The organism is Bradyrhizobium sp. BLXBL-01, assembly GCF_051853025.1.
Taxonomy (GTDB): domain Bacteria; phylum Pseudomonadota; class Alphaproteobacteria; order Rhizobiales; family Xanthobacteraceae; genus Bradyrhizobium.
The window spans coordinates 224,132-337,198 of record NZ_CP182471.1 but is presented as its reverse complement, the minus strand read 5'-3'; the positions used below and the strand labels follow the sequence as shown (position 1 = coordinate 337,198).

Sequence of the window (113,067 nt, the reverse complement as noted above, 5' to 3'; positions counted from 1 at the left end):
GAAGTGGTGTGCCTGTCGGCCGGCAAGGTGCGCGCGCGGCAATCCCTGCGCAGCCAGAAGGCTTGACCGGCGGATGTCGCATCCGATCATCCGCCCCGCTCGCCCGGAGGAGTACGACGAGATCGGCCGCGTCTGGATGGAGAGCTGGGTCTCAACCGGGCTTGCCGAAGCCAGCGACTTCCTGCTGGCGAACTTGCGTGCGCGCATCAGGCGCGAGATCGCGGACGGCTGGAGCCTGTTCGTCGCCGATGACCGTGGCACGATCGCTGCGATGCTGGCGCTGCATCTGCCCAAGCTCTATCTCGACATGCTGTTCGTCGCGCCGGCCTATCAAGGCCAATCGCTCGGCCGGCAATTGCTCGCCTTCACGCGCACGCAAATGCCCGACGAGATGCATCTGCGCTGTGTGCGCGAGAACGAAAAGGCCTGGCGCTGGTACGAGCGCGAAGGCTTTGTGTTCGAGAAGGAAGAGATCGAGCCGTCGAACGGGTTCGTGATGAAGTACTATCGGTGGAATCGAAGGACCATCGACGCGTAGCGCGCCGAGACCCTCACCTTGCGGCTGTCATCGGCTCGCTCTAAGACTTATCTCAAGTCCTGATCGGACATCTCCAAGCCGTGATCCCCGCCCGCCGATTCCATGTTTCGCATCTGTTTGACCGCGCTCTCCCTGTTTGGCCTCGTCAGTGTCGCCGCGGCGCAGCCTGCACCGCCATCGGCTGCGCCAACGACGCGCGCAGCCAAGGGCGCAACTCCGAAAGGCACACCGAATCCCAAGCAGGCGGGCGCTGCAGACGCTGGCCCATGCGAGATCGGTCTCCTGGCCGCGGCGGCCAATCGTTTCGGCGTTCAGCAGGTCGGCTTCACCATGTTCGGCAACGAGTACACACCCGTGCCGGTCGACAGCTGGGGGCTGGACGATCTCATCCTGTCGCGGCTTCGTGCCGCCGCAGCCGGAAAGTCGGTCAGGCGAATTGCGTATTCGCCCGCTGCTTTTGCGCATGCCGTGGAATCGGGATCGCCGATGCTGCGTCGGAACCCGGAACGACAGGAGTTCGTGCAGCAGAGCGCTGCCACCACCAAGTGCCAACGCTATGTCCTGGTCGAGCGATACCAGAACCGCTTCAGCCGATGATGTCCCGCCTGATCGGGATCAACCCGATCAGTGGTCCCAACAAGGAGATGGACGAGGCGGCCTTTCCATCGGCTCCCGCCGAGGTGGCGGCCAACGCAAAGCTGCGGGACGGTGTCCGTGCCTTATTGACGACAAGCCTCGACCGGACATTACCAGGACTGCTCCAGCAATGAGGTCCGCGCCATGATCAAGCTCTACTGGTCGCCCCGCTCGCGCTCGTTCACGACGCTCTGGCTGATGGAGGAGAGCGGCCTGCCCTATGAGCGCGTGCTGACCGACATCACGACCGGCGCGCAGAAAGCGCCGGATTATTTGAAGATCAATCCGATGGGCAAGGTGCCGGCGCTGACCGACGGCGATGCTGCGCTCGCCGAAGCCGCGGCCATCTGCGCCTATATCGGCGACCGCTATCCCGAGACGAAGCTCGCGCCCGCCGTGACCGATCCGCGCCGCGCGCGCTATCTGCAATGGCTGTTCTTTTCACCGGGCTGCATCGAGCCGGCCATCATCCAGATCTTCACCAAGATCGAGATCCCGACCTCGACTGCGGCCTGGGGCAGCGCGACGCAGGTGTTTGACGTACTGGACGCCGCGCTCGCCAAGGGCCCGTGGCTTCTCGGCGAGGAATTTTCCGCCGCCGACGTCGTGATCGGCTCGGGCCTGAATTACGCGGTACGCCGGTTCAAGATGGTGCCGTCGCGCCCGGCCTTCGACGCTTATCTCGCGCGCTGCACGGCGCGGCCGGCGTTTCAGCGCGCGGAGACAATCGCGGCGGGATAAGCAGGCTCTCGTAGGGTGGGCAAAGCGAAGCGTGCCCACCGTTTGATCGCGATTTGTCGAGAGATCGTGGGCACGTCGCTTGCGCTCCTTTGCCCACCCTACGGCAGGGTCGCCCTATTCCGCCTTCAAATCATCCGGCCGCGGCATCAGGATGACGTTGTAGCCGGAATCCACATAATGAATCTCGCCGGTCACGCCGCCGGAGAGATCCGACAACAGATACAGCGCCGAACCGCCGAGCTCGTCGAGCGTGACGCCGCGGCGGAGCGGCGCGTGCTTCTGCATGAAGCCGAACATCGCCCGCGCCTCGCCGATGCCGGAGCCGGCGAGCGTGCGGATGGGGCCGGCGGAGATCGCATTGACCCGGATGCCGCGTGGTCCGAAATCGGCGGCGAGATAGCGCACGGAAGCTTCCAGCGCCGCCTTGGCGACGCCCATCACGTTGTAGTTCGGCATCGCGCGCTCCGAGGCACCGAAGGTCAGCGTGATCATGCTGCCGCCTTCCGTCATCAGCTCGGCGGCGCGCTTTGCGACCTCCGTGAACGAGAAGCACGAGATCACCATGGTGCGCGAAAAGTTCTCGCGGCTGGTGTCGGCGTAGCGGCCCTTCAGCTCGTTCTTGTCGGCAAAGCCGATGGCGTGGATGACGAAGTCGAGCTTGCCCCATTTTTCGCGGAGCGCCGCGAAAGTGGCGTCGACGCTGGCGATGTCCTCGACGTCGCAAGGCAGCACCAGATCGACGCCGAGCTGCTCCGCCAGCGGCTTGACGCGCTTGCCGAGCGCCTCGCCCTGGAAGGTGAAGGCAAGCTCGGCGCCATGGGCATGCAGCGTCCGCGCCATGCCCCAGGCGATGGAATGATCATTGGCGATGCCCATGATCAGACCGCGCTTGCCTTTCATCAACGAAGTCATGTGGTGGATTCCATGAGTCGGAAAGATCTGGCTTCAACTTCGATTGTTCCACCAAACAGGCAGACAACAAGGATTTCTGTATCGGCCGTATATTCCATGCGCAACAGATCGATATTCCCGCTGGATCGATTCTTCAGAAGTCGCCCGATATCGCCGCTCATGACGAAACGGGAAACGTTCGTTCCAATGCAGCGGTATCGGCGTCGCGGCGCGTGCACGTCAGCGTCCGGATACAGATCGACGATAAGGGTGAATTCCTGCTCGCCCTCGGCAAACCCCGAAATTCGAAGGTCAACGAGAACCCCGTCGTGCCAGTTGATCTCGTCTGGTCCTTCCGCCGGAGTCGGCAAGGTAGAACTCACACGTCCAGCCGGCTGAACACCAGCGTGGCGTTGGTGCCGCCGAAGCCGAACGAGTTCGACAGCACGGTGCCGATCCTGGCGTTGTCGATGCGCTTGCGCACGATCGGCATGTCGGCGAACACGGGATCGAGCTCCTGGATGTGCGCGCTCTCGCAGATGAAGCCGTTGTTCATCATCAGCAGCGAATAGATCGCTTCCTGCACGCCGGTGGCGCCCAGCGAGTGGCCGGTCAGCGCCTTGGTCGCCGAGATCGGCGGGCACTTCTCGCCGACGCCGAACACATTTCGGATCGCCTCGATCTCCGGCGGGTCGCCGGCCGGCGTCGAGGTCGCGTGCGGGTTGATGTAGTCGACCTTGGTCTTCACCGTCGACATCGCCATGCGCATGCAGCGCTCGGCGCCTTCGCCCGACGGCGCCACCATGTCGTGGCCGTCCGAGGTCGCGCCATAGCCGACGACCTCGCCATAGATGCGCGCGCCGCGCGCCTTGGCATGCTCGAGCTCTTCCAACACCAGGACGCCGGCGCCGCCGGCGATGACGAAGCCGTCGCGATTGAGATCGTAGGGCCGCGAGGCCGTGGCCGGCGTGTCGTTGTACTTCGAGGACATCGCGCCCATGGCGTCGAACAGCACCGACAGCGACCAGTCCAGCTCCTCGCAGCCGCCGGCGAAGATGACGTCCTGCTTGCCGATCTGGATGGTCTCATAGGCATTGCCGACGCAATGGTTCGAGGTCGCGCAGGCCGAGGAGATCGAATAGTTCACGCCCTTGATCTTGAACCAGGTCGCAAGCGTCGCAGACGCCGTGGAGGACATCGCCTTCGGCACCGCAAACGGGCCGACGCGCTTCGGGCCCTTGGAGCGGGTGATGTCGGCGGCTTCGACGATGGTGCGCGCCGAGGGGCCGCCGGAGCCCATGATGATGCCGGTGCGGATGTTGGAGACTTCGTCAGGCGACAGGCCGGAATCCTGGATCGCCTGCTCCATCGCGATGTGATTCCACGCCGCGCCCTGGCCGAGGAAGCGCATCGCGCGGCGGTCGACCACCGTCGAAGGATCGAGCGTCGGCTCGCCTTGCACCTGCGAACGGAAGCCGAGCTCGGCATATTTCTCAGCCCGCGAAATGCCCGACTTCGCCTCGTGAAGGCTCGCAAGCACTTCCTGGGTGTTGTTTCCGATCGACGAGACGATGCCCATCCCGGTGACCACAACCCGCCTCATGACAGCCTCGCCTCAATCGTTGTCTTCTGCTCGTTGTCTTCTCGGTGATGCGCTCAGCCCAGGCTCGTGCCCTGCTTGAACAGGCCGACCTTCAGATCCTTGGCGCGATAGATAATCTGGTCATCGACCGAAAGCCACCCGTCGGCGATGCCGAGCACGAGCTTCGAACGCATCACGCGCTTGATATCGATGTTGTACACAACCTTGCGCGCTTCCGGCAGCACCTGGCCGCTGAACTTGAGCTCGCTCAGACCAAGGGCCCGGCCGCGGCCTTCGCCCCCGCTCCAGCCAAGGTAAAAGCCGACCATCTGCCACAGCGCATCGAGGCCGAGGCAGCCGGGCATGACAGGATCGTTCTTGAAGTGGCAGCCGAAGAACCAGAGATCGGACTTCACGTCGAGCTCAGCGCGCACCAGGCCCTTGCCGAACTCACCGCCATTGTCGTTGATGTCAGTGATGCGGTCGAACATCAGCATCGGCGGCAGCGGCAGCTGGGCATTGCCCGGGCCGAACATCTCGCCGCGGGCACAGGCCAGCAGATCCTCGTAGTCGTAACCGTTGCGCCTGTTCAGCATTCACGAGCCTCTGTTCAAATCCCGATTGAGCGGCGTATCTTGGCGAAAATGGGCCCCGCCTCGATCGGAGAGCAACACCAATTGCCACCGCCGGCCGCGACCTGCGCAAGCTTCGGATGGACTGCCGACCGGGCTTCCATGCCCGGTTGCGCCAAAATCGGCTAAGCGGAACCGCGCGCTCTCTAACACAGGCCATTTCGGGTGGCAAAGCGCATCCATGAAGGTAAAATGACGCGATCCCCAGGCGGTTCCAAGCCTGATTAGAACAGCTCTAGTTGCGAGAAACTTGCATCTGCATCTTTCTGTTCTTATATTACAGAGAGATATTGTTCACGCGTGCCCGAAATCTTGGAAATGAACGAGAATACCGCGTCCCAACACGACGACGACCATGCCGCGGCCCTCCTGTCCGGCCGCCAGCCGGCCCTGACCGGCTGTCCCTGGCACGACGTCAACGAAATGCTGCAGTCCGCGGGGTTGCGGCCGACGCGCCAGCGCATGGCGCTGGGCTGGCTGCTGTTCGGAAAGGGCGCACGCCACCTCACGGCTGAAATGCTGTACGAGGAAGCGACGCTCGCCAAGGTCCCGGTGTCGCTGGCGACCGTCTACAACACGCTGAACCAGCTCACCGATGCCGGCCTGCTCCGCCAGGTCAGCGTCGACGGCACCAAGACCTATTTCGACACCAACGTCACCACTCACCACCACTATTATCTCGAGAACAGCCACGAGCTGGTCGACATCGAGGATCCGCATCTGGCGCTGTCCAAGATGCCCGAGGTGCCCGAGGGCTACGAGATCTCCCGCATCGACATGGTCGTGCGCCTGCGCAAAAAGCGCTGAGCTAATCCGAGATTGCTGATGCGATCGTCATGGCCGGGCTTGTTCCGGCCATTGTCATTTTGCCCGTCATTCCATCCCGGGATGACGCCGATCGGCGTCAATTGACCTGCTCGTCCGAATAGACGCCCCAGAGGCGCTCCTGCTGGATCCAGCCGTCGAAGCCATTGCCGATGACGCGGCACCAGCCTGCGGCGCATTTCTTGACCTGGGTGACGACGCCGGCCTGCAGCTTGGCCGCAACCGCGCTGTCGGGATCGGGCCGGTCATAGATCGGCGCGAGATCGTCCTTGTGCTTCATGGTGACGACCGCGGTGCGACGGCCCGACAACAGCGAGTGATAGACCCAGCCCTCGGCGCCTTCGGAATCGCGCACCCGGCGCCAATTTTCGAACTCGGCGGTAATTTCGACCGGCAGGCCGGCGCGGGTGTAGACCCAGGCGACGTCATTGTCCTTGGTCGGGCCGGCGCGGACGTTCACGTGATCCGATTTGAGGCTGACATAGCGCGGCACCGGCAGGCCGCTGGCGGTCTGCGGAGTATTGTCCTTCGCCGCATGCGAGGGGCCGACCGAGGCGCTCAACCAGGTGCAAACGAGCGCCATCACCGCACAAAAACGCCCCAACGCCATCAACCCGTCTCCTTCGAAGACCCGGCAGACCGGGCCCTCACCCCAAATTCCAAAAACCCTGCCGCGCCTGCCCCTTGTCCCCGCCCCACGCGGGTTCCAAGCCCTAAGCCGTGGTTCTTGTCTTGGCCCGGCCTTCTGCTAGAGAGAACGGGCACTTGAGCAACCAATTGGCCCCGATTTTCCGGCCGGAAATGTCGGGTGAGCTTGGAGGAAACGCCGGGGACGGACACGGCAAGGGCAGTGTCGAACAACCGGGTTAATGAGGCCTCAACGACCGGCCTTTGGCGACAGAGGCGGCCTGCGATGTCTCATGAGAGCAGGACATGTCGGTGAAGAAAAAGCCCCTCGTCGTGGTGACGCGCAAGCTGCCGGATTCGATCGAGACGCGGATGCGCGAGCTGTTCGACGCGCGGATCAATCTCGACGACACGCCGATGTCGCCCGAGCAGATCGCGGAAGCCGCCCGCACCGCCGACGTGCTGGTTCCGACCGTGACCGACCATATCAGCGCCGAGGTCGTGAATCAGCCCGACTGCAAGCTCCGCCTGATCGCCAATTTCGGCAACGGCGTCGACAATATCGACGTCACAGCCGCCCATGCCCGCGGCATCACCGTCACCAACACGCCGAAGGTCCTGACCGAAGACACCGCCGACATGACCATGGCGCTGATCCTGGCGGTGCCCCGGCGAATGATCGAAGGCGCCTCGATCCTGACCGACGGCAAGCCCTGGGCCGGCTGGTCGCCGACCTGGATGCTCGGCCACCGCATCGGGGGCAAACGCCTCGGCATCATCGGCATGGGCCGCATCGGCCAGGCGGTGGCGCGCCGCGCCCGGGCCTTCGGCCTGCAGATCCACTATCACAACCGCCGTCCCGTCGCCCCCGTGATCGCCGAGGAGCTTGGCGCGACCTATTGGGAAAGCCTCGACCAGATGCTGGCGCGGATGGACATCATCTCGGTGAACTGTCCGCACACGCCGGCGACCTATCACCTGCTCTCGGCGCGGCGGCTGAAGCTGATCCGCAAGGACGCCTATATCGTCAACACTGCGCGCGGCGAGGTCACCGACGAGGACACGCTGATCAAGCTGATCGAGGGTGGCGAGATCGGCGGCGCCGGCCTCGACGTCTACGAGCACGAACCCGCGGTCAACCCGAAGCTGGTGCGGCTCGCCAAGGCCGGCAAGGTGACGCTGCTGCCGCATATGGGCTCGGCCACGATCGAAGGCCGCGTCGAGATGGGCGAGAAGGTGATCATCAACATCCGCACCTTCCTCGACGCCCACAAGCCGCCGGATCGCGTGCTGCCGAGCATGCTGTAAGGCGTAACGGCCGCAATCAGGTGCGATGGGCGCTGAGATCGGTGATCACAGGCCCATCGCCGTTGAGCGGATTGGCGGGATCGCGCGCATAGCGCAGCGTCTCGAAACGCATCGCGCGCGCGTCGATCATCAGGAGGCGGCCGACCAGGCCGTCACCAAAGCCGACGATCTCGCGGATTGCTTCGAGTGCCATCATCGAGCCGAGCACGCCGGCGAGCGCGCCCATGACGCCGGCTTCCGCACAGGCGGGCACGGTGCCGGGCGGCGGCGCTTCGGGAAACAGGCAGCGATAGGTCGGGTTGAACTCGCCCTGCTCGTTGGTCTCGTGGGCACGGATGGTGGTGAGCGAGCCGTCGAAGGTGCCGAGCGCCGCGGTGATCAGCGGCCGCTTGGCGAAGAAGCAGGCGTCGGAGACGAGATAACGCGTCGAGAAATTGTCGGAGCCGTCGAGCACGAGATCGTAATCGCCGATCAGGCCGAGCGCATTGTCGGCGTTGAGCCAGGTGGCGTGACCGACGAAGCGGACGTGTGGATTGAGCGCCGCGATCCGCTCGGCCGCGCTCTCGACCTTGTGCCGGCCGATGTCGGGCGTCGTGTGGATCACCTGGCGCTGCAGGTTGGACAGCGACACCACGTCGTCGTCGACAACGCCGAGCGTGCCGACGCCGGCGGCGGCCAGATACATCAAGGCGGGCGCGCCGAGCCCGCCGGCGCCAATCACCAGCACCGAGGCCCGCTTCAGCGCCGCCTGGCCGGGACCGCCGACGTCGCGCAACACGATGTGGCGGGCATAGCGTTCGAGTTCGTCCGGGCTCAGCATCGTCGTACGCCTCTCCTAGCAAGCGCTCGCTTTCGATCCTCATGGTGAGGAGCGCGGAACGCGCGTCTCGAACCATGAAGGCCCCGATCTCACCTGGGGCCATCCTTCGAGACGCGGCCTTGAGGCCGCTCCTCAGGATGAGGACCTGTGTACACGGCTCGACCTTGGGCCTGAACCACCGCTACGTTGTTCGCGACCAACGAGATGTGCTTCAATGGCATGCTTTTCAATGTCTTGACGTTCAATGGGCTGGCTGGATTTGTCATGAGATCGATGCTTGCGGCAACCTTGGTGTTTGCAGCCGCCACGGGCGCGCATGCCCAGATGACCACGTCGCAAGTCGCCGGCACCAAGCCGAAAACGGTCCAGACCGTCCCGATCCAGCCTCCCGCAATGCAGACGCCGTCGGCGACCGCCGATGCCATGGCAAAGGCGGAGCGGCTGGCGCTCCAGTCCGACCTCGCCTGGGTCGGCCAGTATAACGGCGCCATCACCGGCGACGTCAGCGAGCGCATGGTCAACGCCATCAAGGAATACCAGAAGACCAAGGGCGGCAAGCCGACTGGCGTGCTCAATCCGCAGGAGCGCGCCGCGCTCGCCGAGACGGCGCGAAAGAAGCAGGAGAGCGTCGGCTGGAAGATCGTGACGGAGCCGACCAGCGGCGCCCGGCTCGGCATTCCCGGCAAGCTGGTGCCGCAGCAGGCAAGCGACGCCAATGGCTCGAAATGGACCTCGCCGACAGGGACGGTGCAGGTGGTTCTCAGCCGCCGCAAGGAGGCGAACCCGACCTCTGCAAAGCTCGCCGAGCTCGAGAAGGAGCCGTCCGGGCGCAAGGTCGATTACACCGTGGTGAAGCCCGACTTCTTCGTGCTGTCGGGCTTGCAGGGCCTGAAGAAATTCTACGTCCGCGGCACCTTTAGGGGCGACGAGGTCCGCACCATGACGATCCTCTACGACCAGGCGACAGAGAATACTGTCGAGCCGGTCGTGATCGCGATGTCGAGCGCGTTCAACGCGTTTCCGTCGGGACCACTGGCCGGGCCGCCGCCGCGCAAGACCGTCGAATACGGCACCGGCATCGTCGTCAGCGAGGACGGCGCGATTGTCACCGACCGCCTCGTCACCGACGGCTGCCTTGCGATCACGATCGCGGGCCATGGCAGCGCCGACCGTCTCGCCGAGGACAAGGAGCATGATCTGGCGCTGCTGCACATCTACGGCGCGCGCGGGTTGCGACCGCTCAGCCTCGCCGGCGGGGCCGTGAAGACCAATGTCGATGTCGTCGGCATCGCCGATCCGCAAAGCCAGGGCGGCGCGGCCGGCGTGTCGAGCCTCAAGGCCGCGCTGGCGCCGGTGACGGGCAGCAATTCCGCGCTCTCGCCGCCGCCGGCGGTTGGCTTCTCCGGCAGCCCGGCCGTCGACGCCGACGGCAGGTTCGCCGGCATCGCGCTGCTGAAGCCGGCCATGGTCGCAGGGCCTGCGACATCGGTACCGGCGTCACAGGCTTTGATGGTCTCGGCAGAGGCGGTGCGCGGATTCCTGAAGGCGAACGGGGTCGCGGCGAATGGCGCGTCGGCGGACGCCAAGGCTTCCGTCGTGCGCGTCATCTGCGTGCGGAAGTAGGCCGCGCGAGCGCACTACTCTCGCGTGTCCCGGACGCGATGCGGCATGCAATGCCGCTCCGCTGAGCCGGGACCCATATCAGCAACAGTCGCGCTTGTTGCCCTCTGGGCCCCGGCTCTGCAGTGCATCGCTTTCGCGCTGCGCTTTGTCCGGGGCACGGTTGCCCATGCGCTTACGTACGACTACGGAGCCGGTAGTGGTACGGATTCGCTGGAATTCGCGATTCCGCCATCATCCTTACCGTTGATTCGGACCTCCGCGATCCCCTTTGGATCGGGCCGGCACGTCCTGAGCGAGAAGCGCTCAGCATCCAGAAGCGATGCACGTTCGCGTGGCGTATCCCTGACCCAGCACTCCAAAGGATTGATCTTCAATGCATACGATCGTACTGGCCACCCAAAAGGGCGGCAGCGGCAAGAGCACGCTCGCCATCGGCCTCGCGCTGGCCGCCAAGCAGGCCGGCTTCACCGTCCGCCTGATCGAGACCGACCCGCAGGGCACCCTCTCCAACTGGCAGCGCCGCCGCTCTACCGACGATCTCGTCGTCGAGCCGATCTATCACGCAGCCGATATCGCGCCGCGCCTGAAGATGCTGGCCGATAGCGGCCTCCAGCTCGCGATCGTCGACACCGCGGCCGGCCTCAGCGCCGCCACCACCGCCGCGATCCGCCATTCCGACCTCTGCCTGATCCCGGCCCGTCCCAGCGTCGCCGACATCGAGGCGACCGTCTCGACGCTCAGCGTCGCCCGCGCCTGGAAGCGGCCCTACAGCTTCGTGCTGAACCAGACGCCGATCCGCGGCCAGCGCATCGACAACGCCGCGACCGCGCTCGCCGAGGAAGCCGCGCTCGACCTTGCTGAGGTGCTCGCGCGTCCGCTGATCGTGATGCGCAACGATCACCAGGACGCACTCGCCAGCGGCCTTGCCGTGAGCGAATTCGCGCCGAACGGCAAATCGGCGGACGAGATCCGCGGCCTCTGGCGCTGGATCGAGACTCGGCTCGAGCTTGAAGCCACCACCGATGTCCTGATCGACCAGGTCATCTCGGCTGCCCACGGCATGCTGCACGTCGCCAGCGAGCTTGCGGCGGACGAGACCACGACACTGGCGTCCTGAGCGGGGCGATCGCTCGGGCGACAATCGGGCGCTTCGCCATCCGCTGAAAGAGCCCAAGCGACGAAGCAGTCCGGCCACGGCCGGATTGCTTCGCCTCGCGCTCTGAGGGAAGCTCTCTCCACGCGTCATTGCGAGCGCAGCGAAGCAATCCAGATTGTCGCCGCGGAGGGATTCTGGATTGCTTCGCTGCGCTCGCAATGTCGGCGTGGTGGGATCGTCGTCTTGCAGAGACTCACAGCCTTTTGGCTGCGATTGATATCACTTCTGACATTTCGGGCACCAGAAGGTCGAGCGGCCGTTCTGCACGAACCGCTTGATCGTGCCGCCGCAGCGCGGCGTCGTGCATGTTTCGCCTTCGCGGTCGTAGACCTTGAACGAGTGCTGGAAATAGCCGAGCTCACCCGTGGTCTGGCGGTGATCGCGCAAGCTGGAGCCGCCGGCCTTGATCGCGTCGTTCAGCACGGTGTGGATCGCACCGACCAGTCTCTTGGCATGATCCGTCGGCTCGCCCCCGGCAACGCCCTTACGTTGTCCGGCCTTGGTCGACAGCGTCGCAGCAATGCGCCGCGGCGACAGATGCGAGCGGTGCAGCGCCTCGCAGACATAGATGTTTCCGAGCCCGGCCACCACGCGCTGGTCGAGCAGCGCGGCCTTCAGGCTGGTGGTCTTGCCGTGGCAAGAGCGCGCCAGCATCGCCGCGTCGAATTCATTGCCGAGCGGCTCGGGGCCGAGGCCGCGCAGCAGCGGCTCGTCTTCGAGCGCGTTGCGCGCGATCACTTTCATGTAGCCGAAGCGGCGCGGATCGTTGAAGACGATGTCGGCGCCTGAGGACATCCGAAACAGCACGTGATCGTGCGCGGAGTCCTTGGCCTTCGGATAGTGAAACTCGCCGGGCTGAGCCTCGTCGTCCGGCTTGATGACGCGGAACGAGCCCGACATGCCCAGATGCATCAAGAGCACGTCGCCGGAGGCGAGATCGGCCATGAGATATTTTGCCCGGCGCCCGAGCCCCGTGACGACCTGCCCCTTGAGCCGGGCCACGAAATCGGGCTGGAACGGAAAGCGTAAATCCGGCCGGCGGGCCTCCGCATTGAGGATTTTCGCACCCTCCATCACGGGCTGAAGGCCGCGGCGGACGGTCTCGACTTCGGGCAATTCAGGCATGGTCAGGCATTCACCTTATGAGGGCGGTGTGATAGCGCCATTGCGGCGGGCAGGCTATGGTCCGCCCTGTGGAGTAGAGTAATGGATCGGCCGGGCGAAACCACGCATTTTGGCTTCAGGGACGTTCCCCTCGGGGACAAGCAGACGCTGGTGAACGATGTGTTTCACAGCGTGGCGTCGCGCTATGACCTGATGAACGACCTGATGTCCGGTGGCCTGCACCGGGTCTGGAAGGACATCATGATCACCGCGCTGGATCCGCCCAGGAGCGACCGGGCGTTCGCGCTGCTCGACGTCGCCGGCGGCACCGGCGACATCTCGTTCCGTGCCGCCAAGGCAGCCGGCCCCGGCTTCCACGCCACGGTGTGCGACATCAATTCGGACATGCTGGCTGTGGGGCGGGAGCGCGCCGCCAAGCGCCATCTCGACACCCAGGTCGCTTTCGTCGAAGGCAATGCCGAATCGCTCGGGTTTGCCGATCGCAGCTTCGACGGCTATACGATCGCATTCGGCATCCGCAACGTGCCACGGATCGATCTTGCGCTGCGCGAGGCCTATCGCGTGCTGAGGCCCGGCAGCCGCTTCCTGTGCCTGGAATTCTCCACCGTCGAGATGCCGGGGCTGGACAAGCTCTATGATCTGTTCTCGTTCAAGGTGATCCCGCCGCTCGGGCGCATGGTCACGGGCGACGCCGAATCGTATCAATATCTCGTCGAGTCCATCCGCAAGTTTCCAAAGCCCGCCGCCTTCGCCGACATGATCCGCGAGGCCGGCTTTGCCCGCGTCAGCTGGCAGACGCTCTCCGGCGGCATCGTCGCACTGCATTCGGGCTGGCGTTTGTGATCTCTGCCGTCACCCACATTGCGCGCCTGATCCGCGCCGCGCTCGTGTTTGCGCGCGAAGGCGTGTTCGGCGCGGTCGATCCGAGCCTGGTGCCGCCGCCGGGACAGCTCGCGCTGAAGCTGGCGCGCCTCATTGAGCGCCGCGGCGCCAAGCACGGCCCGCGGATCTCGCGCGCGCTGACGCGGATGGGCCCGGCCTATCTCAAGCTCGGCCAATTCCTGGCCACGCGTCCCGACGTGGTCGGCGTCATCATGGCGCGCGATCTCGAAAGCCTGCAGGACCGCCTGCCGCCGTTCCCGCAGGAGGAAGCCAAGGCCACGATCGCGATCTCGTTGGAGCGGCCGCTGACGGACGTCTTCGTGAGCTTCGGCCCGCCGGTCGCGGCGGCCTCGATCGCGCAGGTGCATCGCGGCGAGGTGTTGCGCGACGGCATCCGCAGACCCGTCGCGATCAAGGTGCTGAGGCCCAACGTCGCGGCACGCTTCCGCCGCGATCTCTCGGATTTCTTCTTCGTCGCGCACAAGGCCGAGGCCTATTCGGCCGAGGCGCGGCGCCTGCGCCTGATCGAGGTCATCAACACCATGTCGCGCTCGGTCGCGATGGAGATGGACCTGCGGTTAGAGGCTGCCGCGCTGTCGGAGATGGCGGAGAACACGCGCGACGATCCCGATTTCCGCGTGCCCGCCGTCGACTGGGACCGCACCACGCATAACGTGCTGACGATGGAGTGGATCGACGGCATCGCGCTGAACGATCACAAGCGCCTCGCGGAGGCGCAGGTCGATCTGCCCGATCTCGGCCGCAAGGTGATCCAGAGCTTCCTGCGCCACGCGCTGCGCGACGGCTTCTTCCACGCCGACATGCATCCCGGCAATCTGTTCCTGGATGAGGCCGGCCGCCTCGTCGCGGTCGATTTCGGCATCATGGGCCGGCTCGGCATGAAAGAGCGGCGCTTCCTCGCCGAGATCCTGCTCGGCTTCATCACCCGCGATTATCGCCGCGTCGCCGAGGTGCATTTCGAGGCCGGCTATGTGCCCGCGCACCATTCGGTCGAGAATTTTGCGCAAGCCATCCGCGCCATCGGCGAGCCGATCCACAATCGCACCGCCGAGGAGATCTCGATGGCGCGGTTGCTCACGCTGCTGCTCGAGGTCACCGGCCTGTTCGACATGACGACGCGGCCCGAGCTGATCCTGCTGCAGAAGACCATGGTGGTGGTCGAGGGCGTGGCGCGCGGCTTCGATCCCAAGCTCGACATCTGGAGGGTTGCCGACCCCGTGGTTCGCGAATGGATCGAGCGCAATCTCGGGCCGATCGGCCGGGTGCAGGGCGCACTTGCCGGGACCGGCGACATCGCGCGCGTCTTGATGCGCATGCCGGAGATCGCCGAGCGGTCGGTGAAGGTTCTCGAGCAGCTCGAGACCATGACGCGGGAGGGCATCAGGCTGTCGCCCGAGAGTATCGCGGCCATGGGGCGCAGCGAGGGCCGCAAGAACCGCTGGCGCACCGTGGCGCTCTGGATCATCGCCGCGACCTTCATCGGGATTCTGATCGCCGTCCGGAATCTATGATTGCACTGCAATCACGCGGATGATAGCATCGCTATCATTCCCTGACGGAGGGCGTCATGGCAAGCCTGACCATCCGCAAGCTCGACGACGCCGTCAAAACCTATCTGCGGCTGCGTTCGGCCAAGAACCACAGGTCGGTCGAGGAGGAGGTCCGGGTCATCCTGCGGGAGCTGATCGAGGGCCGCGAGGAGCCGCTGACGCCGTTTGCGGTGCCGCCGGCCGCGTCCGCCGCCCCCACGCCTCAGCGCACCGGCGCCCTTCCCGAGGCCAGCGTCACCCTGATCATCGGCGGCGGGATCGCGGCTTATAAATCGCTCGACCTGATCCGAAGGTTGAAGGAGCGCCGCATCGAGGTGCGCTGCGTGCTGACCAAGGCGGCGCAGCAATTCGTGACGCCGCTGGCCGCGAGCGCACTCTCGCATGAGCGCGTCTACACGGATTTGTTCGACCCGCAGAGCGAGTTCGACGCCGGCCATATTCGCCTCGCGCGCGATTGCGACCTGATCGTGGTGGCGCCGGCCACCGCCGACCTGCTGGCGAAGATGGCGAACGGTCATGCCGACGATCTCGCCAGCGCCATCCTGCTTGCGACCAACCGCAAGGTGCTGCTGGCGCCGGCGATGAATCCGCTGATGTGGAGCAACGCGGCGACGCGCCGCAACGTCGCCCAGCTCCAGCGCGACGGCGTGGTGCTGATCGGCCCGAACGCGGGCGAGATGGCCGAAGCCGGCGAAGCCGGAACGGGCCGCATGTCGGAAGCCATCGAGATCGCCAATGCCGCCGAACGGCTGCTGCGGCCGCCGATGCCGAAGCCGCTCGCCGGCAAGCGCGTGCTGATCACCGCAGGTCCCACTCACGAGGCGATCGACCCGGTGCGCTACATCGCCAACCGCTCCTCCGGCAAGCAGGGCTTTGCCATTGCCGCCGCCGCGCAGGCCGCGGGCGCCGAGGTTACTCTGGTGAGCGGTCCGGTCGACCTCGACGATCCCCCGGGCGTGACAGTGAAACACGTCGAATCGGCGCGGCAGATGCTGGAGCAGGTCGAGGCCGCGCTTCCCACCGACGTCGCGATCTTCGCCGCCGCGGTCGCCGATTGGCGCGTCGCCAATGAGGGCGAGCAGAAGCTGAAGAAGACGGCAGCCGGCATGCCGCCGCTTCAGCTCGTCGAGAACCCCGACATCCTCGCCACGATCTCCAAGCTCACCGACAAGCGCCCGAGGCTCGTGATCGGCTTTGCCGCCGAGACCGAGCACCTCATCGACAACGCCAAGGCAAAATTCGCGCGCAAGGGCTGCGACTGGATCGTCGCCAACGACGTCTCGCCCGCCACCGGGGTGATGGGCGGCGACCGCAACACGGTCCACCTGCTCAGCCGCAAGAACGGCGCGCAGGACGGCGAGATTGCAGTTGATTCCTGGCCGGCGATGACCAAGGAACAGGTCGCCATCGAACTGGTCGCGCAGATCGCGAAAAGCGTGACCGGCAAATCCCTGGAGTCGGCATCTTGAGCACGAAGGTTACCGTCGAGCTGCAACGCCTCGCCCACGCTGAAGGGCTGCCGCTGCCGGCCTATCAGACCAGCGAGGCCGCCGGCCTCGATCTGATGGCCGCGGTGCCGGACAACGAGCCCATGACGCTCGCACCAGGCCAATACGCTCTGGTGCCGACCGGCCTCGCGATCGCCTTGCCGCCCGGGCACGAGGCACAGGTGCGGCCGCGTTCGGGGCTGGCGGCCAAGCACGGAGTCACCGTGCTGAATTCGCCGGGCACGATCGATGCGGACTACCGCGGCGAGATCAAGGTGATCTTGATCAATCACGGCACCACGCCCTTCGTGATCAAGCGCGGCGAACGCATCGCCCAGATGGTGATCGCGCCGGTGCTGCAGGCCGCGCTGGTTCCCGTCGCCACCTTGTCCGCGACCGATCGCGGCGCCGGCGGCTTCGGCTCGACCGGGCGCTAGCTTTCTTGCCTCTCCCGCTTGCGGGTGAGGGCTCTATCCTCTTGGGGATGTCCCGTTGCGGAGACACCCTCTCCCCAGCCCTCCCCCGCAAGGGGGGAGGGAGCGCACCGCCATCGTGGCAGGCAATCCGCATGACACGGTAACGCACGGCAATCCCAGCCGAATCATCCGCAGAATCACGTGAGCCGGAACAACGCGCGGGGCACTTTTTTGGGACCCGCCTTTGCGTTCACGATCTGGACTCTTACCGGCGGAGTCGCGGTGAGGGTATTGTCTTTTGATTCGCGCGCGACGGGGGTCGCCGCGCGTCAATTCGTGCGGTCTTGGGGCAACTATGTCAGGCGTGATCGTGTCGATGCGTCGGACGCTGCTGTCGTGCACATCGCTGGCGCGCAACGGCTTGGTGGGAGGCGCTCTCGCAGCGCTGCTGCCGGCTGCGCCGGCAAAGGCCGCCGACCTCATCGACACCCTTTCCCTCGTGATGGATTTGAACCGGCAGGAACTCGCGGTGCTCGCCACCGCGCTGGCCCTGCTCGGCTTTTCGGTGGTGGCCGCGATCCTGTTGATGCGCACGCGGGTGCGCACGGCGACGAACGAGGCGCGGCTGCGCGCCCGGATCGGGGAACTTCAGCTCCAGGCCGACCGCTTCGGCGCGCTGCTGTTCGCCGAGCCGCAGATCCTGATCTCGTGGCCGGCCGGCGACAACCGCGCGCAGATTTCCGGCGACATCGCGTTGGTGCTGCCGCGCGATTCCTCGCCGCAGCGCGTGCTGGCGTTCGGAACCTGGCTGCCGCCGGAACCGGCGCTGCAGATGGACCATGCGGTCGACGCATTGCGCGAGCGCGGCGACGGGTTCCAGCTGACGCTGACCACCGCGCAAGGCCATATGCTGGAAGCGATCGGGCGCGCCATCGGCGGCCAGGCCATCGTCCGCATTCGCGAGCTGTCCGGACTGCGCCGCGATCTCGCCGAGACCCATCTGCGTTACAAGGCACTCTCCGACGAGACCGAGATGCTTCGCGGCTTTGCCGCGGCCGCGCCGTGGCCGATCTGGGCAAAGGGGGAGAACGGCGCGCTGACCTACGCCAACCCGGCCTATGTGCGCGCCACCGAGGCGACCAGCGCCATCGATGCCCAGGAGCGCAAGCTCGAGCTGCTCGACAGCGCCGACCGCACCGCGATGGAGCGAGGGCTGAAGGACGCCGCCAATTTCACCTCGCGGCTGCCGATCGTGGTCGGCGGCGAGCGGCGCATCTACGACGTGCGCGCCGTCAATGTCGGCAGCGGCAGCGTCGGCGTCGCCATCGATGCCAGCGAGGCGGATGCGCTGAGCTCGGCGCTGGTGCGCATGGCGGAGGCGCACCGCCGCACGCTCGACCAGCTCTCCTCCGGCGTTGCCGTGTTCGACGGCCAGCGGCGCCTTGCCTTCTACAACGATTCCTATCGCCGGCTGTGGGATCTCGATCGCAACTTCCTCGACGCCCATCCGGACGATTCCAGCGTGCTCGACCAGCTCCGCGCCGCGCGCAAGCTGCCGGAGCAGCCGGATTTCCGCGCCTGGAAAGCCAAGCTGCACGAGGCCTATCGCGCGGTCGAGACGGCCAAGGACACCTGGTTCCTGCCCGACGGCCGCGCGCTCTCGGTCGTCACCACGCCGAACCCCGAGGGCGGTGTGACCTATCTGTTCGACGACGTCACCGAAAGCCTCGACCTCGCCCGCCGCTTCGACGGCCTGATCCGCGTCCAGCGCGAGACGCTGGACAGTCTCGCCGAAGGCGTCGCGGTGTTCGGCAGCAACGGCAAGGCGCAGCTGTTCAATCCGGCCTTCGTCCGGATGTGGAAGCTGTCGAGCGATGCCATGCGCGACGAGCCGCACATCCAGACCGTGGAAGGCTGGTGCCATCAGCTGTTCGACGATCCGCAAGTCTGGCGCCAGATCCGCGAGGCCATCACCTCGATCGAGAACCGCGCGGACGTGCCGCTGAAGCTGGAACGCAAGGACGGCAGCGTGCTCGACGGCATGATCCGGCCGCTGCCCGACGGCGCCACCATGCTGACGTTCCAGGACATCACCGACACCGAGAATGTCGAGCGCGCGCTGCGCGAGCGCAACGAGGCGCTGGAGGCGGCCGACCAGATGAAGGTGGATTTCGTCCACCACGTCTCCTACGAGCTGCGCTCGCCGCTCACCACCATCATCGGCTTTGCGCATTTCCTCAGCGATCCCTCGACCGGACCGCTGACGCCGAAGCAGGCCGAATATCTCGACTACGTCACCAAATCGACCAACGCGCTGCTCGCGCTCACCAACAACATCCTCGATCTCGCCACCATCGACGCCGGCGCGATGAAGCTGGAACTCGGGCAGGTCGATGTCAGCAAGGCCATCGAGCTTGCCGCCGAGGGCATCCAGGACCGGCTCGCCACCGACCGCATCCGCCTCAAGGTCGAGATCGCGCCCGATGTCGGCAGCTTCGTCGGCGACGAGAAGCGCGTGGTGCAGGTGCTCTATAACCTCCTCGCCAACGCCGTCGGGTTTTCTCCACAGGATTCCACCGTCGGCATCAGCGCCCGGCGCACCGACCGCAGCGTGGTCTTCACCGTGACAGATTCGGGCCCTGGAATACCTGCCGACATGAAGGACAAGGTGTTCAACTGGTTCGAAAGCCGCTCGCAGGGCTCGCGTCATCGCGGCGCCGGGCTCGGCCTGTCGCTGGTGCGCTCCTTCGTCGAGCTGCATGGCGGCAAGGTGCGGGTGGATTCGATCGTCGGCCGCGGCACGGTCGTGATCTGCGACTTCCCGACCGACCAGGCGGCGCACCGCGACGCCGCCGAATGACGGAAACAACCACATTCGCCGTCGCGCTTCACAACGAGACGGCCACGGCGCAATTGATGGCCGACCTCGCGCTGCTGATCGGTCCCGGGGACGTCATCACCCTCACCGGCGATCTCGGCGCCGGCAAGACTGCGGCGGCGCGCAGCCTGATCCGCTATCTCGCCGGCGATGACGCGCTGGAAGTGCCGAGCCCGACCTTCACGCTGGTGCAGGGCTACGAGCTGCCGCCCTTCCCGGTGCTGCATGCCGATCTCTACCGTGTCGAGGACGAGAGCGAGCTCGAGGAGATCGGGCTGTCGCCGCTGCCCGATGCCACGCTGGTGCTGATCGAATGGCCCGAGCGCGCCCCGTCGGCAATGCCCGAGGACCGCATCGACATCGCGCTGACGCACCGGCCGGCGCTGGGCGCGAACGCACGTGCCGCCGACATCACCGGCCATGGCAAGGGCGCCGCGCAAGTCGCGCGGCTGAAGGCGCTGCGCGAATTCCTCGACGCATCCGGTTACATCGATGCGATGCGCAAGCGCATGGCCGGCGACGCCTCGACGCGCTCCTATGCGCGGCTCGTGCGCGATGAGGAAATCGTCATCCTCATGAACTTTCCGCAGCGCCCCGATGGCGCCGCGCTCTACGACGGAAAATCCTACAGCGCCGCGGTGCATCTGGCCGAGAACGTGAAGCCTTTCGTCGCCATCGATGAAGGTCTGCGCGCGCAGGGAATCTCGGCGCCGGCCATCCACCATTCCGATCTCGACCATGGCTTCCTGATCACCGAGGATTTCGGCAGCGAGGGCGTGATCGAGGGCGATCCGCCGCGACCGATTCTCGAGCGCTACGAAGCCGCGACCGACGTGCTGGCGATGCTGCACGGCAAGGCGCTGCCGGAGACACTGCCGCTGCACGGGCAGACCTACGCGATTCCCGTCTTCGACGTCGAGGCGCTGCTGATCGAAATCGGATTGATGCCGGAATGGTATCTGCCTGATCGCAACGCGCCGCTGAGCGAGGCGACGCGCGCGGAATTTTTTGCGATGTGGCGCGAATTGCTGAAGGGGCCGTTGGCGGCGCCGAAGACGTGGATCATCCGCGACTATCACTCGCCCAATCTGATCTGGCTCGGGCAGCACAGCGGCATCGAACGCGTCGGCGTGATCGATTTCCAGGACACCGTGCTGGGGCCGCAATCCTACGACGTGGTGTCGCTGCTCCAGGACGCCCGCATCGACGTGCCCGAGAGCATCGAGCTGACGCTGCTGTCGCGCTACATCAAGGCGCGGCGGGCGCAAGATTCGAGCTTCGACGCCGCCGGCTTCGCCGAGCTCTACGCGATCATGTCGGCGCAGCGGAACACGCGCCTGCTCGGCACCTTCGCCCGGCTCAACCGCCGCGACGGCAAGCCGCATTATCTGCGCCACCAGCCGCGGATCTGGACCTATCTCCAGCGTTCGCTGGCCCATCCCGCGCTCGCCCATCTGCGCGACTGGTATCTCGCCAACGTGCCGCCGCCAGGCTGATTCAGGACCGATTTACCGGCCGTTAGCCAAGATGTCGCTACTCTGGCGCCGAGGCAGCCGGAAATTACGGGGCTGGAGCGGGGCAGATGGCAGCGAAAGCGGATCAGCGCGGAAATAGCCGGGTTATTTTCGAGCGCGGGTTTTCGGCCCAGATGATGGGAATCGACGGCACCTGGCGGCGCGACTGCACCATGGAGGACGTCTCCGAGACCGGCGCCAAGCTGACCATCGACGGCTCGGTCGAAGGCCTGCATTTGAAGGAATTCTTTCTCCTGCTGTCGTCCACGGGGCTCGCGTACCGGCGTTGCGAACTGGCCTGGGTCAATGGCGACCAGATCGGCGTCAATTTCCTGAAAGTGGGCGACAAGAAGAAGAAGGTCCGTTCCACAGCCGTTGGGGCGTGACGGCAACACCCGTCGTACAACCGTCACGGCGGGTGGTTAAGGCGGTCGAGATGCGGTGCGGCAGATCGAGCCTCGTGTTAGGATTGCTGCGAACGCGAAAGGTCTGAGAAGGCGAAGGATGTCCGTCAAACCGACCAAAGCCATGGTGCTCGCCGCAGGATTTGGCCTGCGCATGCGCCCCCTGACGGACAGGATGCCGAAGCCGATGGTGCCGGTCGCGGGCCAGCCCCTGCTCGACCACGTGCTCGACAAGCTCGGCCAGGCCGGCGTGACTGAGGCGGTGGTCAACGTGCATTACCTGCCGGACCAGATCATCGACCACGTCGCATCGCGTCAGCTTCCGCATGTCACTATCTCGGACGAACGCGACCAGGTGCTCGGCACCGGCGGCGGCGTCGTCAAGGCGCTGCCGCTGCTCGGCGATGCGCCGTTCTTCCATGTCAATTCCGACACGCTGTGGATCGACGGCGTGCGCTCGAACCTGACGCGGCTCGCCGAAAACTTCGATCCTGATCGCATGGACATCCTGCTCCTGATGGCGCCGACCGCGACCAGCATCGGCTATGGCGGCCGCGGCGATTACGGCATGCTGCCGGACGGCGCCTTGCGCAAGCGCAAGGAGAAGGAGGTCGTTCCGTTCGTCTATGCCGGCGCGGCGATCATGTCGCCGGCGATCTTTGCCGACGCGCCCAAGGGCGAATTCTCGCTGACGAAAATGTTCGATCGCGCCAACGAGCAGGAACGGCTGTTCGGCCTGCGCCTCGACGGCGTCTGGATGCATGTCGGCACGCCCGATGCCGTGCACGCCGCGGAAGAGGCGTTTTTGGAGAGCGTGGCGTAGGGGCGCTCCAGGCACGGTGCCGTAGGGTGGGCAAAGGCGCCCTTGCGCCGTGCCCACCATCTCTGTCGACCGCAAAAAATGCGTGGGCACGCTTCGCTTTGCCCACCCTACGAGACCTGTGCTGGTCGCACGAACAGCGGGGACTACTCGCCCATACCCATGACCATTTGACCCCGTCTCCCTATATTGCCTGATCCTTCGAATCAGGCAGCCCATGCGCGTTTTCAGCGTTCCCATCTCAGTTCCGTTCCTGCGCACGGTCGTCACGGCCCTGCTCGATGGGCGGCTGGTCGAGGGGTTCGAGGCGCGCAAGGAACCGGCGCGGCTGGCGGACGCCACGCTGTATCTGCCGACGCGGCGCGCGATGCGCGTCGTCCGCGAGATCTTCCTCAACGAGATGAAGGCGGATGCCGTGGTGCTGCCGCGCATCGTCGCGCTCGGCGATATCGACGAGGACGAGCTCGCTTTCGCGGGCGAGAGCGAACAGTTTTCCGGGACCGCGCCGCTCGACATTCCGCCGCGCCTGGGCGAGCTCGAACGGCGGCTGACGCTGGCGCAGCTCGTCGCCGCCTGGGCCAAGGGCCCGGTGCTGGCGCCGCTGGTGGTCGGCGGCCCCGCCTCGACGCTGGCGCTGGCTTCCGATCTCGCGCGCCTGATCGACGACATGGTGACGCGCGGCGTCGACTGGAGCGCGCTCGATGGGCTGGTGCCTGACAACCTCGACCGCTACTGGCAGCACTCGCTCGAATTCCTGCGCATCGCCCGCATCGCCTGGCCCGCTCATCTCGCCGAGATCAAGCGGATCGAGCCCGCGGCGCGGCGCGACCAACTGATCGAAGCGGAAGCCAAACGGCTGACCGCGCATCCGCATGGCCCCGTGATCGCGGCCGGCTCGACCGGATCGATGCCGGCCACGGCAAAATTCCTGCGCGCGGTCGCATTGCTGCCGCATGGCGCCGTGGTGCTGCCGGGCCTCGACACCGATCTCGACGACGACGCCTGGCGCAGCATCGGCGGCGTGCGCGACTCGCTTGGCAAGTTCGCGGAGCATCCGGCGTCGAACCATCCGCAATATGCGATGCATGCGCTGCTCGATCGCTTTGGCATCAAGCGCAGCGACGTCGAGATTCTCCACCCGCCAGCCGAGGGCGGCCGCGACATCCTTGCATCGGAATCGATGCGGCCGTCCGCCAAGACCGAGGTCTGGCACGACCGGCTGAAGCAGCCTGATGTCGCCGCGAAGATCGCGGGCGGCATGCAGAACCTCGCGGTGGTCGAAGCGCCCAATCCCGAGATGGAAGCGCTCGCCATCGCCATCGCGATGCGCGAGGCGCGCCATCTCGACAAATCCGCGGCGCTGGTGACGCCCGACCGCGCGCTGGCGCGGCGGGTGATGGCGGCGCTGACGCGATGGGATCTCGCCTTCGACGATTCCGGCGGCGACGTGCTGATGGAAACCTCCGCCGGCTCGTTTGCGCGCCTCGCGGCAGAGGCGGCGACCAAGGGCCTGGAGCCGCCGACGCTGCTGGCGATGCTGAAGCATCCACTGTGCCGGCTCGGCCGCGCGCCGGGCGCGTGGAAGATGGCAATCGAGAGCCTGGAGCTCGCGGTGCTGCGCGGCACGCGGCCGCCTGCGGGCACGGCCGGCCTCCTGCGCGAATTCAACCGCTTCCGCGAGGAGCTGGCGAAGCTGTGGCGCAGCGAGGTCTCCGCGCTGCATCGCGCCGAGCCGCGGGCGCGCCTGAAAGCCGAGGATCTCGATCGCATCCAGGCTCTGGTCGATGCCCTGCAAAAAGCCTTGGCGCCGATCGAGAGCCTGCCGCCCGCGAGGCCCTACGACTTCGCCGAGCTCGCGCATCGGCATCGCGAGATCATGATCGAGCTGTCGCGCGACGAGCAGGGCATCCCGCTCGCCTTCGAGGATCGCGATGGTCTTGCGCTCGCCGGCGCGTTCGACGATCTCCTGCGCGGCGGCACAACCAGCGGATTGCTGGTGCAGCTAGCGGACTACGCGGACGTCTTCCAGACCGCGTTCGGCGATCGCGCGGTGCGGCGGCGCGACAGGCCGGGCGCACGCTTGCAGATCTACGGCCCCCTGGAATCGCGCCTGATGCAGGCCGACCGCGTCATCATCGGCGGCCTGATCGAAGGTGTCTGGCCGCCGGCGCCGCGCATCGATCCCTGGCTCAGCCGGCCGATGCGGCACGAGCTCGGCCTCGATCTGCCGGAACGCCGTATCGGCCTCTCCGCCCATGACTTCGCGCAATTGCTCGGTGGCGACGAGGTGATCCTCACCCACGCCGCCAAGGCCGGCGGCGCGCCGGCGGTGGCCTCGCGCTTCCTGCATCGGCTGGAGGCGGTGGCCGGCGACGAGCTCTGGAAGGCGGCCATTCGCGGCGGTGAGACATACGTGCAGTTCGCTGCGGCGCTCGACCAGCCCGCCGAGGTGAAACCGATCAAGCAGCCCGAGCCCCGGCCGCCGCGCGCGACACGGCCGCTCAAGATGTCCGTCACCGAGATCGAAGATTGGCTGCGCGATCCCTACACGATCTACGCCAAACGTATCTTGCGGCTCGATGCGCTCGATCCCGTCGACATGCCGCTCTCGGCCGCCGATCGCGGTTCGGCGATTCACGATGCCATCGGCGAATTCACGGAAAGCTATGCGACGCGTCTGCCGGACGATCCCGCGCGGATGCTGCGCGCGATCGGCGAGAAGCATTTTGCGCCGCTGATGGAGCGGCCCGAGGCAAGGGCGCTGTGGTGGCCGCGCTTCCAGCGCATCGCGCGCTGGTTCGGCGAATGGGAGACGGCGCGGCGCGAGGCGATCGAGGCGATCGTCGCGGAGACCCGTGGCGAGATCTCGATCATGCTTGATCCTCAGCGCAGCTTCCGCCTCTCGGCGCGCGCCGACCGCATCGAGCGCCGCCAGGGCGGCTTCTATGCCATCCTCGACTACAAGACCGGTCAGCCGCCAACCGGCAAGCAGGTCCGCATGGGCCTGTCGCCGCAGCTGACGCTGGAAGCTGCGATCCTGCGCGAGGGCGGCTTCCCTGATATCGACGCCGGCGCCTCCGTGAGCCAGCTCGTCTATGTCCGCCTCAGCGGCAACAACCCGCCGGGCGAGGAGCGCATCCTCGAGCTCAAGTTCAAGCCGGGCGACGAGCCGCAGCCGCCGGACACCGCGGCCGCAGAAGCGCGAGCCAAGCTGGAAGCGCTGATCCGCGCCTTCGAGGACGAGAACCAGCCCTATACCTCGCTGAACCTGCCGATGTGGGCGAACCGCTACGGCACCTATGACGACCTTGCCCGGATCAAGGAATGGTCCGCGGCCGGCGGATTGGGGATCGAGGAATGGTGAAGGCGCCGCGTCCCATCCCTGACGAGGTGCGCGCGCGGCAGGCGCGTGCCTCCGATCCGACTGCATCGGCCTTCGTCTCGGCCAATGCGGGCTCGGGCAAGACGCATGTGCTGGTGCAGCGCGTGATCCGCCTCTTGCTGTCGGGCGTGCCGCCGGAAAAAATCCTCTGCATCACCTTCACCAAGGCCGCCGCCGCCAACATGGCCGAGCGCGTGTTCACCACGCTCGGTCATTGGGTGACGCTGGACGATGATGCGCTCAAGAAGGCGATTATCGCAGTTGGCATTCCGCACCCCAACGCAAAGCTGTGCCGTGAAGCGCGAAAGCTGTTCGCCTGCGCGCTGGAGACGCCGGGCGGGCTGAAGGTGCAGACCATCCACGCGCTGTGCACCCGCCTGCTCCAGCAATTTCCGTTCGAGGCCAACGTTCCCGCGCGCTTTGCCGTGATCGACGAGCGCGACCAGACCGACATGATGGAGCGCGCCAATCTGAAGGTGCTGCTGGAGGCCGCGCGTGATCCTGACAGCGTCACCGGCCGCGCGCTGCTGACGGCGATGGCGAGCGCCGCCGATGTCACCTTCAAGGAGGTCGTGCGCGAGGCGTGCCTCAGCCGCGATCATTTCATGGCCTGGACCGACGAGGCCGGCAACGCGGAAGCCGCTGCCGCGCAGATGGCTTCGGTGCTGGGCGTCGACACGAGCGATCGGATCGAGGCCGTCGAGACGGAGATTCTCGATGGCCCGTTCCTGCCGCGCGCGCGCTGGGACGACATTGCCTTCGCGCTGGAGGACGGCAGCAAATCCGACAATGACCAGGCAGCGCGGCTGCGCGCCGCCAAGGTGTTTTCCGGCAGCGACCAGGTCGATGCCTATCTGTCCGTGTTTCTCACCGACGACAAGCTGCCGCGCAAGGCGGTGCTGACCAAGAAGTTCTGCGATCACAATCCGTCCGTGGCCCGCCTGTTCGAAGCCGAGGCGCAGCGCCTTGCAGGGCTGATCGAGAAGCGTCGCGCCGTGACGGTTCGCGACCGCACCGCGGCCCTGCTGCATATCGCGACCGCGGCCGCCGCGAATTACCGCCGCGAGAAGCAGGAGCGCGGCCTGCTCGACTACGACGACCTCATCGACAAGACGCTGGCGATGCTGGACCGCATCGCCTCGGGCTGGGTGCATTACAAGCTCGACCGCGGCGTCGATCACGTGTTGATCGACGAAGCCCAGGATACCAGCCCGCGGCAATGGGACATCGTCGCGCACATCATTTCCGAGTTCACCGCCGGCGAAGGCGCGCGCGAGGGGCTGAACCGCACCATCTTCGCCGTCGGCGACGAGAAGCAGTCGATCTTCTCGTTCCAGGGCGCGGCTCCCCACGAGTTCGACGCACGACGGCGCGAGCTGCATCGCAAGTTCACAGCGGCCGGGCTGAAATTCGATCCGGTCGCCTTCACCTATTCGTTCCGCTCGGGTGCGACAATCCTGCATTCGGTCGACCACGTCTTCCGCGATCCCGCGATCTACAAGAGCATCCACTCGGTGGAGATCGGCCATCCCCTGCACAACGCGCTCAGCGATGCCGGCCCGAGCGTGATCGAGCTGTGGGACCTTGCGGAGGCCGACGATCGGCAGGAGATCGAGGGCTGGCGCGCGCCGTTCGACGGCGTCGCCGTGACCAGCCCCGAGGTCAAGCTTTCCCGACGCATCCAGGCCGAGATCAAGCGGCTGGTCGAAGGTGGCACGCTGACAGGGCACGAGGGCGAGCGTCGTCCCCTGCGCTATGGCGACATGCTGATCCTGGTGCGCCGGCGCGGCAATGCATTCGACGCCGTGATCCAGGCACTGAAGCACGCCGGCATTCCGGTCGCCGGTGCCGACCGACTCAAGCTCACCGAGCACATCGCCATCATCGACCTGATGAACCTTGCCGACGCGCTGCTGCTGCCGCAGGACGATCTTGCGCTCGCGGTGGCGCTGAAGAGCCCGCTGTTCGGTCTCGATGACGACGATTTGTTCACGCTTGCCCACGACCGCAAGGGCTCGCTGCGCCGCGCGCTCGGCGAGCATGCGGCCACAAGCGAGACATTCGCCACGGCGCTGCGACGCCTCGAAGCCTGCGAGATCCGCGCCCGAGACGAGACGCCGTTCGCGTTCTACGCCTGGCTGCTGGGCGGCGACGGCGGACGCGCCCGCATCCTGCGTCGGCTCGGCCACGAGGCCAATGACGCGCTCGACGAATTCCTGGAGCTCGCGCTGAACTACGAGCGCAAGGCGCCGGCCTCGCTGCAGGGCTTCATGGCCTGGCTGCGCTCGGCCGACACCGAGGTGAAGCGCGACATGGAGATCTCGCGCGACGAGGTGCGGGTGATGACCGTGCACGGCGCCAAGGGCCTGGAGGCCTCGGTCGTGTTCATGGTCGACACCACGTCCTCGCCCGCGGACTCGCAGCGGCTGCGGCTGATCCATGTGCCGCGCGGCAATGGCGGCGAGGTCGTGGTCTGGGCCGGCCGCAAAGCTGATGATCCCAAACCCGTCGCCGAGGCGCGCAAGGCAATGCTGGAGGAGACCGAGGACGAATATCGCCGCCTGCTCTATGTCGCGATGACGCGCGCGGCCGACCGGCTGATCGTCGGCGGCTGCATGCCCGGCAATATGAAGACGGTGCGCAAGCTGAGCTGGTACGACCTCGTCGACACCGGGCTCAAAGGCTCGGGCCTGGACAAGCAGGTGATCGAGACGCCGCTCGGCAAGGTGACCCGGTTCGCACGCCCGGAGGATGCCGCGGCGCTGGGCGCGCCGGCGACCTCGGTGCACCAGACCATCGCGCTGCCGGACTGGCTGCGGACACCGGCGCCGCGCGAGACCATCGACGAGGATTCCGTGCGCCCCTCGGGCCAGTCTGCCGAGGAGGGCCGCAGCGTCCGACCGGGCGAATCGGTGCAGTCGCGCGCGCTGGCGCTGCAACGCGGCACGCTTGTTCACCGTTTGCTGCAATCGCTGCCCGAGATCGCCAGCGAGCGCCGGCGCGAGGCCGCGCTCGCCTTCATGGCGCGCAACGCCTCGGACTGGCCGGAGCCCGACCGCATCGCACTGGCCGACAAGGTGCTCGCTTTGATCACGGACCCGCGCTTTGCGCCGGTCTTTGCCGCCGGCAGCCGGGCGGAGGTGGCCATTGCCGGCCGGCTGGAGCGGCCGGGCCGCACCCCGGCCCTGATATCGGGGCAGATCGACCGGCTGGTCGTGCGCCCCGAGGAGGTCCTGATCGTCGACTTCAAGACCAACCAGAGCCCACCCAAGAGCGCCGGCGAGGCGCCCGCCGCCTATGTCCGCCAGCTGGCGCTGTACCGGGCGGTGCTGTCGCAGCTTTATCCCCAAAAGCCGGTTAGGGCCGTCCTGCTCTGGACCGAGGCCCTTGAATACATGGAGATTTCGGCCCCCGCGCTGGACGCGGCGCTGGCATCCCTTCATCTCGGTGTGAGCGTCCTTGACCCGGCAAGGGGCCGTTCATAGGTTGACCGCATGATCCCGGGCGCGATTCCAGGTCGCGCCGATTCTCTTTCAACCGAGTGAGGTAATCCCAATGGCCGTTAGCAAGGTTTCCGACGCCGATTTCGAAGCCGAAGTGCTCAAGGCGAACGGCCCCGTGGTCGTCGATTTCTGGGCCGAATGGTGCGGCCCCTGCCGCATGATTGCACCCGCGCTCGACGAGATCGCCGGCGCGATGGGCGACAAGGTCAAGATCGTCAAGCTCAATGTCGACGAGAGCCCGAAGACCGCCTCCAAGTACGGCGTGATGTCGATCCCGACCCTGATGATCTTCAAGGGCGGCGAGATGGCCTCGCGCCAGGTCGGCGCTGCGCCCAAGGCGAAGCTGCAGCAGTGGATCACCTCTGCGGTCTGATCCACTGGCGCAGGATTATTGGCGCAAGATTATTTTCGACAACGGCCGGCGAAAGCCGGCCGTTTTGCGTTGATGGGACGTGTTCAGCGTATGACGAGTCCCGCCCTTGCCTGCTCCTCCCCGTAAGCGCGACCGCAAGCCCACGTCTCTCGTGGCGATGGAGGCGCGTTCGGTCGACGCGATCCCGCGCGGCAAGGAGTGGCAGTACGAGCCGAAATGGGACGGCTTTCGCTGCCTGCTGGCGCGCAACGGCAGCAACGTCGATCTGCGCTCCAAATCCGGCGAGGACCTCGCGCGCTATTTCCCGGAAGTCGTCGCCGCGGCCTTGGAGCTGAAGGCCGACCGCTTCACGCTCGACGGCGAGATCGTCGTGCCGCACGGCAAGAGCTTTTCCTTCGACGCGCTGCTGCAACGCATTCATCCGGCGGCAAGCCGCGTGAAGAAGCTCTCGCAGGAGACACCGGCGCTCTACCTCATCTTCGATCTGCTCGCGACATCCAGAGAGAAAGGTCTGGCCGAGAAGACGCTGCGCGAGCGCCGGCCGGCGCTGGAAGTCTTTGCGAAAGCCAATCTCAGGGGCAGCCTCTTCCGTCTCTCGCCGACGACGATGAGCTACGCCACGGCAAACAAATGGCTGGCGCAATCCGGCGGCGGCTCGGACGGCGTCATCGCCAAGCGGATCGACCTGCCCTACCAGGGCGGAAATCGCGATGGCATGCAGAAGATCAAGAAATTTCGCAGCGCCGATTGCGTGGTCGGCGGCTTCCGCTATGCCACCAACAAGATCGCCGGCCGGAACGTCGTCGGCTCGCTGCTGCTCGGGCTCTACGACGATGACGGCCTGCTGCACCATGTCGGCTTCACTTCGGCGATCAAGGCTGAGGCGAAGCCTTCTCTGACCGATCGGCTCGAAGCGCTGATCGGCGAGCCCGGCTTCACCGGCAACGCGCCGGGCGGGCCGAGCCGCTGGTCGACCGAGCGTTCGGCAAAGTGGTGTCCGCTGAAGCCGAAGCTGGTGATCGAGGTCTGCTACGACCATCTCAGCGGCGAGCGTTTTCGCCACGGCACCTCGATCCTGCGCTGGCGTCCCGACAAGGCGCCGCGGCAATGCACCTTCGAGCAGCTGAAGCAGAAGGCGGCCGATCCGATGAAGCTGTTGAAGTGACGTGGTCTCGTGCCCCGGACGTAGCGCAGCGCCTCTTCAGCGATGCGCTGCAGAGCCGGGGCCCATGTTGCGGCATTCTGGGTCTCGGCTCTGCGGCTCATCGCTTGCGCGATGCGCCTTGTCCGGGACACGAGAGGTTCTACTTGATCCACCCCGTCGCCAGCGCGTTCGCCAGCTCCGGCTGACCGTTGCGCCGCGCCAGCGCGGCCATGACCTCGTGATCGTAGGCGACGTGCCGGAAGGTCACCTGCCAGGCACCATCGATGCGTTCGAGGATCGCATAGCGCGCGTGCGGCGTGCCGGCTTCGACGACATGCGGGACCGGATGCTTGTCGCGATAGCCGGGGCTGCCGACGCTGCCGGGATTGACGATCAGCCGGCCGTCGCGCAGGCGCACCGCGCGGGCGAGATGGGTGTGGGCGCACAGGATCAGCGATTGCGTGATGCCTTGCGCGAGCTGCTCGATGCGGTCGAGCGGCGACAGCGCCACCGCGCCGTCGGGATGGACGGTGTCGAGCCAGTACACCTCATCGCTGCCGGGCGTCGCATGGCAAAGGAACACCTGCTCGCGGAAGACCCGCGTCATCGGCTGCGCGCGCAGCCAATCGAGGTGGGCGGCATCGAGCTGCGCATGAGCCGGACGATCCCACGAGCCCATCTTCTCCGGCGAACGGTCGAGCAAGTAACGGTCGTGATTGCCGAGCACGTGCACGGCGTCGAGCGGCATCAGGATCTCGATGGTGCGGCGCGCATCGAGCGGGCCACTCAGCATGTCGCCGAGATTGACGATGTCGGCGATGCCGAGCGCGCGGATGTCGGCGAGCACGGCCTCAAGCGCGAGGTAGTTTCCGTGGATGTCGGCAATCGCGGCAAAGCGCATTGGCATTTCTCACTCTCGTGCCCCGGACGCAGTGCAGCACGCAGTGGTGCGCTGCAGAGCCGGGGCCCATGTTGCGGCATTTCTGGGTCCCGGCTCGCGCTTCGCGCGTCCGGGACACGAGAATTCATGCAGGAGGCGTGCCGTTGATCGCCAGCACGTGGCCGGCGAGATACAGCGAACCGGTGATCAGGATGCGCGGCGGCAGCTCGTAGGCGAGCTGCGCCAGGGCGCGCAAAGCGGCTTCGACGCCAGGGGCGGGCTCGACGCGCATGCCGAGGCTGCGCGCGGCATCGGCGAGACGGTCGACCGGCATCGCATTCTCGATGTCGGGGATCGGCACTGCGATGATGTGACGGGTGAGGCCGGCGAAATTGGCGAGGAAGCCCTGCGCATCCTTGTTGGCCATCATGCCGGCGATGATCACCAGCGGCCGCGACACCCGCTCCTCGAGATCGCCGACCGCCGCCGCTGCCACGCGGCCACCTTCGGCATTGTGGCCGCCATCGAGCCAGATCTCCGAGCCCTGCGGACCCCAGGACAGCAGCTCGCCCGAGGTGAGGCGCTGCATCCGCGCCGGCCATTCGGCACTGAGGATGCCGGCCTCGAACGCGGCGTGGTTGACCTTCAGGTCCGGAAGCGCGCGCAGCGTCGCGATCGCGAGCCCGGCATTGGCGAATTGGTGGCGGCCGAACAGACGCGGTGCCGGCAGGTCCATCAAGCCGCGGTCGTCGGAATAGACCAGACGTCCGCGCTCGACATTGACGTGCCAGCTCTCGTTGGCGGCAAACAGCGGCGCACGCATGCGCCTCGCCTGCGCTTCGATCACGGCCATCGCCTCCGGCATCTGCTCGGCGCAAATCACGGGCACGCCGCGCTTGATGATCGCGGCCTTCTCGCCGGCAATCGAGGCCAGCGTCTCGCCGAGGAAATCCATGTGATCCATGCTGACGGGCGTGATCACGCAGGCCGCAGGCTGATCGACCACATTGGTCGAATCGAGCCGGCCGCCGAGGCCGACTTCGAGCAGCACGATTTCGGCCGGGTTCTGCGCGAACAGCTGGAAGGCGGCCGCCGTCTTCAACTCGAACAAGGTCGCGGCCTCACCGGCATTGACGCGTTCGACTTCTTCCAGCGCGGCACGCAGCTCGTCGTCACCGACGAGCACACCGCCGCCGACGCGGCCAAGGCGAAAACATTCGTTGATGCGGACGAGATAGGGCGAGGTATAGGCGTGGACGCGCAAGCCTGAAGCCTCCAGCGTCGCGCGCAGATAGGCGAGCGTCGAGCCCTTGCCGTTGGTGCCGGCGATGTGGATCACCGGCGGCAGCTTGCGTTCGGGGTGGCCGAGCCGCTCGAGCAGGCGGTGCATCCGCTCCAGGCCGAGATCGATGCGCTTCTGATGCAGGGCCGACAGCCGCCCGATCACTTCGTCGAGCGGTGTCTTTGCACGGTCAGGGGAAGCGTTCACGCGTGCGGCGCAGCCGGCGCCGTCTCGGCGGCCGATACGATCTGCGCCGGGCTTGCGACCGGCTGCACGGACTTCGATGCACCTTCCTGCGCCGGCGCCTTGGTCAAGAGGCGGCAGAGCCGCGCCAGCGTCGGGCGCAGCTCGTGGCGATGAACGACCATGTCGACCATGCCGTGCTCCTTGAGGTACTCGGCGCGCTGGAAACCTTCAGGCAGCTTCTCGCGGATGGTCTGCTCGATCACGCGCGCGCCGGCAAAACCGATCAGCGCGCCGGGCTCGGCGATCTGCACGTCGCCGAGCATCGCATAGGACGCGGTGACCCCGCCGGTGGTCGGATTGGTCAGCACGACGATGTAGGGCAGCTTTGCCTCGCGCAGCATCTGCACCGCAACGGTGGTGCGCGGCATCTGCATCAAGGACAAAATGCCTTCCTGCATGCGCGCGCCGCCGCTCGCCGCGAACACGATGAACGGGGACCTCTTCTCGACCGCGAGCTCCATCCCGCGCACGATGGCTTCGCCCGCGGCCATGCCGAGCGAGCCGCCCATGAAGTCGAAATCCTGCACGGCGACGACGACGGCGGCGCCTTCGAGCTTGCCATAGCCGACCTTGACCGCGTCGTTCAGATTGGTCCGCGCCCGCGCATCCTTGATGCGGTCGACATATTTCTTCTCGTCGCGGAACTTGAGCGGGTCAGGCGTGACCTCGGGCAGTGCGACGTCGAACCAGGTCTCGTTGTCGAAGATCGACTTGAGACGCGCCACCGCGCCCATGCGCATGTGGTAGTTCGAGCCGGGGATGACGAACTGGTTGGCCTCGACGTCCTTGTAGAACACGAGCTGTCCGGAATCCGGGCACTTGATCCACAGGTTCTCCGGCGTCTCCCGCCGCAGCATGTTGCGGATCTTCGGCCGGACCACATTGGTAAGCCAGTTCATGGTTTGCTCCGATGTGCGATCCCGCTGGGAATCGCCTGAAGGATATATGGCGGCCGGACATCTGCCCGGCAAGCCGCCGTGTCGCCCGTCCCAACAGCGGAATTATGGCCTATTCCGCCGCCTGCTGTGCGCCCTTGACGCCCTGGGCCAGGGCGGCCGTCAGCTCGGCGACGGCGTTAACGGTTTTGGCGGTCGCCCGCCCCTCGGCATCGAGGCTGTTCTTGAGCGCATCGACCAGCGCGGTACCGACCACCGAACCATCCGCCTTCTCGGCAATGGCGCGCGCTGCCTCCGGCGTGCGGATGCCGAAACCGACGCAGATCGGCAGCCTGGTATGCCGCTTGATGCGCGCGACAGCTTCGCCGACGGCATTGGCGTCCGCCGCTGCTGCACCGGTGATGCCGGCGATCGAGACGTAATAGACAAAGCCTGATGTGTTCGCGAGCACCGCGGGCAGGCGCTTGTCGTCGGTGGTCGGGGTCGCCAGGCGAATGAAGTTCAGCCCCGCCTTCAGCGCGGGAATGCAGAGCTCGTCGTCTTCCTCCGGCGGCAGATCGACGATGATCAGGCCGTCGACGCCGGCCGTCTTGGCATCGGCCAGAAACTTGTCGACGCCGTAGATGTAGATCGGATTGTAATAGCCCATCAGCACCAGCGGCGTGACATTGTCGTCCTTGCGGAAGTCGCGCACCAGCTCCAGCGTCTTCTTCAAGGTCATGCCGATCTTGAGCGCACGCAGGCCTGCAGCCTGGATCGAGGGACCATCCGCCATCGGATCGGTGAAGGGAATGCCGAGTTCGATGACGTCGGCGCCGGACTTCGGCAGCGCCTTGACGATCTCGAGCGATGTCGCCGGATCGGGATCGCCGGCCATCACATAGGTGACAAAGGCCGCGCGGCCTTGGCTTTTCAGATCGGCGAAACGGGTATCGATACGCGTGGTCATAGTGCGGCGGCCGCTGTGCTATACCTCTCCCCACCGGGGAGAGGTCGGCTGCGAAGCAGCCGGGTGAGGGGGATGGAGCGATTCAAGTCGAGAGCGCGACGGCTCCGCGAGTCACAGACGAGCGCGGAAGCAAAGCTTTGGCAGGCGCTGCGCAACCGGCAGCTCGCCCGCTGGAAGTTTCGCCGCCAGCATCCGGTGGACCGGTTTGTGGTCGATTTCGTGACGCTGGACGGTAAGCTCATCATAGAGGTTGACGGCGTCACGCATTCCAGCCCGTCCCAGATCGAACGTGACGAAGCCAGAACCAAGGTGCTCGAGTCCTGTGGTTTCCTGGTCTTGCGCGTTTCGAACACCGATGTGTACGAGAATCTCGAGGGCGTCCTGGAGCTTATCGAGACCTCACTGAGGTTCGAGTAAGCGGAGAGGCCCCTCACCCGGCTGCTTCGCAGCCGACCTCTCCCCGACGGGGAGAGGTGAAGAGAGTGCGACACACTCCTCACTTGTTCTTGCCCCTCAGGATGTCGCCGACCTGCGGGACGTCCTTGTCGCCGCGGCCGGAGAGATTGACGACCATCAGGTGATCCCTGGGCCGCTTCGGCGCGAGCTCCATCACCTTGGCAATGGCATGCGCGGGCTCGAGCGCGGGGATGATGCCTTCGAGCTTGGACAGCAGCTGGAACGCGGCGAGCGCCTCGTCGTCGGTTGCGGAGAGATAATTCACGCGGCCGACCTCGTGCAGCCAGGAATGCTCGGGGCCGATGCCGGGATAATCGAGACCCGCCGAGATCGAATGCGCGTCCTGGATCTGGCCGTCGGCGTCCATCAAGAGATAGGTGCGGTTGCCGTGGAGAACGCCGGGACGGCCGCCCGCGATCGAGGCGGCATGCAGCTGGGTGAGGCCATGGCCGGCAGCTTCGACGCCGAAGATTTCGACCGCGGGATCGTCGAGGAACGGATGGAACAGGCCCATCGCGTTGGAGCCACCGCCGATGCAGGCGACCAGCGAATCCGGCAGGCGGCCCTCGATCTCCTGCATCTGCGCCTTGGTCTCGTCGCCGATGACCGACTGGAAATCGCGCACAAGCGTCGGATAGGGATGCGGGCCCGCCACCGTGCCGATGCAATAGAACGTGTTGTGCACGTTGGTGACCCAGTCGCGCAGCGCCTCGTTCATGGCGTCCTTGAGCGTGCGCGTGCCCGACTGCACCGGCATCACCTTCGCGCCCAGCATCTCCATGCGGATGACGTTGGGCTGCTGCCGCTCGACGTCGACGGCGCCCATATAGACCACGCATTCGAGGCCGAAGCGCGCGCACAGCGTCGCGGTGGCGACGCCATGCTGACCCGCGCCGGTCTCGGCGATGATGCGCTTCTTGCCCATGCGCCGCGCCAGCATGATCTGGCCGAGCACGTTGTTCACCTTGTGCGAGCCGGTGTGGTTGAGCTCTTCACGCTTGAGGTAGATCTTGGCGCCGCCGAGATGTGAGGTGAGGCGCTCGGCGAAATAGAGCGGCGAGGGCCGGCCGACATAGTTCTTGAGATAGCCGTTCATCTCGGCCTGAAACGCCGGATCAGCCTTGGCCGCGGTGTAGGCCTTCTCCAGATCGAGGATCAGCGGCATCAGCGTTTCGGCGACGAAGCGTCCGCCGAAAATGCCGAAATGGCCGCGCTCGTCCGGGCCGCTGCGGTAGGAGTTTGGCTTGGCGATGTTCATCGGACGCTCAACTCTTGACTTGCATCTTTGCTTGCGCGCGCGGCGCGGATGAAGGCCTTGATCATCTCCGGGTCTTTCACGCCGGGGGCGCTCTCGACACCGGAGGACACGTCGACGCCGCCGGCGCGGGTGACGCGAAGGGCCTCAGCGAGATTGTCGGCGTGCAGCCCGCCCGAGACCATGTAGGGCAGTTTCAGATCGAGGTTTTCGAGCAGGTGCCAGTCGAACGGTTCCCCGAGACCGCCGGGCCGCGTCGCATCCTTCGGCGCGCGCGCGTCGAACAGGATGCGGTCGGCGACGGCGGCGTAACCGGGCAGCACCGCGAGATCGGCTGAGGTTGCGACCGGCACCGCCTTCATGACCGGGCGGCCGAAGCGGTGCTTGATGTCGCGCAGCCGCGCGACGCTCTCCTTGCCGTGGAGCTGGAAAATGTCCGGCGACAGCGCGTCCATGATGTTGTCGAGCGTTGCGTCATCGGCATCGACCGTGAGCGCCACCTTGAGCGCACGCCGCTGCACCTGACGGCCAAGATCGCGGCCGAGCTCCAGGGACAGGTGCCGCGGCGACGGCGGGAAGAACACGAACCCGACCATGTCGGCGCCGGCGCCGAGCGCCGTTTCGAGCGTCTCGGGCGTGGACAGGCCGCAGATCTTGACGAGCAGGGACATGGTCTCAAAGCGGGTAGAGGCCGCAGGTCCGCGGCCGGAAAACGGGGCTTTTCGGTCGGGGCCGCTTCTACAACGTCGCGCGCTGCTTGTCTCGCCCGACGGGCCCGTACAGGCCCGTCCCGGAGGGAACGGGAAGGCGCTGGGACGCCGGCTTCGCCGCGGTCGCCTGGGCCCGCAGATCGGCCAGTTCGGCCCTGGCAATCCGGGCCTCCGCGTCATTCCGGCGCGCCGCGCGCCGCCAGCGCCGCTGGCCGAACCAGACGGCGGAGCCGCCCGCGACGACGCCCAGGGCCGCCGCCAGGATCAGCAGCAGGAACAGCGGCAGGGTAATCGACAGCGATGGGTCGTCGGCAATGAAGGGGTCGAAGGAGACGGTGACGAAATGCCGGTTGGCGACGGCGAACGCCACCAGGATCAGGCCCAGCGGAATCACGATCAGCGCGGTCAGGAACTTTCGCATCTCGCTTCGCTCGCCTTGAATCAAGCTTGCGGCCGCATCCTGTGCGACCGCGAAAAACCCTCAAGCGCGCTCACATCGCGCTTCAGTCTGCGCCGCCGGGATCCGGATGGTCGCGGTTCAGCCGCTCGCGCATTTCCTTGCCGGTCTTGAAGAACGGAACGCTCTTCTGATCGACGGGCACATGGGCGCCGGTGCGTGGATTGCGCCCTGCGCGCGCAGGGCGATGCTTGACCGAGAAGGCACCGAAGCCGCGCAGCTCGACGCGATCTCCGCGTGCAAGCGCCGCTACGATCTCTTCGAGAATCGCATTCACAATGTTCTCGACATCCCGCTGGTACAGATGCGGGTTGTGCTCGGCGATACGCTGAACAAGTTCGGATTTGATCATCGAGAGATAGGACCCGGAAGCATGCGGATGACCATTTCCGTGAAAATACCGTGATCTGTCAAGACGCTAAATCAAGGTTGGGCGTCGTGAAAATACGTGACAAATGCCGAAAAAGCAGGCTGCGCCGGCACGCGCCGGACGGGAAAAAGCTCTGGAACTCGCCTGCCGACGGTCAGTTGGACGCAGCCGGCTGCCACAAGGCCAGCATGCCATCCATTCCGAGCCGATCCACCGCCTGTGCGACGCCGGTTTGCCCGATCTGGTGCGCGATCGACCCCAAACCGAGCGCTTCTAGCGTCAATGCGGCCGCGGTCTTCAGGAACGGCAGGTCGCCGAAGCGCGGCTGGAGCTTGTAATCGCGCACGGGAAGCCCCTTCTTGACGCCCTTCTGCTCGACCAGCCAGGTCACGGCCGTCTTCTCGTCGCCGATCTGGTCGATCAGCTTGAGATCGATCGCCTGGCGCCCGGTGAAGACGCGGCCGTCGGCAACTTTTTCGAGCTGCGTGTCATCCATGCCACGCCGCTCCTTCACCATTCCCTTGAACCAGGCATAGGAATCCTTCACCAGCGCATCGAGCGCGGCGCGCGCCTCGGGACTGGTCGGCTCAAAACCGTTGGGCGCTGCCTTCAGCGGCGAGGACTTCACCTCCTCGACCTTCACGCCGATGGTCTTCAGGAGCTCGGTCACGTTGGGGTACTGGAACAGCACGCCGATCGACCCGACCAGCGAGCTCTGTTGGGCGACGATGTGGTCGCTTGCAATCGCCGTGATGTAGCCTCCGGAGGCAGCCAGGCCCTCCACCACCACGACCAGCGGCTTTTTCGCCTTGAGACGGACGAGCGAGTCATAGAGCTGCTCGGACCCGGCCGTGGTGCCGCCGGGCGAGTTGATGTGAACGATGACGGCGGCGGCCTGCGAATTCTCGAGCCGCTCCAGCGCCTGCGTGCGATCGGAATCGCTGCGGATCAATCCCTCGATATGGACGCGCGCGATCGAGCCGGCCGATGCGAAGGTGCCGCGTGCACCGGGTGTCGCAATCAGTGCGAAGCTTGCAATCGCCGCGATCGCGATCAGCGCCGCGATGACGCGCCAGAACGTCAGCTTGCGGCGAATCCTGCGGCGATCGACGATGATGTCCGAATCGAGCGACATCGGAATATCTCCAAATGAAAGATCAGGCGCGTTGTGCCGTCACGGCGTGACCATCGGCCTATCTGGATACATCAATTGCGGCGCAATTTGAAGAAAACAAGGCCTCGTGGGGGACGCGCAGGTCGCCGCAAACGCAGTCGTCATCCCCGCCTAGTGCGCAATTGCGCACGGGGGCGGGATCCATAACCCAGGGAGGAGTCGTCGCGCGAGCTGGCAACTCCGGGTCTTCGTCAAACTCCTCCCTGGGGTTATGGGTCCCGGGATCGCGCTTCGCGCGCCCCGGGACGACAGTCGCGTATGCCGCAACAAAAAAGCCCCGGCTTGCGCCGGGGCCTTGATGCAGCAAAACGGACGTTTCGCTTACTTGCTGTCGCGGTTCTTGAGCGCGGTGCCGAGGATGTCACCGAGCGTCGCACCCGAATCCGAGGAGCCGTACTGCGCGATGGCTTCCTTTTCTTCGGCGACTTCGAGCGCCTTGATCGACACCTGGACCTTGCGGGCCTTCTTGTCGAACTGGATCACGCGGGCATCGACCTTCTCACCGACGGCGAAGCGTTCGGCGCGCTGGTCGTTGCGGTCACGGGCGAGCTCCGAGCGCTTGATGAAGGTGGTGAAGTCGGTACCGGCGATCTTCACCTCGATACCGCTCTCCTTCACTTCGAGCACTTCGCAGGTCACGACCGCGCCCTTCTTGACATCGCCCGGCTCGGCGAAGGGGTCGCCTTCGAGCTGCTTGATGCCGAGCGAGATGCGCTCCTTCTCGACGTCCACATCGAGCACCACGGCCTTCACCATGTCGCCCTTCTTGTAGTTGTCGATCACCTGCTCGCCCGGAAGCTTCCAGTCGAGATCGGAGAGGTGGACCATGCCGTCGACGTCGCCCTCGAGACCCAGGAACAGACCGAACTCGGTCTTGTTCTTGACCTCGCCCTCGACAACCGAACCGGTCGGATGCTTCTCGACGAAGACCTCCCAGGGGTTGCGCATGGTCTGCTTGAGGCCGAGCGAGATGCGGCGCTTGACGGAATCGACTTCCAGCACCTGCACGTCGACTTCCTGCGAGGTCGACACGATCTTGCCGGGGTGCATGTTCTTCTTGGTCCACGACATCTCGGAGACGTGGATCAGGCCTTCGATGCCCGGCTCGAGCTCGACGAACGCACCGTAATCGGTGATGTTGGTGACGCGGCCGGTGAAGCGGGCACCCAGCGGGTACTTGGCTTCGATGCCCTGCCACGGATCGTCCAGCAGCTGCTTCATGCCCAGCGAGATGCGGTGCGTCTCGTGGTTGATCTTGATGATCTTGACCTTCACGGTCTGGCCGATCGAGAGCACCTCGGTCGGATGGTTGACGCGGCGCCACGCGATGTCGGTGACGTGCAGGAGGCCGTCAATGCCGCCGAGGTCGACGAACGCACCGTAGTCGGTGATGTTCTTGACCACGCCGTCGATGACCTGACCCTCTTCGAGGTTCTGCACCAGCTCCTGGCGCTGCTCGGCGCGGGTCTCTTCGAGCACCGTGCGGCGGGACACCACGATGTTGCCGCGGCGTCGGTCCATCTTGAGAATCTGGAACGGCTGCGAGTTGTTCATCAGCGGCGCAACGTCGCGGATCGGACGGATGTCGACCTGCGAGCGCGGCAGGAAGGCCACGGCTCCGTCGAGGTCGACGGTGAAGCCGCCCTTGACCTGGTTGAAGATGACGCCGTTGACCTTCTCGTTGTTCTGGAACGCCTTCTCCAGCTTGCCCCAGCTCTCTTCGCGGCGCGCCTTGTCGCGCGACAGCACGGCTTCGCCGAGGGCGTTCTCGATACGATCGAGGAACACTTCCACCTCGTCGCCGACCTTGAGGTCAGAGTCACGGCCGGGGCCGGAAAATTCGCGCAGCGCAACGCGGCCCTCGGTCTTCAGGCCGACGTCGATGACGGCCATGTCCTTTTCAATTGCAACCACCTTGCCCTTGACGACGGAGCTTTCCTGCAGGTTGCCGCCTGCGAAGGACTCGTCGAGCATCGCGGCGAAATCGTCGCGCGACGGGCTATAGGTATCAGCAGAAGTCGAAGCCATTTGTTCTCCAGTTGCGGATGTCTTGCCGGCCGTTGGGTTCATGGGCGCATCGCGCGCGCAGTGTCGGAAGGTCCGCAAGACCTTCGAGCGACCGCTCGTTGCCCCGGCCTTGCGACCAGAACAGCGGAAGCGGGCCGGCTGAGGCCCGCGCGTTCGATACGTTGAAAGCTTTGTCCGGAACCTGGATCGCGCCGGTCCCGAAACCGGGACGAAGCGTATCGACCTCAAAGAGCGGGAGCGGGCACTTCCTCCAATGACGGCGGCGGCTTAACCCCGCGACCGGCCCGCTCGGACAGCCTCGATAATGTCGATGGCGGCCCGGACGCCGCCTTCTATATCCAGTTGGGAGTTATCTAGCAAGTAAGCATCCGGGGCCGGTTTTAAAGGCGCAATCGGCCGGTTCTTGTCGCGTTCGTCGCGCTGGAGGATGTCGGCGAGCACGGCCGCCTCGTCCGCATCCTCGCCCCGCGCCCTGGCCTCCATGGTGCGGCGGCGGGCGCGGACCTTGGGGTCGGCGACCACGAAGATCTTCACGTCGGCGTGGGGGCAGATCACGGTTCCAATATCCCGGCCGTCGAGCACGGCGCCCGGCGGATCGGCGGCGAATTGCCGCTGGAAATTCACCAGAACCTCGCGAACCCGAGGGATTGCCGAGACGATCGAGGCGCCCTCGCCGGCCTTCTGGGTCTTCAGCGCAGGATTGCCGAACTTTTCGGGATCGAGCTCCAATGCGGCCTGCACCGCAGCCGCCTCGTCGTTGAGATCGTGCCCTGACTGCATCAGGGCATAGGCCACCGCACGATAGATCACGCCGGTATCGAGATGACGATAGCCGTAATGGTGGGCGAGACGCTTGCCGAGCGTCCCCTTGCCCGAGGCCGCGGGCCCGTCGATGGCGATGATCATGAGAACTCGGCCCCTAACGAACCCATCATCGGAATGAAATCCGGAAAGCTGGTGGCGATGAAGGCGGTGTCGTCGACGGTCACGGGCTGATCGGAGGCCCACCCCATCACCAGCGCGGACATCGCGATGCGGTGGTCCATGTGGGTGGCGACAGTGCCGCCGCCCGGGACGTGGCCGCGGCCCTCGACGATCAGATCGTCGCCGGAGACCTCGACCTTGACACCGTTGACGCGGAGCATGGCGGCGGTCGCCTCCAGGCGATCGGATTCCTTGACGCGCAGCTCCTGCAGGCCGCGCATGATCGTGGTGCCTTCGGCGAACGACGCCGCCACCGCCAGCACCAGATATTCGTCGATCATCGACGGCGCGCGCTCCGGCGGCACCTCGACGCCGCGCAGTTTCGAGGCGCGCACGCGCAATTGCGCCATCGGCTCGCCGGCATCGCCCCGCACTTCGCTCTCCTCGATGGAGGCGCCCATTTCGCGCAGCGTGGTGAACAGGCCGGTGCGCAGCGGATTGGTCATGACATCGGACAGCACGACATCGGAGCCCTCGACGATCAGCGCCGCGACGATCGGGAAGGCGGCCGACGAGGGATCGGCGGGCACCACGACATTGGCGCCGCGCAGCTCGGGCTGGCCGACCAGCGTGATGCGGCGGCCGTGCTGGCCTTCCTGGACCGAGGTGATGTCGGCACCGAAATGCCTCAGCATCAGCTCGGTGTGGTCGCGGCTGGCCTCGCTCTCGATGACAGTGGTGACGCCCGGGGCAGCCAGGCCCGCCAGCAGCACGGCCGATTTGATCTGGGCCGAGGCGACCGGGGTCTTGTAGGTGATCGGCAGCGGATCGCCCGCGCCCTGGAGGGTCAGCGGCAGGCGCCCGCCCTCGCTGCCCGCGGTGACCTTGGCACCCATCTTTTCCAATGGATCGAGGATCCGGCGCATGGGACGGCTGCGCAGCGAGGCATCGCCGTCGAACACCGCCGAAATCGGGCAGCCGGCCACGGCGCCCATGACCAGCCGGCAGCCGGTGCCGGAATTGCCGAAATCCAGCGGCGCATTGGGCGGGGCGAAGCCTCCGACCCCGACGCCGTTGACCCTCCAGGCGAAATCGCCGGTGCGCTCGACCCTGGCACCCAGCGCCTGCATCGATTTGGCGGTGTTGAGGACGTCCTCGCCCTCGAGCAGGCCCGAAATTCTGGTCTCGCCGACCGCGAGCGCGCCCAGGATCAGGGCGCGGTGGGAGATCGACTTGTCGCCGGGCACCCGTACTTTCCCGGTCAGGGGCCCGCTGGCGCGAGACTGGAGCGGTCTCGGTTGGTCGGAATGGGTCAAGATTGTGTCCTTGAATAGGCCCGATGGGCTGGCGCGCAGGTATCACATGGTCCGCGCCCCGTCACGGGCATGTCGTTCTCCCGTAATGCGCTATTGACAGCGGGCCGCCAACTAGCCAAGTGAAGCACCGCTTTTCAGACATTCCCAGGATTCCTGCCGTGGCCAAGTCCGAACTCGGAACCAAACGTATTTGCCCGACCACGGGCAAGAAGTTCTATGACCTCAACAAGAATCCGGTGATCTCGCCCTATACCGGCGAAGTGGTGCCGATCGCCCCGGTTGCTCCTGCGCGCGCGCCCCGTGGGGCCGAGGCCCGCAACATGGCACAGGACAACGCGCCGGAGCCGGCAGAGGCCGAGGAATTGGTCTCGCTCGAGGAGGCCGATGCCGAGGAGAACACCGGCAAGGTCAAGGCCGTCGTGCCCGAATCGGAGGACGATATCGAGGTCGACGAGACCCTCGACGACGATGATGACGACGATTCGACCTTCATTGCCGACGAGGAAGAGGGCGATGAGGACGTGACCGACATCATTGGTGATGTCGGAGGTGATGAAGAGACTTGAGATCAGCCCTGATCTGTGAAAAAGGGTGCACCGCGCGAGTCGGAAAGGCTCGCCGGTCCGGGGTGATCGACCAGGTTCACCCCGTCTAAGGTTAAGGGGCCATAGCTCAGCTGGGAGAGCGCTTGCATGGCATGCAAGAGGTCGGCGGTTCGATCCCGCCTGGCTCCACCAGCCTTCGCTCGCTTCGCGAGCTACGGCTCGGCAAGCCAGCCCCGCTCCATCGTAGCGAAGTGAGCGAAGGCTGCCGCGGCGTAGCCCGAAGGGCGAATCCGGGCCCCATCAGATAGAACGCGGGTGTAAGCTCCCCCTCGACGACTGGGGAGTGTGCCGTGAAATACGTCTACATTCTGAGAGCCTCGATTCCCTTCACTTTTATGTCGGGATCACCGACGACCTGCGAACCAGACTGGCAAAGCACAATGCTGGCGAGGTGCCCCACACCTCGAAATACGGGCCTTGGCGTCTCAAGACTTACGTCGCATTCAGCAACGAGAAGCAGGCCGTCGCATTCGAGAAGTACTTGAAGTCAGCGTCCGGTCGCGCCTTCGCCAAGAAGCGGCTCTAACCCCTACTCCCCGATCACCGCATTCAGCCGATCCCTCAGCGCGACGATCTCGTCTTTCATCGCCACCAGCTCCGACACCGAGCAGTCCGATGCCGCCAGGATCGAGTGCGGCACGGCGCGCGCCTTTTCCTTCAGTGCATGGCCCTGCGGCGTCAGGGCGATCAGCACCTGGCGTTCGTCCTCGCGCGAGCGGGTGCGCTTGACGAGATGGGCGGCCTCGAGCCGCTTGAGCAGCGGCGTCAGCGTGCCCGAATCCAGGAACAGCTTCTCGCCGATGTCCTTCACCGGCACGTCGTCGCGCTCCCACAGCACCAGCATGACCAGATATTGCGGATAGGTCAGGCCGAGCCGATCGAGCAGCGGCTTGTAGACGCGGTTGAAGGCGTGCGTGGCGGAATAGACCGCGAAGCAGATCTGGTTGTCGAGGCGAAGCGGGTCGACCGCCGTTGATTTCCGGGCCATGACGAATCTCGTGCGTTTCTCCCATTCTGGGCCCGGCCGGCGGCGCATTCAATTGCGAACAATTAAATGTGAGACGCGCCGATTTAGATTGCGCGCAATCTAATTGCCTGCGATAAAGCTCACACCCCAACCTGGAAAGACCCGAGGAGACGAAAATGTCCGTGAACGTCCTCTACAAGACCAGCGCCAAGGCCACCGGCGGCCGCGACGGCCATGCTGCGACCCTCGACGGCGCGCTCGACGTCAAGCTCACCACGCCGAAGGAGCTCGGCGGTGGCGGCGGCGCCGGCAACAATCCCGAGCAGCTGTTCGCGGCCGGCTATGCTGCCTGCTTCATCGGCGCGATGAAGTTCGTGGCTTCGCAGGGCGGCCCGAAGGTTCCGGCCGATGCCTCCGTCACCTCGACCGTCGGCATCGGCCCGCGCTCGGAAGGCGGCTTCGGCCTCGACATCGATCTTGCCGTCTCGCTGCCGGGCCTTGCCCGCGCGGAGGCCGAGGCGCTGGTCGCCAAGGCGCACCAGGTGTGCCCGTACTCCAATGCCACGCGCGGCAATGTCGACGTTCGCCTGACGGTCGTCTGATCGGCAGCGCGGATTGGCTGGCCCGGGATCCCCCTCGGGCCGGCCGCTTCCGATCGAATTTGCCACGCCGCGGCATGGCAGCGCAGCCGCGCATGCGGCCCTACGCGAGGGCCCATTGCTGGCGCAAACAAACCTCGCTAGGCCTGTGCTCGAACGTCGACACAGGAGAAGCGAAGGCATGAGTTCTGAAGCCGCAACGGGTGCCATGAGCGGACTGCGCGTCATCGATCTCACGCGTGTGCTCGGCGGTCCCTACTGCACCCAGATCCTCGCCGACCACGGCGCCGACGTAATCAAGGTCGAGCCGCCCGCGGGCGACGAGGTGCGCGAATGGGGCCCTCCGTTCCACGAGGAGGATGCGGCCTATTTCGTCGGCATCAACCGCAACAAGCGCTCGATCGGCCTCGACCTCGCCTCCGAAGGCGGGCGTGTCGTGCTGCTCAAGATGCTGGAGACGGCCGACGTCCTGATCGAGAATTTCAAGCCGGGCACGCTGGAGAAATGGGGCATCGGCAACGACGTCCTCGGCAAGAAATTCCCGCGCCTCGTGCATTGCCGGATCTGCGGCTTTGGCGCCGACGGCCCGCGCGGCGGCAATCCCGGCTATGACGCCATCATCCAGGCCATGACCGGCATGATCGCGGCGACCGGCTCGCCCGAGAGCGGGCCGATGCGGATCGGCGTGCCGCTGGTCGACATCACCACCGGACTTTATGCGGCGATCGGCATCCTGATGGCGCTGTCGGAGCGGCAGCGGTCGGGCAAGGGCCAGTTCCTGGAGACGACGCTGTACGAGACCGGCCTTGCCATCATGCATCCGCACACCGCGAATTATTTCATGCATGGCAAGCCGCCGAGCCTCACCGGCAACGAGCATCCGAACCTCGTGCCTTACGCGATCTTCCCGACCAAGACCGACAACATCTTCATTGGCGTCGGCAACGACGGCACCTTCCGCAAGCTCGCCAAGGAGATCGGCAAGCCCGAGCTCGGCACCGACCCGCGCTTTGCCCGCAACAAGGACCGCATCGCCAATCGCGAGGCGCTGCGCGCCGAGCTGGCCGCCGTGTTCAGCCAGCACGAGGCCGAGCCGCTGTGTAATCGCCTGCTCGCGGCGGGCCTGCCTGCGGGGCCTGTGCAGAAGATCGACCAGGCGCTGACCAACCCGCACACGATCGCGCGCGGCGATATTATCGAGAAGGACTGGTACAAGGGCGTCGCCTCGCCGATCCGGCTCGACCGCAGCAAGCCCAGCCTGCGCCGCGTGCCGCCGAAATTCAGCCAGCACGCGGCCGAGGTGCTGGGCGAGTTCGGCTACTCCAAGGCCGAGATCGACGCGATGGTCGAAAAGGGCACGGTCTGCGGTCCCGAGCGGAAACGCTAGGGGCCCTCACCCTTCACATCAACCAATGCCGCACTGCGGCGCGCGCACGCATGTGCAGCGCGAACGGCGGTGGCTGACCGCTCCGTGTTCGCCTATTTGACGACTTCCCATTTGGCGGCGCTTGCTGCTTTCGTTTCTCCCGCTTACACAGTCATGTGAACGTCATATGGCGCTGCTAGCGCAAGCGCTTCTTAGTGACGGGCAAGGGAGGTTTTCTTGATGGCTCTTCGACATTTTGGCGCGGCTGCTGCTGCCGCATTCGCGGTTGGGCTAGGCGCCTCGCCGGCACTTGCCGTGACCGAAATCCAGTGGTGGCACGCGATGACCGGCGCCAACAACGACGTCATCGTCAAGCTCGCCAACGACTTCAACGCCACGCAGAGCGACTACAAGGTGATCCCGACCTACAAGGGCAACTACGCCGATACGATGAACGCTGGCATCGCCGCGTTCCGCGCCGGCAACGCGCCGCACATCATGCAGGTGTTCGAGGTCGGCACCGCCACCATGATGGCCGCGACCGGCGCCGTGAAGCCGGTCTACAAGCTGATGGCCGAGACCGGCGAGAAGTTCGATCCGAAGGCCTATCTGCCCGCGATCACCGGCTACTACTCGACCTCGAAAGGCGAGATGCTGTCCTTCCCCTTCAACTCGTCGTCGACCGTGATGTGGGTCAACCTCGACGAGCTGAAGAAGGCCAATGTCGAGATCCCGAAGACCTGGCCTGAAGTGTTCGACGCCGCCAAGAAGCTGAAGGCGGCCGGCCATGCCACCTGCGGCTTCTCCAACTCCTGGGTCACCTGGGTCAATCTCGAGCAGCTGTCCGCCTGGCACAACGTGCCGCTGTCGACCAAGGCCAACGGCCTCGACGGCTTCGACACCGTGCTCTCCTTCAACGGGCCGCTCCAGGTCAAGCATCTCGAGAACCTGGTCGAGCTCCAGAAGGACAAGACCTACGACTATGCCGGCCGCACCAATACCGGCGAAGGCCGCTTCACGTCGGGCGAATGCCCGCTCTACCTGACCTCGTCGGCGTTCTTCGGCAACGTCAAGGCGCAGGCCAAGTTCGCCTTCACCGCGGTGCCGATGCCCTATTATCCGGACGCCAAGGGCGCGCCGCAGAACTCGATCATCGGCGGTGCCTCGCTCTGGGTGATGGGCGGCAAGCCGGCGGACGATTACAAGGGCGTCGCGAAGTTCCTCACCTTCCTCTCGGACACCGATCGCCAGGTCTACATCCACAAGGCCTCCGGCTATCTGCCGATCACCAAGGCGGCCTATGAGAAGGCCAAGGCCGAGGGCTTCTACAAGGACCAGCCCTATCTCGAGACGCCGCTGCTCGAGCTGACCAACAAGGAGCCGACCGAGAATTCGCGCGGCCTGCGCCTCGGCAACATGGTGCAGCTCCGTGACGTCTGGGCGGAGGAGATCGAGCAGGCGCTGGCGGGGAAGAAGACCGCCAAGCAGGCGCTGGACGCCGCCGTCGAGCGCGGCAACACCATGCTGCGCCAGTTCGAAAAGACCGCCGTGAAGTAAGGCGACCAGCGGCAGGCCGTCACCGGCCTGCCGCTTCTCTGGGGCATCATGCAAAAGCAAGCCATTTTCCAGTCGAAGCTGTTGCCCTATGCGCTGGTTGCGCCGCAGCTCGCGATCGTCCTGATTTTCTTCTACTGGCCGGCCTTGCAGGCGGTGATCCAGTCCTTCCTGCTCCAAGACGCCTTCGGCCTCTCGACCAGCTTCGTCTGGTTCGACAATTATCTCGAGCTGTTCAGGGAGCGCGCCTATTTCGAGGCGATCCTGCGCACCTTCTTCTTCTCGTTCGCGATCGCGGTGTCGTCGCTGTCGTTCGCGCTGCTGCTCGCCGTGATGGCGGACAAGCCGCTGCGCGGCTCGATGCTCTACCGCACGCTGCTGATCTGGCCCTATGCGGTGGCGCCGCCCGTGGTCGGCGTGCTCTGGATCTTCATGCTGCATCCCTCGCTCGGCGTGCTCTCGCGCTACCTGCGCACTCTGGGCATCGACTGGAATCCGCTGCTCGACGGCGACCAGGCCGCATCGCTGATCATCCTGGCCGCCGCCTGGAAGCAGATCTCCTACAACTTCCTGTTCTTCCTCGCCGGCCTGCAGAGCATCCCCAGAAGCGTGCTCGAGGCCGCCGCGATCGACGGCGCGCGCCCGATGCGCAGGTTCTGGACCGTGACCTTCCCGCTGCTGTCGCCGACCATCTTCTTCCTCCTGGTCGTCAACATCGTCTACGCCTTCTTCGACACGTTCGGCATCATCGACACCATGACCCGCGGCGGCCCCGGCAAGTCGACCGAGACGCTGGTCTACAAGGTCTATTCCGACGGCCTGCTCGGCGGCAATCTCGGCAGCTCGGCGGCGCAGTCGGTGATCCTGATGATCATGGTGATCGTGCTCACGGGCATCCAGTTCCGCTTCGTCGAACGCAAGGTGACCTACTGATGGTCGAGGAAGAGGGCTTTCGGCGCTACGTCGCCCATATCATCCTATGGATCGGAATCGCGATCGTCGCCTTCCCGGTCTACATCGCGATCGTCGCCTCGACCCAGGACAACGCCGTGATCGCGAACGGGCAGATGTCGCTGCTGCCCGGCGGCCACTTCTTCGAGACCTACTACCAGACCATCTTCGTCGGCACGAGCGGCTCGACCCGCGAGCCGGTCGGCAACATGATGCTGAACTCGCTGGTGATGGCGCTGCTGATCGCGGTGGGCAAGATCGCGATCTCGATCATCTCGGCCTATGCGATCGTGTATTTCCGCTTCCCGTTCCGGATGCCGATCTTCTGGCTCATCTTCATCACCTTGATGCTCCCGGTCGAGGTCCGCATCTATCCGACCTACAAGATCGTCGCCGACCTGCACATGCTCGACAGCTATGCCGGCCTGTCGCTGCCGCTGATCGCATCGGCCACCGCGACGCTGCTGTTCCGCCAGTTCTTCATGACCGTACCGGACGAGCTGTTGGAGGCCTCGCGCATCGACGGCGCCGGCCCCTTGCGCTTCTTCTGGGATACGCTGCTGCCGCTGTCGCGCACCAACATGGCGGCGCTGTTCGTGATCCTGTTCATCCTCGGCTGGAATCAATATCTCTGGCCGCTCTTGATCACCACGCGCGACGACATGCAGACGATCCAGATCGGCATCCGCAAGATGATCACCACCACCGACGCGCTGACCGAATGGCCGATCGTGATGGCAACCGCCGTGCTGGCCATGCTGCCGCCGGTGTTCGTCGTCGTCGCCATGCAGAAATTGTTCGTGCGCGGCCTGGTCGAGACGGAGAAGTAGAGACTTATGGCCAACGTCACCCTGCGCAGTGTCCGCAAAACCTATCCCGGCGGCTTCGAGGCCATCAAGGGCGTCGACGTCGATGTCGGCGACGGACAGTTCTGCGTGCTGGTCGGACCAAGCGGCTGCGGCAAGTCCACGCTGCTGCGCATGGTCGCGGGGCTGGAGACGGTCACCGGCGGCGAGATCGACATCGGCGGCCGCGTCGTCAACCAGATCGAACCCGCCGATCGCGACATCGCGATGGTGTTCCAAAACTATGCGCTCTATCCGCATATGAGCGTCTACAACAACATGGCCTATGGCCTGCGCAACCGCGGCATGGCCGAGGCCGAGATCAAGACCCGCGTCGAGGAAGCCGCGCGCGTGCTCGAGCTCTCCGCCATGCTGGAGCGCAAGCCGCGCCAGCTCTCCGGCGGCCAGCGCCAGCGCGTCGCCATGGGCCGCGCCATCGTGCGCCAGCCGAAGGTGTTTCTGTTCGACGAGCCGCTCTCCAACCTCGACGCCAAGCTGCGCATCGCGATGCGGGTCGAGATCCGCAAATTGCAGCGCCGGCTCAACACGACGTCGATCTACGTCACCCATGACCAGCTCGAGGCGATGACGCTCGCCGATATTCTCGTCGTGATGAACGGCGGCCAGGTCGAGCAGGTCGGCAATCCGCTGGCGATCTACGAGAAGCCGGCGACGACCTTCGTCGCCTCCTTCATCGGCGCCCCGCCGATGAACCTGATGTCGACGCGGCCCGAGGAGATCCGGTCGCAGCTCGCCGGCAGCACTGCTGCCGATGCCGGCATCCTCGGCATCCGCCCGGAGGACTTTGTCATCACCGACGAAACGCCGGCCGGCGGCGTCGCCCTGCCGCTCACCGTGGAAGCGATCGAGCGCGTCGGCGCCGAAACCTTCGTCTACGGCTCCCGCGAGCAGGAGGACCAGCGCGTCGCCGCCACGCCCGGCGAGCTGCCGCCCGGCGAGGTCATCGTCCGCATTCCCGGAACCCAGGCGCCCGCCATCGGCGCGAGAATCCGCGTCGCGGCGGTGCGGGCGAAGCTGCATCTGTTCAGCGGCGACGGACGGAAGCGGATCGAGGCCTGAGGGGATCCGAAGGGCCAGACAACAAAAGTGCGAAAACAACCCCATGCACAGTAGGAGGGGGTTTGTTTTTGCTGGGATAAATCGCCTCCAAACTGGTCATGCCGGCCATGACGAACCGGAGACATCCGGCGAGTGGGGAAAATCGCCCATCCACAGCGATCCCCGCTACCTGCTTGAACCCACAGGGGAACATGCCCATATTGCTGATCAAGGGGTGCCGTTCGCGGGCCCTGATGCACCAAAGTCGCTTCGAGAGGACTTTGTAAACTATGTCTCGTGTTCCAACGCTCTCCAGTCCCTTCCTGCTGGGCTTCGACGAGATCGAGCGCGTGCTCGATCGGGTCGTCAAAGGCGCCGACGGTTATCCTCCCTACAATATCGAGAGGTGCGACCGCACGGACGGCCAGCCCGAGCGTTTGCGCATCACGCTGGCGGTCGCCGGATTTACGCGCGACCAACTCGATGTAACCATTGAGGAAAACCAGCTCGTGATCCGCGGGCGGCAGCAGGACGACAAATCCCGGCAATACATCCATCGCGGCATCGCCGCGCGCCACTTCCAGCGCACCTTCGTGCTGGCGGAGGGGATGCTGGTGCTGGGTGCGGATCTGAAGAACGGGCTGTTGTCGATCGATCTGGCCCGGCCTGAACCGGAGCGGATCGTTAAGACAATCGCTATCAATGAGCACGAATAATGGAACGAGTAGCGGACTCGACCGCTTAGTGTTCCAGAGGAGTCGAGACCATGAGTGAAGGTCACGTTGCGTTCGAATACGAAGCCAAGAACGTCTCTCCGGAGACGCTGGCAACCCTGGGCGAAGGCCATATCGCCTATGTGAAGCAGATCCGTTCCGAAGACGTACCGGACCTGTTCCCCGAGGCGCCCAAGATCGCGCCGGGCCTCAAGCTGTTCGCCCTCCACGCCGCCGACGGCACGCCGATCATGCTGACCGACAGCCGGGAAGCCGCGGTCGCCAACGCCTGGAGCAACGAGCTTCAAGCGGTGAGCGTGCACTAAAGCGCGCTCGTCGCACGAATAGAGTTTTGGCGGGCATGCCTTCGCAAGAAGGCGTGCCCGTTTTCATTTGAGAGGTGACGTTTTCGCGGCGCCATCGCCAGCCAGCGGGAATTCGGCGACTTCCCCGCCCGCACCCGGCAGGGCTATCACATATGACTTGTGGCGGCGGCCTGCGCGCACGCCTCGTCCTTCGAGACGGCGCTAACGCGCCTCCTCAGGATGAGGCTCATCAGCGTCAGCGCCCGTTGAAACTGCTGCCGCGCACCCCGCCCTCATCCTGAGGAGCCCGCCTCAGGCGGGCGTCTCGAAGGATGGCCGCAGGGGAAAACCTCAATTGCGATAGCCCTGGGTGCGGGGGCGTCCCTGGCTCTTGCGCGCACGAGACCTCATCAATCCGTGATTTGACAGTTCCTGCATCTTTGTCAAATCTGACAAAATGCAGGCCAAGGCCCCTCCCCAGGACCGGATCCTCGACGCTGCCTTGCGCGTGTTCCGGCGCCACGGCTTCCGCCGCTCCTCGATCGAGCAGGCGGCGGAGGAAGCCGGACTGACGCGGCAGGCGCTCTATCATCACTTCGCCTCCAAGGAGGCGCTGTTTCGCGCCGTGCTCGAGCGGATCTACGCGCAGGGGCTCGCTGCCGAAATCGCGGCAGCGAAGGCGGCGGAAGAGGCCGGCCTCGAGCTTGCCGACATCCTGGTCGCCGAAATCGGCGCGCGGATGCAGTCGCTGCTCGCTTCGCTCAAGGACTCGCCCCACACCGAGGAGCTGTTTTCCGAGCACCTCGCGCAGGCGCGCGATCTCTACCAGAGCTATTCCAACCGTTTCGCCGACGAGATCGCAACCACGATCGCGCGGGTGTGCCGCAAGCGAAAGCTTAACCTCGAAAGCGGCGTCAGCGTGCGCGAGCTCGCGCGCTGCGTCGAGATGGCGATCCACGGCACCAAATCCGCTTTCCCTTCCATGCAGCCGGTCGACGCGTTCCTGAAACAGCTCGAGACCATGCTGCGCATGCTGATCGCCGGCGCAATGGCGCCGTCCGCAAAGAAGTCCCACCGCAAACCGGGAGTTCGAAAATGACCACCACGACTATCAATGGACGGCCCCTGGTGCTGCCCGACGATCCGGATGCGCTCTTGATCGACGTGATCCGCGATGGCGGCCTCACCGGCACCAAACTCGTCTGCGGCTCCGGCGTCTGCGGCGCCTGCACCGTGCTGCTCGACGGCACGCCGGTCGTGAGCTGCCTGTTGCCGGCGCAGGCGGCCGCCGACAAATCGCTGACGACCATCGAGGGCGTCGGAGCAGCCGGATTGCATCCGGTGCAGAAGGCGTTCATGGCGCACGACGCCCTGCAATGCGGCTTCTGCACGCCCGGCTTTGTCGTCGATGCCACCGCCTTCCATGACAGCTGGCGCGCGACCAAGGGCGCGGCGACGCCCTCGCGCGAGGAGATCGCCGCCGCGCTATCGGGACATCTCTGCCGCTGCGGCGCCTATGAAGGCATTTTTCGCGCGGTGGCGGAGGCTTGTTCAGGCCGCTTCGACGGCAACGATCCCATCGCGCCGCGGCTGGAAGCCCGCGACAAGGTGACGGGACTGGCCCGCTACACGGTCGACATCGGCCATGACGGCCAGCTCGAAGGCGTCATCCTGCGCGCGCACGTCGCGCATGCGAGGATCACCGGTCTCGATCTGGCGCCGGCGCACGCCATTGCCGGTGTTGCCGCGGTCGTTCCGCTGCTCGACGATGATAACGTCATTCGCTTCGTCGGTGCGCCGATTGCAGCCGTCGCAGCCAAGGATCGCCGCACCGCGCTGCAGGCAATTGCCGCGATCAGCTTCAACTCCGAGCCTTTGCCCGCCGTGATCGGGCTCGATGCAGCGCGACGCGACGATGCGCCGGTCGTGTTCGAAAAGAAGGACCGCAAACGTGCCGGCAACGTGTCCGAGGGCGCCGGCGGCGCTCCGGTGTCGTGGAAGGGCAATGTGCGCGGGCCTTCGGCGCCGTTCTCGCAAAAGGCCAAGCAGGCCAGGAGCTGGCTCGACGAAGCGCGGGCGCAACGCAATCCGCTGCTGGTCGAGGAAACCTTCCGCGTCTCGACGCAACAGCACGCAAGCCTCGAACCACATGCCGCGGTGGCCAGGTTCGATGGCGATCAGCTCATTGTGCACATCTCGACCCAGGCCATTCACGAGAGCATGGAGAAGATCGCCAAGCGTTATGGCCTTCCGCACGACAAGGTGCGTGTGATCGCCGATCATGTCGGCGGCGGGTTCGGCTCCAAGGGCAGCGTCGGGCTGGAGACCATCGCCGCAATCGAGCTTGCGCGCGCCGCGAAGGCGCCGGTGCGTGTCGCCTTCGATCGTGAAGAAGAGCTTTCCGTCGCCGGCTATCGTCCGGCCGCCGAGCTGAAGCTGTCCTTGCTGCCTTCGGCGGAAGGCCGCCTCAAGGCGCTGTCGCTCACCGCCCATGCCGATACCGGCGCCGCCGTGAACTCGCTGATCGCGGGCCTGGCGCGGCTGATCTATCCGGCCGAAGCAAAAGAGCTCGTCGACTTCGACGTGCTCAGCAATTTGCCGCCCGGCGCGCCGTTCCGCGGCCCCGGCGGTCCACCGATGTCGTTTGCGCTGGAGCAGGCGGTCGACGAAGCGGCGCTGCGCATGAAGGTCGATCCGATTCAATTGCGCAGGCTCTGGGACCCCGATCCCAACCGCCAGCGACTGTACGACTGGGCCGCCGGCCTCGACGTCTGGAAGAGCCGCAAGCCGGCCGCCTCGCAAACCGGCCGCTACCGGCGCGGCGTCGGCGTCGCCACCGGCTACTGGCTCTATCTCTGGCAGACCGGCTCCTCGGTCGAACTCGCGATCAAGGGCGGACGCATCGTCGCAAGCTGCGCGGTACAGGATATCGGCACGGGCACGCGCAGCGTGATCGCGAACACCGTCGCGAAGGCGTTCGATCTCGAGCCGCAGGATGTGGACGTTCGCATCGGCCGCTCCAACCTGCCGCCCGGACCGGGCTCCGGCGGCAGCCGCGTCACCGCCTCGGTGGTGCCGCCGACCTTGCTTGCCATCGACAAGCTGAAAGCGGAAATCAAGCGCACCGCGTCTCGCACACCTGCTCCGGGCTCGAACGCGCCATGGCGCGAGATGATCGCGGCTTCTCCTGATATCGCCGTGTCGGCGAGACGCCAGGAGGACGGCAGGCCGCCGCCCGGCGTCAGGCCCGCGCTGCACGAGGCGGGCATCATGGGCCGGGTGTTCGGTTGGGTGCTGCGTCTGATGAACCACATGGTGGTCGGCGCCGGCGTGCCGAGCTCGGTCCAGGTGATGGAAGTCGAGGTCGATACCTGGCTCGGCCATGTGCGCGTGCTCAACGCCTATACGGGCCTCGCGATCGGCAAGCTCGCTGCGCCGGCGCTGGCGCGAAGCCAGGCCGCAGGCGCGGTGATCCAGGGCATCGGCTACGCACTCTATGAGTCGCGGGAGACCGATCCTTCGAGCGGCCACATCCTGAGCGGCAGCATGGAGGATTACCGCATTCCGGGGATTGCCGACATGCCGAAACTGGAAGTGCATTTCGACGAGGCCGGTTTCGAGCATGTGCCGGGCGGCAGCGTCGGCATCGGCGAAGTCGCCACCGTGCCGACCTCGCCCGCGATCGCCAACGCCATCCGCGATGCGATCGGCGTGAGACTGACCGAAATTCCGTTCCGGCCCGATCGTCTGGTGGCCGCGCTGAAAGGGAGGGATGCAGCATGAGTGTCGCCGTCATGACCGCCAAGCCCACTGCCAAGCCTACGCCGGAATTCCGCGCCGGAGGCACCGACTTCAGCGAACGCCGCCGCAGCGGCGTGTCGCAGGGAATGCTGATCGATATCTCGGCCACCGGCGACAAGACGATCACTTGGGACGCCGACGGAGCAGCCGAGATCGGCGCGCTTGCCACCATCGCCACGATCGCGACCGACGCGCGCATCGCCGCTGCCTATCCCGGTATTGCGGCGAGCGCGCAAGGGCTCGCCACGCCACAGGTGCGCCAGGTTGCAACGCTCGGCGGCAATCTCGCGCAGCGTTCACGCTGCTGGTATTTCCGCCGGGCCGACATCGATTGCCTGAAGAAAGGCGGCAGCACCTGCCCCGCCCGGTCCGGCAATCACCTCTATGGCGTTGCCTTCGATCTCGGCCCGTGTGTCGCGCCGCATCCTTCGACCATGGCGGCGGCTCTGCTCGCCTATGATGCGACCATCACCACGGACCGGCGCAGCGGATTGACGATTGCCGACCTGCTCGGCGACGGCTCGGTCTCGCACGCCGATCATACACTCGCAGCAGGCGAGATGATCAAGAGCATTGCGCTTCCCGCTCCGCTTCAGGGCGAGCGCGCTTCCTACAAGCGGGCGATCAGCCGGACCTATGCGGAATGGCCGCTGGTGGAGCTCTGCGCCCGCGTCGTGATCGCCGGCGGCAAGTTCCAGCTCGTGCGTCTCGCTGCCGGCGGCGTCGCGCCCGTGCCGGTTCGCCTCACCGCCGTGGAAGTCGCGCTCAGTGGCAAGACTGCCAATGCGGCATCGATCGCGGAAGCGGCGAAAGCGGCGAGCTCGGGTGCCAAACCATTGCCGATGACGGCCTACAAGCTCGATCTTCTGCAAGGGCTGGTGCGCGACGTGCTGGAGCGGCTCTCGGATTAGAGCGGAATGGCTTTAGGTCGAATCGATTGCCGCGGCTCGTTCACCTCTCTCGCTCTTGTCCGCCGAAGCCTTGGCGAAGGCGGATGCGGGAGAGGTCGGCGCGTCCGGGCGATGCGAAGCATCGTCCCGCGCGCCGGGTGAGGGCTTCCTCCTCTTGGGGATTGTCCCATTGCGGAAGCACCCTCTCCCCAACCCTCTCCCGCAAGCGGGAGAGGGAGCGCACCTTCGTCGTTGGGCGATCAAGCCTCAATTCATCACGCTCTAGCCGCCGGAGCGACCTGCCAGCCGCGCTCGGATATCCGGCTTCAGCACCTTGCCGACCTTGGAGCGCGGCAGATCGTGCCAGACTTCGATCTGCTTCGGTGTCTTGACGCTGCCGATCCGCTGCTTGACGAAGGCCGCCAGCGCCGTCGCATCGACGCTCTGGCCGGCACGGGGCTGCACCACGGCGACGATCCGCTCACCCCATTTCTCGTCCGGAAGGCCGATCACGGCGCAATCCTGGACTGCCTCGTGCGCCCGCAGCGCGTTCTCGACCTCGATCGAGTAGACGTTGAACCCGCCGGTGATGATCATGTCCTTGGCGCGGTCGACGATATAGAGGTAACCCTCGTCGTCGACGTAGCCGATGTCGCCAGTGTGGTGCCAGCCATGCGCGGAGGCCTCCGCCGTGGCTTCAGGGTTTTTGTAATAGCCTTGCATCACCAGCGAGCCGCGAACCACGATCTCGCCGCGTGAACCGGTGGGCAGCAAATTGCCGTCGCCATCCATGATGCCGGCCTGCACCAACGGGCTGATCCGCCCCGCCGAGGCGAGGCGCTCCATCGCGATCGTGCCGTCAGCATTGTAATGCTCGCCGGGTGCCATCATCGAAATCATCATCGGCGCTTCAGTCTGGCCGAACAGCTGCGCCATCGGCCCGATGCGCTGGAGCGCCTCCGCAAGCCGTGCGGCCGAGATCGGTGCCGCGCCGTACCAGAAGCATTGCAGAGACCCGAGCTTCGTGGAGTCGAGCCTGGGGTGATCGAGCAGCATGTAGATCAATGTCGGCGGCAGGAAGGTGTGCGTGACACGGTAGCGCTCGATCAAATCGAGGAATTCGGCGATGTCGGGGTGATGCATGATCACGATGCGGCCGCCGAGCGCCATGATCGGAAAGCACAGCACGCCGGCCGCATGGGTCAACGGCGCGAGCGCGAGATAGACCGGGCGACCCCTGAAGGGATAGCCCATCAGTGTCAGTGCCGTCATGGCCTCGATGTTGCGGCCCGACAGCATGACTCCCTTCGGCTTTCCGGTGGTGCCGCCGGTGCCGGGAATCATCGCGAGATCGTCGACCGTCTCGCGTTGATATGGGTGGGTGGGGAGGCCAGCGAGCCAGCCGTCGAACGAGGGCGCGAAGGGCAGCTCGGCATCGAGGCAGACCAGGACGCGCAGCTTCGGCAGCTCTGCACGCACCGCCTCGACCATCGGCGCGAAGCTCGAATGAAACAGCAGCAGGTTGCAGTCGAATTGGTCGAGGATGAGCCGGTTTTCGGCCGCCTCGTTGCGCGGATTGATGGGGCACCAAACCGAGCCCGCGCGGGAGATGCCAAACACGCATGCGAACGCGACCGGATCGTTGCCGGAAAGAATTGCGACCTTCTCGCCAGCAGCAATACCCGATCGCGCGAGTCCGCGCGCGACCCGGTAGCTCAGCAACTGCACCTCGCGATAGCTGAGATCGCGCCCGTCCATGGTCAGGCACGGCGCATCGGCGCCGAGCGAGGCACCTTTGTCGAGGTAATCGATAAAGCGCATGATCAATCCCCGAAACGGCTGGCGGGTGGCGCGCGACCGCGCCACCCGCGATCCTGCTCAGTCGTGCACGGTGAGGATCGGTCTGCTGACCAGCCCGAAGCTCCGCAGCTGGCCGAGGAGCTCGTGGTGACCGAAGGCCTGGCAGCCCGAGGCGAAGCCCACGCGCTTGGGCGGCTGCTGCAGCAGGTGCGCCGCGGCATAGGCCTGCAGCAAGCCGGTCTGCTTGTAATTGCTGTTGCCGTTGATGACGCAGTGCGCGCGCCCCAACGGGCCGGAGGCATGAACCGAATCCAGCGACTTGTTGACGCGCGGGTTCTCCCGCGGCGGCATGGTGTTCATCACGCCGGCGGCAGTCTGCGCCAACGCGGCATAGCGGTCGTCGGGGCTCATGTCCTTGGTCGCATCCAGCGCGGCGGCGACGATCTGCGGCACGCCCAGCATCAGCGCGCGGTTGAACACGCCGCCCAGCACCTTCACGTTGGCGACGCGCGGATCGCGCTTGAACCACACCGGGTGCGAGGTGCCGCCCCAGGGCAGCGCCAGCGCCAGCTCATGCTGGCCGGGGATGGCGAGGTTGTAGAGACCGGCGTCGGGCTGATGCTCGACATACTTGTTCTGTTCCAAATAGTAGGCTTTTGCCATCGCGGCGTTGACCAGGATGGTCTGGGTCGAGGCGATGGTCGGGCTGCCGCCCCAGAACACGGCGATATCCAGTGTGTCGAGGCCGGGCGTCTCCAGGCACAGCTGCGCGGCGATCTCGCCGGTGGTGTACATCTGCGCGATGCCCGGCGCGAGCAGCGGGCCGGCATTGGCGAACTTGGTGCCCCACTCCTGCTCGAGCGTGATCAACCAGTCCTGCTCGCCTGTCGTGTCGGTGTAGTGGCACCGGGAAGCCCAACAGGCCTGCACCACCTCGCCTCCGAACCTGGCGAAGGGACCCACGGTGTTGAGCACCACCGAGGCGCCGTTGAACAACTCCGTCAGTGCGCTCACGGTGTGCGGCACTTCCACCACCTCGTAGTCGGCGGTCTCGATGCCGGCCACGTTCGCCTTCATTGCGGCGTTGAGCTTCTCCGCGCTGCGGCCGGCGGCGATGAAGGGGATGTTGTATTCGCGTAAGTATTCGCAGACCAGGCGGCCGGTATAGCCGGACGCGCCATAGACGATGACGGGCTTCTTCGCGCTCATGCTCGTTCCTCCGAAATGTTCGTTGTCAGGTTTGCAGCTCACATGCCCATGCCGCCATCGACCGGCAGTCCGATGCCGGTGATGAAGCGCGCCTCGTTCGAGCACAGGAACACCGCGGCATTGGCGATGTCGCCGACCTCCGCGAGCTTGCCGAGAGGCGTCTGCTCCACCACTGAACCCACCGCGGCGTTGACGTCGGGCGCGAGACCGATCTTCACGATGTCGTTGGCCAGCTGCAGGCCCATGTCGGTCGGGATCAAGCCGGGATAGATGCAGTTGACGCGCACGCCATAACCGAGCTTGCCGGCTTCCATCGCAGCGACCCGTGTCATGCGATCGACCGCAGATTTGGTGCCGGAATAGACCGCGATGCTCGGGAAGGCGATCGTCGCCGCGACGGAAGCGATGTTGACGACCGCGCCGCCTTTGCCCGCCGGTCCGCCCGGCCGCATCGCGCGGAAGGCGTGCTTCATGCCGAGCACGGTGCCGACGATGTTGACGTCGCACATCCGCCGCGCATCCTCGGCTCTGATCTCGCTGACCAGCGACGTGATCTCGATGCCGGCATTGTTGATGAGGATGTCGTAGCCGCCGAGGGTGGCAATGGTCGCGGCAGTCGCTTTCTCCCACTGCGCATCGTCGGTGACATCGAGATGCACGAAGCCGGTCTTCACACCGAGCCTGGCGATCTGGCCGGCGCTGTCCTTGCCGACGTCATCGAGAATGTCGCCGATCATGACCGCCGCACCGGAGCGTGCCAGTGCCTCTGCAATGGCGGCTCCTATCCCGCGGGCTCCGCCGGTGACCAGGGCTTTGCGGCCATCAAGACTCTTCTCACTCATCGCACGTCCTCCCTTTGCTTGGACTGATCTGTTGGACTGATCTGTTCGCTGATGATCGGTGCGTGCTGCGGCTGGCAGCACGGTGCCGGCGCGGTTGCGCAACGGCATGCGAGTCCGTTCCGGCGGCGCGGCGCCGGTGGGTGCATTTCCTCCATTTGCTGGCGTCTTGACGACTGTCCAAATTTCTTGGCGCGCACACTCCTCCCGGGACTTGACAGTTGTCAAGGTAAAAATTTGACACTTGTCAAAGAGGATGGTCTGTAGACGATGACCGACGATGTGATCGTGGTGGCCAAGAGACGGGAGACGGCGCGACGATGGCGCGGCAAGCGACAGGGACGGCGAAGCGAGAGGCCGTGGCGGAGATCGTGCGGGACGACAAGTTCAACGCGCGGCGCATCGAGCTCGCCGAGGCCGCGCTCGAAACGCTTGGAGAGCTTGGCTTCGCCCGGACCAGCCTGCGCGAGATCGCGCAGAACTCGGCGTTCACGCACGGCGTGTTTCACTATTATTTCAGCGACAAGCTCGACCTGATCTGCTGCTGCGTTCGCCACTACAAGGCGAAGTGCGTGACGCGCTATGACGAGGTGGTCGCGACCGCAACGAGCCGCGACGAATTGACGGAGGGCTTCCTCGCCAAGCTCGCAGCAACGCTGCAGAACGAAGCCCGCATGCACCGGCTTTGGTACGATTTGCGCTCGCAGGCGATGTTCGAGGCGGCGTTTCGCAAGGATGTGCTCGAGATCGACAAGAGCCTGGAAGCGATGATCTGGCGCATTGCCTCTCGCTATGCCGAGTTCGGCGGCAAGCGGCCGGCGTCGTCGCCAGGCGCGCTCTATGCGCTGTTCGACGGTCTATTCCAGAGTGCGCTGCTCAAGCACCTCGCGGGTGACAAGACGGCGGTTCCCGAACTGCTCGACGAAGTCCGGCGCCTGCTGCCGACGGTCTGCTGAAGCGCACGAGCGGCTCGCACGAAGGCGTCAACGCTCGAGACCTGCACGTTGAGCCATCCAAATTGATCGTCCGACTCGAAACTGCTTAGATGCGGCATGCCGCCGAAAGTGGAGCGTCTCGCCAAGCAGCAATTGTGGTTTCCGGCCGGGCGCTATTTCCTGCGCACCATCAAGCGCGATGACGCCTCGCAGCGCTGGGCGGATTGGCTGTCCGACCCCTGGACGGTGCATGTCCTCAACACGTCACCGCGCGCGATGACCAAGGCTGATATCGCCGACTACATCAAATCCTTCGATCAGCGCGAACGGCTGCTGCTCGGGATATTCGAGCGCGGCAGCCGCATCCATGTCGGCTTCATTCGCCTCGACATCAACGCAGCGGCGAGCGAGGCGCTCGTCAGCGCCGTCATCGGCGAGAAGGAGCACCGTAACGGCGGAGCAACGGCGAACGTTTTCGTGCCATTGCTTCGGTTCGTGTTCGACGCACTCGAGCTGAACCGCGTCCGCGCCTTCGTGCTGGAGCGGAATCAAACGACGATCGAGTATTTGTTGAAGCTCGGCTGGACGCTCGATCCTGAACCTGAAAAGCCGGTGCGATCACATAGCGACGGATCCCTGCTGGTCCTGCGCCGGATGACGTGGGACCGGCCAGGTTTCCAAGCGTATCAGAACACCCGGATCGGGCAGCGCATCATCAAGCGTTTGGAGGCGGCTCGGGGCTGATGCCGTCTCCTGTCCAGATCGCTCAATATTTCGCGACCATTGGCGATCCACCAAAGCGATAGTTGATGCCGACCTTCACGATGTCGATGTCCTGACGGATATCGATGAAAGCAGTCGTTGGGCCGCTCGGATTGAAGAAACCCACGCGCTTGCTGTCGAAGCCATAGTGATCGTACTCGACCAGGGCCGACCAGTTCGGAGCAAAGGCCCACTCGAAGCCAACCCCTGCAGTCCATCCAATCCTGTCGGTGCTGGTGCTTGCACTACAGGCGGTAGGGGCTAGAAATGTTCCACAAGGGACGCCGCCAATGAAGACAAAATTGTCCAGGCTGTAGCGATCATGCGCAAAGCCGACGCCGCCTTTGCCGTAAACAAGAAACCGATCCCAGGTGTAGCCGACACGGCCGGTGACGCTCGCAACCCAATCCGTTCGACTTGAGAGCGTTGCCGGATTTCCGGCCTTGCCTCCGAAGAACGGATCGTTCGCAATGCCACGAATATCCGTCGCCGTGAAATCGCCTGCGATACCGATCAGCCAATTGCTGGAAAACTGGTAGTCGCAGCCCGCCTGCGCACCACCGACCACGCCGACGTCGCTATTCACGCCGATCCGGTCACCGGGCACCAGACCGGTTGTCATGGGCCCGAACAATGCGAATCCCGTGATAACGCCCGGATCGGTAAAGCCCGTCCTGCTCGCACCTCCGCCGACATGGCCACCGAGATAACAGCCGGTCCAGCTGAAGGGGACAGCAGCCGCGACCGGGGCCTTGGTGTAGGGACGGGCGCCCAGATCGGCCGCCTGAGCGGAACCTGCGGCAATCAGCGCCGACGTCGCCAGAAGCAGTCTTTTCATCGTGCATTCCCCGAACAATCAGCAATTGAAATCTCAAGCACGGTACACCGGCCGGCTTTCGGGCGCTGTATTCGGCCGGCAACACTTCGATGGTTTCGAAAACGGTGTTTGTTCCGGGAAGGAATTGGATATCGCCCCGACGTCGCCTCGAGCCCAGAGACGGCGCCTCAAGCCCAGCCCGGATCGCGCGGCGAAGCTCAGCTTCCGAAAGCTTCCCGCCTCACCGCCCCGGAATCAGCGCCCGGATGATCTCCGGCTTCCAGGTTTGGCGCGCGCTGTCGAAGGCCGCGAAATCGTGGTCGAACTGCCAATAGGCCCAGGCCCAGCCGAGCCGCTCCGCGCTCCGTGCCACGAACGACAAATATCGCGTTCGGGCTTCGGCTGGAGCGGCCTCGTACACGCCGAACTCGCCGAGATAGACCGGGCGCTTTTCCCGTTCGGACCAGGATTTGACCTTCTCGAAATCGGCGCGCGCCTTCTGCTCCTCCTCCGGCGCGCCCCAATCGAGCGGGCCGATCTGCGAGAATTTCGGCGACCACGGTGCGCCCTGATGGGTGAAACGGAGCGGCGCGTAATAGTGAAACGTGACGATGAGGTTTCGGTCGTCTGACGGCAGGACCAGCTCCTCGACGGGCATCTCGTCGACGTTGAGGACCGCAGCGATCACCGACCGCCGGGGGTTGGTGGCGCGGATGATGCCGAGACACTCGTTCAGAAGGGCGTTCCAGGCGGCGGACGTCATCTGCCCGCCCGGCTCATTGAGCACCTCGAAGACAAGGCTCGGATATTTCCCGGCATAGCGCGCGGCGATCTGCGTCCAGAATGCTTTCAGCTTCTCGGCGCAGCCGGAGACGTCGCGCTGACAGACATGGGTATCGTGCTCGTCCAGGATGGGGATGAGATTCCGGGCGAGCACCTCCTCGATGACGGCATCGAGCCGCCTCAAGACGACTTCGTCCAGCGCATTCCCCGGGTTCATGAACTTGAAGCCGAAGAAATTGATCCGAACGTGCGAGAACCCGGCGCGCCTGATCGCAGTGAGATTGTCCAGACGAAATGGCGCGTTCCGGCCTCCCTCCCAGATGCCGTCGTAGCCAAGGATGTTGATGCCGCGTCCCAATTTTGGGGGAACGGATTTGGCCTGCCCGGCTGCCTCTGCCGGGGAGCAGATCGCAAGCACCGATAGCGCCAAGGCGAGACCGAAAGCTGCCGCCCAGCGGGCGCAGATGGCGTTCATCCTGCCTGCTCCATCATTGCTGCAAGCCTTGCTGCGGCACCGGCCGACAGACTGCGAAGAAGAGTGCAACGAGCAGCACCGAGGTGAACATCGTGGAGCGAAGGAACATCGTCTCGGTGAAATTCGATTGAAAGCTGAGGACGACGAATCCGATCACGAGAGCGCAGTGGCGACGATCGATCGACCGGGTGGCGATCAAGTAGAGGACCTTTTCTGAGAACAGATAGACGCTCGCGACGAACAGCACGTATCCCAGGAAACCCGTCTCCATCGCCACCGCAATGTAGCCGCTATGGTAATTGTCGAGCACCCAGCCGTGGTTCTGGTTGAAATAGTCGTAAATCGCAGGGCGCGTCCAGAATCCGTTGATGCCGAAGCCCAGCAGCGGCGCGTCGTTGAAATGGCTGATGGCGTACTGCCAGATGAACGTCCGCTCGGTCAAGTTGATGGTCGATTCGCCGAGATGGATGGAATCGTACCCGGTGACGTAGAAATACAGGATCAGGAGTGCAGCCAGGATGCACATGATGACCGGCAGCACCGCGTAGATCCTCATGCAGCGGATCGACCACATCGAGGTCACGAGCAGTGCGCCCGCGGCAATCGCGACGGCGCCGGCACCACGGGATTCCGAGGCGATGACGCATGTCGATGCCAGGAGAAACGTCAGGAGGAAGACGATCCAGCCCTGGCCCGTCATCTTCTGATAGAAGGCAAAGAACATCAGATAGGCGCTGATGAAGCCGAGCGTCTGCTTCGATTCGTAGATTCCCTGCCACTGGCCGCTGTGCATCCAGCTCTGATCGACGCCGATCTCGGGCACGAAGACCGCACACAGGGCCGAGGCGGCGACCAAGATGAATAGCCCCAGCGCCGTCGCTCCGACGATCTCGTCGATATCGATCCGCGTGATGAGGCAGTACGCACCGAAGGTCGTGACCACGAGGGCCGCGCTCTTCATGATCGCCGCAGTGGCGAGGCCGCTCCAGAGCACGGAAACAGCGGCGAGAGCATAGAATGCGACGAGCGCGATGAAATCGGGATTGGGCTGCACGCGCAGGCAGGGACGCACGAAGGCACTGGCGTAGATCAAGATGACCCACATCAGGAGCGCAACGACCTGTTGCACAAAGCTCCATTCTGCGGGAAGCAGCGCGGGGTGGAGGACACCCATCGACGCGATCACATTGACCGTGATCGAGCAGCGCATCACGTTTCCGGCCAGCTTTTCCACGCCGACGCTGGGCGCTTGCCAGATCGCGCTTTCGTCCCCCTGGGAATCGTCGGTGTGCAGGCTGGTCACGAGCTGACCGCTCTCACCGGCCCCGCACGGGCATCACCACGCATATCGTACGACGCCCTTGCCGGCGTAGCTGCGCGTGACGTTCGAGAACTCACCTTCAAACGTTGCAGCCGCGGACCAACCGTTCAGCCATGCCTTCTCCGCCGACGCGCTGACGAGCACGGCATCGGCGGCCTGTGCGGCGCCATTGACCACGAAGCTCGAGCCGGGCAGCGCCTGGAAGGTTGCTCCGATCGAGCGATCAGGGTTGAAATCATGCGCCCAGGCAAGACGGCCGCGCAGCGTGGCAATGCCGTCGGCCATGCCGAAGGACTTGTCCGTGCGCAGGCCGAGTTCGCTGCGGCTGGCGGTGACAATCTTCGAAGCGTAGCTGAGCGCAAAGGTGTCGTTGCCGGTGACCGCCCGCTCCGTATAGGCCGGCAGATCGAACGCCGTGAACTGGGCCGCGGCATAAGGCGTGATGCCGACGCCGCCGATCCAGGGCGCGACGAAGCGATATCCACCTTCGAGCCGGCCGGAATAGGCGTTGGCCTTGAAGCGCGCCTGGAGATGGTCGGCACCGGCGATGATGACCGTGCGATCGGTAGTAATGTCCTGCCAGCCATAGGCGAGCGCGCCCGTGACATAGGCCGCGCCTGCATGGTGCCGCACGAACGCGCCGGCCTGGAACAGGTCGGAGCGGCCGGTGCCGCCATTGGCCACCGAGAAGCTGGTGCCCCCGCCGGCGAGCGCGAAGCCCGCAACGGTATGCGGCGAGAGCCAATAGTCGGCGCCGGCGACTGCGCCGGCGATGCGGCTGGTTGCATTATTCGAGCCGATTTGCGCGTTGCCGTCGGTGGTCTGCGAGCCACCAAAGCCTGCGGCCCATGCGCTCCAGCGGGATTCGAAGGTCTGCGCGGGCGGCGCCTTGCGGGAGATCGCCGCGTAGGCGTCACGCTCGGCACCGCTGCGCTTGCGGCCACCGGCATACGCCGGCGCATCGCCAGCGTATCCCGTCACACCGGCTGACGCGTGAGGATCGCCGCGCCCGGCCAGGAACGGGTCGGTCAGCGTGCCCATGAACTGGCTCATGGCGTTGAAAGTCGTCTGCTGCGAGCCGGTCGCAGTCTCGCCCGAGGCCTGCGTCAGGGCGTTCATCAGCGGCGTACCGGCCATTGCGAACAGGGCATTGAAACCCGCCGGCAGCGCCGCGCCTGTTATCAATGGCGCGTCGATCCCCGCCGCAACGTTCCGCACATTGACGCTGGCATTGCTGGGGAGCGAATACGACAGCAGGCCGGGATCGAGCGTCAGCAGCACGTCGTTGCCGACATAGTTCAGCCGGGCGTTGCGCGCGAAGCTGTTTGCGGTCAGGAAATCCACGCCCGTGAAGGTGCCGCTCACGTTGCCTGCGCTCGCGATCGTGTAGGTCGTCGTCGTCGCCAGGCGCGCCAGCGGATCCACCACCACCTTGCCGCCGAGGCCGGCCGTGCCGGTGACGTTGAGCCGGTCGGCGCTGTGACCGGCGGCGTCCACGTCCACCATGAACCTGCCGCTCGCGCCCTGAACGAAATCGCCGGTCAGCGTCGTGGTGCCGACCGCGCCGACCCCAAGCGGAGCCAGCATGCCGCCGTTGCTCAGCAGATTGCCGGCGCCGAGATCCACCGTCGCGCCGCTGTTGAACACGCTGCCGGACAGGTTGTTGAAGGCGTTGTTGCCGCCGCCGAGCACGACATTGCCGCTGACGATACCGGAATTGTTCACGGTGTCGTTGCCGGTGCTTGCCAGAACTGCATCGAGACCGCCCATGATTCTGGCCGTCGCACCGATGCTCACGGTATTGGTTGCGCCGCCGTCCAGCCGGATGCCCGCGAGCGCGCCCGACACGACGCCGCCGCTGGCCGTGACCTCGAGATTGCCTCCCCCGCTCGCATAGATGGCGTTGCCGGACGCGGACGAAACCGTGCCGGTGCTGTTCACGGTGACATTGCCGGGCGCGTCAGCGCGGATGCCGTCGGCAAATGCGCTGATGGTCCCGCGGCTGGTGACGGAGGTCACTCCGGCAATCGTTACGGCGTGAATTCCTTCGCCTGCGGAGGAGACGATGTCGCCGGCACTATCCACAGTCGTAAAGTATCCGAACACGTTCAACATGCCCGCAAAGATGCCGTAATCGGTCGCGCTGATGTTTCCCCGGCTGGTGACCCCGACTGCGGCTTGCCCGACGATGTACATGCCGGAGCCGTGGCTCACGGCGATGTTGCCGACGCTGTTTACCCCGACACCTAGTCCGGTCGCGGCGATGCCCGTATCGCGGGCAGTGAGGTCGCCGCGGCTGGTGATGCTAATGCTGTCCCCCGCCGCTATGAACAGTGCGTTGCGTCCAGCCGAGATATTGCCGTTATGCACGACCGTCGCGGAGGCGCTCGAGTTGTCGATGTAGATTCCGTCGAGTGTCACCGCCATGTCGCCGCGTTGCGAGACAGCGATTGCGCCGAAGACGGAATATGCAGCGATCCCACTGCCACCTGTGATGTTTCCCGTGCTGCTGACGGTGACCCCAAAGACGGCGGCGGCCAGAATTCCGCTAGCAGTGGCGTTGATGTTTCCGAGTGTCGTGACACTTACCGTGGCAGCGCCTGTTTCGGCGAACACCCCGTAGGTCGTCCTGGACGTGATGTCACCCGTGTGCGCGACAACGATGTTGCCGTTGCTTCCTCCAGGCCCTTGGTATCGCGCGTGAATGCCGTCGCTATACGCGTCGATCGTACCGCTACTGGTGATCCTGATGTCGGTCGTACCGAAGAAACCGCCGGTCGTGGTGACGTAGATACCGGCGCCGCCGGCCGAGCTGATGTTGCCCGCGTGATTGATCGTCACATCGCCGTCGGTCGAGGCGGAGACTGCATCGGTGATGCCTGTTGCCCTGATCGTCCGCAGCGAGAGATCACTGTTGATCGTAATGCTGCCACCGCCGCGATGGTAGGAAATGGCGGCGACGCCTAAAGCCGGCGCGATGTCGGTCGTCAGCGCATTGAGGTTGAGCGTGCCGACCGCGGCCTGGTCGAAATCCGCGGCCCCGATTCCAGCCGATTGATCGCCGCTGCAGGTGGCGGTGCCACCGACCGTCGTGCAGCCGCTTGGCCCGGCCAGCGCCGGCCCCGGCTGCGTCAGCCACAATGCACCGCTTGCCGCCGTGCCGAGGAGCGCCAGGCGCAAGCGCCGGCGCCCATGGAGCCGTTCTTCCGCCGCCGCGCCGATGCGCAACGGCGCCCTTCCATTCCGCATCACGTCCACTCAGTCCAAATGGTCTCGAGCGACTCTTAGCGGACCTTGACGCCGGCCAATGTGCCGTGCGTCTCAGGCGGGAAGATTTTCATACCGTCTACCTTGGAGATCACCGGGGCGTGGCGACACGGCCCAACGCGCGATCCAGGAGCCCGAGCGGATCGGACCCTCGACAGGCTGGAAGAAGGCGACGTTACGCCGCCGTTGCCGGCGGCAGCGCCAGCACGGAATAGATCGCCTGGGCATCGCGCGAGGCGCGGAGCTTCTTGGCGATGTCCTGGTCGCGGAGCAGGCGGGCGATGCGGGCCAGCGCCTTGAGGTGATCCGCGCCGGCGCCTTCGGGGGCGAGCAGCAGGAAGACGAGATCGACCGGCTGGCCGTCCATCGCCTCGAAATCGATCGGACGATCGAGCCGCGCGAACAGGCCGAAGATCTTCTCCAGCTTGGGCAGCTTGCCGTGCGGAATGGCGACGCCATAGCCGACCGCGGTGGTGCCTAGCTTCTCCCGCTGTAGCAGCACCTCGAACACCGCGCGCTCGTTCTGCCCGGTCAGCTCGGCGGCCTTGGCCGCGAGCTCCTGCAGGGCCTGCTTCTTGCTGTTGACTTTCAATGCCGGGAGAATCGCCTCGGGTGCGACCAGATCGGTAATCGGCATGGAAGCTTTCCGAGGTGAATTAAACCGTCAGGTTCCGATTTGGCTGGCTTGATAGACCAAGCCCGGCCGGCGTCAATAACATGAAGCAGGAGGGGGACTTAGCCCAAGCCCTACCAAGTCCAGATGTGGGGGGCTTCTACTCCAACGCAATCCCGGTGCCAACTCCCGCGTGCGGCTTTGCCCCTGTCATTGTTAAGGGCTGGGATGGTACGGGTGCCGGCCCACGGGCCTAGCCGCCGGCCTGGCCGTCCACCTTGGCTCCCGGCGGGTCGATCCAGCCCACATTGCCGTCCGCCCTGCGGTAAATGATGTTCACCCGGCCGGACGAGCCATGCTGGAATACCAGGCAGGGTGCCCCGCTGAGGTCGAGTTCCATGACGGCTTCGCTGACCGAGAGCCGCTTTAGCGACGTGGTTTGCTCGGCGATGATGACGGGGCTGTAGCCGGCGACTTCGTCCTCGCCCTCTCCGGGCGCTTCCAGCACATAACTGGTGGCGTCGAGCGCAGCCATCGCCTCGGAGGCGGCATGGGCCTTGCGCGCGGAACGGTCCTTGAGCCGGTTCTTGTAGCGTCGCAGCCGCCTCTCGATCATCAGCAGCGCCTGGTCGGCACTGGCATAGGCATCCGGTGCGTTCGAATCGGCCTCCAGCGTGATTCCCGAATCGAGATGCAGGGCGCAATCGGTGCGAAAGCCGAAGCCGTCCTTGCTCAGCGTGATGTGGCCGGAATAATTGCCGTCGAAATATTTGCGCAGCACCTCGTCGGTGCGGTCGGCAACGCGGCCGCGCAGGGCCTCGCCGACGCTGATGCTCTTGCCCGAGATTCTGAGAGTCATGTGATGCCTCGCTTGGTTGGTGCCCAGCTTGGATCGGTCTCGATGGGGCATCGAGAGTAGCGCGATTTGGCGCCAGCGCAATCAGGCCGGTTCGGGATTGCGGGAGCGATCGGACAAGGCGGTAGAGAGGACGTTACCAAGAGCACTCTGCTTGTCGCGGCGGCGTTGCACCGAGGAGGGTATGCGCATGGCTTCGCGGTACTTCGCGACCGTGCGGCGGGCAATATCAATGCCCGAGGCGCGCAAGCGTTCCACGATGGTGTCGTCCGACAGGATCGCGGAGGGCTCCTCCGAATCGATCAGCTGCTTGATGTGGTGACGCACCGCTTCCGCCGAATGCGCTTCGCCGCCGTCGGCCGAGGCGATCGAGGCCGTGAAGAAATATTTCAGCTCGAATGTGCCGCGATTTGTCGCCATGTATTTGTTGGCGGTGACGCGCGACACCGTGGATTCATGCATCTGGATGGCGTCGGCGACCGCCTTCAGATTGAGCGGCCGCAAATGCGCGACGCCATGGGTGAAGAACCCGTCCTGCTGGCGCACGATCTCGGTTGCCACTTTCAGGATGGTGCGGGCGCGCTGGTCGAGCGCGCGCACCAGCCAGGTCGCGTTCTGCAGCGCATCGGTGAAATAGGACTTGTCGCCGTCCTTGCCGATCTTCTTCGACAGCTCGGAATAGTAGGTCTGGTTCACCAGCACGCGCGGCAGGGTGTCGCTGTTGAGCTCGACATGCCAGCCGCCGTCGGGACCCGGACGGACATAGACATCGGGCACCATGGTCTGCAGGCGCGCCGAGCCGAACTTCATCCCAGGCTTGGGATTGAGGCGGCGGATCTCGCCGATCATGTCGGCGATGTCCTCGTCGTCGACGCCGCAGATCTTGCGCAGAGCCGCGACGTCGCGCTTGGCGAGCAGATCGAGATGCTCGACCAGCGCCTGCATCGCGGGGTCGTAGCGGTCGAGCTCGCGCAGTTGGATCGCCAGGCATTCGCTGAGAGAGCGCGCGCAGACGCCGGGCGGATCGAACTTTTGCAGCACGGCGAGGACGTTTTCGACCTCGGCCTGCGACGCGCCCAGACGCTCGGCGGCCTGGCCGAGATCGGGCGGCAGATAGCCGGCTTCGTCGACGAGGTCGATCAGGTACTGGCCGATCATGCGCTGCGCGGGCGCGGTGAAGGCCACCGAGAGCTGCTCGGCGAGATGGTCCGACAACGTTGTCTCGGCCGCGACAAAAGCTTCGAGATTGTAGTCTTCGTCACCGGAGGCGCCGCCGCCCCATTCGGTATAGGTGGTCGGCGCCGCATCCTGGGCATTGCGCGCCGCAGCCTCGGCCGGCTCCTCGGAGAAGACGTTGTCGAGGCCGGTGTCCAGGGTCTGCTCGATCTCGGCGCGGGTGCCGAGATCCTTGCTCATCCATTCTTCCTGGCCCGGCTCGAAACCCTCGGCACTGCCGCTGAAGCCATCCTCGCCCTGGCCATCGCCTTGGCCACCCTCGGCATCGCCGTAACTGCCGGCCTCGGCCGGGGCTTCCGCGGGGGCCTCGTCACTGGCCCGCTCCAGCAGAGGGTTTCGCTCGAGCTCCTCTTCCACGAAGGTCGTGAGATCGAGATTGGACAATTGCAGCAGCTTGATCGCCTGCATCAGCTGCGGCGTCATGACCAGCGACTGCGATTGCCGGAACTCTAATCTCTGCGTAAGCGCCATGAAGCAAGAACCGTTCCCAAAAATGGTCCGATTTTTGCTTATCCTAGTCCGAGCCCGATGTACACGTCTTGACGAAACGCAAAAACGGGCTAAAGGCGGAATTCCTCGCCAAGGTAAAGGCGGCGCACGTCCGGATCAGCCACGATCTCATCCGGAGTTCCCTCGGTCAAGATTTCCCCGGCATAGACGATATAGGCACGGTCGGTGAGGCCGAGCGTCTCGCGGACATTGTGGTCGGTGATGAGCACGCCGATGCCGCGATTGGTGAGATGGCGGACGAGGTCCTGGATGTCGCCGACCGCGATCGGGTCGATGCCGGCGAAGGGCTCGTCGAGCAGCATATAGTTCGGCCGTGTCGCCAGCGCGCGCGCGATCTCGACGCGGCGGCGCTCACCGCCCGACAGCGCGATCGACGGTGATTTTCGCAGGCGCGTGATGTTGAACTCGTCGAGCAGCGAGTCGAGCTGCTGCTCGCGCTTCTTGCGCGAGGGCTCGACCACTTCGAGCACGGCGCGGATGTTCTGCTCGACGGTGAGGCCGCGGAAGATCGAGGCTTCCTGCGGCAGATAGCCGATGCCGAGCCGCGCGCGCTGATACATCGGGAGTTTCGTGACGTCGTGGCCGTCGAGTTCGATCGCGCCGCGATCGGCCTTGATCAGGCCGGTGATCATGTAGAAGACGGTGGTCTTGCCGGCGCCGTTCGGGCCGAGCAGGCCGACGGCTTCGCCGCGGCGCACATAGATGCTGACGCCGCGCACCACCTGGCGGCTGCCGAAGGCTTTTTCCACGCTATGCACAGCCAGGAAGCCGGGCCGCTTCAACAGCTGCGGCCCGCCGCCACCGTTGGGCCTGGCGGCAGTCCGGACCGGATGAACCGCCTGCGGGCGCGGCTCGGCCGGATAGTCGGCCTCGTAGTCACCCTGGAACTGGTCGGCCGCGCGCGGCTGGTCGCGGCCAATCGGTGGGGCGTCCCTAACAGGACTGGGCACGAGGCCGCTGACGCTGTCACCGAGCGCGGTGATGTCCTGACGCGCAAATCCTGGCCGGCCGCGCTTGGCGGGGCGCCGACGGAACATGCTGAAGAGATCGACCATCCCCGCCTTCTAGCCTTTCGCGTCGCGTTGCGCGTCGTCTTGCGCGAAATCCGCGCGATCTGCCGCGCCAGCCTGACCGATTCGCTGACGCAGCATGGGTGAAGGGGTGTCTCATGCCCAGTGAAACACGCCCGAAAAGCGGCGGACCCCGCTTCGAAAGCCTATCGCGCTAGATACAGGCTCGCCCGCCAAGCTTCAACCTCGGATCGCGAGCACCCGAGACAAGTTGTTGAATCTATTTCGGTTTACTTGCGCCGGGCAAAGGCAGGGCTGGACCTGCGCCAGGACCGGCCTGCGTACCGCATTTGCTGTTCTGGTCGAACAGGCCCCGCACCTTGCCGCTGTCCGATTCCACCCGTGAGACGCCTGTGGTCATGTCGACCACCAACCGATCACCTTGCAGCACGTTCTTGCACTGCGTCAGGACCACCTGGCCGCCCGCGCCGCCGAGCATGGTGATGAGGTTGGTCTTGGTGTCGAATACGGCGGTCTCGCCCGTCACGACCTGGTCCTTCTGGGTGACCACGACATTGCCGCGCGCCTCGAGCCGCTTGATCGAGGAGCTGCCGCCCGGACCCGGCTGCGCCGACTGCATCGGCGCCGATTTCGCGCCTTTCGCTGCGGGCTGTGGCGCGGCCGGCTTGTCGCCGCCGCCCGATTCGTAAAACACCACAAGCGTCTTCGAGGTCATGGTGGTGTCGCCCTGCACGACCTTCACATTGCCGGCGAAGGTGGCCTCCTTCTTCTTGTCGCGCATCTCGAGCGAGGCGGCTTCGATCTGGATCGGCTGATCGCGGTTCTGCGAAAAGCCCTGCATCGCATTGGGCACGCCCTGCATCGTGCTCTGCGCAAGCGCCGCACCCGTGACCAGCAGGGCGAGGCCGATTGCGAGCGCGGCCTTGCTGACAACAGCGTCACGCGGAAAACAGGTCATCATGAAAATCACTTCGAATTGGCAGATTTGTTCTGAGGCGTGCGTGTCTTCGTCGGCGCAGGCTCGGGCGGTGCAGGCTGAACAGCGGCGGGCTCATCCAGCTTGTCCAGATGCATCACCACATTGCCCTCGAAGCGGATGACGTCGCCGCCTTCGGTAATGCGCAGGCGATCCGCGCTCAGCGTGCCGTTGGTCAGCTTGACGTCGACGCGCTCGTCCGAGGAGACCGTGCCCTTGCCCATGTCGACGAAGGCCGAGTTCAGGCGCGCCTCGTAGCCGGTCGAGGTGCGCAGCAAGATGTCCTTGCGCAGATCGAGCTGCTGCTGCTTGTTGTCGAAGCGGCCGGTGCGGGCGTCGAGGAACAGGGTCGATTGATCCTCCATCAGCACCTTCGCGCGCAGGTCGTTGAGATCGACATGATCGGGATCGGTGATGTCCTGCGTCGCGGTCTTGGCCCAGAGCTCGTACGGCCGCTGGTCGGGCGTGTAACCGGCGAGGTGCGGCGATTCCATCGTGATCTTGGTGCCCGACACCACCAGATTTCCGCTATCGACCGGCAGCTTCGGCAACAGCATGCGGAACGGATTGAAAATCGAGACGCCGACGATGGCGGCCAGGGACAGCAGCACCGCACCCGGCACCGCGATGCGCAGAATCCGCACCAGGCGGCTGTGGCGCGCCGCGCTGGCGAACTTGGCCGCGAGCGCGGCGTCGTAGGTGGGATTCTGGGCCGAATTCACCTGGGTTCCTGCTTGCCTGGCTCCTGACGAGGAGCTCGCCGTGTCCGGTCGAGGGGGGCACCCCATTCTATCCGGCGCCGCCCAAATATGCAGCCGGCGACAGGCCGTTACGAAAGTGTCCGAAACGGGGCGGCAAGGCCCGGCCAATCGCCGCGCCGGGCGTTCAGGAATGCGCGAAAATGTCCTCTTCCGCCCAGCCCTGGAGGTCGAGCAGGGCGCGGGTCGGCAGGAAGTCGAAACAGGCCTGCGCCAGCTGGCTGCGGCCTTCCCGCACCAGCATGGCATCCAGCCGCTCGCGCAAGGCATGCAGATGCAGCACGTCGGAGGCGGCATAGGCGAGCTGCGGCTCGGTCAGGCTGTCGGAACCCCAGTCGCTGGACTGCTGCTGCTTGGAGAGGTCGATGTTGAGCACCTCGCGGACGAGGTCCTTGAGGCCGTGGCGGTCGGTGTAGGTGCGGGTCAGGCGGGAGGCAATCTTGGTGCAATAAATCGGCCCGGTCATGACGCCGAAGGTCTGGTACAGCACCGCGACGTCGAACCGCGCGAAATGGAAGATCTTCGTGACCGCCGGATTGGCAAGCAGTGCCTTCAGGTTCGGCGCGTCGGTGTGGCCCTTGGGGATCTGCACCACGTCGGCGCTGCCGTCGCCGGGCGAGAGCTGCACCACGCAGAGCCGGTCGCGGTGCGGGTTCAGCCCCATGGTCTCGGTGTCGATCGCCACCGCTCCGGTGTAGCGGGACAGGTCGGGCAGGTCGCCGCGGTGCAGGCGTACGGTCATGAAAACCTCGGGTCGAATCGGTGCGTCGATATCATAGGCTAGTCGAATGGATCGCGATGTAGCCAGTCGCAGCAGGTCACGCAAGCGGCGGCCGCGACCTTGCGGGCCGGTCAGATCGCGGCGAGCATGATGCAGACCATCGCCGCGACGGCGATGCGGCTGGGACCGTCCCGGAAAGCGTACAGGATCGGATCGTCCGGCATCTCGCGGCGATGCGCCATCATCAGGGCACGGCCGAACCAGTACAGCAGCAGCGGCGTGAGCAGCCACAGCATCCAGGGCCGGCTGTAGAGCGGCGTCACCGCCGAGGACGAGACGTAGAGCGAGAACACGGTCACCGCGTTCATGGCGCTCGCCGCCGCCATCGCGGCGATGACGTTAAGGTCGGTGACGCGATAGTCCCGGTTGGCGGGATCGGCGAGGCCCGCGCTCTCGCGCATGCTGAGCTCGCTGAAGCGCTTGATCAGGGCGAGCGAGGTGAACACGAACAGCGAGAAGATCAACAGCCATTCCGACAGCACCACGCCGACACCGACGGCGCCGGCGACGATGCGAAGCGTGTAGAGGCCGGCGAGCGTGACGATGTCGACCAGCATCTTGCGCTTGAGCGCGAGCGAATAGGCGATCGTGGTGACGAGATAGAGGCCGAGCACGCCGAGGAACAGCGGCGAGATGCAGAGGCTGGCTGCGAGCGCGAACAACCACAATGCGGGAACGGCCGACAGCGCCGACGAGATCGGCAAGTCGCCGGCCGCGAGCGCGCGGTGGCGCTTGGTCGGATGCTGCCGATCGGCGGCGAGATCGAGCAGATCGTTCATCAGATAGGCGCCCGAGGCGCAGACCGAGAACGCCAGGAACGCGAGCAGCGCGTAGCCCAGCGCCGAAAGGCTCAGCTGATGCGCCGTGAGCGCGGGCACGAACACCAGCGTGTTCTTGGCGTATTGATGGACCCGCAGCGCCTTCACCCAGGTGGCGAGGTCAGCTCTGCGGACCTCGCGATTTTCGATGCGCGCAATGGAGGCACGATCGAACGGCACGCTGCCCGCGGCGAGATCGGCCGACGTGACGACGCCATCGAAGCCGAGATGCGCTGCGATCGCCGCGGCATGAGCGGCGAGCCGATCCGCGACGAGATAGATCTTCGCCCCGCGCGCCCGTGCCGCCAGCGCCCGGTTCATCACATCGGAATCATAGGGCAGATGGGCGTAATCGATCTCCGCCCGCGCCAGGATCTTCGTGAGCGCCGCCATCCCGGCCCGTCCGCCCGCGCCGAAGCGCGCCAGCAGGCGGCCGGGGCTGGAGAACAGCGCCTCCAACAGCAGCTCGGACCGCAACAGGGCGCCTTCGAGGTCGATGACGAGGGTCCGGGCCGCCGACGGCTCGGACACGCCAGGATCATACTGGGAGGCACGCTGCTCCATCGGAAAACGCTCTGACTTGCCGCGACATGACCGGCAATTCGGCCGGGGAGCAGGAAATGGACGGCCAACCCTATGGGAACATTCGCTAAAGGCGGCTTAATTCGGTTGGAGAGGTGGGGACGGCTTCCGCCCCAGGCGCTGTTGCCCGGATCCCACAATCCGCCGCGAGCTTCCTGTCCCGGCAGAAACTTTTGCTTTCCGCGCCGTGGACATCGTCCCCGCCCACCCTATCTGCCAATTTCCCTCCACGGGGCTCCCCACCGTGAATCAGATGCCATGACCGAACAAACGCTCGCTGCGCCGATCGACGACCAGCGCCCGCGCGGATTCTCGCGCTACCAGGCGCTCCTCATCGCGCTGCTGGCGCTGACGCAGTTCACGATCATCCTCGATTTCATCATCATGTCGCCGCTCGGCGCCATCCTGATGCCGTCGCTCAACATCACGGCGGGGCAGTTCGGCGTCGCGGTGTCGGCCTACGCGTTCAGCGCGGGAGTGTCGGGCATCCTCGCCGCCGGCTTTGCCGATCGCTTCGATCGCAAGCGCCTCTTGCTGTTCTTCTATGTTGGCTTCGCGCTGGGCACGCTGCTGTGCGCGGTGGCGCCGAACTACCATGTGCTGCTGATCGGCCGGATCGTGACCGGATTGTTCGGCGGCGTGATCGGCGCGGTCGTGCTCGCCATCATCACCGACCTGTTTCCGCTGCAGATGCGCGGCCGCGTGATGGGAATCATCCAGACCGCGTTCGCCGCCAGCCAGGTGCTCGGCATTCCCGCCGGCCTGTTTCTCGCCAATCACTGGAGCTGGCATGTCTGCTTCGTCGCGATCGTCGTGCTGTCGATCGTGACGATCGCGATCATCGCCTTCGCCATGGAGCCGGTCGACGCGCATCTGAAGCTGAAGCAGGACAGAAACCCGTTCCACCATCTGGTCGCGACCATCGGCGAGCCGCGCTATACGCTGGCCTTCGCCGTCACGACGCTGCTGGCGACGGGCGGGTACATGCTGATGCCGTTCTCCAGCGCCTACACGGTGCATAATCTCGGCATCGACATCACGCATCTGCCGACGATCTATCTCGTCTCCGGCCTGTTCAGCATCGTCACCGGGCCGCTGGTCGGCCGCGCCAGCGACGCCTTCGGCAAATATCCGACCTTCGTGTTCGGCTGCGCCATGACCGTCCTCATGGTGCTGATCTACACCCATCTCGGCCACGTCTCGCTCGCGACCGCGATTCTGGTCAACGTGCTGATGTTCGTCGGCATCTTCTCGCGCATGATCCCGTCGCAGGCGCTGATGTCGGCGATTCCCGATGCGAGCCAGCGCGGCTCGTTCAGCGCGGTCAGCGCTTCGCTGCAGCAGCTCTCCGGCGGACTCGGCTCGGTGCTCGCGGCTGCGATCATCGCGCAAGGCGCGGACGGCGCCCTGCTCCATTTTGACCGGATCGGCTACGTCGTCGTGACCACGACGATCGTCACGCTGGTGATGATGTATTTCGTGCAGAAGGCGGTGGCGGAGCGGACGGGGAAGCGGGTGGTGTGAGGGAGCGGCTCCTGCTCCACATTCGGATGAACCCACGCCGGGCCTTCGGTGACCAAGGTTGCATCGATGCGCGAACGGAGATTTCCAGTGAAATTCAAACTTGCCGCCGCGATCCTCGCCGCAGGCCTCACGCTGGCATCGATGGCTTTCGCGCAAGACACCACCCAAAGCACCGCGCCAGCCGACCTTGCCGTGATCGATGCCTGCCTGAAGAAGGTGGAGAAAACCGGCGGTTTCGGCGGCACCTGCGTCGGGCTCGTCGCCGACCCCTGCATCAAGGCGGCAGAGGGCGCGAATGACGATGTCGCCAGATGGAAGGCCTGCGCGGCGCGCGAACTCGCCGTCTGGACGCAGAAAACCAGTGAGGCGCTGAAGAAGGTTCAGGCCGGCGGGTTCGCCGACGCGATCAAGGCGGTCAATGACTCGCAGAAAATTTTCGCCGCGTCGCGTGATCGCCTCTGCGCGGTCTTCGACAACGTCGACCCCGGCATGTACCGGGGCGGCGCGAGCTACTGCCGCCTGCGCGAGACCGCGAACCGCTCGCTGAGCCTGATCAAGCTCGGCGCTGCGGTCAACGAGCACTGAGGCCTCCTAGGGGGGGCTCGGGGTCACCGGCCTTGCCGGCATCTTCCGACGTGGCGACGACGGCCATTCGGCGCGCCATGAGCGCTGTGCTTCGGAGTCGTGGACCGGTCAGCAGCTCGATGTCCTGCGGATGAGCGATTTCAGTCGCTTGAGCAAGGGATGGTGCCCAGGAAAGGACTCGAACCTTCACGGCCGTTAAGCCACTGGCACCTGAAGCCAGCGCGTCTACCAATTCCACCACCTGGGCATGCCGTTTGGGGCACGGAGGCGGTTACTACGGTTCGGTGACGCCGTTGTCAATTCATGCGTGAGGCCGGGCTCGGGATGCCGATTGCGCATCGCAAACCGGCCCGATACAAGCCTGACACGACGCACTCTTTTCCGCAGGAACGGCTCCCATGGCATCGAATCTGGACACGCTCGTCACGGTTTTCGGCGGATCGGGGTTTTTGGGCCGCAGCGTCGTCCGCGCCCTGTGCAAGCGGGATTACCGGGTCCGGGTCGCGGTGCGGCGGCCGGAACTCGCCGGATATCTCCAGCCGCTCGGCCGGGTCGGGCAGGTCCACAATGTGCAGGCGAATCTGCGCTATCCGGCCTCGGTCGAGGCGGCGCTGCGTGATTCGCATGTCGTGATCAACCTCGTCGGCGTCCTCACCGAGGGCGGCGCGCAGACGTTTGACGCCGTCCAGGCCAAGGGCGCCGAGACCGTCGCCAAGGCGGCCGCCGCCGCCGGGGCCCAGCTGGTGCATGTCTCGGCGATCGGGGCCGATGCGCAATCGCCCTCGCGCTATGCCAGGGCCAAGGCGGCCGGCGAAGCGGCGGTCCTGGCCGCGGTTCCCGCCGCCACGATCTTCCGCCCCTCCGTGATGTTCGGCCCCGAGGACCAGTTCACCAACCGCTTTGCCGCACTGGCCCGGATGTCGCCGGTGCTGCCGCTGATCGGCGGCGAGACGAAGATGCAGCCGGTCTATGTCGGCGACGTCGCCAGCGCGATCGCGGATGCCGCCGACGGCAAGGCCAAGGCGGGCGCGACCTACGAGCTCGGCGGGCCGGAAGTGCTGAGCATGCGCGAGATCATCGAGGCGATCCTCGAAATCACCGACCGCAAGCGGATGCTGGTGCCGCTGTCGTTCGGCCTCGCCCGCTTCCAGGCCAACTTCCTGCAATTCGCACCGGGCGCGTTCAAGCTGACGCCCGACCAGGTCACGCTGCTCGAGCGCGACAATGTCGTGTCCGATGCGGCGAAGGCCGCCGGGCTGACGCTGGAAGGCCTCGGCATCACGCCCGATTCGCTGGAAGCGATCGCCCCGCAATATCTCTGGCGCTTCCGCGCGGCCGGTCAGTTCCAGCGCATGAGCGTGTGAGTTTCACCTCTCCCGCTTGCGGGAGAGGTCGCCGCGAAGCGGCGGGTGAGGGCAACGGCCTCAAAACTTCAGCTTCTTGAACACCGCTTCCGGCAACGTCTTGATGATCAGCATCACGAGGCGCCATTTGGCGCTGACATAGACAATATCGGTCTTGTTCTCGACGGCGCGAAGGATCGCAGCGCCGACGACGGGGGCTTCGACGGTGAGCGGACCGATCAGCTTCATGTCTTCGGTCATCCTGGTGCGGACGAAGCCGGGCTTGACCGTGACGACGTGGACGCCGCCCCGGCTGGCGCGGGCGCGCAGGCCGGACAGGAAGGCGGAGAAGCCGGCCTTCGCCGAGCCATAGACATAGTTCGAGGCGCGGCCGCGATCGCCGGCAACCGAGGACACGCCGACCAGCGTGCCGCTGCCGCGGCTCAAGAACTTTTCCGCGAACAGGCCAAGGATCAGCGCCGGGCCCTCGTAGTTGGAGCGCATGATCGCGGTGGCGTGGCCGAGATCGCTCTCGGCCTGTTGCTGCACCCCGAGCAGGCCGACGATCGAGATGACGACATCGGGCAGCGCGGGAAGGCCGGCGACGAAGCCTTCGAACGAGGCGGTGTCGAGCACGTCGAACGTGTGGAGGCCGACCTCGACCTTGTAGCGCGCGCGCAGATCGGCGGCGTCGGGCTCCAGCGCGGCGAGGTCGCGGCCGGCGAGCCCCACATCGTATCCCGCTTTGGCGAAGGCGCGCGCCGCGGCGCGGCCGATGTCGGATGAGCCACCCAGGACCAGTACAGACTTGCGCGACGTCACGGCCTAGACCTCATCAAACAGACGTTGTGAAAGCTTGGAGCGGATATTGCCGGCGGGATCGAGCGATTTGCGGATCGCGTTGAAGCGCGACAGCGCGGGATAGCCGGCATTGAGCGTCTCGCGCGACTGGCGCGCATCCTTGGCGAGATAAAGCCGCCCGCCGGCCTCGACGACGAGGCGATCGATCTCGTCGAGAAAATTCAGGATGTCGCCCCGCACCGGGAAATCCAGCGCCAGCGTGTAGCCGGGCAGCGGAAACGACAGGATGCCGTCGCCTTGGCCGAGCTTCTTCAGCACCGCGAGGAAGGAGGCATCGCCGCGCCGCGCGACGCGATCGAGGATTTCGCCGAGCACGGCGCGCGCACCGTTTTCCGGGATCACACATTGATGCTGCAGGAAGCCGCGCTTGCCGTAGATGCGATTCCAGTCGGCAATGCTGTCGAGCGGGAAGAAATAAGGATAGAGCGAGACCACATGGCTGCGGCCGGCGCGGCGCGCGCCCATGCGGTAATACAGCTCGTTGAAGGCACGGATGCTGAAGCGGTTCAGCGTCATCGAGGGCAAATCGATGGGGACGCCGAGACCGGGATCCTTGCCGGCAGGAAACGCGGCGGCACCGGCAGGAAGCTCGTCCTTGCCGGCGTGCTCGCCGAGATAGATCAGCGAGCGGCCGAGATCCTTGCCGCGCGCGGCACAATCGATCCAGGCCACCGAATAGGTCGCGGCATCGCCTGCATCGAGCGCGCGCATCGCCGCATCGAGATCGGACGCTGAGATCACGCGCTCGCGGATCCATCCCGTTTCGACCTTGCGCAGCCGTAGCGTCGCCTCGAGGATGATTCCGGTCAGACCCATGCCGCCGATTGTGGCAAAGAATGCATCGGAGTTCTGCTCGCGCGAGGCCTCGATGGTCTCGCCCTCGCCCGTGCGCAGCAGGATGCTGTCGACGTAACGGCCGAAGCCGCCCTCGCAATGATGGTTCTTGCCGTGCACGTCGGCGGCGATGGCGCCGCCGATCGACACGAAGCGCGTGCCGGGCAGCACGAAGGGCAGAAAACCGCGCGGGCCGAAAGTGTCGATGAGATCCGAGAGCAGCACGCCAGCCTCGAGGCGGATGCGTCCACTCGCCGGATCGAACCACCTGATGCGGTCGAAGCCCGTCATCGCGACGGTCCTGACGGCCCCGATCGCGGCATCGCCATAGGCGCGGCCATTGCCGCGCGCCACGGTGCCGGACACCATGGCTTCAGCAACGGCCTCGAACGACCGCGGCCGCAGCACGTCGCTATCGACGACCGGGAAACGGCCCCAGCCGCTGACGAGGGTCATCGTTCAGCTCCTGTGCCGGGCGCGCCGCCCTGCATTCCGAAACTGAGTACCGGTCAAAAGCTTATATTGCGTTGAAGGCGTGAGCCATCCGGAGTCTCGATGCCCACCTCTCCCCGACGGGGAGAGGTGAACCGAGAACCTCGGCCAGCATTGTCCGATCAGATGCCTACCTGCCCAATGCCAGCGCGATCAGGCCGAGCGTGCCGACGATGACGCGCCACCAGGCGAACAGCACGAAGCCGTGGCGGGTGACGTAGGTCAGGAACGTCTTCACCACGATGATAGCAGTGATGAACGAGACCACGAAGCCGATCGCGACGATGTTCATGTGATCCATCGTCATCTCGGCGCGGTTCTTGTAGAAATCGTAGGCGAACGCGCCGATCATGGTGGGGATGGCGAGGAAGAATGAGAACTCCGCCGCCGCGCGCTTGTCGGCGCCCAAGAGCATCGCAGCGACAATGCTGGCGCCGGAGCGCGACACGCCCGGGATCATCGCCACACACTGCGCGATGCCGATATAGAGATACATCAAGAGCGGAAACTTGGTGGCGTCGTGCTCGCGCGGCTTGAGATCGAGCTTGTCGACCCAGAGCAGGATGGCGCCGCCGACGATCAGCGTGAAGCACACGACCCACGGATTGAACAGCAGGGTCTTGATGTATTTGCCGGCGACGAGGCCGACGATCACGGCCGGCAGGAACGCCACCAGCACGCCGATCACGAAGCGGCGCGCATAGGCATCGCCCGTGAACAGGCCGATCACGACATCCCAGAGCTTCCTGAAGTAGAGCCCCACGATCGCGAGGATCGCGCCCAGCTGGATCAGGACCGTAAACGAATCCCAGAACGCACCTTCGCCGAGATGGAAGAAGCGCTCCGCGAGCAGGAGGTGGCCGGTCGAGGATACGGGAAGGAACTCGGTCACACCCTCGATGATGCCGAGGATCACTGCCCGTATTGCGTCTGACATATTTACGGTCCATTTCGGCTGGAAAAGCGGGGCTCTTCTCGCCTATTCGCCCCCATGCCGCAATCGCAAAATGCGACATCACGCCCTTGCTTCGCGGTTTTGAAGGGCTAGTGTGGCGCCGCACAAACATTGATGGATTCTTAAGCACCATCAAATAGTCAAAGGCTTCATGTTTACGCTGTTTCATCATCCGTTCTGCCCGCATTCGCGCTTCATCCGCCTGATCGTGGGTGAATACGGGCTCGACCTGAAGCTGGTCGAGGAGCGCAGCTGGGAGCGGCGCGAGGCGTTTCTGCTGCTGAATGCGGCCGGCACCACGCCTGTGCTGGTGGACGAGGAACAGCCGCCGATCCCGGGCGCGGCCATCATCGCCGAATATGTCGACGAGGCCTATGGCGCGGGGATGGGCGTCAAGCGCCTGATGCCGGAGACCACCTTCGAGCGCGTCGAGGTGCGCCGGCTGATGGCCTGGTTCAACGAAAAGTTCTTCGAGGAGGTCTCGCACCCGCTCGTCACCGAGCGGATCTACAAGCGCTTCATGAGCGAGGAGAACGGCGGCGGCCCGCCTTCGGCGGACGTGATGCGCGCAGCGAAAGCCAATGTGCGCTATCATCTGGCCTATATCGGCTGGCTGGCGCAGACGCGCAATTTCCTCGCCGGCGACCGGCTCACCTACGCGGATCTCGCCGCCGCGGCGCATCTCTCGGCGATCGACTATCTGGGCGACGTGCCATGGAGCGAGGACGACGCAGCAAAGGCGTGGTACGCGCGGGTGAAATCCCGCCCGTCGTTCCGTCCGCTGCTGAGCGAATGGCTGGCCGGCGTGCCGGCGTCGCGGACCTATGTGGACCTGGATTTCTGAGCTCCGACCCGACTGAGCTGAAGGCGGCGCTGGCGCGCGAAGCGCACGCGCTCGGCTTCGACTGCATCGGCGTCACCGCGCCGGGCACGATCGATGCGGCCGGAAAATACTTCCTCGAATTCATCGCCTCGGGCGGCCATGGCGACATGGACTGGCTGGCGAACCAACCGGAGCGCCGCGTCGATCCGCGCGGGCTGTGGGCCGACGTGCGCAGCGTGATCATGCTCGGCGTCAATTACGGTCCCGACTCCGATCCGCTCGCGGTCCTGAAGCAGCGCACGCGCGCGGCGATCTCGGTCTATGCGCAAGGTGACGACTATCATGACATCATCAAGAAGCGGCTGAAGGCGCTGGCGCGCTGGCTGGTGGCGACCGCGCCGTCGGACGTGAAGGTGTTCGTCGACACTGCGGCGGTGATGGAAAAGCCGCTGGCGCAGACCGCGGGCCTTGGCTGGCAGGGCAAGCACACCAACCTCGTCTCGCGCGAGTTCGGCTCGTGGCTGTTTCTCGGTGCGATCTACACCACGCTCGATCTGCCGCACGATGCCGCCGAGATCGATCATTGCGGCTCGTGCCGGGCCTGTCTCGACATCTGCCCGACCGCGGCCTTTCCCGCGCCCTACAAGCTCGATGCGCGGCGCTGCATCTCGTATCTCACGATCGAGAACAAAGGGCCGATCCCGCACGAGTTTCGCAAGGCTATCAGTAATCGCATCTATGGCTGCGACGATTGCCTCGCGGCATGCCCCTGGAACAAGTTCGCGCAGGAGGGGCGCGAGGCCAAGCTCGCCGCGCGCGACGAATTGCGCGCGCCTGATCTCGCCGAGCTGGCACGGCTGGACGATGCCGCGTTTCGTGCGCTGTTCACGAAGTCGCCGGTGAAGCGCATCGGGCGCGACCGGTTCTTGCGGAATGTGCTGATTGCGATCGGCAACTCAGGCGAGGCGGCACTGGCGGACGAGGCGCGGCGGTTACTCGATGACTCAAGCCCACTGGTGCGCGGGGCGGCGGTGTGGGCGCTGGGGCAGTTGGTGTCACGAGAAGAGTTTGAGGCGATGAGATCTGCTGCTGCGCGCAAGGAGCACGACGATAGCGTGCGTGAGGAGTGGCGGGCTGCGTCCTAATTCTCTGCTGTCATTCCCCGCGAAAGCGGGGAATCCAGTACGCCGCGGCCTGTCGATTCAACCACAACCGCCGCGGCGTACTGGATCGCCCGGTCAGGCCGGGCGATGACACCTTTTGTATGGTGAGCACACACGCCCTCACCACCCTTGATTTCCCCGCGCGTTCCCGCAATCTCGCGCGTCATGACAAACATGCCTTTCTTCACCCGGGAGGGTGACACATTCCATCCGACGGAAGTCGCCAACGGTCCATGGGATCCGAAATCGCTGCACGGGCGCGTCATCATCGGCCTGCTCGGCTTCGTCATCGAGGAGCGCCATTCCGGGCCCGAATTCGTGCCGGCGCGGCTCACGGTCGACATGTTCCGGCTGCCGACCATCGACAAGCCGATCGAGGTGAGGACGCGCCTGGTGCGCGATGGACTGCGCATCCGCGTGGTCGAGGCGGAGTTTCTTTCCGGCGGCGTCAGCATGGCGCGCGCCTCGTGCCAGCTGCTGCGCAAGACGCAGAATCCCGATGGCAATGTGTGGTCGCCGCCGAACTGGGATGCGCCGAAACCATCCGACATTCCCAAGCCGACCGATCCCCGGCTCGGCATGAACGGCAAATGGGCGACGCGCCCCATCGTCGGCCATATGGGCTCGCTGGGGCCGCGCCGGCTGTGGATGAGCGAGGTGCGCGAGCTCGTCGCCGGCGCCGCGATGACACCGTTCGTCCATGTCGCCACCGGCGCCGATTTTGCCAGCCCGTTTGCCAATGCCGGCGACCAGGGGCTCGGCTACATCAACAGCGACGTCACGATCTATCTGCACCGCCTGCCGGTGACGGAGTGGATCGGCTTCGAGGTGGTGAACCACCACGCCACCGACGGCGTCGCGATCGGCGAATGCTGGCTCCATGACGAAGCGGGCCCGATCGGCACCGCGACGGTGGCCGCGCTGGCGCAGCGCAAACCGATGGCGAATCCGTCGAAGCGTTAGCTCACTGCCGTTATTCCGGGGCGTGACGAAGTCACGAGCCCGGAATCCATCGGACGGCAGAGTTGGTGGAGGAATGGATTCCGGGTTCGCGCTACGCGCGCCCCGGAATGACGGCTAGATGCCGCTGCATCTCCGGCCGCGCCTTGAGCTCGGCGCCCTGCTTTGCAACGATCTTCGCGATCCGCTCCGGCGCAAATCTCAAGTCGACAAACGCCGGCGCGGTGTTGGCGACTTCATGATAGCTCGCGATCCTGCCGTCCTTCAGCGTCATGATCGCAACGCCCTCGAACATCGCGCGCGCGCCGTTCGCTTCCGGCAATGTCGATTTGTAGCTGAAGGTGTAGCGCGCATAGAGCGTGGTGCCGTCGGTGACGGGGTCATGCATGTCCCAGCGGAAATCCGTCGCCGTGCGATAGAACCAGTCGTCGATCATCGCGGCGATCTTCGCGCGGCCGGCGAAGGCGCCGTAGAAGACGTCGTGATAGACGCCGTCCTCGGTGAACAGCTCGGCGAAGGCTTTGCCGTTGCGTTGCTCGACCGCGTCGCAGAACGCGCGCAGCATGACGGTGGTGGTCGTCATTGACGTTTCTCCCTTCCCGTTTCTGTCATGCCCCGCGAAGGCGGGGCATCCAGTACGCCGCGGCTTCTCGGCTTAAGCACGATGGCCTCTGGAATACTGGATTGCCCGCCTTCGCGGGCAATGACAGCGAGCACTGCAACTTCACCCGATCTCCGCCACCGCGGCAAGAATGCGCGCAATGTCCTGCGGGCGTGACAGGCGGTGATCGCCGTCCTGGATCAGTGTCAGCACGACGTCGTCGGCCGGCAGGCGATGGGTGAGCGCGAACGCATGCTGCCACGGCACATCGGGATCCTTCGCGCCCTGCAGGATGCGGACGGGGCAGCCGAGATCGATGGCGCTGCCGAGCACGAGGTGGTTGCGCCCCTCCTCGATCAGGTTCCGCGTGATCGGATAGGGCGTGCCGTCGCCGTACTCCGACGGGCGCAGCCAGAAGCCCCTGGTCTCGATCTCCTTCTTCACCGCGGGCGAGAAATTCTTCCACATCAGCTCTTCGGTGAAATCGGGCGCCGGCGCGATCAGCACGAGCCCTGCGAGCGACGCTTTGCCGGCACGCTTCTTGATCTCGCGGGCGAGCAGCAGCGCCATCCAGCCGCCCATGGAGGAGCCGATCAGGATTTGCGGGCCGTCGCAAAAGCGCTCGAACACCGCAATACTGTCCTCGAGCCAGCTGCCGATGGTTCCGTCGGCGAAATCGCCGCTGGATTCGCCGTGACCGGAATAGTCGAACCGGACCACAGCACGGCCGCGCTCGTGGGCCCAGGCATCCAGCGCCACGGCCTTGCCACCCTGCATGTCCGACTTGAAGCCGCCCAGCCAGACCAGGCCGGGGCCTTTTCCGGGACGGCGGCGCACCGCGATCCGGCGTGCGGACGGCCCTTCGTCCACATCGATGAACTCAAGCGCGGCATCGGGAATTGCGTCGGTCATGGAACGTTTACTCTGGCTGTGCGGTTTGAGCTGTCCGGACCTGTTCCGAAGACGACCGGCATCGCTATTGGTCCTTTGGGACGCTTGCGGAACAGAGGCAAGGTGTCTATGTCGGTCAGCGTGCCGAGGGCCGTGACCAAAATGCCTCGCATTTGAGGGTTTTTCGCGCCTCGTACCAGCGACTTGCTTGCCCGCAAACGCATCTTCCTTCAAAATAGCCGCTTCTTTCACAACTTTGGAGAACCACCCATTCGCCGTCCTAATAAAGCTCCGCCCGCTGCCAGCAAAGACGGGCCGCGCATCAATGATGATATCCGCAATGCGCAGATCCAGCTGATCGACCAGACCGGTGACAACAAGGGCACGGTCGAAACGGTCGTCGCCATCCGGATGGCCCAGGAAGCTGGCATGGATCTGGTCGAGATTTCGCCGAATACCAGCCCTCCCGTCTGCAAGATCATGGACTACGGGAAGTACAAGTATTCCGCCCAGAAGAAAGCCGCGGAAGCCCGCAAGCGGCAGAAGACCGTCGAGATCAAGGAGATCAAGCTCCGTCCGATGATCGACGATCACGATTACGACGTGAAGATGCGCGCGATGCAGCGGTTCTTCGAAGAGGGCGACAAGGTCAAGATCACGCTGCGCTATCGCGGCCGCGAAATGGCGCACCAGGAGATCGGCACCAAGCTGCTCGACAAGATCAAGACCGACGTCGCCGAGCTCGCCAAGGTCGAGCAGGACGCGCGGTTCGAAGGTCGCCAGGTCGTCATGGTGCTGGCGCCGCGCTGACGCGCAACGCTTCGGGACTTGAGAATGCAACGGCCCGTCCGGATCCCCGGCGGGCCGTTTGTGTATCAGGTCCGCGTCGCCTGCCAGGTGCCGCTGCACTGGTCGCCCAAAATGATGCCCTTCCACGACCCGGCGCCGTTCACGCGGGCGAGCCGGCCGCCGCCGCTGGCGTGGGACGCGCCGACCGAGACCTGCACGGCGACAGCGCCGGAACGGTTGACCCGGCCCGAGACCCGGCCGCCGCCGGCGGAGGAGACGCGGGTGCCTGTCACGGTGAAGGGAACGCTGTAGCCCGAGCTGCAATTGCCGCGGGTGGTGGCGAAGGTGACGTTCCAGATGCCGTCATAGCGGCCGGCGCGGGCATCGGCGGCCTGAGGCAGCGCAGCCGCGGCGAGCACGGCGAACAGCGCCAGACGGCGCGGACGAGCGAAATCGGCCAGTGAAATCAGAAATTGCGGGAAATGAGCCATTTTGGACCTGCTTCAGCGAGAAGGCTTGGACATGAGGGTAGCAGCGTCCAATAGTCGGCGGGGTGGTTTCGGCGGTTCATCGTTGCCAATTGGCCTGTGCTCTGTCATAAGCCCAGCCTTCATCGCCCGGCTGATTTACGGGCTGCCGTGGCGGTGTCTCGTGCGGGTTTCGCGCTCGTTCGCAAAACCTGAGCACAATCAACGCTCTAACGAGCATTTTTGACGGTCCAGCCGCCTTCGCGGGCGGATCTCTGTGGCCATTAGGAGAGCCAAATGCCCAAGCTGAAGACCAAATCGGGCGCTAAAAAGCGCTTCAAGGTGACTGCAACCGGCAAAGTGATGCACGCCCAGCGCGGCAAGCGTCACGGCATGATCAAGCGGACGAAGAAGCAGATCCGTCAGCTCCGCGGCACCCGCGTGCTGTTCAAGACCGACGGCGACAACGTCAAGAAGTACTTCTTGCCGAACGCCTGATCGCGTCCACGATCATTGCCATCCCTGCCGCGTCCGCGCGGCGATCCGATAACCAAAGTCATCTCTGAAGGATTTCGTCATGTCTCGCGTCAAACGCGGTGTGACCGCCCACGCCAAGCACAAGAAAGTCTACAAGGCCGCCAAGGGCTTCTACGGCCGCCGCAAGAACACCATCCGCGCCGCCAAGCCGGCCGTGGAGAAGGCCCAGCAATACGCCTTCCGCGATCGCAAGCGTCGCAAGCGCACCTTCCGCGCGCTCTGGATCCAGCGCCTCAACGCTGCCGTCCGTCCGTTCGGCCTGACCTACAGCCGATTTATCGACGGCTTGGCCAAGTCGGGCATCACCGTGGACCGCAAGGTGCTGTCGGATCTCGCGATCCGCGAGCCTGCCGCGTTCCAGGCGATCGCCGAGAAGGCCAAAGCCGCGCTGGCGGCGTAAGCCGCCCAACTGCGCAACTTGCGCAGCATTGAGCTTGTGATGGCCCGGGCAGAGGCGCGTCTCGCGCTTCATCGCCCCGGCCGTCATCTCTCGCGCAAGCACACTTCTCCGACGTGGATGCCCGGCGAATCTAACGCGAAGACGCGCTTCGCGCTTTTGGGCCGGGCGTGACGGGCTAGGATCATCGGCTCAGCATCCTGGCCAAAAGGGATTGCCATGACCGATCTTGCCCAGCTCCAAGCCCAGATCATCGCCGACATCGCCGCGGCTGCCGACGAGGCTGCGTTAGAGGCCGTGCGCGTTGCAGCCCTCGGCAAGAAGGGCTCGATCTCGGCGCTGCTCGCCACGCTCGGCAAGATGTCGCCGGACGAGCGCAAGACGCAAGGCGCGGCGATCAACCAGGCCAAGGACGACGTCAGCCAGGCGCTTGCGGCGCGACGCGACGTGCTGAAGTCGGCCGCGCTGGATGCGCGGCTGGCGTCCGAGACCGTCGACGTCACCCTGCCGCTGCGCGATACGGCGGCGGAGGCCGGCCGCATCCATCCGCTGAGCCAGGTCTGGGACGAGCTCACCACCATCTTCGCCGACATGGGATTCTCGGTGGCCGAAGGCCCTGATATCGAGACCGACGACTACAACTTCACCAAGCTGAATTTTCCGGAAGGCCATCCGGCGCGCGAGATGCACGACACGTTCTTCTTCCATCCGAAGGAGGACGGCTCGCGCATGCTGCTGCGGACCCACACCTCGCCGGTGCAGGTGCGCACGATGCTGAGCCAGAAGCCGCCGATCCGCGTGATCTGCCCGGGCCGCACCTATCGCATCGATTCGGACGCGACCCACACGCCGCAATTCCACCAGGTCGAAGGCCTCGTCATCGACAAGGGCTCGCATCTCGGCCACCTCAAATGGATCCTGCACGAGTTCTGCAAGGCGTTCTTCGAGGTCGACCACATCAACATGCGCTTCCGGCCCTCGTTCTTCCCGTTCACCGAGCCGTCGCTCGAAGTCGACATCCAGTGCCGCCGCGACAAGGGCGAGATCCGCTTCGGCGAGGGCGAGGATTGGCTCGAGATCCTCGGCTGCGGCATGGTGCATCCGAACGTGCTGCGCGCCTGCGGCATCGATCCCGACGAGTACCAGGGCTTTGCCTGGGGCATGGGCATCGACCGCATCGCCATGCTGAAATACGGCATCGCCGACCTGCGCCAGCTGTTCGACAGCGACGTCCGCTGGCTGTCCCACTACGGCTTCAAGCCGCTCGAAGTACCAACGCTTGCCGGAGGGCTGAGCACGTGAAATTCACCCTCTCCTGGCTGAAGGATCATCTCGAGACCGACGAGCCTTTGGACAAGCTCGCCGACAAGCTCACCATGATCGGGCTCGAGGTCGAGAACATCGAGGACAAGGCGAAGGCGCTGAAGCCGTTCACCATTGCGAAGGTGATCTCGGCCGAGCAGCATCCGAATGCGGATCGCCTGCGGGTCTGCATGGTCGATACCGGCGACGGTGGTGCGCCGGTGCAGGTCGTGTGCGGCGCGCCGAATGCGCGTACAGGCCTCGTCAGCGTGTTCTCACCGCCCGGCACCTACATTCCCGGCAAGGACATCACGCTGGGCGTCGGCACCATTCGCGGCGTCGAGAGCCGCGGCATGCTGTGCTCGGCGGCCGAGCTGCAGATCTCCAACGACCATGACGGCATCATGGAATTGCCGGCGGACGCGCCGATCGGCGCGGCTTACGCCGAATGGGCCGGGCTCGGCGATCCCGTGATCGAGATCAACCTGACGCCGAACCGGCAGGACTGCACCGGCGTGCATGGCATCGCGCGCGATCTCGCCGCCGCCGACATGGGCAGGTTCAAGGACCCTACGATCAAGCCGATCAAGGGCGAATTCCCCTGCCCCGTGAAGGTCACGGTCGAGGATGCCACGCTCTGTCCGGGTTTTGCGCTCCGCCTGGTGCGCGGCGTCAAGAACGGACCGTCGCCGGAATGGCTGCAGAAGCGGCTGACCGCGATCGGGCTGCGTCCGATCAACGCGCTGGTCGACATCACCAACTTCATGACCTACGACCGTGCGCGCCCGCTGCACGTGTTCGACGCCAGGAAGGTGAAGGGCAATCTCGTCGTGCGCCGCGCGCGCGAGGGCGAGAGCCTGCTGGCGCTCGACGGCCGCACCTACAATCTCGATCCCGCCATTTGCGTGATCGCCGACGAGCATGGCGTCGAATCGCTCGCCGGCATCATGGGCGGCGAAGCCTCGGGCTGCGACGAGAACACGACTGACGTGCTGATCGAATCGGCGCTGTGGAACGAGATCAACATCGCCCAGACCGGCCGCAAGCTCGGCATCAATTCGGACGCGCGCTACCGCTTCGAGCGCGGCGTCGATCCGGCCTTCATGGTGCCCGGCGTCGAGCTCGCGACCAAGCTGGTGATGGAGATGTGCGGCGGCACGCCGTCCGAAACAGTCGTGGTCGGCAAAGCCTTCGCCGACGACCGCGTGATCGACTTCCCGGTCACGGAGGTGAAGCGCCTCTCCGGCATCGAGGTGCCGCAGGTCGAGATGAAGCGCATCCTGACCCATCTCGGCTTCATGATGGCGGGTCCGGGCCCGGTGGTGAAGGTCGCGGTGCCCTCGTGGCGCTCCGACGTGCACGGCAAGGCCGACATCGTCGAGGAGATCGTCCGCATCTTCGGCGTCGACAAGGTGCCGATGACGCCGTTCGAGCGCGGCGACGAGCCGCGCAAGCCGGTGCTCACGCCGCTGCAGCTGCGCACCCGCCGCGCGCGGCGCGCGCTCGCGAGCCGCGGCATGGTGGAAGCCGTGACCTGGTCGTTCATCGCAAAACCTGCCGCCGAATTGTTCGGCGGCGGACAGCGCGAGCTCGAAGTGGCGAACCCGATCGCATCCGATCTCTCCGACATGCGCCCGACCCTGCTCGCCGGCCTGATCGCGGCGGCGCAGGCCAATGCCGATCGCGGCTTCGGCGATGTCGCGCTGTTCGAGGTCGGCCAGGTGTTCAAGGGCGATCGCCCGCAGGACCAGTTCATGGCGGCGAGTGGCGTGCGCCGCGGCCTTGCTTCGTCTGAAGGTCTCGGACGGCACTGGTCCGGTTCGGCGCAGGCCGACGTGTTCGACGCCAAGGCCGATGCGTTGGCGGTGCTGGCGGCCGCCGGCGCGCCGATGCAGGCGCTGCAGATCGTGGCGGGTGGTCCCGGCTGGCTGCATCCGGGCCGCTCCGGCACGATCCAGATCGGGCCGCAGAACGTGCTCGGATATTTCGGCGAAGTGCACCCCAAAGCGCTCGAGGCACTCGGCGCCGACGGGCCGCTTGTCGTGTTCGAGGTGATCCTCGACCGCATCCCCGAGGCCAAGAAGAAGCCGACGCGCGCCAAGCCCTTGATCGAGCTCTCGGCGTTCCAGCCGGTGTCGCGCGACTTCGCGTTCATTGTCGACCGCGGCGTCAAGGCCGGCGACATCGTTCGCGCCGCGCAAGGCGTCGACAAGAAGCTGATCACGGGCGTCAACGTCTTCGACGTCTACGAGGGCAAGGGCATCGATGACGGCAAGAAGTCGATCGCGATCGCGGTCACGCTTCAGCCCCGCGAGAAGACCCTGACCGATCAGGAGATCGAGGCCGTCGGCGCCAAGATCGTGGCCGAGGTCACCAAGAAGATCGGCGGCGTTTTGCGAGCATGACGCCGAAAAGTGTGAAGCGGTTTTCGGACAAAAGTCATGCTTGGGAGTCATAGAGCATGACCTTCGCTGATTTCCTTCCGAAGGACTTCAGCCTCACGATCGCGACGGCGCTCTGCGCCGTCGCTTTCGTTTCGGGCACCGCGCGCGGCTTCTCCGGCTTCGGCGCGGCGCTGATCTTCATGCCACTGGCAAGCAGCTTCGCGGCGCCGCGGCTCGTTGCAGCCCTGCTGCTCGTCATCGACTTCGTCGCGGCCGCGCCGCTGCTGCCCGAGGCCTGGCGGAAGGCCGATCGCAAGGCCACCGCGGTCATCGTGCTGGGCGCGCTGATCGGCGTACCCATCGGCACTTATTTCCTCAGCGTGCTCGAACCCGTCACCACGCGCTGGATCATCTCCTGCTTCGTCGCGGCGCTGTTGCTGCTATTGCTGTCGGGGTGGCGCTATCGCGGCAAGGACCACGCCTGGCTGTCGGTCGGCATCGGCGGCCTCTCCGGCTTCTGCAGCGGTCTCGCGCAGACCGGCGGCCCGCCGATCGTCGGCTACTGGCTCGGCCGCCCGATCGCGCCGATCGTCGCGCGCGCCAACATCGTGCTGTTCTTCGGCGCGTCGGATTTCTTCTCGATGGTCAGCTACGCAACCACCGGCCTGATCAGCCGCGAATCGCTGGTGCTGTCGCTGATCGTCGGCCCCGTCTACGCCCTCGGCGTCGCCTTCGGCGCCTCGCTGTTCGGGCGCGCGAGCGAGAAAGTGTTTCGCGGCATCTGCTACGCGCTGATTGCGATGGCCGTGATCTTTGGGCTGCCGGCGTTGGACGGCGTGTTGCGGTAACTACTGCCTCGGCACGCGCCGCTTCTTGGTCGACTGCGTCGGCACATCTGCAGGCTCGTCCTTGAGCGCGCCGATCTTGCGCAGGGCTGCATCCGCGGCGCGTTCGCCGCTGTCCCAGGCGCCATCGACGGTGCCCCAAAGCGTCTCGTGCGTGGCTTCGCCGGCGAGGAAGACATTGCCGATCGGCTCGGTCAGAATCTTTCGCGAGAGCTGGCCGCCGGGCGCAGACGCCGACATTGCGCCCATCACGTAGGGCGAGGCATTCCAGCGCGTGGCGCTGGTCTTCTGCACGGCGGAAGCAGCCTCGCTGCCGAACAGCTTTGCGATCCACTCCTTGGCAAAGGCCACCATCGCCTTCTCGCCCTGCTCCGAGAGATCGCGGCCGAACGAGCCGCCGACATCGATCGAGCACAGCGAGGAGCCGCCGATATTGGCGAACATCAACGCCGTGCGGGTCGAATTGCTCTGCTCGATGAGGATGTCGTCGCGCGAGAGGCCGAGCGGATTGCCCGGCAGCTGCAGCACGATGCGATCGTAGCTGCCGAGGCTGAGCTTCGATGCCGCATCCAGCGTTCGCTTGGGAATGTCGGGGGCGAACTTGATGGCGCCCGATGTCAGCACGTTGGTCGAGACCGTGACGATGGCGGCGCGCGCGGTGATCTTGCCGGCCTGCGTCTCGACGCTGACGTCGCGGTTGCTCCAGGCGATGCGGCTCGCCGGTGTCGCCAGCGCCACCGGCGCCTGCTCGGCGAGCCTGGCGATCAGCGTGCCCAGGCCCTGGCGGCAGGCGATCGCTGCGTTGCGGTCCTGCGCGCGTCCCTTGTCGATCGCGGACAGCTCCTTCAGGTCCTTGCCGGCGAAGCTCGCGCCGAGCATGAACTCGGCCGCGCCGGCCCAGTCGCCGAGATCCTTCGGCAGCACGGCGGCACAGGAGGTATCGAGCTTGCCCCGCGCGGCCTCGTCGATGGCACGGTTGGCGCGCACCAGGGCGGCCAGGAACTGCTCGGTCTCGCCTGCGCGGGCGTTGCGGCGGCCGATGCGCATCTTCTGGCCCGAGGGCGCCGGCAGCACGTCGAGCCCGGCACTGCGCGCCAGCCGGATCATCGGGTTGGTGTCGGGATTGTGCATCCAGCGCGCGCCGCGGTCGAACGGGGTGTCGAAGGTCGTGCTGTCGGTGATGCAGCGGCCGCCGACTTGCGATGCTGCTTCCACCACGATGACCTTGCGGCCCGTTGCCATGATACGCCGCGCCGCGGCAATTCCCGCAGCCCCCGCACCGATCACCACGATGTCGGCCTCGCGCGGCAGGGGCGCGGCGGATGCGCGCAGCACCGGCATCGCCGCAAGGACCGCGGACGCCGAAAGGAAGCCGCGGCGCGTGATTGTCATGTCATGGTTTCCGGGGACTTGCGGCGAACGGGAACAGCCCGCGAACCTTGCCGTATCTGATGTTGCGCAGCAACCATCATGGTGAATCAATCATGCTTGATCTCACAGAGCGATGAACCGAATTGCAACACGTTTCGACCATGATAGAGAAGGGAAAAAGACGGCCGGAAAAGGCCGTGGGGGGAGTTCGAGATGGGGACGGTCCTGGATTCTGTCGGCAAGCTGATTGCCGCGTACCTCTCAAAGGAGGTGCCGGGCTATGAGCCGTTCACGCCGAGCGACCCGGAGCATCTGCGCGGCGTCATCGCGCCCGGCGACGTGCTGCTGGTCGAGGGCAACAACCGCATCTCCGGCATCATCAAATATTTGACCCAGTCGACCTGGTCGCATGCCGCGCTCTATGTCGGTCCGATCGAGGGCGCAGAGGAGCCTAATGGCGAGCCACATGTTCTGATCGAGGCCAACATCGGCGAAGGCGTCACCTCGGCACCGCTCTCGAAATATTTCCCCTATCACACCCGCCTCTGCCGCCCGGTCGGGCTGTCCTATGAGGACCGCACCACGGTCTGCCGCTATGCGATCAACCGCATCGGCTTCGGCTACGACACCAAGAACATCGTCGACCTCATGCGCTATTTGTTCCCGCTGCCGATACCGCAGCGCTGGCGCCGGCGCATGATCGCGATCGGCTCAGGTGACCCGACCAAAATCATCTGCTCGGCCCTGATCGCGCAGGCGTTCGACGCGGTGCGCTATCCGATCCTGCCGAAGATCACCAAGGCCGGCAGCCGCGCCGCACGGCGCGAGATCCTGCACATCCGCGATTCCTCGCTCTACATGCCCCGCGACTTCGACATCTCGCCCTATTTCGAGGTGGTCAAGCCCACCATCGTCAATGGATTCGACTACACCGCCCTGCACTGGGCCGACAAGCAAAAGCCGCTCGAGGAGGTGGCGGGCACGTTCAGTGTGTTTCCAGAAGCGCTCCGTGCGCCGCCGCTCGTTCCTGAGGCGATTGACGAAGAGACGCCGACTGAGATTCCGGCTGAAGAAGTGAGCGCGCAAGCCAGCGTGGTTTTCTCCGAGCACTTTGTGCTGCTCAGCGAGCTCGCGGTGTACCGCGCGCAGACGCGGGAGTTGGCGGCTTAGGTTCGGCGCGCGGAGAGATCTCGCCCGGTCTCGTAGGGTGGGCAGAGGCGCGAAGCGCCGTGCCCACGTTCTCACGCGATCCCTGAGGGATGGTGGGCACGCTCCGCTTTGCCCACCCTACGAGACTTCTCCACCGTCATTGCGAGGAGCTCTTGCGACGAAGCAATCCAGACTGCCTCCGCGGTAAAAGTCTGGATTGCTTCGCTGCGCTCGCAATGACGATGGAGAGCGCGAGGCTTACCGCTCCGCCCGTCCGATCACCGCCATCAACTCCGCGATCTTGGCGCGCTGGTCGGCCTTGTCGCCGCTCGCGATGGCGTGCTCGACGCAATGGGCGACGTGATCCTTCAGGACCTCCTCCTCGACCCGGCGCAGTGCGGCGCGCACCGCCGCGATTTGCGTCACGATGTCGATGCAGTCTCGTAGGGTGGGCAGAGGCGCGAAGCGCCGTGCCCACGTTCTCACGCGATCACTAACGGATGGTGGGCACGCTCCGCTTAGCCCACCCTACGAGACTTCTCTACCGTCATTGCGAGGAGCTCTTGCGACGAAGCAATCCAGACTGCCTCCGCGCTAAAAGTCTGGATTGCTTCGCTGCGCTCGCAATGACGGAAGAGAGCGCGAGGGTTACCGCTCCGCCCGTCCGATCACCGCCATCAACTCCGCGATCTTGGCGCGCTGGTCGGCCTTGTCGCCGCTCGCGATGGCGTGCTCGACGCAATGGGCGACGTGATCCTTCAGGACCTCTTCCTCGACCCGGCGCAGCGCGGCGCGCACCGCTGCGATTTGCGTCACGATGTCGATGCAGTAGCGGTCTTCCTCTACCATTTTCGAGAGGCCACGAACCTGGCCCTCGATCCGGCCGAGACGTTTTCCGACGGATACCTTGATGTCCTTGCGCATGGCGTCTATATACCCCTACCGGGTATAGGTTTCAAGACCAGGCGCAAAGGCCGGAACATGGCAATGAACAACAACGAGCACGAGCATCGTCACAGCGCGGAAACGCCTGCCGGGTGCGGCTGTTCCACGAAAGCTGCAGCGCCGGCGGCCAAGCCCGAGGCTCCCTCGTGCTGCGGCGGCCACGGCGATCATACCGGCCATGGCCATCATCACGCCCACGATCATGGCAACGCCGCAACCAAGGTCAAAGACCCCGTCTGCGGCATGAGCGTCGATCCCGCGACCTCGAAGCATCGCTTCGAACATCATGGCGAGACCTTCCATTTCTGCTCGGCCGGCTGCCGCACCAAGTTCGCCGCCGATCCCGCCAAGTATCTTGCCAAGTATCTTGCCAAGGACAAGGCGCCCGAACCGGAGATGCCCGCGGGCACGATCTACACCTGTCCGATGCACCCGCAGATCCGCCAGGTCGGGCCGGGCACGTGCCCGATCTGCGGCATGGCGCTGGAGCCTGAGGTCGCAAGCCTGGAGACCGGCCCCAATCCGGAGCTCGCGGACATGACGCGGCGGTTCTGGATCGGCGGCGTGCTGTCGCTGCCGCCGGTGGTGCTGGAGATGGGCGGCCATCTCGCAAGCCCCCACAGCTGGATCGATCCGACGCTGTCGAACTGGATCCAGCTCGTCTTCGCAACGCCCGTGGTGCTGTGGGCCGGCTGGCCATTCTTCGTCCGCGGCTGGCAATCGCTGCTGACGCGCAATCTCAACATGTTCACGCTGATCGCGATGGGCACGGGCGTTGCCTATGTCTACAGCGTGCTCGGCACGGTCACACCGCAGATCTTCCCCGCCACCTTCCGCGGCCATGAAGGCGCGGTCGCGGTCTATTTCGAAGCCGCCGCGGTCATCACCGTGCTGGTGCTGCTCGGCCAGGTGCTGGAGCTGCGCGCCCGCGATGCGACCTCGGGCGCGATCAAGGCGCTGCTGCAGCTCGCCCCGAAGACCGCGCGCCGCGTCGATGCCGACGGAAGCGAACATGAGGTCGAGATCGACACGCTGCACGCCGGCGATCGCCTGCGCGTCCGTCCCGGCGAGAAGGTGCCGGTCGACGGCATCATCCTCGAAGGCCGCTCGTCGCTCGACGAATCGCTGGTGACAGGCGAATCCATGCCGGTCACCAAGGAGCAAGGTGCAAAAGTCATCGCCGGCACGCTGAACCAGTCCGGCAGCTTCATCATGCGCGCCGACAAGGTCGGGCGCGAGACGCTGCTGTCGCAGATCGTGCAGATGGTGGCGGATGCGCAGCGTTCGCGCGCGCCGATCCAGCGCCTGGCCGACCAGGTCGCCGGCTGGTTCGTGCCATCAGTGATCGTCGTCGCCGTCGCAGCCTTTGGCGCGTGGGCCTGGTTCGGACCGGAGCCGCGGCTCGCCTTCGGCCTCGTCGCGGCGGTCAGCGTGCTGATCATCGCCTGCCCCTGCGCGCTGGGCCTGGCCACCCCGATGTCGATCATGGTCGGCGTCGGCCGCGGCGCGCAAGCCGGTGTCCTGATCAAGAACGCCGAGGCGCTGGAGCGGATGGAGAAGATCGACACGCTGGTAGTCGACAAGACCGGCACGCTGACCGAGGGCAAGCCCAAGGTGGTCTCGATCGTGCCGGCGTCCGGCTTTGCGGAGGACGACATCCTGCGCATTGCGGCCACCGTCGAGCGCGCCAGCGAGCATCCGCTGGCGGACGCCATCGTGCGCGCGGCCAAGGAAAAGCAGCTCAATCTCGGGCAAGTCGAGCAGTTCGATTCCCCGACCGGCAAGGGCGCGACCGGCGAGGTCGACGGCAAGACCATCGTGCTCGGCAATGCCAGATACCTGTCGTCGATCGGCATCGACACCTCAACGCTCGACGCCGCAGCCGAACGGCTGCGCGGCGACGGCGCCACCGTGATCAACATGGCGGTCGACGGCCGGCTGGCCGGCCTGTTCGCGATCGCCGATCCGGTCAAGGCCTCGACGCCGGAGGCGCTGAAGGCGCTCGCGGGCGAAGGCATCAAGGTGATCATGCTGACCGGCGACAACCGCACCACGGCCGAGGCCGTGGCGCGCCGGCTCGGCATCGCCGAGGTCGAAGCGGAGGTGCTGCCGGACCAGAAGAGCGCCGTGGTGACAAAACTGCAGAAGGCCGGCCGCAGCGTCGCCATGGCCGGCGACGGCGTCAACGACGCGCCTGCGCTGGCGGCGGCCGAGGTCGGCATCGCCATGGGCACCGGCACCGACGTTGCGATGGAGAGCGCCGGCGTGACGCTGCTCAAAGGCGACCTCGTTGGCATCGTCCGCGCGCGGAAACTGTCGCAGGCGACGATGAGCAACATCCGGCAGAACCTGTTCTTCGCCTTCATCTACAACGCCGCCGGGATTCCGATCGCGGCCGGCGTTCTCTATCCGGCGTTCGGTCTGTTGCTCTCCCCGATCATCGCCGCGGCGGCGATGGCGCTGTCCTCGGTGAGCGTCGTCGGCAACGCGCTGCGGCTGCGTGCGACGCGGCTGTGACCGCTTTGGCTGCGAGGTCGGTGCGCTCCCTCGCCCCGCTTGCGGGGAGAGGGTTGGGGTGAGGGGGAGTCTCCACAGGGACGGTGACAATTGGATTCGCGGAGAGTCCCCCTCACCCGGAATTCAAGCTACGCTTGAATTCCGACCTCTCCCCGCAAGCAGGGCGAGGTGAGAGAGAGCGGCGCCCGCGGAGGACCTGATGCAGCGGATTACGATCACGATCGAGGACGATCTCCTGGCGGAGATCGACGCGGCGGCTGAAGCGCGCGGCTACCAGAACCGCTCCGAGATCATCCGCGACCTCGCCCGCGCCGGCCTGCAGCAGAGCGCCGAGGATACCGCGCAGACCGGCCAATGCGTCGCCGGCCTCGTCTACGTCTATGACCACGCGGCGCGCGATCTGTCGAAACGGCTGGTGCAGGAATTCCACGGCCACCACAACCTCGCGCTGGCGACGCTGCACGTCCATCTCGACGACAACAATTGCATGGAGATGACGGCGCTGCGCGGCGCGGCCGCCGAGGTCAGGCATTTCGCCGACCACATCATCGCCGAGCGCGGCGTGCGCTACGGCCGCGTGGTGATGATCCCGACGGGCGACGGCAAGCCGGCGAAGGCGCGCAGGCACGGGCATGGCCATCGGCACGAGTAGGCTACTCTGGCAGAGAGTGGCGACTCTTACCCTCCCCCTCCAGGGGAGGGCTATCGCATTTGAGAGCTTTTCCCTGCGGCCATCCTTCGAGACGCCCGCTTGAGGCGGGGTCCTCAGGATGAGGGCGGAGTGCGCGGCAGCAGTTTCAACGGGCACTGACGATAATTAGCCTCATCCTGAGGAGGCGCGTCAGCGCCGTCTCGAAGGACGAGGCGTGCGCGCAGACCGCCGCCACAAGTCATATGCGATACCCCAGGGGAGGTAAGCAAGGGCTCGCGCCGCGCTCGCGGCCGACGGAGCGCGGCCCCACGCCCTTGCCGAAGTCGCCCTGCATCTCTACCTCTCGCAGGTCGTTTACCTCCGAGGGTCCCCCATGCTGGATGCCGCCATCAAGGCGCTGTCGCAAATGATCTCGCCGCCGATGCGCTCGATCCTGTGGCGGTCGATCGGGCTTGCGCTGGTGCTGATCACCGTGCTGGCGATCGGCTTGCAGCGGCTGCTCAGCTGGTTTGCCACCTCCGGCGAGGTGTGGCTGGAAGGCCTGCTCGGGCCGGGCTGGCATTCCTCGCTCGAGGTTCTCTCCTGGATCGTCTCGATCGCGGCGGGCCTCGGCGTTGTGTTCGGCGGCATCTTCCTGATGCCTGCGATCACCTCGCTGGTGGCGAGCCTGTTCGTCGACGACGTCGCCGAGATCGTCGAGCGCGAACATTATCCCGCCGAGCGGCCGGGCGCCGCGCTGCCGTTCAGCCAGGCGATGCTCGAGGGCATCAAGACCGCGCTGCTGACGATCCTGGTCTATCTGATCGCTCTGCCGCTGGTGCTGTTCGCCGGCGCCGGTTTCCTGATCTTCTTTGTCGCCGCCGCGTGGCTGCTCGGCCGCGAATATTTCGAGCTCGCCGCGATGCGCTTCCGCCCGCCGGAGGAAGCCAAGGCGATGCGGCGCGACAATGCCGCGACCATCTTCACCGCCGGTCTGTTCATCGCCGCCTTCGTCTCGATCCCGATCGTCAATCTGGCGACGCCGATCTTCGGCATGGCCTTCATGGTCCACATGCACAAGCGCCTGTCAGGCCCGCGGCCCGAGCTGATCGAGCCGGCGCGGCAGGTGCGATAAATGCACCCGGCACGGCGCTGTCTCAGACCGTCTTCTCCGGCCAGCGACAGAGATCGTTGATCAGGCAGACCTTGCAGCGCGGCTTGCGGGCGAGGCAGGTATAGCGGCCGTGCAGGATCAGCCAATGATGCGCGTGCAGCATGAACTCGGCCGGGATTACCTTTTCGAGACCGAGCTCGACCTCGAGCGGTGTCTTGCCCGGCGCAAGTCCGGTGCGGTTGCCGACGCGGAAGACGTGCGTGTCGACCGCCATGGTGTGCTCGCCGAAGGCCATGTTGAGCACGACGTTGGCGGTCTTGCGTCCTGCACCGGGCAACGACTCGATCTCGGCGCGCGTGCGCGGCACCTCGCCGCCGAAATCGCTGAGCAGCTTGGCCGACAGCGCGATCACGTTCTTTGCCTTGGTGCGGTAGAGGCCGATGGTCCTGATGTAGTCGCGCAAGCGCTCCTCGCCGAGATCGAGCATCTTCTGCGGCGTATCGGCGACCTCGAACAACGCCCGCGTCGCCTTGTTGACGCCGGCATCGGTCGCCTGCGCCGACAGCACCACGGCGACCAGCAGCGTGAACGGATTGACGTGCTCGAGCTCGCCCTTCGGCTCCGGATTGGCCTTGCGGAAACGACTGAAGACCTCGTGGACCTCGGCGGGAGTCCAGGGTCTGGTGGCTTTGAGCGATTTCTTCGCGGGCGCTTTCGGCTTGGTCGCGACCGGCTTTGCCTTTTTCTTTGGAACTGCCGCTTTGCGCGGGACCGGCTTGCGGGTGATTTTCGCCATGATCGGGATATACTGATGGACGATGAGCACAGGCAACGAAATTGCGCGGCCGCGATCTGAAAGCGAGGACGAGCCTCAGATCTTCTCCGCGCTGCTGACGCCGCACCGCTCGCTGAACCGCACCGGCTTTCTCGCCGTGATGCTGTTCCTGAGCGCCGTCAGCTTCGTCACGGGCGTCGCTTTCCTGATGATGGGCGCCTGGCCGGTGTTCGGCTTCTTCGGTCTCGACGTGCTCGTGATCTGGTGGGCCTTCAAGGTCAATTTTCGCGCGGCACGGGCCAGCGAGGAGATCGTGGTGACGCCGACGGAATTGCGGGTGCGACGCGTCAGCCATCGCGGCCAGGTTGCCGAATGGACCTTCAATCCGCTCTGGGTCAGGCTCGACCAGGAGGTCGACGAGGAATACGGCATCGAGCACCTCTATCTGATCTCCCGCGGCCGCCGGCTGCGCATCGCAGGCTTTCTCGGGCCGGAAGAAAAAGCGAGCTTTTACAATGCCTTGGTTGGGGCCCTGAACGCCGCGCGGCGTGGCCCGACCTATAATCCGGTGACCTGAGCACAGTCGGAAATCGGGTGGTTTCGCGCCGCCCCCTCCCCTACATTTCCGGTCATGATGACCCTTGCGATACATGACCAGCGCCTGACCAAACCGGGCACCCAGAACGCCGCGTTGCGCGACTATGATTCGGTGCGGCGGGCGATCGCCTTCATCTCGGCGAACTGGCGCGCGCAGCCGACCATCGAGGCGATGGCGGATGCCGCCGGCGTGACGCCGGACGAACTGCACCATCTGTTCCGCCGCTGGGCTTCGATCACGCCGAAGGCTTTCATGCAGGCGCTCACCCTCGACCACGCCAAGAACCTGCTGCGGGATTCCGCCAGCATCCTCGACGCGGCGCTCGACTCCGGCCTGTCGGGGCCGGGCCGGCTGCACGATCTCTTCGTGACGCATGAGGCGATGTCGCCGGGCGAGTGGAAGAACGGCGGCGCCGGCCTCACCCTGCGCTACGGCTTCCATCCCTCGCCGTTCGGTACCGCGATCGTGATCGCCACCGACCGCGGCTTGTCGGGCCTCGCTTTCGCCGATCACGGCGAGGAGAAGATCGCGCTCGCCGACATGACGCGGCGCTGGCCGAACGCCACCTATGTGGAAGATCACGACGGTACCGCGCCGATCGCAGCGCGCATCTTCGATCCAAAATTGTGGCGGCCGGATCAGCCGCTGCGCGTGGTGCTGATCGGCACCGATTTCGAAGTGCGGGTGTGGGAGACGCTCTTGAGAATTCCGATGGGGCGCGCGGTGTCCTATTCCGACATCGCCTGCAACATCAACAATCCGAAGGCCTCGCGCGCCGTCGGCGCGGCGGTCGGCAAGAACCCGGTCTCCTTCGTCGTGCCCTGCCACCGCGCGCTCGGCAAGAGCGGCACGCTCACCGGCTATCATTGGGGCATCACGCGCAAGCAGGCGATGCTGGGCTGGGAAGCCGGGCAGCTGGGGCTGCAGTAGGCGTAACACGCACACTGCCGTAGGGTGGGCAAAGGCGCATAGCGCCGTGCCCACCATTCTTCCGCGATCATAGATAGATGGTGGGCACGCTTCGCTTTGCCCACCCTACGACAGCGTGTCTGCCGCGACGCTTAACCCGCCAGATCCAGCTTCGAGGCCACGGTCGAGTCGGCGTTGAGGCGGTAGATGATCGGCACGCCCGTCGCGAGCTCGCGCTTCAAAATGCCTTCGGGTGAGAGCTTTTCCAGCACCATGATCAGTGCGCGCAGCGAGTTGCCGTGGGCGGCAACCAGCGTGCGCTTGCCGTTGAGCACACCGGGCAGGATCTCCTGCACGTAATACGGCAGTGCGCGTGCGAGCGTGTCCTTCAGGCTTTCGCCGCCGGGCGGCGGCACGTCGTAGGAGCGGCGCCAGACATGGACCTGCTCCTCGCCCCATTTCTTGCGGGCGTCGTCCTTGTTGAGACCGGAGAGATCGCCGTAGTCGCGCTCGTTGAGCGCGAGGTCCTTCGAGGTCGGCAGCCCCTCCTGGCCAAGCTCAGCGAGGATGAGGTCGAGCGTGTGCTGCGCGCGCGTCAGCACCGAGGTGAAGGCGACGTCGAACACCAGGCCCTGTGCCTTCAGCTTGCGGCCGGCTTCCTTGGCTTCGTTCATACCGAGCTCGGTAAGGTCAGGGTCCTTCCATCCCGTGAACAGGTTCTTCAGATTCCATTCGCTCTGGCCATGGCGCACGAGCACGAGAAGACGTTCGCTCATCAACTGCTTTCCGTGTTGTTCAGTTTAGATGTCGGATAGGCCGAGCACGTCGGCCATGGAGTAGTGCCCCGGCGCCTTACCGTGCGCCCATAGTGCCGCCTTCAGCGCGCCATGTGCGAACAGCATGCGGTCCTCGGCCTGATGCGACAGCGTCAGGCGCTCGAACGCGCCGAGGAAGGTCACGCTGTGATCGCCGGCGACGGTGCCGCCGCGCAAGGAGGCGAAACCGATATGGCCGGGCTTGCGCGCGCCGGTGATGCCGTCACGCCCACGCTCGGAATGGTCGTCGAGGCTGACGCCGCGGCCACTGGCTGCGGCCTGGCCCAGCATCAGCGCCGTGCCCGAGGGCGCATCGACCTTCATGCGGTGATGGGTCTCGACGATCTCGATGTCGAAGCTCTGGTCGAGCGCCTTGGCGACGCGCTTGACCACGGCGGCAAGCAGGTTGACGCCGAGGCTCATATTGCCCGACTGCACCACGACGGCGCGATTGGTGACGCTCTTGATCACCGCATTGTCGGAGCCGGACAGCCCGGTGGTGCCGATGACGTGCACGAGGCCGCGTTCGGCGGCGATCGCGACATTGGCGATGGTCGCCGCCGGCACGGTGAAATCGAGGATGCCGTCGGCGTCCTTGGACATCGCCCAGAGATCGGCGGAAAGCTTGATGCCATTGGCCGGCAGGCCGGCGAGCACGCCGGCATCCTTGCCGAGCAGGTCGGAGCCCGGCGCCTCCAGCGCGCCGGCCAGCACCGCACCCTTGCTCTCGGCAATTGCCCGCACCAGCGCCCGGCCCATCCGGCCGCCGGCTCCCGCAACAATCAACCGCATGTCGGACATGGTGTGATCCTCTTCGGAGCCGTTGTAGCGGGGGGAGGCAGTTCCGGCAACCGAGGGGGATCTGGGGCGGTGACGCGCTCTTACCCTCCCCTGGAGGGACCTGGAGGGGGAGGGTCGATCGCGCGCAGCGCGAGCGGGGGTGACGGTCCCTCCGCGACGAACAGTGCCCGCGTGGAGAGATCACCCCACCCCGCTGCGCATTCCGCTTCGCTCCATGCTCAGCGACCCTCCCCCTCCAGGGGAGGGTAAGAAAGAGCCTCAGCCGTCCTGCGGCTGCGGGCCGTCATAGCCCTCGATGACGATGAGGTCGGCGATCGAGTGCGGCTGGCGCACCTTGATGTTGGCCTGGTATTCCGGCGAGTTGTAACAGGCGAGCGCGGTCTCGTAGTCCGGGAATTCGATCACGACGTTGCGGTTGCGGCTCGCGCCTTCGACGGCGGTGAACTTGCCGGCGCGGACGACGAAACGGCCGCCCCATTTCTTGAAGATCGGGCCGTTGGCGATCGCGTAGGGCTTGTAGCCCTCGTCATTGCTGACATCGACACGCCCGATCCAGTAACCCTTTGCCATTGTTCTTCTCCCTGTTGTTGGTGGGTTAACCGAGCGCCTGCGCGATCTCGGCGTGGATGGCTTCGGCTGTTGCCTTGGGATCGACAGCCTCGATCACGGGTCGCGCAACGACGAGATAGTCGGCACCCGCAGCGATCGCGCGCCCGGGGGTCATGATGCGTTTTTGATCGCCAGCGGCCGTGCCGGCGGGCCGGATGCCTGGGGTGACGAGACTCGTCTGGTGCCCCACGACCTTGCGCAGATTGCCGACCTCCTCCGGCGCGCAGACAATGCCGGCAACGCCAAGCGCCTGCGCTTGCGCCGCCCGCGCTTCAACCAGTTCGGAAACGTGGAGTCGATAGCCCGCCGCATGCAGGTCGTCGTCGTTGTAGGAGGTCAGCACAGTGACGGCGAGAATTTTCAACCCGGAGCCCGCGCAACCTTCGACCGCCGCCTTCATCGTCTGCGGATAGGCATGGACGGTCAGAAAGGTAGCGCCGAGCCTGGTGATGCTCTGAACACCCTGCATCACGGTATTGCCGATGTCGTGCAGCTTGAGATCGAGAAAGACCTTCTTGCCGCTGTCGGCAAGCTTGCCGACGAGGGGCAGCCCGCCGGCGTAAGCAAGGCGATAACCGATCTTGTAGAAGGTGACGCTGTCGCCGAGCCTTGCGACCATCGCCTCCGCGGCATCCACGCTGGGCAGATCGAGGCCTACGATCAGGCGGTCCTTTGGGGCGATTTCGGCTGGCGTCATGTCACCTCACATCATGCGTTGGGAAACGTCGATCAACTGCGCGACCAGCTCCTTCAGCGCGGCGATATCGCCCTCGTTCTTCAGCCTGTCCATATCGTCATAGGCCTGGTCGGCAAAGGCGAGCGTGAGCTGGCTCGCAATCACATTGGCGTGGCAGGAGGAGAGGATCAGCCGCAGCGCCTGCAGCGCGCGGGCGGCACCTAACCGGCTCTGGGACGCGCCGGCAAGCGCGAAGACGCGTTTGCGGAACACCTCGCCGCGCGCCTCGTGCAGCTCGTGCACCCGGCTGACCCAGTCGATCGCGTTCTTCAGCAGCGGCGGCACCGAGGCGTTGTATTCGGGCGAGACGATCAGGACGCCGTGATGCGCGCCGATCATGCGCTTCAGATTGATCGCGTGCTTGGGCACGCCGGATTTGGCCTGGAGATCGCCGTCGTAGATCGGCAGCGGAAAATCGGCGAGCGAGATGCGGGTGACGTCGACGCCGGCCTGCGCGAATTCGTAGGCCGCCACCGCCGCCAGCTTCGCATTGTGCGAGCCGGTGCGCAGCGAGCCGGGAATGATCAGGATCTTGGGAGCTGGCATCCAATCCCACGCGTTCGGCGAAACGAGCCCGCCGCGCAAAGGAGGAGCCGGCGGAATTAATGCTTGCGATACACCCAGACGCGGGCCGGCGGAAGGTTCATCCAGATCCGTTCCGAGGCCTCTGTGGACACGCCGGGCAGCGATTTCGGGATCGGCGGCACCACCGCATAGGTGAACTGGATGAACGGCGCACCAGGCGCGAGAGCGGTGAAGGCATCGCGGACGAGCCGCAGCCGCGTCAGCATCGGTTTTGTGACGAGCGGCAGGCCGGACACGACCGCACTGGCCGGCGCGCTCAAGACATTCCAGAGCGTATCGCGCAGGCGATAGGCATCGCCCTGCACCACCTTGGCTTGCGGGTAGCGGTCACGCAGCAGCGCGCAGAAGCCGGGATTGTATTCGACGAGAACGAGACGCTTCTGGTCGACCCCGCGCTCGATCAGCGCGGAGGTGATGGCGCCGGTGCCGGGTCCGAGTTCGACCACCGGTGCGTCGGAATCGGGATCGACATAATGCGCCATGGTCCGCGCCAGCAGCTTGCCGGACGGCATCACCGCGCCCATGTGCAGGGGCTTTTCGATCCACGACCTGAGAAAGCGCACCTCGTCGTCAAGACGAGGCTTCTTCAACGCACGCGCGGACGATGGCAATGGCATGTCGGGACCGGACGGAACCGCGGGACCGCGGCGTGTCAGAAAATGGTCATAAAGACGTATAGGCCGGAGGCGATACGGTCAAGACGAGTCAATTCGCCCGATTGCCGAAGAAATCCTTGACCTTGGCGAAGAAACCCTCGGCTTCCGGCTGGGTGTTGCCGGAGGAGAGCTTTTCGAACTCGGCCAGCAATTCCTGCTGCTTCTTGGTCAGGTTCTGCGGGGTCTCGACCATGACCTGAACGTACATGTCGCCCATCTGGCGCGACCGCAGCACCGGCATGCCCTTTGATGCAATGCGGAATCGGCGTCCCGACTGGGTGCCGGCGGGCACCTTCACCTTGGTCTTGCCCTTCTCGATGGTCGGCACCTCGAATTCGCCGCCGAGCGCGGCGGTGACCATCGAGATCGGCACGCGACAATGCAGGTCGGCACCGTCGCGCTGGAAGAACTGGTGCTGGGCCAGCGACAGGAAGATGTAGAGATCGCCGGGCGGCCCGCCGCGGACGCCGGCCTCGCCCTCGCCGGCGAGCCTGATCCGTGTGCCGTCCTCGACGCCTTGCGGAATGTTGACCGAGAGCGTCCGCTCGCGGGTCACCCGCCCTTGTCCCGAGCAGGACGGGCAGGCGTCCTCGATCATCTGGCCGCGGCCCTGACAGCCCGGGCAGGTCCGCTCCAGCGTGAAGAAGCCCTGCGACTGTCGCACGCGGCCGGCGCCGCCGCAGGTCGAGCAGGTCTTCGGCTTGGTGCCGGCCTTGGCACCGATGCCCGAGCAGGCCTCGCAGGTGACCGAGACCGGAATCTCGATCTGCGCGGTCTTGCCGCCAAAGGCTTCCTCGAGCGTAATTTCCATGTTGTAGCGCAGGTCGGCGCCGCGCTCGCGGCCGCCGCGGCCGCGCTGTCCGGCCATGCCGAACAGATCCTCGAAAATGTCAGAGAAAGAGGAGGCGAAGCCCGCACCGAAACCAGCGCCGCCGCCGAAGCCGCCGCCCTGCTCGAACGCGGCGTGGCCGTAGCGATCATAGGCGGCGCGCTTGTCCTTGTCCTTCAGGACCTCGTAAGCCTCGTTGATTTCCTTGAACTTGACTTCGCTGGTCTCATCCCCCGGATTGCGGTCGGGATGGAATTTCATTGCGAGCTTGCGGAACGACGATTTCAGCTTGCCTTCGTCGGCGTCGCGTTCGACTTCGAGGGTCTCGTAATAGCAGCGCTTGGTGGACGTGGACATGTGGGACTCGGTCTATCCAATCGCGATTCAAGTTGGAGCAAAACGACGTCGCCAAGCGACGATATAGGCAGCCTTCCGCCTTGCGGCAGAGGGCACCGTGCCTGCGTTCAGCATAACGGTCGGGAATTGATTGATCGTAACGGGCGCCTCGCCCCGTCCCGACACGACGGCCTCCCCCGCGAGGGAGGAGGCCGGTAGCGTGTGTGGGGTCCAAGCCGTCCGCATCGTCACCCTCTCGGGGCTTAAGCGGACTTCTTGTTGTTCTTGTCGTCGTCGACCTCGGTGAATTCCGCGTCGACGACGTCGTCCTTGGCCGCGTCCTTCTTGGCGTCGGCCTCGGCCTGCTGCTTGTACATGGCCTCGCCGAGCTTCATCGAAGCCTGCGCCAGCGTCTGGGTCTTGGCCTTGATCGCCTCGGCATCGTCGCCCTTCAGCGCTTCCTTGAGGTCGCTGACGGCATCCTCGATGGCGCGGCGCTCGCTCTCGGCAACCTTCGAGCCGTGCTCGGCCAAGGCCTTCTCGGTCGAATGCACCAGACCATCCGCCTCGTTCTTGGCGGTGACGGCCTCGCGGCGCCTCTTGTCGGCCTCGGCATTGGCCTCGGCGTCCTTGACCATCTTCTCGATGTCGGCTTCCGACAGGCCGCCGGAGGCCTGGATGCGGATCTGCTGCTCCTTGCCGGTGGCCTTGTCCTTGGCCGAAACGTTGACGATGCCGTTGGCGTCGATGTCGAAGGTCACCTCGATCTGCGGCATGCCGCGCGGGGCCGGCGGAATGCCCATCAGGTCGAACTGGCCGAGCATCTTGTTGTCGGCCGCCATTTCACGCTCGCCCTGGAAGACGCGGATGGTGACGGCATTCTGATTGTCTTCAGCCGTCGAGAACACCTGGCTCTTCTTGGTCGGGATCGTGGTGTTGCGGTCGATGATGCGGGTGAACACGCCGCCCAGCGTCTCGATGCCCAGCGACAGCGGGGTCACGTCGAGCAGCAGCACGTCCTTGACGTCGCCCTGGAGCACGCCGGCCTGGATCGCGGCACCGATCGCCACGACTTCGTCCGGGTTGACGCCCTTGTGCGGCTCCTTGCCGAACAGCTGCTTCACGACTTCCTGGACCTTTGGCATGCGCGACATGCCGCCGACCAGCACGACCTCGCCGATCTCACCGGCGGTGACGCCGGCGTCCTTCAGCGCCTTGCGGCAGGGCTCGACGGTCTTCTGGATGAGGTCGTCGACCAGCGCCTCGAACTTGGCGCGGGTGAGCTTCATCGTCAGATGCTTCGGGCCGGTCTGGTCCGCGGTGATGAAGGGCAGGTTGATCTCGGTCTGCGTCGTCGAGGACAGCTCGATCTTGGCCTTTTCAGCGGCTTCCTTCAGACGCTGCAGGGCGAGCTTGTCGTTGCGCAGGTTGATGCCCTGCTCCTTCTGGAATTCGTCGGCGAGATAGCCGACCAGGCGCATGTCGAAATCTTCGCCGCCGAGGAAGGTGTCGCCGTTGGTCGACTTCACCTCGAACACGCCGTCGCCGATTTCGAGAATGGAGATATCGAACGTGCCGCCGCCGAGGTCGTATACCGCGATGGTGCCGGCCTTGGTCTTGTCGAGACCATAGGCGAGCGCGGCCGCGGTCGGCTCGTTGATGATGCGCAGCACTTCAAGGCCCGCGATCTTGCCGGCGTCCTTGGTCGCCTGGCGCTGGGCGTCGTTGAAGTAGGCGGGAACGGTGATGACGGCCTGCTCGACCTTCTGGCCGAGATGGGTTTCCGCGGTCTCCTTCATCTTCTGCAAGATGAACGCCGAGACCTGCGAGGGCGAGTAGGTCTGGCCGTCGGCCTCGACCCAGGCGTCGCCGTTGGAAGCCTTCACGATCTTGTAGGGAACGAGCTTCTTGTCCTTCTCGACCATCGGGTCGTCGTAGCGGCGGCCGATGAGGCGCTTCACTGCGAAGAAGGTGCGCTCGGGATTGGTGACGGCCTGGCGCTTGGCCGGCTGGCCGACGAGGCGCTCACCGTCATCCGTGACGGCGACGATCGAAGGCGTCGTGCGCATGCCTTCGGAATTCTCGATGACTTT

The 113,067-nt window shown here is 65.5% G+C and carries 107 protein-coding genes, 2 tRNA genes and 2 pseudogenes (2 of these 111 only partly in view); 56 read left to right on the top strand and 55 right to left on the bottom strand.

Annotated features, from left to right (window positions below):
• The 5 genes from ACNJYA_RS01615 to ACNJYA_RS01595 form a co-directional block, all read left to right on the top strand.
• Positions 1–66, top strand: the 3' end of a protein-coding gene (locus tag ACNJYA_RS01615; RefSeq protein ID WP_172788574.1) for a hydrogen peroxide-inducible genes activator. 861 nt of this gene lie to the left of the window's left edge; 66 of the gene's 927 nt are visible here — the last part of the coding sequence; its start codon lies beyond the left edge, outside the window; its stop codon occupies positions 64–66.
• A 7-nt stretch (positions 67–73) separates the two neighbouring features.
• Complete coding sequence (locus ACNJYA_RS01610; RefSeq protein ID WP_172788575.1) at positions 74–538, top strand: GNAT family N-acetyltransferase; 465 nt, start codon at positions 74–76, stop codon at positions 536–538.
• 117 nt (positions 539–655) lie between these two features.
• Positions 656–1,135 carry a hypothetical protein gene (locus ACNJYA_RS01605; RefSeq protein ID WP_439401910.1) on the top strand — a complete coding sequence of 160 codons (480 nt, stop codon included), beginning with the start codon at positions 656–658 and terminating at the stop codon, positions 1,133–1,135.
• Positions 1,135–1,308, top strand: a complete 174-nt coding sequence (locus tag ACNJYA_RS01600; protein WP_439401909.1) for a hypothetical protein — start codon at positions 1,135–1,137, stop codon at positions 1,306–1,308. Before ACNJYA_RS01605 ends, ACNJYA_RS01600 begins: the two co-directional genes overlap by 1 nt.
• A 10-nt stretch (positions 1,309–1,318) precedes the next feature.
• A complete protein-coding gene (locus tag ACNJYA_RS01595; RefSeq protein ID WP_439401908.1) occupies positions 1,319–1,915 on the top strand; it encodes a glutathione S-transferase family protein in 597 nt (198 codons plus the stop codon).
• A gap of 114 nt (positions 1,916–2,029) precedes the next feature.
• Here the strand turns inward: ACNJYA_RS01595 and fabI are convergent, their stop codons facing one another.
• Genes fabI through fabA form a run of 4 tightly spaced genes read right to left on the bottom strand, consistent with a single transcriptional unit; the run spans position 2,030 to position 4,984 of the window.
• Positions 2,030–2,827, bottom strand: a complete 798-nt coding sequence (gene fabI, locus ACNJYA_RS01590; protein WP_439401907.1) for an enoyl-ACP reductase FabI — start codon at positions 2,825–2,827, stop codon at positions 2,030–2,032.
• Positions 2,824–3,177 carry a hypothetical protein gene (locus tag ACNJYA_RS01585; protein ID WP_212257705.1) on the bottom strand — a complete coding sequence of 118 codons (354 nt, stop codon included), beginning with the start codon at positions 3,175–3,177 and terminating at the stop codon, positions 2,824–2,826. Before ACNJYA_RS01585 ends, fabI begins: the two co-directional genes overlap by 4 nt.
• An 8-nt stretch (positions 3,178–3,185) precedes the next feature.
• On the bottom strand, positions 3,186–4,409 hold the full coding sequence (fabB, locus tag ACNJYA_RS01580; protein ID WP_212257706.1) for a beta-ketoacyl-ACP synthase I: 1,224 nt from the start codon (positions 4,407–4,409) through the stop codon (positions 3,186–3,188).
• 53 nt (positions 4,410–4,462) lie between these two features.
• Entirely contained in the window at positions 4,463–4,984 is a 522-nt protein-coding gene (fabA, locus tag ACNJYA_RS01575; RefSeq protein WP_439401906.1) for a bifunctional 3-hydroxydecanoyl-ACP dehydratase/trans-2-decenoyl-ACP isomerase, read from the bottom strand.
• A gap of 354 nt (positions 4,985–5,338) precedes the next feature.
• On the opposite strand from fabA, the gene irrA reads away from it, so the two are divergent.
• The gene (irrA, locus tag ACNJYA_RS01570; protein ID WP_036009037.1) at positions 5,339–5,827 is read left to right on the top strand and encodes an iron response transcriptional regulator IrrA; all 489 of its coding nucleotides are present in this window, start codon (positions 5,339–5,341) and stop codon (positions 5,825–5,827) included.
• A gap of 97 nt (positions 5,828–5,924) precedes the next feature.
• On the opposite strand, the gene ACNJYA_RS01565 is transcribed toward irrA, so the two are convergent.
• On the bottom strand, positions 5,925–6,455 hold the full coding sequence (locus ACNJYA_RS01565) for an SH3 domain-containing protein (RefSeq protein WP_172788581.1): 531 nt from the start codon (positions 6,453–6,455) through the stop codon (positions 5,925–5,927).
• A gap of 323 nt (positions 6,456–6,778) precedes the next feature.
• Here ACNJYA_RS01565 and ACNJYA_RS01560 point away from each other — a divergent pair, with 323 nt between their 5' ends.
• A complete protein-coding gene (locus ACNJYA_RS01560) occupies positions 6,779–7,780 on the top strand; it encodes a 2-hydroxyacid dehydrogenase (protein ID WP_172788582.1) in 1,002 nt (333 codons plus the stop codon).
• A 16-nt stretch (positions 7,781–7,796) separates the two neighbouring features.
• On the opposite strand, the gene ACNJYA_RS01555 is transcribed toward ACNJYA_RS01560, so the two are convergent.
• On the bottom strand, positions 7,797–8,600 hold the full coding sequence (locus ACNJYA_RS01555; protein WP_439365147.1) for a HesA/MoeB/ThiF family protein: 804 nt from the start codon (positions 8,598–8,600) through the stop codon (positions 7,797–7,799).
• Between the two features lie 264 nt (positions 8,601–8,864).
• Between ACNJYA_RS01555 and ACNJYA_RS01550 the strand changes: the two genes are divergently transcribed.
• Positions 8,865–10,223 (top strand): serine protease, encoded by a 1,359-nt coding sequence (locus ACNJYA_RS01550; protein WP_439401905.1) that lies wholly within the window; start codon positions 8,865–8,867, stop codon positions 10,221–10,223.
• A 373-nt stretch (positions 10,224–10,596) separates the two neighbouring features.
• Positions 10,597–11,340 (top strand): ParA family protein, encoded by a 744-nt coding sequence (locus ACNJYA_RS01545; protein WP_172788585.1) that lies wholly within the window; start codon positions 10,597–10,599, stop codon positions 11,338–11,340.
• A gap of 258 nt (positions 11,341–11,598) precedes the next feature.
• On the opposite strand, the gene mutM is transcribed toward ACNJYA_RS01545, so the two are convergent.
• A complete protein-coding gene (mutM, locus tag ACNJYA_RS01540; protein WP_439365145.1) occupies positions 11,599–12,504 on the bottom strand; it encodes a bifunctional DNA-formamidopyrimidine glycosylase/DNA-(apurinic or apyrimidinic site) lyase in 906 nt (301 codons plus the stop codon).
• Between the two features lie 81 nt (positions 12,505–12,585).
• Here mutM and ubiE point away from each other — a divergent pair, with 81 nt between their 5' ends.
• From ubiE to ACNJYA_RS01480, 12 genes are all read left to right on the top strand, one after another.
• On the top strand, positions 12,586–13,347 hold the full coding sequence (gene ubiE, locus ACNJYA_RS01535) for a bifunctional demethylmenaquinone methyltransferase/2-methoxy-6-polyprenyl-1,4-benzoquinol methylase UbiE (RefSeq protein WP_439365144.1): 762 nt from the start codon (positions 12,586–12,588) through the stop codon (positions 13,345–13,347).
• Positions 13,344–14,918 (top strand): 2-polyprenylphenol 6-hydroxylase, encoded by a 1,575-nt coding sequence (gene ubiB, locus ACNJYA_RS01530; protein ID WP_212257712.1) that lies wholly within the window; start codon positions 13,344–13,346, stop codon positions 14,916–14,918. Before ubiE ends, ubiB begins: the two co-directional genes overlap by 4 nt.
• Before the next feature lie 56 nt (positions 14,919–14,974).
• Positions 14,975–16,426 (top strand): bifunctional phosphopantothenoylcysteine decarboxylase/phosphopantothenate--cysteine ligase CoaBC, encoded by a 1,452-nt coding sequence (coaBC, locus tag ACNJYA_RS01525; RefSeq protein WP_439365143.1) that lies wholly within the window; start codon positions 14,975–14,977, stop codon positions 16,424–16,426.
• On the top strand, positions 16,423–16,881 hold the full coding sequence (dut, locus tag ACNJYA_RS01520) for a dUTP diphosphatase (RefSeq protein WP_212257714.1): 459 nt from the start codon (positions 16,423–16,425) through the stop codon (positions 16,879–16,881). The genes coaBC and dut overlap by 4 nt, the downstream gene beginning before the upstream one ends.
• Before the next feature lie 334 nt (positions 16,882–17,215).
• The gene (locus ACNJYA_RS01515; protein WP_439365142.1) at positions 17,216–19,720 is read left to right on the top strand and encodes an ATP-binding protein; all 2,505 of its coding nucleotides are present in this window, start codon (positions 17,216–17,218) and stop codon (positions 19,718–19,720) included.
• The gene (gene tsaE, locus ACNJYA_RS01510; RefSeq protein ID WP_439365141.1) at positions 19,717–21,234 is read left to right on the top strand and encodes a tRNA (adenosine(37)-N6)-threonylcarbamoyltransferase complex ATPase subunit type 1 TsaE; all 1,518 of its coding nucleotides are present in this window, start codon (positions 19,717–19,719) and stop codon (positions 21,232–21,234) included. Before ACNJYA_RS01515 ends, tsaE begins: the two co-directional genes overlap by 4 nt.
• Before the next feature lie 86 nt (positions 21,235–21,320).
• Positions 21,321–21,638, top strand: coding sequence for a PilZ domain-containing protein (locus ACNJYA_RS01505; protein WP_036009083.1), 318 nt, complete (start codon positions 21,321–21,323; stop codon positions 21,636–21,638).
• Positions 21,639–21,756: 118 nt separating this feature from the next.
• The gene (locus ACNJYA_RS01500; RefSeq protein ID WP_172788593.1) at positions 21,757–22,479 is read left to right on the top strand and encodes a nucleotidyltransferase family protein; all 723 of its coding nucleotides are present in this window, start codon (positions 21,757–21,759) and stop codon (positions 22,477–22,479) included.
• A gap of 214 nt (positions 22,480–22,693) precedes the next feature.
• A complete protein-coding gene (gene addB / locus ACNJYA_RS01495) occupies positions 22,694–25,840 on the top strand; it encodes a double-strand break repair protein AddB (protein WP_439365140.1) in 3,147 nt (1,048 codons plus the stop codon).
• On the top strand, positions 25,834–29,343 hold the full coding sequence (gene addA / locus ACNJYA_RS01490; protein WP_439365139.1) for a double-strand break repair helicase AddA: 3,510 nt from the start codon (positions 25,834–25,836) through the stop codon (positions 29,341–29,343). The genes addB and addA overlap by 7 nt, the downstream gene beginning before the upstream one ends.
• Before the next feature lie 70 nt (positions 29,344–29,413).
• Positions 29,414–29,734: a thioredoxin gene (trxA, locus tag ACNJYA_RS01485; RefSeq protein WP_008540017.1), complete on the top strand. Its 321-nt coding sequence runs from the start codon at positions 29,414–29,416 to the stop codon at positions 29,732–29,734.
• 157 nt (positions 29,735–29,891) lie between these two features.
• On the top strand, positions 29,892–30,899 hold the full coding sequence (locus ACNJYA_RS01480) for an ATP-dependent DNA ligase (protein ID WP_439367564.1): 1,008 nt from the start codon (positions 29,892–29,894) through the stop codon (positions 30,897–30,899).
• A gap of 139 nt (positions 30,900–31,038) precedes the next feature.
• Here the strand turns inward: ACNJYA_RS01480 and ACNJYA_RS01475 are convergent, their stop codons facing one another.
• The 4 genes from ACNJYA_RS01475 to trpA form a co-directional block, all read right to left on the bottom strand.
• A complete protein-coding gene (locus ACNJYA_RS01475; RefSeq protein WP_439367563.1) occupies positions 31,039–31,779 on the bottom strand; it encodes a metallophosphoesterase family protein in 741 nt (246 codons plus the stop codon).
• Positions 31,780–31,903: 124 nt separating this feature from the next.
• Entirely contained in the window at positions 31,904–33,247 is a 1,344-nt protein-coding gene (locus tag ACNJYA_RS01470) for a bifunctional folylpolyglutamate synthase/dihydrofolate synthase (RefSeq protein ID WP_439365138.1), read from the bottom strand.
• Positions 33,244–34,185: an acetyl-CoA carboxylase, carboxyltransferase subunit beta gene (gene accD / locus ACNJYA_RS01465; RefSeq protein WP_172788597.1), complete on the bottom strand. Its 942-nt coding sequence runs from the start codon at positions 34,183–34,185 to the stop codon at positions 33,244–33,246. The genes ACNJYA_RS01470 and accD overlap by 4 nt, the downstream gene beginning before the upstream one ends.
• A gap of 109 nt (positions 34,186–34,294) precedes the next feature.
• A complete protein-coding gene (gene trpA / locus ACNJYA_RS01460) occupies positions 34,295–35,131 on the bottom strand; it encodes a tryptophan synthase subunit alpha (protein WP_172788598.1) in 837 nt (278 codons plus the stop codon).
• A gap of 72 nt (positions 35,132–35,203) precedes the next feature.
• On the opposite strand from trpA, the gene ACNJYA_RS01455 reads away from it, so the two are divergent.
• On the top strand, positions 35,204–35,548 hold the full coding sequence (locus tag ACNJYA_RS01455; RefSeq protein WP_439365137.1) for an endonuclease domain-containing protein: 345 nt from the start codon (positions 35,204–35,206) through the stop codon (positions 35,546–35,548).
• 79 nt (positions 35,549–35,627) lie between these two features.
• Here ACNJYA_RS01455 and trpB read toward each other — a convergent pair whose 3' ends face one another.
• The 8 genes from trpB to aroA form a co-directional block, all read right to left on the bottom strand.
• Positions 35,628–36,845, bottom strand: coding sequence for a tryptophan synthase subunit beta (gene trpB, locus ACNJYA_RS01450; RefSeq protein ID WP_439365136.1), 1,218 nt, complete (start codon positions 36,843–36,845; stop codon positions 35,628–35,630).
• Positions 36,842–37,513: a phosphoribosylanthranilate isomerase gene (locus tag ACNJYA_RS01445; protein ID WP_439365135.1), complete on the bottom strand. Its 672-nt coding sequence runs from the start codon at positions 37,511–37,513 to the stop codon at positions 36,842–36,844. The genes trpB and ACNJYA_RS01445 overlap by 4 nt, the downstream gene beginning before the upstream one ends.
• A 67-nt stretch (positions 37,514–37,580) precedes the next feature.
• Positions 37,581–37,973 (bottom strand): lipopolysaccharide assembly protein LapA domain-containing protein, encoded by a 393-nt coding sequence (locus ACNJYA_RS01440; protein ID WP_439401904.1) that lies wholly within the window; start codon positions 37,971–37,973, stop codon positions 37,581–37,583.
• Between the two features lie 82 nt (positions 37,974–38,055).
• The gene (locus ACNJYA_RS01435) at positions 38,056–38,361 is read right to left on the bottom strand and encodes an integration host factor subunit beta (RefSeq protein WP_124162406.1); all 306 of its coding nucleotides are present in this window, start codon (positions 38,359–38,361) and stop codon (positions 38,056–38,058) included.
• Positions 38,362–38,533: 172 nt separating this feature from the next.
• On the bottom strand, positions 38,534–39,514 hold the full coding sequence (sppA, locus tag ACNJYA_RS01430; RefSeq protein WP_260381533.1) for a signal peptide peptidase SppA: 981 nt from the start codon (positions 39,512–39,514) through the stop codon (positions 38,534–38,536).
• 360 nt (positions 39,515–39,874) lie between these two features.
• Positions 39,875–41,581, bottom strand: a complete 1,707-nt coding sequence (gene rpsA, locus ACNJYA_RS01425; protein ID WP_172788603.1) for a 30S ribosomal protein S1 — start codon at positions 41,579–41,581, stop codon at positions 39,875–39,877.
• 267 nt (positions 41,582–41,848) lie between these two features.
• Entirely contained in the window at positions 41,849–42,487 is a 639-nt protein-coding gene (gene cmk, locus ACNJYA_RS01420) for a (d)CMP kinase (protein ID WP_172788604.1), read from the bottom strand.
• Positions 42,484–43,821 (bottom strand): 3-phosphoshikimate 1-carboxyvinyltransferase, encoded by a 1,338-nt coding sequence (gene aroA, locus ACNJYA_RS01415; protein ID WP_439401903.1) that lies wholly within the window; start codon positions 43,819–43,821, stop codon positions 42,484–42,486. Before aroA ends, cmk begins: the two co-directional genes overlap by 4 nt.
• A 158-nt stretch (positions 43,822–43,979) precedes the next feature.
• Here aroA and ACNJYA_RS01410 point away from each other — a divergent pair, with 158 nt between their 5' ends.
• From ACNJYA_RS01410 to ACNJYA_RS01400, 3 genes and pseudogenes are all read left to right on the top strand, one after another.
• The gene (locus ACNJYA_RS01410; RefSeq protein WP_172788606.1) at positions 43,980–44,387 is read left to right on the top strand and encodes a TIGR02300 family protein; all 408 of its coding nucleotides are present in this window, start codon (positions 43,980–43,982) and stop codon (positions 44,385–44,387) included.
• Positions 44,388–44,482: 95 nt separating this feature from the next.
• Positions 44,483–44,558: transfer RNA gene (locus tag ACNJYA_RS01405), tRNA-Ala, on the top strand.
• 158 nt (positions 44,559–44,716) lie between these two features.
• Positions 44,717–44,952: pseudogene (locus tag ACNJYA_RS01400) on the top strand (GIY-YIG nuclease family protein).
• Between the two features lie 3 nt (positions 44,953–44,955).
• Here ACNJYA_RS01400 and ACNJYA_RS01395 read toward each other — a convergent pair.
• The gene (locus ACNJYA_RS01395; RefSeq protein ID WP_172788607.1) at positions 44,956–45,414 is read right to left on the bottom strand and encodes a MarR family winged helix-turn-helix transcriptional regulator; all 459 of its coding nucleotides are present in this window, start codon (positions 45,412–45,414) and stop codon (positions 44,956–44,958) included.
• Positions 45,415–45,569: 155 nt separating this feature from the next.
• Here ACNJYA_RS01395 and ACNJYA_RS01390 point away from each other — a divergent pair, with 155 nt between their 5' ends.
• The 11 genes from ACNJYA_RS01390 (at position 45,570) to ACNJYA_RS01340 (ending at position 57,497) form a co-directional block, all read left to right on the top strand.
• Positions 45,570–45,995: an organic hydroperoxide resistance protein gene (locus tag ACNJYA_RS01390; RefSeq protein ID WP_018645071.1), complete on the top strand. Its 426-nt coding sequence runs from the start codon at positions 45,570–45,572 to the stop codon at positions 45,993–45,995.
• Positions 45,996–46,173: 178 nt separating this feature from the next.
• A complete protein-coding gene (locus tag ACNJYA_RS01385; protein ID WP_439401902.1) occupies positions 46,174–47,379 on the top strand; it encodes a CaiB/BaiF CoA transferase family protein in 1,206 nt (401 codons plus the stop codon).
• Positions 47,380–47,598: 219 nt separating this feature from the next.
• On the top strand, positions 47,599–48,915 hold the full coding sequence (gene ugpB / locus ACNJYA_RS01380; protein ID WP_439401901.1) for a sn-glycerol-3-phosphate ABC transporter substrate-binding protein UgpB: 1,317 nt from the start codon (positions 47,599–47,601) through the stop codon (positions 48,913–48,915).
• A 48-nt stretch (positions 48,916–48,963) separates the two neighbouring features.
• A complete protein-coding gene (gene ugpA / locus ACNJYA_RS01375) occupies positions 48,964–49,845 on the top strand; it encodes a sn-glycerol-3-phosphate ABC transporter permease UgpA (protein WP_260381527.1) in 882 nt (293 codons plus the stop codon).
• The gene (ugpE, locus tag ACNJYA_RS01370; RefSeq protein ID WP_172788610.1) at positions 49,845–50,693 is read left to right on the top strand and encodes a sn-glycerol-3-phosphate ABC transporter permease UgpE; all 849 of its coding nucleotides are present in this window, start codon (positions 49,845–49,847) and stop codon (positions 50,691–50,693) included. The genes ugpA and ugpE overlap by 1 nt, the downstream gene beginning before the upstream one ends.
• A gap of 6 nt (positions 50,694–50,699) precedes the next feature.
• Complete coding sequence (locus ACNJYA_RS01365) at positions 50,700–51,788, top strand: sn-glycerol-3-phosphate import ATP-binding protein UgpC (RefSeq protein ID WP_212257731.1); 1,089 nt, start codon at positions 50,700–50,702, stop codon at positions 51,786–51,788.
• Between the two features lie 269 nt (positions 51,789–52,057).
• Positions 52,058–52,483, top strand: a complete 426-nt coding sequence (locus ACNJYA_RS01360; protein ID WP_025032962.1) for an Hsp20 family protein — start codon at positions 52,058–52,060, stop codon at positions 52,481–52,483.
• Between the two features lie 50 nt (positions 52,484–52,533).
• Positions 52,534–52,806: a DUF1150 family protein gene (locus ACNJYA_RS01355; protein ID WP_018645064.1), complete on the top strand. Its 273-nt coding sequence runs from the start codon at positions 52,534–52,536 to the stop codon at positions 52,804–52,806.
• 436 nt (positions 52,807–53,242) lie between these two features.
• Positions 53,243–53,884 carry a TetR/AcrR family transcriptional regulator gene (locus ACNJYA_RS01350; protein WP_439401900.1) on the top strand — a complete coding sequence of 214 codons (642 nt, stop codon included), beginning with the start codon at positions 53,243–53,245 and terminating at the stop codon, positions 53,882–53,884.
• Positions 53,881–56,568, top strand: a complete 2,688-nt coding sequence (locus ACNJYA_RS01345) for a molybdopterin-dependent oxidoreductase (protein ID WP_439401899.1) — start codon at positions 53,881–53,883, stop codon at positions 56,566–56,568. The genes ACNJYA_RS01350 and ACNJYA_RS01345 overlap by 4 nt, the downstream gene beginning before the upstream one ends.
• Positions 56,565–57,497, top strand: coding sequence for an FAD binding domain-containing protein (locus ACNJYA_RS01340; protein ID WP_439401898.1), 933 nt, complete (start codon positions 56,565–56,567; stop codon positions 57,495–57,497). Before ACNJYA_RS01345 ends, ACNJYA_RS01340 begins: the two co-directional genes overlap by 4 nt.
• Positions 57,498–57,758: 261 nt before the next feature.
• On the opposite strand, the gene ACNJYA_RS01335 is transcribed toward ACNJYA_RS01340, so the two are convergent.
• Genes ACNJYA_RS01335 through ACNJYA_RS01325 form a run of 3 tightly spaced genes read right to left on the bottom strand, consistent with a single transcriptional unit; the run spans position 57,759 to position 61,327 of the window.
• Positions 57,759–59,297, bottom strand: a complete 1,539-nt coding sequence (locus tag ACNJYA_RS01335) for an acyl-CoA synthetase (protein ID WP_439401897.1) — start codon at positions 59,295–59,297, stop codon at positions 57,759–57,761.
• Positions 59,298–59,354: 57 nt separating this feature from the next.
• Positions 59,355–60,485: a DUF5938 domain-containing protein gene (locus tag ACNJYA_RS01330; RefSeq protein WP_439401896.1), complete on the bottom strand. Its 1,131-nt coding sequence runs from the start codon at positions 60,483–60,485 to the stop codon at positions 59,355–59,357.
• 38 nt (positions 60,486–60,523) lie between these two features.
• Positions 60,524–61,327, bottom strand: coding sequence for an SDR family NAD(P)-dependent oxidoreductase (locus tag ACNJYA_RS01325; RefSeq protein WP_439401895.1), 804 nt, complete (start codon positions 61,325–61,327; stop codon positions 60,524–60,526).
• 317 nt (positions 61,328–61,644) lie between these two features.
• Here ACNJYA_RS01325 and ACNJYA_RS01320 point away from each other — a divergent pair, with 317 nt between their 5' ends.
• The gene (locus ACNJYA_RS01320) at positions 61,645–62,280 is read left to right on the top strand and encodes a TetR/AcrR family transcriptional regulator (RefSeq protein ID WP_439401894.1); all 636 of its coding nucleotides are present in this window, start codon (positions 61,645–61,647) and stop codon (positions 62,278–62,280) included.
• A 96-nt stretch (positions 62,281–62,376) separates the two neighbouring features.
• On the top strand, positions 62,377–63,003 hold the full coding sequence (locus ACNJYA_RS01315; protein WP_439401893.1) for a GNAT family N-acetyltransferase: 627 nt from the start codon (positions 62,377–62,379) through the stop codon (positions 63,001–63,003).
• 22 nt (positions 63,004–63,025) lie between these two features.
• On the opposite strand, the gene ACNJYA_RS01310 is transcribed toward ACNJYA_RS01315, so the two are convergent.
• The 12 genes from ACNJYA_RS01310 to ACNJYA_RS01255 form a co-directional block, all read right to left on the bottom strand.
• A complete protein-coding gene (locus tag ACNJYA_RS01310; protein ID WP_439401892.1) occupies positions 63,026–63,859 on the bottom strand; it encodes an outer membrane protein in 834 nt (277 codons plus the stop codon).
• Between the two features lie 220 nt (positions 63,860–64,079).
• Positions 64,080–65,096, bottom strand: coding sequence for a glycoside hydrolase family 5 protein (locus ACNJYA_RS01305; protein ID WP_439401891.1), 1,017 nt, complete (start codon positions 65,094–65,096; stop codon positions 64,080–64,082).
• A 13-nt stretch (positions 65,097–65,109) separates the two neighbouring features.
• Positions 65,110–66,399, bottom strand: a complete 1,290-nt coding sequence (locus tag ACNJYA_RS01300; RefSeq protein ID WP_439401890.1) for an O-antigen ligase family protein — start codon at positions 66,397–66,399, stop codon at positions 65,110–65,112.
• Between the two features lie 33 nt (positions 66,400–66,432).
• Positions 66,433–69,666: an autotransporter outer membrane beta-barrel domain-containing protein gene (locus tag ACNJYA_RS01295; RefSeq protein ID WP_439401889.1), complete on the bottom strand. Its 3,234-nt coding sequence runs from the start codon at positions 69,664–69,666 to the stop codon at positions 66,433–66,435.
• Between the two features lie 193 nt (positions 69,667–69,859).
• Positions 69,860–70,321, bottom strand: a complete 462-nt coding sequence (ptsN, locus tag ACNJYA_RS01290) for a PTS IIA-like nitrogen regulatory protein PtsN (RefSeq protein WP_063681444.1) — start codon at positions 70,319–70,321, stop codon at positions 69,860–69,862.
• 229 nt (positions 70,322–70,550) lie between these two features.
• Entirely contained in the window at positions 70,551–71,156 is a 606-nt protein-coding gene (gene hpf / locus ACNJYA_RS01285; protein WP_172788623.1) for a ribosome hibernation-promoting factor, HPF/YfiA family, read from the bottom strand.
• 81 nt (positions 71,157–71,237) lie between these two features.
• A complete protein-coding gene (rpoN, locus tag ACNJYA_RS01280; protein WP_212257741.1) occupies positions 71,238–72,860 on the bottom strand; it encodes an RNA polymerase factor sigma-54 in 1,623 nt (540 codons plus the stop codon).
• Between the two features lie 89 nt (positions 72,861–72,949).
• Positions 72,950–73,954 (bottom strand): LPS export ABC transporter ATP-binding protein, encoded by a 1,005-nt coding sequence (gene lptB, locus ACNJYA_RS01275; protein ID WP_260381513.1) that lies wholly within the window; start codon positions 73,952–73,954, stop codon positions 72,950–72,952.
• A 235-nt stretch (positions 73,955–74,189) separates the two neighbouring features.
• The gene (locus ACNJYA_RS01270) at positions 74,190–74,891 is read right to left on the bottom strand and encodes an LptA/OstA family protein (RefSeq protein ID WP_439401888.1); all 702 of its coding nucleotides are present in this window, start codon (positions 74,889–74,891) and stop codon (positions 74,190–74,192) included.
• Between the two features lie 5 nt (positions 74,892–74,896).
• A complete protein-coding gene (lptC, locus tag ACNJYA_RS01265; protein WP_439401887.1) occupies positions 74,897–75,628 on the bottom strand; it encodes an LPS export ABC transporter periplasmic protein LptC in 732 nt (243 codons plus the stop codon).
• Positions 75,629–75,791: 163 nt separating this feature from the next.
• On the bottom strand, positions 75,792–76,406 hold the full coding sequence (locus ACNJYA_RS01260) for a ribonuclease D (protein WP_260373487.1): 615 nt from the start codon (positions 76,404–76,406) through the stop codon (positions 75,792–75,794).
• 110 nt (positions 76,407–76,516) lie between these two features.
• Positions 76,517–77,794 (bottom strand): UbiA family prenyltransferase, encoded by a 1,278-nt coding sequence (locus tag ACNJYA_RS01255; RefSeq protein WP_439401886.1) that lies wholly within the window; start codon positions 77,792–77,794, stop codon positions 76,517–76,519.
• 309 nt (positions 77,795–78,103) lie between these two features.
• Here ACNJYA_RS01255 and ACNJYA_RS01250 point away from each other — a divergent pair, with 309 nt between their 5' ends.
• Both ACNJYA_RS01250 and ACNJYA_RS01245 read left to right on the top strand, forming a co-directional pair.
• Entirely contained in the window at positions 78,104–79,369 is a 1,266-nt protein-coding gene (locus ACNJYA_RS01250) for an MFS transporter (protein WP_439401885.1), read from the top strand.
• Positions 79,370–79,417: 48 nt separating this feature from the next.
• Entirely contained in the window at positions 79,418–79,954 is a 537-nt protein-coding gene (locus ACNJYA_RS01245; protein WP_260381510.1) for a lysozyme inhibitor LprI family protein, read from the top strand.
• A gap of 160 nt (positions 79,955–80,114) precedes the next feature.
• On the opposite strand, the gene ACNJYA_RS01240 is transcribed toward ACNJYA_RS01245, so the two are convergent.
• Positions 80,115–80,201 (bottom strand) — tRNA-Leu (locus ACNJYA_RS01240).
• Between the two features lie 151 nt (positions 80,202–80,352).
• On the opposite strand from ACNJYA_RS01240, the gene ACNJYA_RS01235 reads away from it, so the two are divergent.
• Positions 80,353–81,318: a complex I NDUFA9 subunit family protein gene (locus tag ACNJYA_RS01235; RefSeq protein WP_439365103.1), complete on the top strand. Its 966-nt coding sequence runs from the start codon at positions 80,353–80,355 to the stop codon at positions 81,316–81,318.
• 60 nt (positions 81,319–81,378) lie between these two features.
• Here the strand turns inward: ACNJYA_RS01235 and ACNJYA_RS01230 are convergent, their stop codons facing one another.
• The 3 genes from ACNJYA_RS01230 to ACNJYA_RS01220 all read right to left on the bottom strand — a co-directional run bounded on the left by ACNJYA_RS01230 (position 81,379) and on the right by ACNJYA_RS01220 (position 84,421).
• Positions 81,379–82,119: an SDR family oxidoreductase gene (locus tag ACNJYA_RS01230; protein ID WP_439401884.1), complete on the bottom strand. Its 741-nt coding sequence runs from the start codon at positions 82,117–82,119 to the stop codon at positions 81,379–81,381.
• 3 nt (positions 82,120–82,122) lie between these two features.
• Complete coding sequence (locus ACNJYA_RS01225) at positions 82,123–83,448, bottom strand: FAD-binding protein (RefSeq protein ID WP_439401883.1); 1,326 nt, start codon at positions 83,446–83,448, stop codon at positions 82,123–82,125.
• Between the two features lie 166 nt (positions 83,449–83,614).
• Complete coding sequence (locus ACNJYA_RS01220) at positions 83,615–84,421, bottom strand: undecaprenyl-diphosphate phosphatase (RefSeq protein ID WP_172789490.1); 807 nt, start codon at positions 84,419–84,421, stop codon at positions 83,615–83,617.
• A 169-nt stretch (positions 84,422–84,590) separates the two neighbouring features.
• Between ACNJYA_RS01220 and ACNJYA_RS01215 the strand changes: the two genes are divergently transcribed.
• Positions 84,591–85,283, top strand: coding sequence for a glutathione S-transferase family protein (locus ACNJYA_RS01215; protein WP_212257801.1), 693 nt, complete (start codon positions 84,591–84,593; stop codon positions 85,281–85,283).
• The gene (gene queG / locus ACNJYA_RS01210; RefSeq protein ID WP_439401882.1) at positions 85,232–86,407 is read left to right on the top strand and encodes a tRNA epoxyqueuosine(34) reductase QueG; all 1,176 of its coding nucleotides are present in this window, start codon (positions 85,232–85,234) and stop codon (positions 86,405–86,407) included. The genes ACNJYA_RS01215 and queG overlap by 52 nt, the downstream gene beginning before the upstream one ends.
• Here queG and ACNJYA_RS01205 read toward each other — a convergent pair.
• Positions 86,404–86,601, bottom strand: coding sequence for a hypothetical protein (locus ACNJYA_RS01205; RefSeq protein ID WP_439401881.1), 198 nt, complete (start codon positions 86,599–86,601; stop codon positions 86,404–86,406). The genes queG and ACNJYA_RS01205 overlap by 4 nt on opposite strands.
• On the opposite strand from ACNJYA_RS01205, the gene ACNJYA_RS01200 reads away from it, so the two are divergent.
• Positions 86,591–87,388, top strand: coding sequence for an acyl-CoA thioesterase domain-containing protein (locus ACNJYA_RS01200; protein WP_439365099.1), 798 nt, complete (start codon positions 86,591–86,593; stop codon positions 87,386–87,388). The genes ACNJYA_RS01205 and ACNJYA_RS01200 overlap by 11 nt on opposite strands.
• Before the next feature lie 91 nt (positions 87,389–87,479).
• Here the strand turns inward: ACNJYA_RS01200 and ACNJYA_RS01195 are convergent, their stop codons facing one another.
• Positions 87,480–87,968 (bottom strand): nuclear transport factor 2 family protein, encoded by a 489-nt coding sequence (locus ACNJYA_RS01195; RefSeq protein WP_439401880.1) that lies wholly within the window; start codon positions 87,966–87,968, stop codon positions 87,480–87,482.
• Between the two features lie 141 nt (positions 87,969–88,109).
• Complete coding sequence (locus ACNJYA_RS01190; protein ID WP_439365097.1) at positions 88,110–88,898, bottom strand: alpha/beta hydrolase; 789 nt, start codon at positions 88,896–88,898, stop codon at positions 88,110–88,112.
• Between the two features lie 249 nt (positions 88,899–89,147).
• On the opposite strand from ACNJYA_RS01190, the gene infC reads away from it, so the two are divergent.
• Positions 89,148–89,687 (top strand): translation initiation factor IF-3, encoded by a 540-nt coding sequence (infC, locus tag ACNJYA_RS01185; RefSeq protein WP_080134054.1) that lies wholly within the window; start codon positions 89,148–89,150, stop codon positions 89,685–89,687.
• A 65-nt stretch (positions 89,688–89,752) separates the two neighbouring features.
• Here infC and ACNJYA_RS01180 read toward each other — a convergent pair whose 3' ends face one another.
• Positions 89,753–90,157, bottom strand: coding sequence for a hypothetical protein (locus ACNJYA_RS01180; RefSeq protein ID WP_439401879.1), 405 nt, complete (start codon positions 90,155–90,157; stop codon positions 89,753–89,755).
• Between the two features lie 273 nt (positions 90,158–90,430).
• Here ACNJYA_RS01180 and rpmI point away from each other — a divergent pair, with 273 nt between their 5' ends.
• The 5 genes from rpmI (at position 90,431) to ACNJYA_RS01155 (ending at position 95,601) form a co-directional block, all read left to right on the top strand.
• Positions 90,431–90,631, top strand: coding sequence for a 50S ribosomal protein L35 (gene rpmI, locus ACNJYA_RS01175; protein ID WP_008539890.1), 201 nt, complete (start codon positions 90,431–90,433; stop codon positions 90,629–90,631).
• Between the two features lie 79 nt (positions 90,632–90,710).
• Positions 90,711–91,070, top strand: a complete 360-nt coding sequence (gene rplT, locus ACNJYA_RS01170; protein WP_027550107.1) for a 50S ribosomal protein L20 — start codon at positions 90,711–90,713, stop codon at positions 91,068–91,070.
• A 216-nt stretch (positions 91,071–91,286) separates the two neighbouring features.
• Positions 91,287–92,369, top strand: coding sequence for a phenylalanine--tRNA ligase subunit alpha (gene pheS / locus ACNJYA_RS01165; RefSeq protein WP_439401878.1), 1,083 nt, complete (start codon positions 91,287–91,289; stop codon positions 92,367–92,369).
• The gene (gene pheT, locus ACNJYA_RS01160) at positions 92,366–94,774 is read left to right on the top strand and encodes a phenylalanine--tRNA ligase subunit beta (protein ID WP_439401877.1); all 2,409 of its coding nucleotides are present in this window, start codon (positions 92,366–92,368) and stop codon (positions 94,772–94,774) included. The genes pheS and pheT overlap by 4 nt, the downstream gene beginning before the upstream one ends.
• 56 nt (positions 94,775–94,830) lie before the next feature.
• Entirely contained in the window at positions 94,831–95,601 is a 771-nt protein-coding gene (locus ACNJYA_RS01155) for a sulfite exporter TauE/SafE family protein (protein WP_172789481.1), read from the top strand.
• Here ACNJYA_RS01155 and ACNJYA_RS01150 read toward each other — a convergent pair whose 3' ends face one another.
• Positions 95,602–96,990, bottom strand: coding sequence for a flavin monoamine oxidase family protein (locus tag ACNJYA_RS01150; protein ID WP_439401876.1), 1,389 nt, complete (start codon positions 96,988–96,990; stop codon positions 95,602–95,604).
• A gap of 192 nt (positions 96,991–97,182) precedes the next feature.
• Here ACNJYA_RS01150 and ACNJYA_RS01145 point away from each other — a divergent pair, with 192 nt between their 5' ends.
• The gene (locus ACNJYA_RS01145; protein WP_439401875.1) at positions 97,183–98,139 is read left to right on the top strand and encodes a YiiX/YebB-like N1pC/P60 family cysteine hydrolase; all 957 of its coding nucleotides are present in this window, start codon (positions 97,183–97,185) and stop codon (positions 98,137–98,139) included.
• 237 nt (positions 98,140–98,376) lie between these two features.
• On the opposite strand, the pseudogene ACNJYA_RS01140 reads toward ACNJYA_RS01145, so the two are convergent.
• Both ACNJYA_RS01140 and ACNJYA_RS01135 read right to left on the bottom strand, forming a co-directional pair.
• Positions 98,377–98,562 (bottom strand): annotated as a pseudogene (locus tag ACNJYA_RS01140) (metal-sensitive transcriptional regulator); the annotation flags it as partial.
• Between the two features lie 204 nt (positions 98,563–98,766).
• Positions 98,767–99,042 (bottom strand): metal-sensitive transcriptional regulator, encoded by a 276-nt coding sequence (locus tag ACNJYA_RS01135; RefSeq protein ID WP_260381501.1) that lies wholly within the window; start codon positions 99,040–99,042, stop codon positions 98,767–98,769.
• Positions 99,043–99,105: 63 nt separating this feature from the next.
• On the opposite strand from ACNJYA_RS01135, the gene ACNJYA_RS01130 reads away from it, so the two are divergent.
• The 3 genes from ACNJYA_RS01130 (at position 99,106) to ACNJYA_RS01120 (ending at position 103,346) form a co-directional block, all read left to right on the top strand.
• Complete coding sequence (locus ACNJYA_RS01130; protein ID WP_439401874.1) at positions 99,106–101,580, top strand: heavy metal translocating P-type ATPase; 2,475 nt, start codon at positions 99,106–99,108, stop codon at positions 101,578–101,580.
• A 199-nt stretch (positions 101,581–101,779) separates the two neighbouring features.
• Positions 101,780–102,232, top strand: coding sequence for a nickel-responsive transcriptional regulator NikR (gene nikR / locus ACNJYA_RS01125; protein ID WP_439401873.1), 453 nt, complete (start codon positions 101,780–101,782; stop codon positions 102,230–102,232).
• 373 nt (positions 102,233–102,605) lie between these two features.
• Positions 102,606–103,346: a sulfate transporter family protein gene (locus tag ACNJYA_RS01120; protein ID WP_271510322.1), complete on the top strand. Its 741-nt coding sequence runs from the start codon at positions 102,606–102,608 to the stop codon at positions 103,344–103,346.
• Positions 103,347–103,368: 22 nt separating this feature from the next.
• Here ACNJYA_RS01120 and nth read toward each other — a convergent pair whose 3' ends face one another.
• Complete coding sequence (gene nth / locus ACNJYA_RS01115) at positions 103,369–104,121, bottom strand: endonuclease III (RefSeq protein WP_439401872.1); 753 nt, start codon at positions 104,119–104,121, stop codon at positions 103,369–103,371.
• Between the two features lie 22 nt (positions 104,122–104,143).
• Between nth and ACNJYA_RS01110 the strand changes: the two genes are divergently transcribed.
• Complete coding sequence (locus tag ACNJYA_RS01110) at positions 104,144–104,677, top strand: DUF2244 domain-containing protein (RefSeq protein WP_439401871.1); 534 nt, start codon at positions 104,144–104,146, stop codon at positions 104,675–104,677.
• Positions 104,678–104,731: 54 nt separating this feature from the next.
• Positions 104,732–105,628: a methylated-DNA--[protein]-cysteine S-methyltransferase gene (locus tag ACNJYA_RS01105; RefSeq protein WP_212257817.1), complete on the top strand. Its 897-nt coding sequence runs from the start codon at positions 104,732–104,734 to the stop codon at positions 105,626–105,628.
• A gap of 131 nt (positions 105,629–105,759) precedes the next feature.
• Here the strand turns inward: ACNJYA_RS01105 and ACNJYA_RS01100 are convergent, their stop codons facing one another.
• The 8 genes from ACNJYA_RS01100 to dnaK all read right to left on the bottom strand — a co-directional run.
• Positions 105,760–106,383: a 2,3-bisphosphoglycerate-dependent phosphoglycerate mutase gene (locus ACNJYA_RS01100; RefSeq protein ID WP_439401870.1), complete on the bottom strand. Its 624-nt coding sequence runs from the start codon at positions 106,381–106,383 to the stop codon at positions 105,760–105,762.
• A gap of 24 nt (positions 106,384–106,407) precedes the next feature.
• Entirely contained in the window at positions 106,408–107,223 is an 816-nt protein-coding gene (gene dapB / locus ACNJYA_RS01095; RefSeq protein WP_439401869.1) for a 4-hydroxy-tetrahydrodipicolinate reductase, read from the bottom strand.
• Positions 107,224–107,481: 258 nt separating this feature from the next.
• Positions 107,482–107,793 carry a DUF1330 domain-containing protein gene (locus ACNJYA_RS01090; RefSeq protein WP_036003256.1) on the bottom strand — a complete coding sequence of 104 codons (312 nt, stop codon included), beginning with the start codon at positions 107,791–107,793 and terminating at the stop codon, positions 107,482–107,484.
• Between the two features lie 25 nt (positions 107,794–107,818).
• Positions 107,819–108,529: an orotidine-5'-phosphate decarboxylase gene (gene pyrF / locus ACNJYA_RS01085; RefSeq protein WP_439401868.1), complete on the bottom strand. Its 711-nt coding sequence runs from the start codon at positions 108,527–108,529 to the stop codon at positions 107,819–107,821.
• 6 nt (positions 108,530–108,535) lie between these two features.
• A complete protein-coding gene (locus ACNJYA_RS01080) occupies positions 108,536–109,114 on the bottom strand; it encodes an NADPH-dependent FMN reductase (protein ID WP_439401867.1) in 579 nt (192 codons plus the stop codon).
• Between the two features lie 56 nt (positions 109,115–109,170).
• Positions 109,171–109,770 carry a class I SAM-dependent methyltransferase gene (locus ACNJYA_RS01075; protein ID WP_172787786.1) on the bottom strand — a complete coding sequence of 200 codons (600 nt, stop codon included), beginning with the start codon at positions 109,768–109,770 and terminating at the stop codon, positions 109,171–109,173.
• A gap of 88 nt (positions 109,771–109,858) precedes the next feature.
• Complete coding sequence (dnaJ, locus tag ACNJYA_RS01070) at positions 109,859–110,995, bottom strand: molecular chaperone DnaJ (protein WP_172787787.1); 1,137 nt, start codon at positions 110,993–110,995, stop codon at positions 109,859–109,861.
• A 242-nt stretch (positions 110,996–111,237) separates the two neighbouring features.
• Positions 111,238–113,067, bottom strand: the 3' portion of a protein-coding gene (gene dnaK, locus ACNJYA_RS01065; RefSeq protein ID WP_439401866.1) for a molecular chaperone DnaK. 72 nt of this gene lie beyond the right edge of the window; the window shows 1,830 of its 1,902 coding nt (coding positions 73–1,902); the start codon falls outside the window, past its right edge; the stop codon is at positions 111,238–111,240.

Coding starts and splice junctions, on each gene's coding strand:
- accD (WP_172788597.1), bottom strand. CDS start 34,185: ATGAACTGGCTTACCAATGTGGTCCGGCCGAAGATCCGCAACATGCTG.
- mutM (WP_439365145.1), bottom strand. CDS start 12,504: ATGCCTGAATTGCCCGAAGTCGAGACCGTCCGCCGCGGCCTTCAGCCC.
- ACNJYA_RS01145 (WP_439401875.1), top strand. CDS start 97,183: ATGGGGACGGTCCTGGATTCTGTCGGCAAGCTGATTGCCGCGTACCTC.
- ACNJYA_RS01440 (WP_439401904.1), bottom strand. CDS start 37,973: ATGCGAAAGTTCCTGACCGCGCTGATCGTGATTCCGCTGGGCCTGATC.
- ACNJYA_RS01215 (WP_212257801.1), top strand. CDS start 84,591: ATGTTTACGCTGTTTCATCATCCGTTCTGCCCGCATTCGCGCTTCATC.
- ubiE (WP_439365144.1), top strand. CDS start 12,586: ATGGATCGGCCGGGCGAAACCACGCATTTTGGCTTCAGGGACGTTCCC.
- ACNJYA_RS01340 (WP_439401898.1), top strand. CDS start 56,565: ATGAGTGTCGCCGTCATGACCGCCAAGCCCACTGCCAAGCCTACGCCG.
- ACNJYA_RS01110 (WP_439401871.1), top strand. CDS start 104,144: ATGAGCACAGGCAACGAAATTGCGCGGCCGCGATCTGAAAGCGAGGAC.
- ACNJYA_RS01565 (WP_172788581.1), bottom strand. CDS start 6,455: ATGGCGTTGGGGCGTTTTTGTGCGGTGATGGCGCTCGTTTGCACCTGG.
- nikR (WP_439401873.1), top strand. CDS start 101,780: ATGCAGCGGATTACGATCACGATCGAGGACGATCTCCTGGCGGAGATC.
- ugpB (WP_439401901.1), top strand. CDS start 47,599: ATGGCTCTTCGACATTTTGGCGCGGCTGCTGCTGCCGCATTCGCGGTT.
- ugpA (WP_260381527.1), top strand. CDS start 48,964: ATGCAAAAGCAAGCCATTTTCCAGTCGAAGCTGTTGCCCTATGCGCTG.
- coaBC (WP_439365143.1), top strand. CDS start 14,975: ATGGCAAGCCTGACCATCCGCAAGCTCGACGACGCCGTCAAAACCTAT.
- lptB (WP_260381513.1), bottom strand. CDS start 73,954: ATGGTCGATCTCTTCAGCATGTTCCGTCGGCGCCCCGCCAAGCGCGGC.
- ACNJYA_RS01360 (WP_025032962.1), top strand. CDS start 52,058: ATGTCTCGTGTTCCAACGCTCTCCAGTCCCTTCCTGCTGGGCTTCGAC.
- nth (WP_439401872.1), bottom strand. CDS start 104,121: ATGGCGAAAATCACCCGCAAGCCGGTCCCGCGCAAAGCGGCAGTTCCA.
- fabB (WP_212257706.1), bottom strand. CDS start 4,409: ATGAGGCGGGTTGTGGTCACCGGGATGGGCATCGTCTCGTCGATCGGA.
- hpf (WP_172788623.1), bottom strand. CDS start 71,156: ATGACTCTCAGAATCTCGGGCAAGAGCATCAGCGTCGGCGAGGCCCTG.
- rplT (WP_027550107.1), top strand. CDS start 90,711: ATGTCTCGCGTCAAACGCGGTGTGACCGCCCACGCCAAGCACAAGAAA.
- ACNJYA_RS01100 (WP_439401870.1), bottom strand. CDS start 106,383: ATGAGCGAACGTCTTCTCGTGCTCGTGCGCCATGGCCAGAGCGAATGG.
- fabA (WP_439401906.1), bottom strand. CDS start 4,984: ATGCTGAACAGGCGCAACGGTTACGACTACGAGGATCTGCTGGCCTGT.
- ACNJYA_RS01595 (WP_439401908.1), top strand. CDS start 1,319: ATGATCAAGCTCTACTGGTCGCCCCGCTCGCGCTCGTTCACGACGCTC.
- ACNJYA_RS01365 (WP_212257731.1), top strand. CDS start 50,700: ATGGCCAACGTCACCCTGCGCAGTGTCCGCAAAACCTATCCCGGCGGC.
- ACNJYA_RS01080 (WP_439401867.1), bottom strand. CDS start 109,114: ATGCCAGCTCCCAAGATCCTGATCATTCCCGGCTCGCTGCGCACCGGC.
- cmk (WP_172788604.1), bottom strand. CDS start 42,487: ATGATCATCGCCATCGACGGGCCCGCGGCCTCGGGCAAGGGGACGCTC.
- irrA (WP_036009037.1), top strand. CDS start 5,339: ATGAACGAGAATACCGCGTCCCAACACGACGACGACCATGCCGCGGCC.
- ACNJYA_RS01390 (WP_018645071.1), top strand. CDS start 45,570: ATGTCCGTGAACGTCCTCTACAAGACCAGCGCCAAGGCCACCGGCGGC.
- ACNJYA_RS01445 (WP_439365135.1), bottom strand. CDS start 37,513: ATGTCCCTGCTCGTCAAGATCTGCGGCCTGTCCACGCCCGAGACGCTC.
- rpsA (WP_172788603.1), bottom strand. CDS start 41,581: ATGGCTTCGACTTCTGCTGATACCTATAGCCCGTCGCGCGACGATTTC.
- ACNJYA_RS01610 (WP_172788575.1), top strand. CDS start 74: ATGTCGCATCCGATCATCCGCCCCGCTCGCCCGGAGGAGTACGACGAG.
- ACNJYA_RS01090 (WP_036003256.1), bottom strand. CDS start 107,793: ATGGCAAAGGGTTACTGGATCGGGCGTGTCGATGTCAGCAATGACGAG.
- ACNJYA_RS01075 (WP_172787786.1), bottom strand. CDS start 109,770: ATGCCATTGCCATCGTCCGCGCGTGCGTTGAAGAAGCCTCGTCTTGAC.
- ACNJYA_RS01330 (WP_439401896.1), bottom strand. CDS start 60,485: ATGAGCGCGAAGAAGCCCGTCATCGTCTATGGCGCGTCCGGCTATACC.
- ACNJYA_RS01355 (WP_018645064.1), top strand. CDS start 52,534: ATGAGTGAAGGTCACGTTGCGTTCGAATACGAAGCCAAGAACGTCTCT.
- addB (WP_439365140.1), top strand. CDS start 22,694: ATGCGCGTTTTCAGCGTTCCCATCTCAGTTCCGTTCCTGCGCACGGTC.
- ACNJYA_RS01130 (WP_439401874.1), top strand. CDS start 99,106: ATGAACAACAACGAGCACGAGCATCGTCACAGCGCGGAAACGCCTGCC.
- ACNJYA_RS01325 (WP_439401895.1), bottom strand. CDS start 61,327: ATGAGTGAGAAGAGTCTTGATGGCCGCAAAGCCCTGGTCACCGGCGGA.
- ACNJYA_RS01105 (WP_212257817.1), top strand. CDS start 104,732: ATGATGACCCTTGCGATACATGACCAGCGCCTGACCAAACCGGGCACC.
- ACNJYA_RS01150 (WP_439401876.1), bottom strand. CDS start 96,990: ATGACAATCACGCGCCGCGGCTTCCTTTCGGCGTCCGCGGTCCTTGCG.
- ACNJYA_RS01195 (WP_439401880.1), bottom strand. CDS start 87,968: ATGACGACCACCACCGTCATGCTGCGCGCGTTCTGCGACGCGGTCGAG.
- ACNJYA_RS01455 (WP_439365137.1), top strand. CDS start 35,204: ATGGAGCGATTCAAGTCGAGAGCGCGACGGCTCCGCGAGTCACAGACG.
- ACNJYA_RS01395 (WP_172788607.1), bottom strand. CDS start 45,414: ATGGCCCGGAAATCAACGGCGGTCGACCCGCTTCGCCTCGACAACCAG.
- ACNJYA_RS01545 (WP_172788585.1), top strand. CDS start 10,597: ATGCATACGATCGTACTGGCCACCCAAAAGGGCGGCAGCGGCAAGAGC.
- tsaE (WP_439365141.1), top strand. CDS start 19,717: ATGACGGAAACAACCACATTCGCCGTCGCGCTTCACAACGAGACGGCC.
- queG (WP_439401882.1), top strand. CDS start 85,232: ATGGCTGGCCGGCGTGCCGGCGTCGCGGACCTATGTGGACCTGGATTT.
- ACNJYA_RS01350 (WP_439401900.1), top strand. CDS start 53,243: ATGCAGGCCAAGGCCCCTCCCCAGGACCGGATCCTCGACGCTGCCTTG.
- ACNJYA_RS01220 (WP_172789490.1), bottom strand. CDS start 84,421: ATGTCAGACGCAATACGGGCAGTGATCCTCGGCATCATCGAGGGTGTG.
- ACNJYA_RS01190 (WP_439365097.1), bottom strand. CDS start 88,898: ATGACCGACGCAATTCCCGATGCCGCGCTTGAGTTCATCGATGTGGAC.
- dnaJ (WP_172787787.1), bottom strand. CDS start 110,995: ATGTCCACGTCCACCAAGCGCTGCTATTACGAGACCCTCGAAGTCGAA.
- ACNJYA_RS01555 (WP_439365147.1), bottom strand. CDS start 8,600: ATGCTGAGCCCGGACGAACTCGAACGCTATGCCCGCCACATCGTGTTG.
- trpA (WP_172788598.1), bottom strand. CDS start 35,131: ATGACCACGCGTATCGATACCCGTTTCGCCGATCTGAAAAGCCAAGGC.
- ACNJYA_RS01250 (WP_439401885.1), top strand. CDS start 78,104: ATGACCGAACAAACGCTCGCTGCGCCGATCGACGACCAGCGCCCGCGC.
- ACNJYA_RS01295 (WP_439401889.1), bottom strand. CDS start 69,666: ATGCGGAATGGAAGGGCGCCGTTGCGCATCGGCGCGGCGGCGGAAGAA.
- dapB (WP_439401869.1), bottom strand. CDS start 107,223: ATGTCCGACATGCGGTTGATTGTTGCGGGAGCCGGCGGCCGGATGGGC.
- ACNJYA_RS01155 (WP_172789481.1), top strand. CDS start 94,831: ATGACCTTCGCTGATTTCCTTCCGAAGGACTTCAGCCTCACGATCGCG.
- ACNJYA_RS01345 (WP_439401899.1), top strand. CDS start 53,881: ATGACCACCACGACTATCAATGGACGGCCCCTGGTGCTGCCCGACGAT.
- ugpE (WP_172788610.1), top strand. CDS start 49,845: ATGGTCGAGGAAGAGGGCTTTCGGCGCTACGTCGCCCATATCATCCTA.
- ACNJYA_RS01385 (WP_439401902.1), top strand. CDS start 46,174: ATGAGTTCTGAAGCCGCAACGGGTGCCATGAGCGGACTGCGCGTCATC.
- ACNJYA_RS01120 (WP_271510322.1), top strand. CDS start 102,606: ATGCTGGATGCCGCCATCAAGGCGCTGTCGCAAATGATCTCGCCGCCG.
- ACNJYA_RS01475 (WP_439367563.1), bottom strand. CDS start 31,779: ATGCGCTTTGCCGCGATTGCCGACATCCACGGAAACTACCTCGCGCTT.
- ACNJYA_RS01480 (WP_439367564.1), top strand. CDS start 29,892: ATGGAGGCGCGTTCGGTCGACGCGATCCCGCGCGGCAAGGAGTGGCAG.
- ptsN (WP_063681444.1), bottom strand. CDS start 70,321: ATGCCGATTACCGATCTGGTCGCACCCGAGGCGATTCTCCCGGCATTG.
- ACNJYA_RS01505 (WP_036009083.1), top strand. CDS start 21,321: ATGGCAGCGAAAGCGGATCAGCGCGGAAATAGCCGGGTTATTTTCGAG.
- rpmI (WP_008539890.1), top strand. CDS start 90,431: ATGCCCAAGCTGAAGACCAAATCGGGCGCTAAAAAGCGCTTCAAGGTG.
- ACNJYA_RS01550 (WP_439401905.1), top strand. CDS start 8,865: ATGAGATCGATGCTTGCGGCAACCTTGGTGTTTGCAGCCGCCACGGGC.
- ACNJYA_RS01235 (WP_439365103.1), top strand. CDS start 80,353: ATGGCATCGAATCTGGACACGCTCGTCACGGTTTTCGGCGGATCGGGG.
- ACNJYA_RS01600 (WP_439401909.1), top strand. CDS start 1,135: ATGTCCCGCCTGATCGGGATCAACCCGATCAGTGGTCCCAACAAGGAG.
- ACNJYA_RS01270 (WP_439401888.1), bottom strand. CDS start 74,891: ATGATGACCTGTTTTCCGCGTGACGCTGTTGTCAGCAAGGCCGCGCTC.
- fabI (WP_439401907.1), bottom strand. CDS start 2,827: ATGACTTCGTTGATGAAAGGCAAGCGCGGTCTGATCATGGGCATCGCC.
- ACNJYA_RS01500 (WP_172788593.1), top strand. CDS start 21,757: ATGTCCGTCAAACCGACCAAAGCCATGGTGCTCGCCGCAGGATTTGGC.
- sppA (WP_260381533.1), bottom strand. CDS start 39,514: ATGTCGCTCGATTCGGACATCATCGTCGATCGCCGCAGGATTCGCCGC.
- ACNJYA_RS01135 (WP_260381501.1), bottom strand. CDS start 99,042: ATGCGCAAGGACATCAAGGTATCCGTCGGAAAACGTCTCGGCCGGATC.
- ACNJYA_RS01315 (WP_439401893.1), top strand. CDS start 62,377: ATGCCGCCGAAAGTGGAGCGTCTCGCCAAGCAGCAATTGTGGTTTCCG.
- ACNJYA_RS01205 (WP_439401881.1), bottom strand. CDS start 86,601: ATGTTTGTCATGACGCGCGAGATTGCGGGAACGCGCGGGGAAATCAAG.
- ACNJYA_RS01200 (WP_439365099.1), top strand. CDS start 86,591: ATGACAAACATGCCTTTCTTCACCCGGGAGGGTGACACATTCCATCCG.
- ACNJYA_RS01335 (WP_439401897.1), bottom strand. CDS start 59,297: ATGCGCTTTATCGATTACCTCGACAAAGGTGCCTCGCTCGGCGCCGAT.
- pheS (WP_439401878.1), top strand. CDS start 91,287: ATGACCGATCTTGCCCAGCTCCAAGCCCAGATCATCGCCGACATCGCC.
- ACNJYA_RS01560 (WP_172788582.1), top strand. CDS start 6,779: ATGTCGGTGAAGAAAAAGCCCCTCGTCGTGGTGACGCGCAAGCTGCCG.
- trpB (WP_439365136.1), bottom strand. CDS start 36,845: ATGAACATCGCCAAGCCAAACTCCTACCGCAGCGGCCCGGACGAGCGC.
- ACNJYA_RS01180 (WP_439401879.1), bottom strand. CDS start 90,157: ATGGCTCATTTCCCGCAATTTCTGATTTCACTGGCCGATTTCGCTCGT.
- trxA (WP_008540017.1), top strand. CDS start 29,414: ATGGCCGTTAGCAAGGTTTCCGACGCCGATTTCGAAGCCGAAGTGCTC.
- rpoN (WP_212257741.1), bottom strand. CDS start 72,860: ATGGCGCTTACGCAGAGATTAGAGTTCCGGCAATCGCAGTCGCTGGTC.
- ACNJYA_RS01515 (WP_439365142.1), top strand. CDS start 17,216: ATGTCAGGCGTGATCGTGTCGATGCGTCGGACGCTGCTGTCGTGCACA.
- ACNJYA_RS01260 (WP_260373487.1), bottom strand. CDS start 76,406: ATGACCGTACGCCTGCACCGCGGCGACCTGCCCGACCTGTCCCGCTAC.
- ACNJYA_RS01305 (WP_439401891.1), bottom strand. CDS start 65,096: ATGAACGCCATCTGCGCCCGCTGGGCGGCAGCTTTCGGTCTCGCCTTG.
- pyrF (WP_439401868.1), bottom strand. CDS start 108,529: ATGACGCCAGCCGAAATCGCCCCAAAGGACCGCCTGATCGTAGGCCTC.
- ACNJYA_RS01435 (WP_124162406.1), bottom strand. CDS start 38,361: ATGATCAAATCCGAACTTGTTCAGCGTATCGCCGAGCACAACCCGCAT.
- addA (WP_439365139.1), top strand. CDS start 25,834: ATGGTGAAGGCGCCGCGTCCCATCCCTGACGAGGTGCGCGCGCGGCAG.
- ACNJYA_RS01225 (WP_439401883.1), bottom strand. CDS start 83,448: ATGACCCTCGTCAGCGGCTGGGGCCGTTTCCCGGTCGTCGATAGCGAC.
- ACNJYA_RS01320 (WP_439401894.1), top strand. CDS start 61,645: ATGGCGCGGCAAGCGACAGGGACGGCGAAGCGAGAGGCCGTGGCGGAG.
- ACNJYA_RS01310 (WP_439401892.1), bottom strand. CDS start 63,859: ATGAAAAGACTGCTTCTGGCGACGTCGGCGCTGATTGCCGCAGGTTCC.